This window comes from Deinococcus sedimenti (assembly GCF_014648135.1).
Taxonomy (GTDB): Bacteria; Deinococcota; Deinococci; order Deinococcales; family Deinococcaceae; genus Deinococcus; species Deinococcus sedimenti.
The window spans coordinates 1-113,802 of sequence record NZ_BMQN01000007.1 but is presented as its reverse complement, the minus strand read 5'-3'; the positions used below and the strand labels follow the sequence as shown (position 1 = coordinate 113,802).

Sequence of the window (113,802 nt, the reverse complement as noted above, 5' to 3'; positions counted from 1 at the left end):
CTCACGACTGCGTCCGCCGCGGCCTCCGTGTTGTCCTCGCCGCGGTTGTACTGATCGGCGGCCTTCAGACTGGCCGACCCGGCCGACAGCAGGGCAGTCGCCACGCCCATCGGCGTGGAGATCGGTGGAATCATGGCCAGCAACTTCGTGATTTCGGCCAGCTGATCGATGTTCTCTGCCGCCAGAGCAAGTTCGGACGGTCCTTTCAGAAGCGTCCCCGCCAGGTCCGCGCGCCCCTCGACCTCGAACCGCAGCGCGCCGTGCCCATGCGGGGACTTCTCCGCGTACGCCTGGATGGCGGTCATGAACGACCCGAACTCGTCACCTGGCTTCCTGATGACGTCACCGTCGTATGAGCGGATGCGGTTCGCATCGTCCGGGGTGTTCATGAGCGGCAGTTCCACGAGGCGGATGAACCGCTCGTTGCCGCGCCGGATGGTCGCCATGAACAGGCGCAGGTGCACGTCTATGCCGTCGTTCTGGCTGAGCACCGCATGCACCCGCGTGACGTCCCGGTCACTGCTGCTGTCTGTGGCACCCATACCAGGCAAGATGTTGGGGAGATTGACCCTGTCTCTCAGGCGGTCCGACTTGGCTGTAACGGGCGACTTGTCTGGATTGATCGACGCTGCATTATCCGCATTCTGCTCCGGGATGAGTTGCAGTTCCTCTTCCAGCGACCCCAGCGGCAGTTCCTCCCTGTGCCGGTCGAGAACGGCGCGCGTGTAGTCCTCCGGACGCGACACCCTGAACTGGTACTCGTCGCGCGCCACGACCGTCTCTCCTTCCGGCCCCACCGGCACGCTGTCCTGCGCGGCCTGCTCGGCGCTCCCCTTGAGCTCGCCGTCATCCCCCCGCAGGCCGGGTTCGTCGCGGTGCCACGGCCCACCCACGAAAGGATTCGACGGATGGGCCTCCTGCTGATGGTCCGATGCCCCTGGTCTCCTGGCTCCGGTTGGTGGGAAACGCAGCTGAAGCGAGCCCGCCAGGCGGGGTCGTGTGCTCACAGCCACGGCGTCCGCGCTGGCCTGGAAGGCGCGCGGCGCATCTTTTTGCACCAGCGAGCATTCCAGAACGTACAGGCCCGGCGCGAGCCCACTCACCTGGTACTGCTGCCCGGCGCCCCGCTGCACGGTGGTGAACCCTTCTTTCGAGTCGCGTTTCAGCACCCAGTGGCATTCGGTCTGACGGTTCGGGTCCATCTGCCCACGCCACACGGCCGCCTGAAAGTCGGCACTCTGGTGCGTGCCCATGCTCTGCCCGTGCCCGGACAGGATCGTCACGCGCCAGTGGCGCTGCTGCGGGCCTTCCAGCTCAGGGGGTCGGCCGGTCTTGGCGGCTGCGCCCGCACCCCGCAGTTTCCGTGCGATGTCCAGGATGGGGCGGCTGGTGGGCGCGGGTGCCGCTGGCGTCGGTGCCGGCTGCTGGTGCGGCTGACCGCGCGGCGCCTTGCGTTCCGGGGGTGTGAACATGACCCGCATCCTACAGGGTGCGGGTCATGAGGTGACTGGGCGTTCAGTCGACGATCAGGGGGATCAGGACGGGGTTGCGGCCCGTGACCTTGCGCACGAAGCGCCGCACGGCGCCGTACATGTCGTCGCGGACGTCCTCCAGGCGTTTCTTCTCGCGCAGGCCCTGTTCGATGGCCTCCAGGGCGACCTTGCGGATCTGACCGTCGAGTTCGCGGTTGGCGCGCACGAAGCCGCGCGAGACGATCTCGACGTGCGGGGTGGGGTGCAGGACGGCCGTCATGATCAGGATGCCTTCCTGGCTCATGTTCACGCGGTCGAGCAGCACGTCGTCGCCGATGTCCCCGACGCCCAGGCCGTCCACGTACACGGCCCCGGCGGGCACGGTGCCCGTGACCTTGAAGTCGTCCTGGCTGACGCGCACGACGTCGCCGTTGCGGGCGATCAGGGTGCGTTTGGGCGGGCGGGGCAGGGTCTGTGCGAGGCGCGCGTGGTTGATCTGGTGGCGGGGTTCGCCGTGCCACGGCAGGAAGTACTTGGGCCGCGCGAGGTTCAGGATGGTCGCGAGTTCCTCCTGGCTGCCGTGCCCGGAGGCGTGCACGCGGTAGTTCGGGGGGTAGTAGACGTCCACGCCGATCTCGTACAGGCGGTTGATGACGAGGTTCACGGCTTCCTCGTTGCCGGGGATGGGGTTGCTGCTCAGGATGACGCTGTCGCCGCGTCGCAGGGCGATCTTGGCGTGGTTCCCGAACGCGAGGCGCGACAGGACGCTCATGGGCTGGCCCTGGCTGCCGGTGCAGACGTACAGCACCTGCTGGTCCTGCAGGCCGCCGACCTCGTCGTTGGTCAGGAACGGTTCGGGCAGTTCCATGTAGCCCAGCTGCTGCGCGACCTGCGCGTACTTGATCATGCTGCGGCCTTCCATGATCACGCGGCGGCGCTGGCGGTGGGCGATGTTGATGACGTTCTGCACGCGGTGCACGTTCGACGCGAAGGTCGTCAGGAACACGCGGCCCTTCAGTCCGCTGATCAGCGTCTCGAGGTTGCGGGCCACGTCGGCCTCGCTGGACGTGCGGCCCTGACGTTCGGCGTTCGTGGAGTCGCTCAGGAGCAGCAGCACGCCGTCCTTCCCGGCCTGCTCGATGCGGGCCAGGTCGCTGAGCTTGCCGTCGCTGGGTTCCTCGTCGAGCTTGAAGTCCCCGGTGTGCAGGACGGTCCCGGCGGGCGTGGTGAGCAGGTACCCGGCGTTGTCGGGAATGGAGTGCGTCATGCGGAAGAACTCCACCTGGAAGTGCGTGCCGATCTTCACCTTGTCGCTCAGGCCGACCTCGCGCAGGTCCACGTCGCCGTCCTTGATGCCGAACTCGCTGAGTTTCTCGCGCACGAGGCCCAGGGTCAGGCCCGCGCCGTACACCGGCACGCGCGGCAGGCGGGGCAGGATGTACGGCAGTCCGCCGATGTGGTCCTCGTGCCCGTGGGTGAGGATCCAGCCCTTGATCAGCCCGGCGTTCTGCTGCAGGTAGTCGATGCGGGGGATGATCAGGTCGATGCCCATCTGGTGGCTTTCGGGGAACGCCAGGCCCGCGTCGACGACCATGATCTCGTCCTCGAAACGGTACGCGGTGATGTTCTTGCCGATCTCGCCCATGCCGCCGAGCGGGATGACTTCGAGGTGTGGGGCCGCGCCCTCGGGGCGGGGGGCCTTGCTGGGGTTGCTCATGGGGACTCCGGTGACCTGCGCGCAGCAGGGTGTGAGAGAAGGCGGGGCCAGGAAATGCGGCCTGAGTGGGTGGGTTGTGTCGCCCGTCGGGGCCGCCTGGGGCAGCCGGAAGGAGCGAAGTGCGTTCAACGTACCACACCGCGCCCGGTCCGCCGCACTCCGGCACGCCGACCGACGCGGTTTCTGGATGTGCAAGGGCTTTTGATCAAGAAAACATCATGAAGATCACGCCGGGAGCGGCAGTATCATACGGACGTGACCCCGCAACGCATTCTCATCATCGAGGACGACCTGGACATCGCCAACGTCCTGCGCATGGACCTCACCGACGCCGGCTTCGAAGTCGACCACGCCGACTCCGCCATGAACGGCCTGATCAAGGCGCGCGAGGAACAACCCACCCTGATCCTGCTGGACCTGGGCCTGCCGGACTTTGACGGCGGGGACGTCGTGCAGCGCCTGCGCAAGAACAGCAGCGTGCCGATCATCGTGCTGACCGCCCGCGACACCGTCGACGAGAAGGTGCGCCTGCTGGGCCTGGGCGCCGACGATTACCTGATCAAGCCCTTCCACCCGGACGAACTGCTCGCGCGCGTGAAGGTGCAGCTGCGCCAGCGCACCACCGAGAGCCTCACCATGGGCGACCTGACCCTCGACCCGCAGAAGCGCCTCGTGACCTTCAAGGGCGACGAACTGCGCCTGTCGCCCAAGGAGTTCGACATCCTGGCGCTGCTGATCCGCCAGCCGGGCCGCGTGTACTCCCGCCAGGAGATCGGCCAGGACATCTGGCAGGGTCGCCTGCCCGAGGGCAGCAACGTCGTGGACGTGCACATGGCCAACCTGCGCGCCAAGCTGCGTGACCTGGACGGCTACGGCCTGCTGCGCACCGTGCGAGGCGTCGGGTACGCCCTGCGCGGCTGACCGTGACCCCCCCTGACGCGGGCAGCGTGGCCTTCCACGACGTGGACGCTGCCGCGCTGCTCGCCGCGCTGCCCGACCCGGTCGCCCTGATGCGCGCCGGTGACGTCACCCTGAACCGCGCCGCGCAGGAACGGGTGCGGCAGCACTCCGCGGACGGCGACTGGATGGCGCTGTTCGACCCGTCCAGCGTGCCGCCCATCCGCGAGGCCGTGCAGGCCGCCCTGACCGGCGTGACGCAGCAGGTGACGGTGCAGCTGGTCGACACCATCGCGCCCGGCCTGCTGACCGTGGCTCCCGCGGCGGGCGGGGCGCTGCTGCACCTGCACGTGTCCCGCGACCCGCTGGAGGTCGCGCTGGAACTCATGGACGGCCTGGGCCTGGGCATGACCGTGCAGGCCCCGGACACCCGCATCCTGCTGGCCAACGCTGCCGCCGGGCAGATCCTGGGCCTGACCCGCGAGCAGCTGACCGGGCGGGACTCCATGGACCCCGAGTGGCGCGCCATTCACCCGGGCGGTCAGCCCTTTCCCGGCGAGCAGCACCCCAGCGTGCAGGCGCTGCAGACCCTGCAGGTGCAGCGCGAGGTGCCCATGGGCGTGTACCACCCGCACGATCAGGCGTGGCGCTGGCTGCAGGTGACGGCCATTCCGCGCCGCGCGCCGGGCGCGACCCAGCCCAAGCAGGTCACGACCGTGTTCGCGGACGTGACCGAGAAGCAGGCCATGCAGACCGAACTGAGCCTGCGCGAGCGCCGCTACCGCTCGCTGGTACGCGCCACCAGCCAGATCGTCTGGGACGCCTGGCCCGACGGGGACTTCCAGCCGCCGCAGCCCGAATGGCAGGACTTCACCGGCCAGAGCCCCGACGAGTACCGGGGCGTGGGCTGGCTGGACGCCATTCACCCCGACGACCGCGCGCACACCATCGAGGCGTGGCGGGACGCCGTGCGCCGCCGGGGCGTGTACGACACCGAGCACCGCCTGCGCCGCGCCGACGGCACCTTCGTGCCCATGCAGGTGCGGGCGGTGCCCGTCACGGACGACACCGGCGCGCTGCTGGAATGGGTGGGCACCCACACCGACCTGACCGCCATCCGCGAGGCCGAGCAGGCCCTCAGGGCCCTGAACGCCGAACTGGAGGCGCGGGTGCAGCAGCGCACCGAGGACCTCGCGCGGGTCACGCGCTTCAGCACCCTGCTGCTCACGGCGGCCGGAGAGGGCATCTTCGGGCTGGACGCGCGCGGCATCACCACCTTCGCGAATCCGGCTGCGGCGCGCATGCTGGGCTACAGCATCGAGCGGATGATCGGTCAGGCCCAGCACGCGCTGGTCCACCACCACCACGAGGACGGCACGCCCTACGCGCTGGCCGACTGCCCGATCCACCAGACGCTGCGGGACGGGCAGACCCGCCGCGTGGACCGGGACGTGATGTGGCACGCTCAGGGGCACGCCGTGCCGGTCGCGTACGTGGTCACGCCCACCCACGATGAGCGCGGGCAGCTGAGCGGCGCGGTCGTCATGGTGCAGGACATCACCGAACGGGTCCGGGCGCAGGAGCAGCTGCAGGACCTGATCGAGGACCTCGAACGCAGCAACCAGGACCTCGAGCAGTTCGCGTACGTCGCCAGTCACGACCTGCAGGAACCGCTGCGCACGGTCGGCAGCTACGCGGAGTTGCTGGCCCGCCGGTACCAGGGGCAGCTGGACCCGCGCGCCGACCAGTACCTGCACTTCATGCAGGACGCCGTGGACCGCATGCGCAGCCTGATTCAGGACCTGCTGAGCTTCGCGCGGCTCAAACGCACGGACGCCTCGTTCGTTCCGGTCACGCTGAACGAGGTGATGGGAACCGTGCAGCAGAACGTGCAGGGGACCCTGGACACCGACGGCAGCGCGCTCACCTGGGACACCCCCGATCAGGTGTTCGGGCAGGAGTCCCTGCTGACCCAGCTGCTGACGAACCTCGTCAGCAACGGCCTGAAATTCCACCGCTCGGGGGAGGTGGCGCGCGTGCACGTCACGTCCCGGCGCGAGGGCGACCTGATTCACGTGCAGGTCCGCGACAACGGGATCGGCATCGCGCCGGAGTACCACGCGCGGATCTTCGAGATCTTCCAGCGACTTCACCGCCGGGAAACCTACGCCGGTAACGGTATGGGCCTCGCCATCTGCCGTAAAATCGCGGAGCATCACGGCGGCCACATCTGGATTGACTCTGCTCCCGACCAGGGCAGCACCTTCCACCTGACGCTGCCTGCACCCCCCACCCCATGACCCACGACCCCACCACCGAACCCATCGAGATCCTGCTCGTCGAGGACAACGAACCCGACGTGCTGCTCACCCTGGAAGCCTTCGAGGACGCCCAGGTGCCCAACCGCATGCACGTCGCGCGGGATGGGGTCGAGGCGCTGCGGTTCCTGCGCCGCGAGGGAGAACACGCCGCAGCCCCCCGCCCGGACGTGATCCTGATGGACATCAACATGCCCCGCAAGACCGGCCTGGAAGTCCTGACCGAGGTGAAGGCCGACCCTGACCTGCGCAGCATTCCCGTCGTGATGCTGACCACCAGCCAGGCCGAGGACGACGTGCGCGCCTCCTACGAGCGGCACGCCAGCGGGTACGTGGTCAAACCCGTGGGTTTCGAGAACTTCCTGGGCGCCATGCGCGCCTTCGAGTCGTTCTGGATGACCTTCGTGCGCTTCCCCCCGCGCGCCTGACCCGCGACCCCCCTCCTCCTCAGCCCCCGGATCCTCCCTGGCCGGGGGCTGTTCAGTCCAGCAGCGCCTGCTCAGTCCAGCAGCGCCTGCAGCAGCAGCGGCACGGCGCCGCGCGAGCCGAGCAGCGGCACGCCCCCACGCGCCAGGACCACCACCACCGCCCCGGACCCGAGGTGCACGCCCAGGCCCGTGCGGGTGCCGCGCGCCACGCCGTCATGCCAGCGCGCCCCGCCCGGCAGCTCGCCCCGCGTGAACCAGCCCGGCGCGACCCCCGCCACCCCGGGCGGTAGGCCCGGCACGCGCCGCGCGTCCAGCCACGCGCTCCCCACGCGCCCGGCCAGCTGCGCCTGCCCGAACGTCAGCAGGTCGTCCGCCGAGCTGAACAGGCCCCCGGCGCCCACCAGCGGCCCGAAGCCCGTCACCTGCCCGCCCGCCAGCAGGCCCGCGCCGGGCCGCACCACGTCCCCCGCGAGGCCCGGTGCGACGTTCAGCCCCAGTGGCCCGGTCACCTCGCGCCGCAGCGCCCGCGCGTAGCCGTCCGCACTGAACGCCTCGCCCGCCGCCCACGCCCCCACCAGGCCCAGCAGCCCCGCGCCCAGGTTCGAGTACTGGAACCGCCCCCCGGGGCGCGCCCAGCGGCGCACGCTGCCCACCACCGCCCCCGGCGTCATCGGCCCGTACGGATCATGGAAGTGCGTGAAGGTCGTCACGCCCACCCGCGCGGGGTGCAGCGGCACGCCCGCCGTGTGCGTCGCCAGCGTCCACGCCGTCACGTGGCGCGGCACGCCCCGCAGCGGCCCACCCAGCGCCGCGACCGGCGCGTGCCAGTCCAGCGCCCCCCGCGCGACCAGCGCGCCTGCCAGCGCCGCCGTGAACGGCTTGCTGACGCTGGCCAGTTCGAACACCCCGCCCGGTGGAACGCCGCCCACGCCCCGCACCACCCGCGCGTCCCTGCGCGCGGCGCCCACCACGCCCCCCCGCGCCAGCGCCGCGCGCAGCAGCGCCCTCCCGCCCCGCAGGTCACGGCCCAGCACGGCACCCAGGTCCTGCAGGGTGGCGCGCAGCGGGTCGCGGAACATGCCCCGAGCGTAGCCTGCCCCGCCGCGCCGCCGGGGCGTGGCTGTTTGGCGGCCCTTCACGTCCGCCGCCCTTCATGTTCCGGGGGTGGGGGGCGTGTCAGATTCACGCGACGGCCCGTGGCGTACGCTGCAGGCAGCGGATCAGCTCCCGCCGCCTCCGGAGTTCTCATGCCTGAGCGCATCCACAGTGAACCCGTGCCGCTCCATGATCAGGTGGGGCGCCTGTACTTCCGGGTGGTGCTGCCCGCCGTGGCCGTGGCCCTGATGCTGGGCGGCGAGGGGCGCGGCGTGGTGCTGCCCATCCTGACGGTCATGGCCCTGCTGGGCGCGGCGCTGCACGCCTCGCTGCCCGCGCGGGGCCGCGACGTCCTGCGGCACGTCTTCGCGGCCTGCGCGGTGGCGTTCGTGCTGCTGGTGAGCAGCCTGAACCACCTGCCCAGCTTCCAGGGCACCGCCGAGCAGGTCATGGTCGCCATGCTGCTCACGCCGGCCACCCTGATGGCGTGGACGCTGCTGTTCGCCGACCGGCCCCTGACCGGGTACCTGCTGAACGCCGCGCTGACCCTGAGCGTCTGCCTGCTCAGCTGGCGGTGGCAGGTGCAGGGCGTGACGGGCGGCGGCCCCACCAACCTGCCGGCGCTGGTGCTGCTGATCAGCGTGAGCGTCACGTACTACGCGGGCACCTTCGCCCGCATGAACGCCCGGTTCCAGGCCGGTGAACGCGACCGCCTGCGCGACCCGCTGACCGGCCTGCTGAACCGCCGCGCCCTGAACGAACGGCCCGCGTCGACCGGCGCGCAGCACGTCGCGGTGCTGGACATCGACCACTTCAAGCGCGTGAACGACACGCACGGGCACGTCGCCGGGGACCGGGTGCTGCGGGCGGTAGCGGACGTCATTCAGGACACCCTGGCCGGGCACGGCGCGGCGTACCGCTGGGGCGGCGAGGAATTCGTGCTGCTGCTGCCCGACCCCTGCGACGCCGCGGGCCTCGTCGAGCAGGTGCGGCGCGAGATCGCCGCGCGGCAGTTCAGCGGCGGGCAGCGCGTCACGCTGAGTGCCGGACTGACCCGCGCCGAACGCGGCGAGAGCCTGCAGGTGGCGTTCGAACGGGCCGACGCGGCCCTGCGCGCCGCGAAGTCCGCCGGGCGCGACCGCCTGATCCTGGCGCCCACCGCGGCCGGGGCGGCCGCCCACTGACCGGGACGGCTTGACAAGCGCGCGCCGGGCCGTTAACCTTCTCTCCGCTGGTCCGGTAGTGTAGCGGTTAGCATATCTGCCTGTCACGCAGAAGGTCGCGGGTTCAAATCCCGTCCGGACCGCCAGAAGAAGAGGAAGCGCACGGTGAACGCCGCTGCGCTTCCTCTCGTTGAGGCCCATGAAGGCCGGGCGGCGACATGAAGGCCCGAAATACACGCGGGGCGCGCCGTTTGCCGTATCATGCGCGCGGTTTCGCACGGCGTCCGCGAGCTGCGCTCCGAACCCCGCGCACGGCGAGCCTATCCCCATTCCCGGAGGAGGACGCCCCTCAATGACGACCCCAGCAAGTTTTTCCACCACCGACGCCGCCGAACTGTACCAGGTGCCCAACTGGTCGGGCGGGTGGTTCCGCGTGTCCGACAAGGGCCAGGTGGAGGTCACCCCCACCCCCGGCCTGCACGCCCCCCTGCGCGCCATCGTCGATGAGATCGTCGACCGCGGCGAGAGCCTGCCTGTCATCCTGCGCTTCCCGCAGGTCATTAGCGGCCGCGTGAAGCACCTGAACGAGGCGTTCGGGAAGGCCATCGCCGAGTACGGGTACACCGGCCACTACCAGGGCGTGTTCCCCATCAAGGTCAACCAGCGGCGCGTGGTCGTCGAGAGCATCGCCGCCGCCGGGTACGACTACGCGCACGGCCTGGAGGCCGGCAGCAAGGCCGAACTCGCGCTGTGCCTCGCGCAGCGCATGCACCCCGACGCGCTGCTGTGCTGCAACGGCTTCAAGGATGACGGGTTCATCAAGCTGGCCCTGTGGGGCCGCACCCTCGGGAAGAACGTCGTCATCACCATCGAGAAGTACAGCGAACTCGACCGCATCCTGAAGCAGGCCAAGGCGCTCGGCGTGCGCCCCGCCATCGGCGTGCGCTTCAAACTGCACGCGCGCGGCAGCGGCCAGTGGGAGGAATCCGGCGGGGATCAGGCGAAGTTCGGCCTGAACGCCTACGAACTCCTGCGCGTCGTGGAACGCCTGCGTGAAGAGGACATGCTCGACAGTCTGGTCATGCTGCACACCCACATCGGGTCGCAGATCACCGACATCCGCCGCGTGAAGGTCGCCGTGCGCGAAGCCACGCAGACGTACGCGGGCCTGATCGCCGCCGGAGCGCAACTGAAGTACCTGAACGTCGGCGGCGGCCTCGGCGTCGACTACGACGGGTCAAAGACCACCTTCTACGCCAGCATGAACTACACCGTGCAGGAATACGCCTCGGACATCGTGTACACCGTCCAGGAAACCTGCAAGGCCAGAGGCGTCCCCGAACCCGTCATCGTCAGCGAATCCGGCCGCGCCCTGACCGCGCACCACGCCGTGCTGATCCTCCCGGTCGTGGACGTCACCGGCCCCACCCGCGACCTCGAGGACCTCGCCCCGGCCGACGAGAACAGCCACCAGATCATCAAGGACATGGAAGACATCCTGGCGAACATCACCGCCCGGAACTACCGCGAGTCCTACAACGACGCCGTCGGCGACAAGCAGACCCTCCACAACCTCTTCGACCTCGGCTACGTCACCCTGCCCGACCGCGCCCGCGGCGAGGCGCTGTTCAACGCCATCCTGCGCAAGGTCGCCAAACTCATCCAGAACGAGAAATACGTCCCGGACGAACTGGAAGACCTGCAGAAGGTCCTGGCGGACAAGTACATCTGCAACTTCAGCCTGTTCCAGAGCCTCCCGGACAACTGGGCCATCCAGGCCCTGTTCCCGATCGTGCCGCTGGACCGCCTGAACGAGAAACCCACCCGGCAGGCCACCCTGGTCGACATCACCTGCGACAGCGACGGCAAGATCGAGAAATTCATCGACCTGCGCGACGTCAAGGCCACCCTCCCACTGCACGAACCCGGCGACAAACCCTACTACCTGGGCGTGTTCCTCATGGGCGCCTACCAGGACGTGCTCGGCAGCGCCCACAACCTCTTCGGGAAGGTCAGCGAAGCGCACGTCACCCTGCGCCCCGGCGGCCGCTTCCACATCGACCTGTTCGTCCGCGGCCAGAAAGCCCGGCGCATGATCGAATCGATGGGCTACGAGGAACCCATGCTCCGCGACAGCATCGAAGATCAGGCCGACGCCGCCATCAAGAACGGCATCCTGACCAACGAACAGGAACACGAACTCCTCGAAGACTACGGCGAGGAACTCCTCGGGTACACGTACCTCGAATACGAGAACTGAGTGAAGCAGGACGCGGGAGGCGGGGCGCAGCGTGCGTGCCCGCCTCCCGCGCGTTGAATGGAGCGGAGGTCAGAACGGGCAGCGCGCCCGCCCGCCACCTCGCTAGACTCCAGGCATGCTCCGCCGCGTCACGGTCATCATCCCCACCTACAACCGCCCGCACCTGCTGATGAACGCGCTCCGCACCGTCACCGAACAGACCCAGCCGCCCCACGAGGTGCTCGTCGTGAACGACGGCGACCTTCCCCTCCCGGACGCCATCCACACCCTGAACCTCCCCCTGAGCGTCCTGCGCGCCCCCACGCGCGGCGCCGTCCACGCCCGCAACCACGCCGTCACGCACGCCAGCGGCGACCTGATCGCCATGCTCGACGACGACGACCTGTGGCACCCCCACCACCTCCAGACCGTCACCGCCCCCCTGCACGCAGGCGCCGCATTCGCGTACACCGACGGCGTGATCCGCGTGCAGCGCGGCACGGAAACCCTGGAGGACATCCCGTTCGGCCTGGACGCCACCACCAGCGTCCTGCGCCGCACGAACCCCATCCTGATGCCCGCCATCGCGTACCGCCGCGACCTGCACGACCAGCACGGCCTGTACGACCCTGCCCTGCCGTACTACTACGACTGGGACTGGTACCTGCGCCTGCACCCGCACACGCCCCTGACCCGCGTGCCCACCCCCACCGTCACGTGCATCACGCAGGTGGAAGGCGGCAGCAGCAGCGACCAGCGCAACCCCGCCGTGGACGAGAACTTCCGCACCTTCCGGCGCAAACACCACCTGCCCGACCTGCCCGTGCATAACTTCCTGAGCGCACTGCGCGACCCGGAACTCGCACTGAGCTGAACCGACGCTAAGCCTCGGGCAGTTCCTCCAGGTCCGCCAGATCCTTATGCCGCCCCGACGCGCGCTTGTTCACCCGCAAGTCAGGCAGGGAGATCATGGGCACCGTCAAGTCACCCAGCGTCCACGACACCCGGTTCTGCCACGCCTGCTCGAACGGCACGCCGCTGATCTCGCTCATGAACTCCACCATGATCGGCTTCACGCCCATGCGGAACATCACGTTCTCCCGGTCAATCTCAGCAGCGGTCACGGGCAACCCGAATTCCGTCAGTGTGTCCGCCAGCCGCGAGGTGTTCTCCGCGCCCAGTCCGTAGAACAGGTCAAGGTCGCCCGTGTACCGGGGAAAGCCGTGCGCGCCGACCGCGTACCCGCCCACCAGCAGGTACTTAACGCCGTGGGCGTTCAACAAACTCAATAACTCTTTGAAGTCTGGGGGGAGTTCCACCGGGGTACCTCTGCGCGCGCAGGAATTCCACTTCCGCCAGTCGCTCCTGGGGCGTTTTCGCCCAGTTCGCTTCCCGGTCGGCGCGGGCGGCGTCCGCGTGCGTGGTGAGCGTCAGGGTGCGGCGGAGGGTCATGACGCAGTATCCCACAGGGGTGTCGATGGGGGAGAGGGGCGGTTCTGGCTTTTTGGCTCAGTCCGCCCCCCGTCACTACCCCGCGCCCCAGCAGAAGCAGATTTTCTTTGTAAAAACAGGGTTCAAAAAATTTGTTTCGATAAAGAATACTGTGACTGTTTTGGAGGCGAGGTGAGACCGTTTGCCCATGAGTAGTGTGGTGGGGCAGATTCTGCTTGCAGAACTTAAAAATCTGTCTATAGTTTAGTTATGGGAATAGTTGCGGCGAGTGTCATCGAATCTGTCGAGTACAGAACGAACAAGAGCATGCTAGAAAAGTTTTTGCCGTTTTTTAGTATCACATGGGCGAAAAAATACGCCGGAAAATCAAAATTCACTGCCATTTTGCTAAAGCCTGCTGGAGATGGGCAAAGACTTTTCTCAAAAGACCGAGAGATCCTTTTAATAATTACAAAATATAACACATTGTTCCCTAGGCTTTTGGATCAAGCTGAAAGGGTTAGGCGAGAAGTAGGAATTACTCGGGTGGACCCGGTTCTATTATTTGTAACGGGATCGGGTGAGATTTTCGAAAAAGAAACGCAGGATTTTAATAATCGCATGGATCAATTAAATATTATCATTCCTTTTATGAACGAAGCAGTACTGGAAGATTCTGAAGGACACTGTGTTGAACGACAGATCAAGAAGTATCGGCAATTTAAGGATCTATTTGATATCTCTGATCCGGTTTCGGAGGATATTTATTACTTCGGCAGACAGGATTTCACTAAAGATGTTTCTGATAGACTGAGAAGGGGCAACAACATTGGAATATTTGGGTTAAGAAAAATGGGCAAAACCTCGCTAATCAAGAGGTGCGAAAAAATTATCGGTACGTATAGAGATGCCAAAATTGTTTATATTGATCTTCAGAACGCTGCTTTGTATAGAATGAGGTGGTGGGAGGTTCTAGAAGATATTAGCATCCGTATGGGCAATAACATCAAATCAAAGTTTAACGAGGAGAACGGAGCTAAGAGGTTTGGTAATTTTATTAGAAAGATGGATGATGGGAAGCGGTATATTGTGGCATTCGATGAGATAGAGCACATATGTCCAGGGATTGCTTCCGCTGACCATTGGAATAATGATTTCATAGAGTTGTGGAAAACACTGAGATCTATTCAGATCGAGAACAAAAGTAAGCTTTCGTACTTAGTTTCTGGGGTCAACGCTTCGGTTGTAGAAACGTCGCACATAGGAGAAATTGACAATCCGCTGTTTAGTATGGTTTCTGTCATGTATATGCCTGAATTCTCAAATTCAGAATCAGGTTTAATGATAGATACAATTGGAAGTTATATGGGTGTGGATTTCGACGATGATTCAAAAATATTTATAAATGAAAGATTCGGTGGCCACCCATTATTGATTCGACTTGCCTGTAGTAGACTATTTCAAAAATATGATTCTCCTGACAGTGGCGATATAATTATTACTGAGTCTTATGTAAAGAGCCATATATCTAGTATTGAAAGCGATCTATATAGATTTGCTACACATATCATTTTCGTATTAGAAAAATGGTACCCCAATGAATATAGCATGCTTGAGTGGCTATCCCAGGGAGAAACTGAGGTGTTTGCGGATCTTGCGAGAAAGCATCCCGAATACGTGAGTCATTTGAAAAATTATCGGATAATTGATAGTGATTCTCTTCAGATAAAAATAAATCTCATCATGAAATACTTGTCGAATAGACTTTCAGGAAAAATCAAGGATGACACTGACATAATGTCTGATTGGCAAGATATAACTGCGATCAGGAATACGATAGAGCCACTCCTCAGAAAATTTATCAAAGCAACGCTGAAATATAAATATGGAAAGGATGGCTGGATAAAAAAAGTTCTCGCTGCCGTGCCTGAGAAAGATAGAGAAAAACTGGTCGGCATTGATGCTGACGATATATTGCAAAGCAGGTTATATTTATTAAATTTGCGCGAGATAATTAATAAGTATTGGGATGATTTCAAGTTTTTGGAAAGTGGAGAAAAAAGAAATCAGATAAGTAAAAATAGTATGCTGATATTTATAGACACAATCAATAATAATAGGCAGGATGCACACGCAAAAGACGTTAGTCCAATAGAGATGGATGCTTTAAGAATATCTTCCAGAAATATTAAGCTTGTTTTAGAAGATTACCTTTCGTAGCTTCTATGCAAAATTCGATAGATAGATTTGAAGAGCGCGCTATGGAGAAATCTCAATTAGAGATGTAGCTGTTTTTTATTCCTAGTCTGATTTTCCTAGCGGACTCAATGATCCGCTAGGAAAATCAGACTGGTAGGATCGTCTCAGGCGTTCACCCATTCCTGCAAGCTCTTCACGCCCAGCGCGTCATCCTTAGCGGCGGCAATCGCCTTGGCAGTCCATTCGGCGGCTTCTTTGGTGCTGACGATGGGCACGCCGCGTTCCAGCGCGGTGCGCAGGTACTCGCTGCCGGTCACGTCGATCAGCAGGGCGGGCAGCTGGTCGGTCTGCTGGCGGGTGACGGTCAGGCCTGCCGCCTGCAGCTGGGCGGCGATGTCGTCCAGTCCGTCGCCGAGCAGCAGGGCGGTGCCGCTGGTGGGGAGGTTGTTTTTCGCGCCGATCTGCGCGCGGTAGAACGCGCGGTAGGGGTCGGTGTCGATGCCCATGCTCTCGCCGGTGCTTTTCATTTCGGGGCCGAGGGTGGGGATGACGCCCTTGAATTTCAGGAACGGCAGGTGCACTTCCTTCACGGAGTACATGGGTGGGGTGGGCGTCGCGGTGAGGCCGATCTGCGCCAGGGTGTGGCCGACGGCGATGCGGGCGGCGCTCTTGGCGAGGGGGTGGTTCACGGCCTTGCTGACGAACGGAACGGTGCGGCTGGCGCGTGGGTTCGCTTCGAGGATGTACGCGGTGCCGTCCTTGATGGCCCACTGGACGTTCATGAGGCCCCTGACGCCCAGTTCCAGCGCGAGGCGTTCCGTGTCGGCCTTGACGCGCGCCAGGATGGCGGGGTCCAGGGTGACGGGCGGGAGGATGCACGCGCTGTCCCCAGAGTGGACGCCGGCGGCTTCGACGTGTTCCATGATGCCCGCGACGACGGCGGTTTCCCCGTCGCAGAGGGTGTCCACGTCGAGTTCCAGCGCGCCCTCAAGGAACTGGTCGAGGAGGATGCTGGGTTGCCCTTCGACGGCGGCGTACACCTCGCTGAGGTACGTGGTGAGTTCGTCCATGCTGCGGACGGTGCGCATGGCGCGGCCGCCCAGGACGTAGGAGGGGCGGGCCATGAGCGGGAAGCCGAGTTCGGTGGCCAGGGCGGCGGCCTGATCCGGGGTTTCCGCGACCTTGCCCTTGGGCTGGGGCAGGCCGAGGCGTTCGCACAGGGCGTTGAAGCTGGCGCGGTCCTCGGCTTCGTGGATGGTTTCGGGGCTGGTACCGATGATGGGGGCTCCGGCGTCCGCGAGTCGCCTGGCGAGCTTGAGGGGCGTCTGCCCGCCGAGTTGCACGATCACGCCGACGGGTTTCTCGTGCTCGACGATGTTCATGACGTCCTCGAACGTCAGGGGCTCGAAGTACAGGCGGTCGGCGGTGTCGTAATCGGTGCTGACCGTTTCCGGGTTGCTGTTGACCATGATGGTCTCGTACCCGGCTTCCTGGAGGGCCCAGACGGCGTGGACGGTGGCGTAGTCGAATTCGACGCCCTGCCCGATGCGGTTGGGGCCCGATCCCAGGATGACGACCTTGGGTTTGTCGGTGCTGCGGACCTCGTCCTCCCACTCGTACGTTGAGTAGTGGTAGGGCGTGAAGGCTTCGAACTCGGCGGCGCAGGTGTCCACGGTCTTGTACACCGGCACGGCCTTGGCTTCCTTGCGCAGGGCGCGGACGTCGAGTTCGCTCAGGCCGACGATCTCGCCGATGCGGGCGTCGCTGAAGCCCAGGCGTTTGACCTCGCGCCAAATCTCGTACTTCCACTCCCCGATGGGCCCCAGTTGCGTGATCTCGGTCTCGGCGTCGATGATCTCCTTCAGCTGGCTGAGGAACCACGGGTCGATCTTCGTCGCGTCGAACAGGTCGCTCGTGGTCTCGCCGCGGCGCAGGAGTTCCAGCACGGCTTCCAGGCGGCGGGGGTTGCCGTACAGCAGCCCGCGCAGGTCCTCGATCGACATGGCGGCGAACGCGCCGCGCACGTCGGACTCGATGCTTCGCATGGCCTTCTGGAGGCTTTCCTTGAAGGTGCGGCCGATGGCCATGACCTCGCCCACCGAGCGCATCTGGGTACCGAGGGCGTCGGGCGTGCCTGGGAACTTCTCGAACGCGAAGCGGGGGATCTTCGTGACGACGTAGTCGATGCTCGGCTCGAAGCTCGCGGGGGTGCTCAGGGTGATGTCGTTCTTCAGTTCGTCGAGGTGGTACCCGACCGCGAGCAGCGCGGCGATCTTCGCGATCGGGAAGCCGGTCGCCTTGCTGGCCAGCGCTGAGGAGCGGCTGACGCGGGGGTTCATCTCGATGACGATCACGCGGCCGTCTTTCGGGTTCACGGCGAACTGGATGTTGCTGCCGCCGGTGTCCACGCCGATCTCGCGGATGATCGCCAGGGACTGGTCGCGCAACCGCTGGTACTCCACGTCACTGAGGGTCTGCGCGGGCGCCACCGTGATGCTGTCGCCGGTGTGGACGCCCATCGGGTCGAAGTTCTCGATGCTGGTGATGATCACGACCGTGTCGGCGTGGTCGCGCATGACCTCCAGCTCGTACTCCTTCCAGCCCAGGATGCTTTCTTCCAGCAGGACGCTGGTGACGGGGCTGTCGCGCAGGCCGCCCTCGGTGATCGCCAGGAATTCCTCGTAGGTGTGCGCGATGCCGCCGCCCGTGCCGCCCAGCGTGAAGGAGGGGCGGATCACGATGGGCAGGCCGATCTGTTTCTGGTACTCGACGGCTTCCTCCATCGAGTGGACCATCTGCCCGCGCGCGGTTTCCACGCCGATCTTCTTCATGGCCGCCTGGAATTCCTCGCGGTCCTCGCCCTTCCGGATCGCGGCGGCGTTCGCGCCGATCAGTTCCACGCCGAACTCCGCGAGGGTCCCGTCGGCGTTCAGGTCCATGGCGAGGTTCAGGGCCGTCTGGCCGCCCAGGGTGGGCAGCAGCGCGTCCGGGCGTTCCTTCTCGATGACGCGGCGCACGAACTCGGGCGTCAGGGGTTCCAGGTACGTGGCGTCCGCCAGGTCCGGGTCGGTCATGATCGTCGCGGGGTTGCTGTTCACCAGCACCACCCGGTAGCCTTCCTTCTTCAGGGCCTTGAGGGCCTGCGTGCCGGAATAGTCGAACTCGGCTGCCTGCCCGATCTGGATGGGGCCGCTGCCGAGAATCAGGATGGTCTGGAGGTCAGTACGCTTAGGCATTCCAGAGAATGAGCCTAACACGCCCCGCCCCGCAAAAGGTAACCGGCATGCAAACTTATGCAGTCATTCCGGACACTCCACCCTCTACCGGTCGGCGCGCAGACCCAGCAGCAGCCCCACGGCCGTGACCAGCAGCGTCACGCCGATCAGGGCGTCCAGCACCCGCCACGCGCCGGGCTGCGCCATCACCGGCGCCAGCGCCCGCCCGGCCAGCGCCAGCGTGAAGAACCACGCCCAGGACGCCAGGACCGTGCCCGCCAGGAACGCCAGCCGCGCCCCGCCTCCCAGGCCCGCGCTGGCCCCGCCGATCAGCACCACCGTGTCCAGCAGCGCGTGCGGGTTCAGCAGGCTGAAGCCCAGCGCCGTGCCCACCACCGCGCCGGGCGTGCCCGCGCCCGCCCCGCTGACGTGCAGGGCCGCGCCGCCCACCCACGCGCCCCGCAGCGCCCGCAGCCCGTACCACGTCAGGAACGCCGCGCCCACCACCGTCCCGGCCACCACCAGCGCCGCGTGACCCGCCAGCAGCCCGCCCACGCCCAGCACGCCCAGCGTGATCAGCAGCGTGTCGCACAGCGCGCAGGCCAGTGCCGCCAGCAGCGCGAACCGGCGGGTCAGGCCGTGGCGCAGCACGAACGCGTTCTGCGGGCCGATCGCCACGATCAGGGACAGGCCCAGACTCAGGCCGCGCAGCAGGGGAGGCACAGCGCCGACTGTAGCGCCAGCGGTGAGACGCCTGTCAGGCGGCGATCTCGACCGCGTCCCGCCCGGCGCGCTTGGCGGCGTACAGCGCCTCATCCGCGCGGCGCAGCAGCTCGTGCGCGGCCTCCCCGGACCGGGCCGGCGCGATCCCGCAGCTGACCGTGACTGACCCCGCCTGCCGGTGCGGCGCGCCGTCCAGCTGGGCCCGCAGCCGCTGCGCGACCGTCTGCGCGGCCCCCAGGTCCCCGCGGACCAGCATCAGGAACTCCTCGCCCCCCCAGCGGCCCACCTGATCCCCACTGCGCACGCTGCGGCGCAGCAGGCCCGCCACGTGCCGCAGCACGTCGTCGCCCACGTCGTGCCCGTACGTGTCGTTCACGCGCTTGAAGTGATCCAGGTCCAGCAGGATCACGCTCAGCGGCTCGCCGGTCTCCAGGCCGCCCGCCAGCCAGCGGCCCAGCTGACGGCGGTTGGGCAGGCCCGTCAGGTCGTCCAGGTGCGCCAGGGTCGCCTCGCGCCGCGCGGTGAACAGCGCCCGTACGAACTGCCCGTGCAGGTGCTGCTGCCAGCCCAGCAGCGCGATGAACGTCGCGTGCATCAGCGTCGTCTGCAGCAGCGGGTTGCCCAGCCCCACCCGCATGACCGGATCGGTCGCCGGGTCCAGCGCGTACGCGGCAATGATGCCCAGCAGCGCCGCGAACACCCCGCCACTGAAGATCAGTGCCTGCCGGGCCGGCAGCACGATGAACGCCACGATGTACGCGAAGATCATCCACACGGCGTACCCGCCCAGCCCGTGATAGCCGGGAGCGGTGTGCAGGAGGATGTACAGCCGGATCAGGACCGTCGCGGCCTGAATGGCCAGTTCGATCAGGCCCACCAGCCGGAACGCGCCGGGTGAACGCCACAGCCACGTGAACAGCGCGGCGTTCTTCACGCCCAGCAGCATCAGCATGAGCTGATCGTTGAAACTGAAGTGCCAGTGCGCCTGCACGCTCAGGGTGATCAGGCACACCACGAGCACCGCGCCCAGCACCGTGAGCAGACTGCCGCGCCGGAACGCGAATTCCGCGTCACTCAGGGGGGCGGGGGCAGCACTCCAGGTCATATGTTCAGGCTAGGCAGGCGGACTGACAGGGGGCTGACCACCCGCGCCATGAACGCCATTCAGGCCGCGCCGGGCGGGGCCGCCAGTTCCACCGTGTCGCGCCCGGCGCGTTTGGCGGCGTACAGCGCCTGATCGGCCCGCCGCAGCGTGTGGCTGATGTCCTCGCCCGGATGCCGCTGCGCCACCCCGCAGCTGAGCGTCACCGGACCCGCGACCGGGTGCGGGTGGGCGTGCAGGTGCGCGCGCAGCCGCCCGGCCACCCGCGCCGCGACCGCGGCGTCGCCACGCACGAGGATCAGGAACTCCTCGCCGCCCCAGCGGCCCACGCGGTCCCCGGCGCGGACGCTGGCCCGCGCGGCGCGCGCCACGTGCCGCAGCACGTCGTCGCCCACATCATGCCCGTACGTGTCGTTCACGCGTTTGAAGTGATCCAGGTCGAAGTACACGACGCTCAGGCCGTCCGGCGCGCTGTCCAGCAGGTCGTGCAGCGCGCGCCGTCCGGGCAGGCCGGTCAGCGGGTCGAGCAGCGCCTGCGCGGACTTCCGTTCGGCCAGCGCCACCGCGTGCGCGTAGCGACGGCGCAGCTGCTGCTGCAGCGTGATGACCGCCATGAACGTCGTGTGCATCAGCAGCATCTGCAGCCACGCGTTCGCGTTGTCGTCGCGCAGGGCGTCCGGCACGCCCGGCGCCAGCCAGTACGCCACGCCCAGGCCGCCCAGGCCCAGCAGGTACGGCGTGACCGCCGCCAGCGCTGCACCTGCCGGGAGGGTCAGGGACGCCACGAGGTACGGCAGCGCCAGCCAGTACGAGTAGCCGCTCAGGCCGTGCGCGGTGTGATCGACCAGCAGCACGTCGTGCATGCGGTACAGCCCGGCCAGGACCTCCCCGGTCAGTTCCAGCGCGCCGACCAGCTGAAACTGCCCTGGCACGCGCCACAGCCACGCGATGAACGCGGCGTTCTTCAGCAGCATCAGCCCCAGCAGCAGCTGGTCGGTCCGCCCGACCTGCAGCGGGCCGCTGAGCAGCAGCGTGGCGGCGGTCGTGAGCAGCAGGCAGATCATGACGATCAGCAGCCCGGCCCGGCGGTACTGGGCTTCCGGACTGCCTGGGGGGACGCGGACGGTCAGCATGAATCCCGGTATTTTCGGCGGCCGCGTCTGAACGGGAACTCACGGGTCAGCGGGTCCTTGTGCGGTTTTCGGCCCGATGGGGGGGGTGGGGGCGCAGGCAGCCTGCCGGGGGCTGTCTGCATCGGGGAGGCCCGGGCGGGCGGGGCGGGTGCAGACTGCACGCATGCCCCACCTGCACCCACGCGCCGCTGCACAGGAGAGCGTCTTTGCCCGCATGAGCCGTCTGGCGGCGCAGCGGGGCGCGGTGAACCTGGGCCAGGGGTTTCCCAGCGCGGCGCCCCCGGAGTTCCTGCTGGGCGCGGCGCGGGGGGCGCTGGGCCGGTTCGACCAGTACGCGCCCCCGGCGGGCCTGCCGGCGCTGCGCGACGCGCTGGGCGCGGATCTGGGTGTGGACGGCGCGGACGTGACGGTCACATGCGGCGCGACTGAGGCGCTGCACCTCCTGACCCTGGCCCTGGCGGGACCTGGTGACGAGGTGCTGATGCTGGAACCCGTGTTCGACGTGTACCTGCCGCAGGTGGCGCTGGCAGGCGCGCGCGGCGTGACGGTCCCCATGACGCTGGACCCGGCGCGGGGCTGGCAGTTCGATCTGGGTGCGCTGGCGGCGGCGGTCACGCCGCGCACGCGGGCACTGCTGCTGAACAGCCCGTTCAATCCGACCGGCACGGTCTTCACCGACGCGGAACTGGCCGGGATCGTGGCGCTGGCCCGGCAGCATGACCTGTGGATCGTCAGTGACGAGGTGTACGACGAGCTGTACTTCGGGCCGCGCCCCACGTCCCTGCGGTCCCTGGCACCCGAGCGGACCTTCACGGTGGGCAGCGCCGGGAAGCGGCTGGAGGCAACCGGGTGGCGTGTGGGCTGGATCGTTGCCCCGCCCGGCCAGACGCCCGGCGTGCTGGGACTGCGGCAGGTCACGAGCTTCAGCGCGCCCGCGCCGCTGCAGGCGGCCGTGGCCGCAGCGCTGCCTGCCGCGCGCGAGTCCGGTTTCTACGCGGGCCTGCGGGAGACCTACGGCGCGCGCATGACGCGTCTCGCGGCGGGGCTGCGGGCGCTGGGCGCGACGGTGTTCGAGCCGCGCGGCACGTATTTCCTGACGGCGCTGCATCCCACCTGGACCGCCGAGGGCCTGATCGATTCGGGGGTGGCGGTCATTCCTGGCGAGGCGTTCTACGCGCAGCACGCGGCGCCCGCCGGTCTGACGCGCTGGGCGTTCTGCAAGTCCGACGCCGACCTGGACGTCGCACTCGCCCGCCTGAGTCAGGCTGATCAGACGGTGAGATTGTAATAAACGTGACATCAGCGTTCTGTAAGGGATTGTCCCTTATGGAAAAACCGAACCGGCATCTATGCTCCGGGACATGAAGAAGACCCTGCTCGGCCTCCTGACCCTGTCCGCCCTGTCCGGCGCTTCGGCCGCCTCGTACATCGGGGGTTCGATCGGTTCCGGCGCCACCCTGCACTACCAGACCGACCTGACCGGCTCCAGCGCCATGCGCTACGGCCTGAACCTGGACGCCACGTCCTTCAACTTCAACCGCCTGACCATCGGCGGCAGCGTGGACTACCTGGGTGACTTTACCGGCACCGGCTCCGCCCTGGGCGGCCTGACCCCCTACTACGGGCTCGGCATCGGCGCGGGCGTCTCGCTCGGCAACGGCAGCGGCGTGGCCGTCTACCCGCACGGCACCCTGGGCCTGCGCTACAACGTCACCGATCCCCTGAGCTTCTTCGTGGAAGGAAGCGTCGGCCCGGTGCTGACCATCGGCGGCACGAACACCAGCGGCGTCTACTTCGGCAGCAGCGCCCGCATCGGTCTGAACTACCGTCTGCCCTGAACGGACGGGAGAGCCGTCACTGACCGCCCCGTACGGGGCGGTCAGTTTCGTTTGCTTTCATGAAGGTCCGCCCCTATGCTCATCCGCGTGAAAAATCTTCTGATCGCCACAGCCCTGCTGGGATCCGCCTCCTTCGCCGCCGCCGACAGCCTCGGCCTGAGCGGCACGTACAACAAGGGCTTCTACAAGGCCGACGGCGACTCCATCGAGTCCGACGGCTCCTTCGGTGTGGGCCTGAGCTACACCTACGACCTGGACGCCGTGTCCGCCGTGCGCGCTGAACTGGAACTGCTGCCCAACCTCTACGACAGCGAGAAGCTGGGCTTCGGCGGAGAGTTCACCTACCTGCGCTCCGTGATGACCACCGGCGAGGCCGACGTCTACCTGGGGGGCGGCCTGGGCTTCAACACCGTGTCCGACAGTGCCACCAGCAACGGCGTGACGACCAGCGTCCGCCTGACCGCCATCAACCCCACCCTGCTGGCCGGCGTGCGCTTCGCGGTGGCCCCCGGGTTCAACGCCTTCGCCGAGCTGGCGGGCGGCCCCTCCTTCCTGCGTCTGAACGCCAGCAGCGGCTCGACCAGCGTCAGTGATTCGATCAACGGCGCGTTCATCAAGCCCCGCATCGGTTTCACGTACACGCTGCGCTGAGCCCGCTGCATCTCTGCTCTGACGGGAGTCGCCTGCGGGCGGCTCCTTTCTGTTGCCCCGGTGCGGCTGGGCTGGACACGTCCCTTGACCCCCCGGGCTGGCCCTGCTAGCCTCCTGTGCATAGCTATACGCAAATTGCGTATAACCATACATGCATATGCAGACCTTGACCTCCCGACGCTGACACCGACCGCCTGACCCCACCCCGGGGCTCACAGGCGGCGCGTTCACGCCGGGAGGTCTTGTGCTGCCCCTTGCACCCCCTTCACGCAGACAGGAGAGAATCAAACCATGACCAAAGACAAGATCGTGCTCGCGTACAGCGGCGGCCTGGACACCAGCATCATCCTCAAATGGCTCCAGACGGAGAAGAACTACGACGTGGTCTGCTTCACCGCCGACCTCGGCCAGGGCGACGAGGTCGAGGAAGCCCGCGTCAAGGCCCTGAACACCGGCGCCGTCGCCGCCTACGCGCTGGACCTGCGTGAAGAGTTCGTGCGGGACTACGTGTTCCCCATGTTCCGCACCAGCGCCCTGTACGAGGGCTACTACCTGCTCGGCACCAGCATCGCCCGCCCGCTGATCGCCAAGAAGATGGTCGAGATCGCCGAGAAGGAAGGAGCGGTGGCCGTGTCGCACGGCGCGACCGGCAAGGGCAACGACCAGGTGCGTTTCGAGATGACCGCCTACGCCCTGAAACCCGACATCGTCACCGTCGCCCCCTGGCGCGACTGGACCTTCCAGGGCCGCGCCGACCTCGAAGCCTTCGCCCACGAACACGGCATCCCGGTCCCCACCACCAAGAAGGACCCCTGGAGCACCGACGCGAACCTCCTGCACATCAGCTACGAGGGCGGCATCCTCGAGGACCCCTGGGCCGAACCGCCCGCCCACATGTTCAAACTCACCGTGGACCCCACCGAGGCCCCCAGTGAACCCGAATACGTGGAAATCGAATTCCTGAACGGCGACCCGGTCGCCATCAACGGCGAGAAACTGTCGCCCGCCGCCCTGCTGGCCAAAGCCAACGAACTGGGCGGGAAGCACGGCGTGGGCCGCCTCGACCTCGTCGAGAACCGCTTCGTCGGCATGAAATCACGCGGGGTGTACGAAACGCCCGGCGGCACCGTCCTGTACCACGCCCGCCGCGCCGTCGAGAGCCTCACCCTCGACCGCGAGGTCCTGCACCAGCGCGACGCACTGAGCCCCAAGTACGCCGAACTCGTGTACAACGGCTTCTGGTTCGCCCCCGAACGCGAGGCGCTGCAGGTGTACTTCGATCACGTCGCCTCAAGCGTGACCGGCACCGCCCGCCTGAAGCTGTACCGCGGGAACGTCATCGTCGCTGGACGCAAGGCCCCCCAGAGCCTGTACGACAAGGACCTCGTGAGCTTCGAGGCGGGCGGCGACTACAACCAGCACGACGCCGGCGCGTTCATCAAACTCAACGCCCTGCGCATGCGCGTCCAGGCCCGCGTGAAAGCCAAAGCCGACGCGAAAGAACCCGCCCAGGTCTGACCGTGACGGACGCCGCCCTGCCCCACGACTGCACCCTGCGCCCGGCCACCCCGGCGGACGCGGCGCTGCTGGCCCGCTTCCGGGTGCTGATGTTTCAGGACATGGGCGCCCCGCTGGAGGACGGCACGGAGGCCTTCTGGGCGGCGCACTTCGCGGGCGCTGTGGCGCAGGGGGGCTACCGCGCCGTGATCGCGGAAGTGGATGGACAGGCGGTCGCCTGCGCGGGCCTGATGGTCTTCCCGACCGTGCCCACCCCCGGCGATCCGTCCGGGCGGCGCGCGCACATTCAGGGGGTATACACCGTGCCGGAGCAGCGCGGGCGGGGGCTGGCGTCCGCCGTGACCCGCGCGGCGCTGCGGATGGCGCAGGCCGACGGGATCGGCAGCGCGAACCTGAACGCGTCCGTGATGGGCGCCGGGGTGTACGAACGGATGGGCTTCACGCCGGCAAAGGCCCCCGAGTACCGCCTGAACCTGCGGGAGGCGGCGCTGTGACCCTGCCCGCCGGGTTCACCCTGCGCCTCGCCACGCCCGCCGACGCGGCGCTCGTTCAGGCGCAGCGGGACGCGATGTTCGTGGACATGGGCAGCGACCCCGCGCGGCTGGCCGCCGTGCACGACGCCGGGGTGGCGTGGCACGCCCGGACCCTCGCGGCGGGCACCTATACCGGCCTGCTGGTCGAGGGTGGGGGAGAGGTGGTGGCCGGGGCGGGCATCCTCTGGACCGACTTCCCCCCGAACGCCGACACCGCCGCCACGACCCGCGCGTACGTGCTGAACGTGTACGTGCAGCCCGCGCACCGGGGCCAGCGGCTCGCCCGCGCCCTCATGCAGGCTGCGCTCGCGGAGTGCCGCGCGCGGGGCGTGGATATCGTGACCCTGACCGCGTCGGACGCCGGGCGGCCCACGTACGAGGCGCTGGGATTCACGCCGCAGGCCGAACTGAAACTCCTGATCCCGGGAGGCACGCTGTGACGCTGCGCCCCGTGAACCCGGACGACATCCCCGCCTTCCACGCCGTCATGATGGCCGCCGGAATGGACCCCCGCAGCAGCTGGACCCGCACCACGCCCGCTGACCTGGAACGGTCCCTGCTGGCCCCCGGCTCCGGCGGGTTCCTCGCCATGGGCGCAGGCGAGGTGCTGGGCTGCGTCGGCTACCGCCCGGACGGCGACCGGACCCTGACCCTGAACAAACTCGCGACCGTCCCGCAGGCCCGCCGCCTCGGCGTGGGCCGCGCCCTGGTGCGCGAAGTCGAACACGTCGCCCGCATGGGCGGCTACGGGCGCGTGCTGCTGGCCGTCAGCCAGTTCAACCTGGACGTGCTGCCCTTCTACGACCGGCTCGGGTACACCGTCACCGACGAACCCTACGCCCACGCCCACCCCGACAGCCCCGCCCCGGTGGTACTGGTGAAAGCGGTAGGAGCGTCATGAGCATCTTCACCCCGCTCATCCTGCTCGCGTTGTTGACCCTTCTGGGCGCAGGCGGGTTCGGGCTGGTGCTGGCGGCCGTGCTGCGGCCGTGGAGCCAGCGCCTCCTCTCACTGGGGCTGACCACCATCTCGTGGAGTGGGCTGGTCTGGCTCTGGCACTCGCTTTCCTCCTTCACGCTCGACTGACGTCGGTTCAGAGCACGGCAGACAAGGACATGCAATGACGAATACGCAGGATAAGAAACTCTGGGGTGGGCGGTTCGCGGAGGCGACGGACGGGCTGGTCGAGCTGTTCAACGCGTCCGTGGGCTTCGATCAGCGGCTGGCGGAGCAGGATATTCGCGGTTCGCTGGCGCACGTGGCGATGCTGGGGCAGGTCGGGATTCTGACCGCCGACGAGGTTACTCAGATCACCGATGGACTGAATGCCGTGCTGGCGGACATCCGCGCGGGGAACTTCGAGTGGCGTCTGGACCGCGAGGACGTTCACATGAACGTCGAGGCGGCCCTGCGGGACCGGATCGGGCCGGTGGCCGGGAAGCTGCACACGGCCCGCAGCCGCAATGATCAGGTGGCGGTGGATTTCCGGCTGTTCACGAAGGAGGCCGCGCTGGATCTGGCGGAGAAGACCCGTGCGCTGCGCGCCGTGATGCTCGCGGAGGCCGGGAAGCACCTGGAATCCGAGGTGATCCTGCCGGGGTACACGCACCTTCAGGTGGCGCAGCCGATCCTGCTGAGTCACTGGTTCATGGCGTACGTGGCGATGCTGGAGCGGGACGAGGGCCGTTTCCGGGACGCAGCCGAGCGGATGGACGAGTCGCCGCTGGGCAGCTCTGCTCTGGCGGGGACGCCCTGGCCGGTGGACCGGCACGCGACGGCGTCGGCGCTGGGCTTCGCGCGGCCCACCGCGAACAGCCTGGATGGGGTGGGCAGCCGGGACTTCGCGCTGGAGTTCCTGTCAGCCTGCGCGATCCTGTCGGCGCACCTGTCGCGCCTGTCGGAAGAGCTGATCCTGTACTCCACGTTCGAGTTCGGGTTCATCACCCTGCCGGACTCGCACACCACGGGCTCCAGCATCATGCCGCAGAAGAAGAACCCGGACGTGTCCGAACTCGCGCGCGGCAAGGCGGGCCGCGTGTTCGGGAACCTCATGGGCCTGCTGACGGTCGTGAAGGGCACGCCCCTGGCGTACAACAAGGACCTCCAGGAGGACAAGGAGGGCGTGTTCGACTCCTACGACACGCTGAGCATCGTGCTGCGCCTGTACGCCGAGATGATGCCGAAGACCGTCTGGCACGCCGACGTGACCCGCGCCGCCGCCGCGCGCGGCTACTCCACCGCAACCGACGTGGCGGACTTCCTGGCCCGCCAGGGCGTCCCGTTCCGCGAGGCGCACGAGGTCGTCGGCGGACTGGTCGGCGTCGCCAGCCGCAGCGGGCGGCAGCTGTGGGACCTGACCGACGCGGAACTGCGCGCCGCGCACCCCCTCCTGAACGCGGAGGTCGCGCAGTCCCTGACCGTCGAGGAGAGCGTCCGTGGCCGCGCCAGCTTCGGCGGGACCGCCCCGCACCGCGTCCGCGAGGCCATCGAGCAGGCCAGGACGCGCCTGAACTCCTGACTCCCGATTCCGTTCCGTCCCCCCACCCTCTGTCCCGGTCCCCCTGGAGGAACCCATGACCCTGACTGACATGCACGTGAAACTTCGTCAGGCCGCCCCGGCGGACCTGCCCATCGTCCTGGACCTCCTGACCCGCACGGGGCTGCACACTGCCAGCGTGGACCTGGGGGCCGGCACGTACTGGATCGCGGATCTGGACGGCGTGCCCGGCGGCTGCATCGGCCTGGAGCACGGGCAGGGCGTCAGCCTGATCCGTTCGACGGCGGTGGTGCCCGAGGCCCGCAGCCAGGGCCTGGGCCGCGCGCTGGTCCGCTCGGCGCTGACGCACGCCAGCCTGCGCGGGGACCGCACGGTGTTCCTGTTCAGCTCGGAAGCCGGGGACTACTGGACGCGCTTCGGCTTCGTGCCGTCCAGCGCGGCCGAGATCGCGGCGGCCCTGCCGGACGTCCCGCAGGTCAGGAGTGGCCTGAGCAAGGGCTGGATCGACGAGGAACTCGTGTGGCGCCTGGATCTGCCGCAGGTGGCCGAGGTGGGTCAGGGGTGAGGATGCGGCTGCGTTCCCTCTGGCAGTGCTTCCACGCGGCCTTGCGCTATGCTGTCGCCACGCAATACCTGTGTCGACCTGCGGTCACTGTGACCGCCGAGCTTTCTTTCCCTGAAGGAGCAGCGCATGACCGATTCCGTGCACGTTCGAATGGCGACCCCCGAAGACAAGGACACTGTGACCCGCGTGTTTCACGATGCGGGCCTGGACACCGAGGCGGCCCTCGCGGGCGGCACCACGTACTGGGTGCTGGAGCGGGGCGGGCAGCCGATCGGTGCGATCGGCCTGGAGCACGGGGACGGCGCGTCCCTGCTGCGCGGCGCGGCCGTGCTGCCCGAGGCGCGCGGTGGTGGGCTGGGGCGGCGGCTGGTCATGAGCGCCGTGGAGTACGCGCAGGGCCGTGGGGACCGCGCGATCTACATGTTCAGCCGGGGCGGCGACTGGAGCACGTTCGGCTTCACGCAGGTGCCGCTGGCGGTCGTGATGGGCGAACTGCCCGACGCACCGCAGGTGCAGGCGTACCGTTCGCGCGGCGAGCGGCCCGGCGGCACCACCTGGATGCGCACCCTGAGCTGACCTCTGCGGTCCGGGGGGGGCGCGCGTGACGCTCTCCCTGGAGTCCATCGCGGTGCCGGACATCCACCCGGACGCGCCCCTGTCGTTCCGTAAGGCGCGCCTGTCGGACATCGACGCGATTCATGAGCTGATCGGGTACTGGGCGGCGCGTGGGCTGATGCTCGTGCGGTCCAAGGCGCTGCTCGCCGAGACGATCCGCGACTTCCATCTGGTGCTGGCCGAGCCGCACGAGGGGCGGCCCGGCGGGCTGGGCGGCGTGTGCGGCCTGCACATGCTCGCGCCGGATCTGGCCGAGGTGCGCGGGCTGGCGATCCACCCGAACATGCAGGGGCGCGGCCTGGGCAAGCAGCTCGTGGCGGCGTGCGAGGCGGAGGCCCGCGCGATCGACCTGCCCGCGCTGTTCGCGTGGACGTACCAGCAGGGCTTCTTCGAGAAGTGCGGGTTTACCCGCATCGAGAAGACGAACCTGCACCCGAAGGTCTGGAGTGAATGCCAGCGCTGCGCGTTCTTCGAGAACTGCAACGAGATCGCCATGTACCGGGAGCTGCGGTGACGGGATGGGGAGGCGCGCCGCACGTGAGGCACCACCCATCTGGGGGGGAGGATAAGCTCGCGGGCGTGACTCGACTGATTCCCGTCCTGACCGTCTCCGCCCTTCTGACTGCCGGTGCTGCCCACGCGCAGACCGTCCGCCCCCTGGCCGAGGGCCTGCCCGCCGGGGCGCTCCTGACCCTGGAAACCCGTAACGCCGCGCCTGCCTTCAAACGGTTCAGTGGTGTTGTGGAACGCGTGCTGACGGCCGCCGATCTGGGCGAGGACGACGCCGGGAGCATGCTCGGCGTCGCGCAGGCGGTGCTGGGCGACTCGCTGGGCCGCGAGGGGATTGCCGGGGTGTTCACCGTGCAGGGGAAGAAGGGCACCTTCGAACCCGCGCTGCTGGCCGTGACCCGCTCGGGCGCCCTGACGAACGAGATGCTCGGCGAGATGCTGCCCGACAAGCCCGGCGCGCGCGTGGGCCGCTACACCTTCTCCCGCGTGGACGGGATGTTCGCGGGCGCCTCGAACGGGCTGGTGTATGTGTCGAGCGACAAGGCCCTGCTGATGGCGTACCTGGGCCGCCTGAGCGGCAAGGCCGCCCCGACCCTGGCGGCGTCCGCGCCGTACGCGGCGGCGCAGCGCGCGGCAGGGACGCAGGAACTCGGCCTGTACGCGAACTTCAGCGCCGCCGCGAAGGTCCTGCGCTCGCAGCTGGCGCAGGTCATGCTGCCCCGCCTGCTGTCGCCGGTCGTGGACGCCCTGGACACCCTGGGGCAGGTTGCGGGCGGCCTGACCACCACCGCCGGCGGCTGGACGACCGCCAGCGCGCAGGTCGTGAACCAGGCGGGCAAGGATAAACCGCTGGCGCGCATCCTGCTCGACACCACGGACTTCGAGGTGCAGGGCGTGATTCCCGCCAGTGCCGAGGCCGTGCAGGCGACCGCCTGCCACCCCGACACCGGCGCCTACCTGGGCCGCTGGCTGACCCGCGTGGACCTGCTCGAACCGTTCGGGTTCCTGACCGACAGCCAGCTTGCCAGTCACCTGGAGCAGGCCGGGCGCTACCTGGGGGGCGAGTGCGCGCAGGTCACGCTGGCGAGCGGCCTAAAGGCCGGGCTGAACCAGGAGGACCCGCTGGCGTCCCTGGCGACCACCGTGTCGTACCAGCGGGTCACGGACCGCGCGGCGGCCGACGCGCACCTGCCCGAGTACGCCCGCAGCGTGAACGACGCCCTGGACGGCCTGCGCGGCACCGTGAAGTCCCTGGCCAAGTCCGGCATGGACACCCTGATGGACGACGCCATGGCGGACGTGGACACCCGCGCCCTGATGCTCGGCGCGGGCATGGCCGGGGCCAGCGAGGGCCTGGACGAGGTGCTGGCCGGACTGAAGATGGTGTACGCCTTCCGGGGCGAGTACCTGATCACCGCGTTCAGCCAGGACGCGTTGGACGCCGCGCTGGCGGACGGTCCCGTGCTGGCGGACGACGCGGCGTTCCGCGCGGCGGGCCTGACCCTGCAGGGCTCGGCGGGCTGGTCGTACCAGCCCAACCCGGCGGACCTGAAGGCGCAGGACCTCGCCGGGATGCTGCCCAGGGAACTGAGCGGCGACAAGGCACTGAGCGGCATGTTCGCCGGGGCCATGACGGGCGCGGCGGACCTCATCAACCGGTTTGACGGAACGACCTCACAGCGGTCCGTTGCGGGGAATGTCATTATCGGCAAGGCGAGCGTGCGTTACCGCTGGTGACCCCCCGGGGGAGCCACGGTGCCGCGCAGAGCTGAGCCATGAAACGCGTCCGGAGAGGCGCGAATGGAGGAAGCATGATCAGGAAAGAACGGGCCATCCTGGCCCTGGAAGACGGCACCGTGTACCGCGGGTACGCGTTCGGGCACCGCGGCGAGACCGTGGGCGAGGTGGTGTTCAACACCTCCATGACCGGGTACCAGGAGATCATGACCGATCCCTCGTACAACGGGCAGATCGTGACCATCACGTACCCGCACGTCGGGAATTACGGCGTGGCGATCTACGACATGGAGAGCAACAAGCCCTACGTGCGCGGCTTCATCAGCCGCGAGTTCAGCGGTGAGTACAGCAACCACCGCGCGCAGCAGTCCCTCGAGGCGTTCATGCAGCAGTACGGCGTCGTGAGCATCCAGGGGATCGACACGCGCGCGCTGGTGCGCCGCCTGCGCACGGGCGGCGTCGTCAAGGGCGTCATCGCGCACCGCAGCTACACACACCCGGAAGATCCGTACGGCGAGTTCACGCCCGCCGAGGAGCAGATGTACGTGCAGCGCGCCCTGGACCACCAGGACATCGACGGGCACGACATGACCCGCGAGGTCACGACCGCGCTGCCCTACGCGTTCCCCACCCTGCGGCACGGCAAGCGCGTGGTCCTGATGGACTTCGGGATCAAGCACACCATCATCGAGCGCCTCGCCGAGGTCGGCATCGAGCCGATCGTGGTGCCAGCGCACACCACCCCCGCGCAGATCATGGCGCTGCAACCGCACGGCCTGTTCCTCAGCAACGGCCCCGGCGACCCCGCCCCGCTGGAGTACGCGCATAAGACCGCGTGGGAACTCATGGGCCTGCTGCCCACCTTCGGCATCTGCCTGGGGCACCAGATCCTGGGTCTCGCGGCAGGCGGGCGGACCTTCAAGATGAAGTTCGGGCACCGCGGCGGCAACCAGCCTGTGAAGAATCTGTTAACGGGCAACGTGGAGATCACCAGCCAGAACCACGGGTACGCGGTGGACATCGACTCGATCCCCAACGGGGCCTTCGTGCCGACCCACATCAACCTGAACGACGGTACCCTGGAAGGCATGGCGCACAGCCGCTACCCGGTGTTTTCCGTGCAGTACCACCCCGAGGCCAGCCCGGGGCCGCACGACAGCCGCTACCTGTTCGACCGCTTCATCGAGGAGATCGACGCCTTCGATGGGGGCAGCGGGACCCCCGTGGCGAAGGCCAGCGCGGGCCGCCTGGGCGTTTGACAAATGACCACGCGGACGGAATGATAGGCACGATGAAAAGGTGAGAAATTTCATAATGCCCGCGCGGTCAGTGACAGGCGCGTCAGCATGGTGAGGTAAACCGAACATCCTCGGGGACGGTCCCCGGGCCAACAGATGTTCAGGAGCAATGAATCATCTGGCGCACACGGGCGCCTAAGCCAGATGAGGAGCGAGTGGCGCGACCGACAGAACGGCGGGAGAGATCCCCCAGCTGTCGGTCAATTTTTTGTCTCTGGAGGTCCCCCCGCAGTGAAGCGCCTCATTCTGCCCCTGCTGCTCCTCACGGCGGCCAGCGCCCAGTCCAGCCCCAACGTCACCTTCACCCTGACCCAGGACCTCGTCAAACGCAGCACCGACAGCAGCGGCAAAACCGTCGAGACGATCATCGACTCGCCCAAAACCGTCCTGCCCGGCGACGTCCTGCGCGAACAGGTCACGCTGCGCAACGTCTCCGGACGCCGCCTGGGCCAGCTGAACGTCAACGTCCCCATCCCACGCGGCACCGAATTCAGCGTCCTGACCACCCCCGCCACAGACCGCTGGACCGTCAGTTACTCCATTGACGGCGGCAAGACCTTCAGCGCGCAGCCCAGACGCACTGTCACCACCACCGAGAACGGCCAGAGCGTCACCCGCCAGCAACCCGCACCCCCCACCACCTACACCAACGTCCGCTGGACCCTGACCAGCATGAACCCGGACGAGACGCTGAAGTTCAGTTTCCGCGTGAAAGTCAAGTAACCCCCCCCCGCCCCCTCCCGGAGGAAGCACATGAAGAAGCACTGGACCCTGACCGCCCTGATCGCCCTCGCCGCCAGCACCGCGCACGCGGCCGGCACCGCCGCCGGCACGGTGATCACCAACACCGCCGAGATCGTCTTCACCCCCGAAGGCAGCACCACCCCCACCCCACCCATCCCCTCCAACCCCGTCACCACCACCGTGCTGCCGGTGCCCAGCTTCACCATCGTGCCGAACGACGCCAGCGCCGTCGTCACCACCCCCGACTACACCAAGCCCGGCCAGACCGCCACCGCCCGCCCCGGCGACACCGTGGTCTTCCCCTACACGCTGACCAACACCGGGAACGTCCCCAACGAGTCCTACACGCTGACCAACACCCCCGACCCCACCAGCGCCGTGAAGACCCCCACCAGCGTCACGTTCTACCCCGCCAGCGCCGACACCAACAGCGACGGCACCCTGAGCCTCGCCGAGATCACCGCCGCCACACCCATCACCGGCATCAGCGGCGTGAACCAGGACGCCGCCGTCAAGTTCTTCCAGGTGTACGTGATTCCCGCCGCGGCCACCAACGCCGACAAGTACGGCGCGGACCCGACCGGCACCCGCCAGGACAACCCGGCCTTCAACAACGACCCCAGCGTCCCGCGCGACGCCAACAACTCCAACGTCACCACCGTGGACCGCAAGGACGCCACCGTCATCGGACCCAAGGCCGACCCGGACGGCAACGGCACCCCCGTGACGCCCGCCTACGCCAGCCCCGAGGGCGTGACCATCACCCCCAGCGCCAGCGACACGCAGACCGCGCAGGCCACCACCACCACCACGGCCATCACCTTCACGAACACCGTCCAGAACACCGGCAACCGCCCCGACGTGTTCGACATCACCACTGCCCTGGCTGGCTTCCCCTCCGGAACGACCGTCACGCTCTTCAAAACCGACGGCACCCCGCTGCCCGACACGGACGGCGACGGCGTGCCGGACGTGGGCAGCCTGACTCCCGGCCAGACCGCCAACCTGCTGGTCAAGGTCACCTTCACTGCCGGCGGCCTGCCCACCAACCCCGCGACGCCCCCCACCGTCACGGTCATCAGCACCAGCAGCAACGACACCAGCAGAAAAGACGACACCCGGGACATCGTGAACCTGCCCGGCCTGTCCTTCGGGAACCCCACCCCCACCCCCGGCGGCGACCCCGCCCTGCCCGGCACCCCCGAGGCGGGCCAGCCCGGCAGCCCCAGCAGCCCGATCATCCCGCCCGCCACCTGCACGGCCGGCAGCCCCGACATCCGCGCCACGGTCGCCATGGAGATCGCCAACCTGGGCAGCGCCACCGACACCTTCGACGTGAGCGGCACCGCGCCCATCAAACTGACTGACGGCACCACCGTGACCGTGACCGTCAAGTACTTCATCGACGCGAACGGCAACAAAGCCCTGGACAGCGGCGAGGCCCCCCTGACCGACACCAACGGCAACGGCACCGCCGACACCGGCCCGCTCGCCGCCGGCGCGGAACTGAAACTGATCGCCGCCGTCGACGTGCCCTGCGCCGCCGCCGCGCAGACCATCACCCTGAACCAGACCGCCAAATCCCCCACCACCGGCGTGGAGGTCAAGGACCCCAACGACACCGTCCTGGTCGGCAAGACCCCGGTCGCCGCGCCCACCAAGACCGTCGACAAGGCCGAAGCGAAACCCGGCGACACGCTGACCTACACCATCGTCGGCAAGAACACCAGCAACGCCAACGTCACCAAGGTGTTCATCCGTGACACCCTGCCCGCCAACACCACCTTCGTCAGCTTCATGGCACGCAGCACCGCCACCGGCGCCATCCTGTACTCCACCAATGGCACCAGCTGGAGCGGCACGCCCATCGCCGCGCCCCAGGCGGCCGGCGTGACCGTGTACGCCGGCGTGGACACCAACGGCAACGGCACCATCGACACCGGCGACATCCTGACCCCCGGCCAGACCATCACCGGCACGTTCGTCGTCACCGTCAAGTAACCATCCCCCAGGCGCGCCCACCCCGTTGCGTGGGCGCGCCCCACCGGGCAGGGGAGACCCCCGGCCGCATTTTTCCTCCCCTGTCCGCCCACAACATCAGACTCCTCCATTTGTGCCCTCACCTCCGGGAGGCCCCGTGCGAAACCCCCCTCTGCTCAAGCTGCTGACCAGTCTGGCCCTGGCGCTGACCCCGGCCCTGTCCGGCGCGGCCCAGGCGGCCGGCACCCCCGCCGGCACCGTGATCCAGAACCAGGCGACCCTGGAGTTCACGCCGCCCGGCGAGCCGCCCGTGCGCGTGCCCACCCCGCCGGTCACGACCACCGTGCAGGCCGTGTGCTCGGTCAGCGCCCTGCCCAACGGCAGCGTGGCGCAGCCCGGTCAGAGCGCCGCGCTGCTGCCCGGCGAGACCACCCTGCTGCGCTACGTGCTGACCAACACCGGCAACGCCGCGAACACCGTGAACCTCAGCGTGCCCACCGACGTGGTCTCGCAGTTCACGCCCGGCGACCTGAGCCTGCACCGCGACGCCAACGGCAACGGGCAGATCGACCCGGACGAACCGGCCCTGACCAGCCTGACCCTGGACGCCGACGCGAGCGCGGCGCTGCTCGTGCGGGCCACCACCCAGGCCAGTGACCGCGGCAGCGCCTACCCGAACCTGATCGCCCGCTGCGGCACGAACGCGCAGGGCCTGAGCGGCGAAACCGACGACAACAACGTGGCCCGCATCAACGTCGGCGACCCGCCCACCCTGACGCTCGACAAGACCTTCACGCCCGCCGCGCTGCGCCCCGGCGACGTGACCACCGTCACCCTGACCGCCCGCAACGCGGGCAACGGAGCCTCGCGCGCCGTGACGATCACCGACCTGCTCGACACGCCCGAACTGCGCGACTTCGTGTTCGTCAGCGGCAGCGCCCGCCTGAGCGGCAGCGCCGCCCCCACCGCCACCACCGAGTACCGCGCCGGCGCCGGTCAGCCCTGGCAGGCCAGTGAACCCAGCCCGGTGAGCGGCGTGCGCGCCCGCGTGGACTCGCTGGCGCCCGGCGCGACCCTGACCCTGACCTTCGCGCTGCGCACCCCGGACGGCGTGACCGGAAGCCGCCGCAACGTGGCGCAGCTGCGCAGCGGCGACGTCACGGTGGACGCCCCGGCCGACGTGACCCTGCGCTACCAGCCGCTGATCGCGCTGGGCCCACTGGGCAACCCGCAGGCGCAGCCCGGCGGTGAACTCAGCGCCGACGACCGGCAGGTCAAACCCAACGCGCTGCTGAACACCGAAGTCTGCTTCCCGCACACCGCGCAGAACCTCGGGGACCGCCCCGACACCCTGACCATCACCGGCCGCATCGAGATCGGCGAGGGCACGCTGCGCTTCACCGAACGCGACGGCACGCCCATCACCGAACCGTTCCGCGTGCCGGACCTCGCGCCGCAGGGCACCCGGGACTTCAACGCCTGCTACGTGCCCACCCGCGCGAACGTCAGCTCCGCCACCGAGGCCCTGCGCGCCGTCCTGACCGCCCAGAGCAGCCGCGGCGCCGCGAACAACCTGACCGTCGACATCCTGACCGCCGTGGCGCCCCTGACCCTGAACCCCGTCAAGAGCGGCACCCTGAGCGGACTGGTGGAACCCGGACAGGTCCTGACCTACCACCTGAAACTCACCAACACCCAGAGCTTCGCGCTGACGAACGTCGAGATCCGCGACAACCTGCGCGCCATCCAGATTCTCGACGCCAGCGGCACCCTGACCCGCACCGAGCTGCTGGAGTTCATCAGCGCCGACCAGGGCGGCACCCTGGAGGGCGAGACGGTCGTGTGGCGCCTGGCCCGCCTGGACCCCGGCCAGAGCCTCGACCTGACCCTGAACGCCCGCGTGCCGCAGGACACCCCCGACGGGGCCCGCGTCCTGAACACCTTCACGGTGGGCAGCAGCGAACTGCCCGACCCCGTGCCCAGCAACCCGGTCGTGAACGGCGTGTTCCGCAGCAGCAACCTGACCATGGTCAAGACCAGCAGCCCCGCCGTGGTCGCCTACGGCCAGACCATCACCTACACCTTCACCGTCACGAACCGCAGCGCCACCGGCACGCTGGACACCGTCACGGTGCAGGACACCCTGCCCGCCGGCCTGACGTACGTGGACGGCAGCAGCCGCCTGAACGGCAGCGAGATCACCCCCACCGTCACCGGCCGCACCTACGTCTGGGAGATTCCCGGCCTGGCCCCGGGCGCCAGCGCCGTGGTCACCTTCGACGCGGTCGTCACGCCCGAAGCCGGCACGCAGATCCGCAACAGCGCCATCGCCACCGCCGTCAGCAACAACGGCGAGACGAAAACGCCCCCCAGCACCGCCGCGAACACCATCGACCCGCTGATCTTCGGCCGGAACACCGCCGACCTCGTGGGTTACGTGTTCCAGGACGTCAACCGCAACGGGATCTATGACCGCGCCGTGGACGTGCCGGTCATGAACGCCCGCGTGATCCTGGCCGGGGGGCGCGTGGCGCTGACCGACACGCAGGGCCGCTACCACTTCCGCAACCTCTTCGAAGGTGAGGCCGCGCTGCGCCTCGACCCTGGCAGCGTCGCCTACCAGCCGCTGAACGTCCCGCAGGACGCCGGACGTCCCGGCAGCCGACTGGTCTACGTGCGCAGCCTGACCAGCGTGGACTTCCCGCTGGCCCCCGACGCCGGCGAGATCGCCGTGACGCGCGACACCACCCTGCGCGTGACCAGCGCCCTGCCCCTGAGCGCCGCGCAGACCCTCACGGTCCGCAAGCAGGTGTTCGAGCAGGAGGCCGGGGTGTACCTCGTGCAGCTGACCCTGGGCGCCAGCGCCGACCTGAGCGGCGTCGACCTGAACGATCCCCTCCCGCAGGGCGCCACGCTGCTCGACGGGCAGAACGCCCTGACCTTCACCACCCTGCCCGCCGGGGAGCGCGTCCTGACCTACCGCTTCCGCTGGACCGGGGATCTCAAGGGCGCCGTGACCGACCCGGCCGCCCACTGGAGGTACTGAGTGAAACGCGCCCTCACCACCCTGACCGCGGCCCTGCTGGGAACGGCCGCCGCGCAGGAAATCGCCACCTCGCTCCCCCTGACCTCCGTCGGCGACAAGCTGATGTGGACCGTCGGCGATCAGGACCTGCGCCTGGTCGTGGGCGTCAGCTCACGCGTGCAACTCGACGTGTACGGCGCGCAGTTCGACCCTGCCGACTACCGCACGCCCGACCAGTACGGCGACGAGAACTACGACCCCAGCACCCCCAAGGCCCCGGTCGGCAGCACCTTCACGCTGATCGACGCGGACGGTCAGGTCGTGCGGCAGCAGGAGTTCGGGCAGGGCGCGCAGGACTGGCAGACCTTCCTGAACAGCGACCTGAAGGCCGGGACGTACACCCTGCGCGTGCGCACCCAGGGCAACGGCAAGAACACCTTCGCGCTGCGCCTGACGTCCGTCAGCGCCGCCGTCGAGGCCGACCACCTGAACGTCACGGTGCGCAGTGGCGACTGGGTGCCTGCCCTGAACGTCTACAACCCGGGCGGGCCCATGAGCATCCGCATGTACGACGGGGACGGCGCGGGCGAACTGCAGGGCGAACTGCGCGACGCGCAGGGCACCGCCTACCCCATCAAGGTCAGCGGACAGCTGCAGTGGGACGAGATCAAGGTCCCCGAGGACGCCGGGAACTACACCCTGTACCTGCGCCAGCCGCCCAAGACCTACCAGTGGTCGAACTCGGTCGGCTTCGAACTCAGCACCGGGCCGATCAAGATCGTCACCGCCGACACCACCGGCAAGCTGGACATCACGGCCGAACTGGTCCTCCCCGACGAAACGCTGCCCACCCAGGCGAACGTCACCGTCGGCGAGCAGACCTACGCCGTCAGCGGTCAGGCCGGACCCTTCACGCTGCCCGCCAGGGAGTACCCGGTGCAGGCCGAAGCCGTCCGGGGCGCCGAGGTCAGCGTCAACGCGCCCGCCGCGACCGTCACCAAGGGCCAGACCGCGCGCGTCGCCGTGCAGGTCAAACCCAGCGTGAACCTGAACTTCACGGCCGATAAACCCGAGGTCTGCGTGGGCGACGTCGTGACCTTCACCGCGCGCGCCACCACCGACTTCGACCGCCAGACCCTCCCGGCCAGCCTGCGCGTGGCGCTGCCCGCCGGATTCGAGGCGCAGGGCGACACCAGCGTCACCGCCCGCGTGGACGCCGCCAACCCCGGCGTGCTGACCTTCGAGGCCCGCGCCGTCGCCGCCACGCAGGGCGAAGCCCGCGCCACCCTGGCCCCCTGGAACCAGACCCAGACGCTGGGCGTGCAGGTCCTGCCCAGCGCCACGCAGATCGAACTGCGCCGCGCGCCGCTGGCCGCCACGCTGCCCGGCGAGACCGTCACCGTGACCCTCACGCTGCGCAACACCAGCGCCGCGCCCGCTCCCTACGACCTGACCGACCAGCCCGGCGAGACCCTCGAAGCCCTGGACCCCACCAGCTTCAGCGGTGAACTGCAACCCGGCGAGGAAAAAACCCTCAGCTACCGCGCCCGCGTGAAAGGCTCGGGCGGCGAGCAGGGCCAGCTGAGCGCCACCCTGACCAGCAACTGCGCCACGCAGCAGGTCGTGGGCGGGACGTTCAGCGTCACCACGCCCGCGCCGCCCGCCCCGACCCCGGTCGTCACGCAGACCCGCGAGAGCACCGTCCGCATCCCCTACGACGTGCCCACCACCAGGAACGCCACGCAGGTCGTCGTGGTGCACCAGATTCCGGCCGGCAGCAGCTACGTGCCCGGCAGCAGCCAGCTGAGCGGCCGCCCCCTGGCCGACCCGGAGGCCGGCCAGAGCGGCAAACTGTACTGGACCACCCCCGGCGCGCCCCGGGGCGTCCTGACCTACCGCGTCACGCACGAGGGCAGCCTGCCCGCCCTGCAGAGCCCCACCCTGGTGGGCCGCTACGCCGGGGGCCGCGCCAGCGTCCTGGTGGGCGAGGGGAACCTGGACGACCTGAGCGCCCTGACCCCCGTGGTCGCCGCGCAGAGCCAGGAGAACAGCGGCGCGCTGAAACTCCCGCTGGACGGCGCCGTGTACCGCGACCGCGACCGCGTGACCGTCGTCGTGGAAAGCCCCGACGGCAGCACCGACCTGCCCCTGATCAACGGCGCGCCCGTCGACCCGGCCAGCCTGGGCCGCAGGACTGTCGACGCCGAACGCGGCACGCAGCGGCAGGAGTTCTACGGCGTCGCGCTGCGCAGCGGCGAGAACACCCTGAGCTTCGCCGGGCAGACCGTCCGCGTGTCCCTGGCGGGCACGCCCGTCAGCGCCGAGTTCACCGGCGAGCAGCTCATCGCCGACGGCGTCACGCCGCTGCGCGTGCGGATCGACCTGACCGACGCCGCCGGAATCCGCACCGCTGGCGGCAACGTCACCGTGCAGGCCACCCTGGAACCCGCCCAGCCCGACGCGCAGCCCCGCGTGGTCAGCTACCAGGTGAAACTCGTGGACGGCGTGGGCGTCCTGGAACTCGAACCGCTCGCGGCGCCGGCCCACTTCGACGTCCGGGTGCGCCTGGGCGACCGGGTGATCAGCAAGGGCTTCGAGGCGCTGCCCAGCCGCACCCGCGTCGGCATCGGCCTGCTCAGCGTGGGCGGCATCCTGAGCGCCGGGGGCGTCGCCGCCGGCGAAGCCCGCGCGCAGGGCTACCTGGAAACGCCCATCGGCGACGGCAAACTGTACGTCGCCGCCAGCGGCGCCCTGACGGCCGACCGCACCGCCAGCGGCGCCACCACCGTCCGCCAGGACCGCGACCAGGGCCTGCCCACCACCGCCAACCCCCTGCAGCGCTACCCCAACCACGGCGACAGCAGCGCCGAGACCGTGCCCCTCCAGGGCATCGACCCGGTCGCCGCACGCTACGAACACCCGGCCTTCTCGGTCAGCTACCGGCAGGCGCCGCTTCCCATCGACGTGTTCAGCGTCGGTATCACGCCCACCGCCCTGAGCGGCTTCACGCGCAGCGACCCGCAGATGTCGGGCTTCGTGGCCGCGCTGCCCGGCGACCTGAAACGCGTCACGCTGGACGCCAACGGCCTGCGCGCCCTGGCCCTCCCGGACGACGACCTGCACGCCGACAGCGAGACCGTCACGCTGCTCCTGACCGACCCGCAGACCGGCGCGCAGGACCGCCGTCCGCTGGCCCGCCTGACCGACTACACCCTGGACCCGGTGGCCGGCGTGCTGTACTTCCAGCGGCCCCTGAACCTGCTGGACGATCAGGGCCGCACCCAGAGCGTCGAGGTCAGCTACCGCCTGAACGACCCGCTGGCCGCCCGGCAGCTGGCCTGGGGCGTGCAGGGCCGGTACCGAGTCACCGACGCCCTGAGCGTCGCGGCCGCCGCCGTGGGACTGGACGGCGTGACCAGCGTCGGCGCCCGCCTGCGCTACGCACAGGATGGCCGCCGCGCCGACCTGCTCGCCGCGTCCGCCACGCAGGGCGCCCTGATCGACGGCAGCGCCAGCGTGCAGGGCGACCGCTTCGCCGTCAGCGGCAGCGTGCACTACCAGACCCCCGAGTACACCGGCCTGAACGCCGGCACCGCCGGGCTGGGCGCCGCCGCCGACGCCACCTACCGCCTGACCGACCGCTTCGCGCTGAACGCCCGCGCGAGCTACGCCGCCACGCCCGGCACGACCGGCAGCCCCGCGACCAGCGGCGGCACCGCCGACCTGCGCGGCCTGTACACCTTCTCGCCGTTCACGCTGGGCGCCGGGCTCCGCGCGGGCTTCGGCGACCGGCAGGGGCTGGCGGCGGTCGTCAGCGCCGCCTACCAGCAGGGCGGACTGAGCGCGCAGGTGGACCACGCGCAGGCGCTCAGCGGGACCCTGGACACCACCACCACCGTGAAGGCCACCGTTCCCGTCGCGGAGAACGTCACCCTGACCGCCCGCGACGACATCACCTGGGGCGAGGGCCAGCGCGCCAGCCTGGGCCTGCAGACCCGGCTGGGCGGCACGAACCTGACCCTGAACTACGATCTGCCCGGCGCCGACGGCTGGGGCAACCGCGCCCGCATCGGCGTGGACACCACCCTGCCCCTCAGTGACCGCGCCGCCATGGACCTCAGCGGCAGCCTGATCCTCGACACCGACGGTGACGACCGGGACGAGAGCAGCTGGAACGCCGGGGCTGGCGTGCGCTACAAGACCGATGCCCTGTCCGCCACCCTGGCCGCCGACGCCGCCCGCACCGACGCGGGCTTCAGCGTGGGCCTCAAGGGCGGCGCCACGTACAGCGTCAGTGATCAGCTGACCCTCAACGCCGAGGGGCATCAGATCTTCGGTGCGGGCGCCGGCGCCAGCTACGCCGCGTCCGCCGCGCTGCGCGCCGGACCCTGGCAGGGCCTGAGCTACCTGCGCTACAAGAATGGTGCGCTGGCGGGCGGCACGCCCGAGATCATCGGCGAGGCGAACGTCGAGTACCACGTTCCCCGCTACGCCCTGCGCGCCGGACTGGCCGGACGCGCCCTGCTGGACGAGCCGGGCAGCGCCACATACCAGGTCAGCGGCAGCGGCACGTACTACGTCACGGACCGGCTGGGCCTGGGGCTCGCCGCGCGCGCCCTGACGCAGCCTGCCACCGGCAGCAGCCTGTACAGCGCCGGACTGGAAGCCAGCTACCGCGCGCTGCCCGGCACCTGGATCACGCTGGGCTACAACCCCGTGGGCTTCCAGGGCATCGGCACGAACGTCTACACCCGTCAGGGCGCGTACCTGCGCCTGGACCTGATGCTCGACGACGGACAGAGTCCCGCCCCCACGCCCGACCCCACCGGAGGGCGCTGAGAATGAGGCCCCGCATGCACATCCTGATCACCCTGCGGCGCTTGCTGCCGCTGGCCGCCCTGTCCGCCCTGAGCTTCGCCGCCGCGAACACCTGCACGCCAGGCACGTCCTGGGTGCAGAGCTTCGATAGCAACGCCAGCCTGGGCAGCATCCAGAACCACACGTACGTCACGGACGTGAACACCGTCACGAACACCGCCGGGAAGTACACCTTCTGGAACAGCATCGACCGGACCGGCAACAACGGGTACGCGCTGTACCTGAACGTCGCGAACTTCGAAGGCAAGAACGGCGCGCTGCTGACCACGCCCCGCGTGCTGTTCCAGCAGACCGTGACCGTCCCGGCCGGATCGAAGGTCACCTATCAGAACTACGCCCGCACGCACTCGACTGCCCCCTCGCAGCTGCGCTACGAGTTCGTGGACCCCGCCACCGGCACCCTGCTGGCCAGCATGAACGGCAGCGTCCTGACCACCGGGTACACCGTCCAGAAGGTCCCGGAGTTCACGGTCAGCGGCACGCAGGTCACCGTGAAGGTCCTGACCCTGAAAGACGGTGTGAGCGGTGACGCGAACGTCCTGAAACTCGATGACCTGACACTCAGCTGCGTTGCCCAGCCCCAGGTGACCCTCACCAAGGGCAGTAGCGGTCCCTGGACGGTCGGCCAGAGCGGCGCCACGTACACCCTGACCGTGAAGAACAGCGGCAGTGCCACCACCTCCGGCACCGTGACCGCGAAGGACCAGCTGCCCGCCGGGATCAGCGCGCCCGCCAGCTTCACCGCAGCCAGCGGCTGGAGCTGCACGACCAGCGGCAGCGCCGTGACCTGCACCGGCACGCCCAACCTGGGTGCCGGAGCAAGCGTGGCCCTGACCGTCCCCGTCACGGTCGGCAGCAGCGCGGTGGGGACAATCACGAACCGCGCGAGTGTCGGCGGCGGCGGCGACCCCGACCCGATCCCCGACCCGGCGAGCTGCACGACCACCAGTGGGCAGTGCGCCACGACCACCACCACCGTCACCACCCCCACCCCGGCGCCCATGTGTTCGAAGGTGTACGCCCTGACCATCGCCTCGGGCGGCCTCAGCCAGAACGGCGTGAGCATCAACGAACTGGACGTCACGACCAACACGGTCGGCACGCCGGTCGCGGCCCTGAGCGGCATCTCGGCCGCTGCCACCTCGGCCACGCTGGCCATCTCGCCCGACGCCCGGCGGTTCTTCGTCGCGACCGACGGCGACAACCGCCTGAGGGTGTACGACACCAGCCTGCGGACCTGGTTGTCCGGCGGTACGTTCACCGGCGTGTCGGGCCGACTGGTGCGCATGGCCGTCACCCGCAGCGGCACCGGCTACGCCATGGACGGCGGCGGCAACCTCTGGTCCTTCCCGACCGGCAGCAGCAGCGGGTACGCGGTCAAGGCACTCGGCCAGGTGACCAGCACCTCCAGCGGCGCGCCCAACTTCCGCGACAACGGCGACTTCTTCGCGGATGACAGCGGGAAGCTGTACATGGTCAGCGCCGTGACCGGCTCGACCAACATCGACCTGTGGCTGATCACGCCCGGCGCCGCCAGCGCCACCGCCGAGTACCTGGGCGGCTTCAGCAACCCCGCACAGGACTCGCAGTTCAACGGGATCGCCGCGGCGCCCAGCGGCATCTACGCCCGGGACAACCTGGGCCGACTGGTGAAACTGGACCTCGTGAACGTCACGTTCACCCCGGTCGGTTCGGCCAGCCTGGGGTCCACCGACCTGGCCAGCTGCACCTACCCGGTCCTGGCTCCCAGCCTGAACGCCGTCAAGAGCGTCACGAAGGTCGCGGGCACCAGCGGCGCCAAGGTGCAGCCCGGCGACACCCTGGAGTACCGCGTCGTGATCCGCAACAGCGGCACCCTGCCCGCCGGGGGCGTGACCTTCACGGATACGCTGCCCGCCGGGACGACCTACGTGCCGGGCAGCGCCCGCGTGAACGGCGCGACCAGCACCGTCACGAACGGTGCAGGCACCAGCCTGGGCGGCGCCGCGTACCCCTTCGCGCAGCCGGTCGGCATCTGCTCCGGGCCGACCACGCCCTGCACCACGCAGGTCCTGCGGATCGACAGCACGCCCGCCGCGCTGGATCAGGAGGCCGTCGTGACCTTCCGCGTGACCGTGAACACCCCGGCCAGCTACCCCGCGGACGTCCGCAACATCGCCCTGGTGCGCTATGCGGGCGGCCCGAACGGCGGCGTGCCCAGCAACGAGGTCGTCACGCCCGTGTCCCAGCCGGCCAAACTGACGGTCGTCAAGACCGTGCAGAACCTCACGGCGGGCGGCCCGGTCGGCACGACCGGCGAGGGGAACCCCGGCGACGTCCTGGAGTACTGCATCGCCACCACGAACGTCGGCGGGCTGAACGCCACGAACATCAGCTTCAGCGACATGGTCCCGGCCAACACCGCCTTCCGGGTGGGCGGCTTCGCGGCCGGGCAGGACATCAGGGTGACCACCCCGGCGGGCACGGTGTACTACACCGCCGCCGCCGACGGGGACGCCGGACTGCTGAGCGGCGGGAAGGTCACGGTGCAGGCCGGCAACTTCGTGCTGGCCCCCACGCAGACCGTGACGATCTGCTTCCGCGCCAGCATCCAGTAACGAGTCGATGAGCGGGCCGCCTTCACCGGGGGGCGGCCCGCGTTCATGTCGTCTTGAGCGCAGCTGAAGACGGGGCGCGCGCCTACCGTCCCGCGCGGCGCAGTGGGGAAGAGTGACCCTCATGCTCGGCGGCACCCAACTCGTGTGGTTCAAGAAGGACCTGCGCGTGCACGACCACGCGCCCCTCGCGCGGGCCGCAGGGAGCGGGCCGGTCCTGCCGGTGTTCATCTACGAGCCCGAACAGCTGACCCACGAGGAGTTCGCCGGGCATCACCTGACGTACCTGAACGAATCCCTGCGGGAACTGGACGCCAGCCTGCGCGCGCTGGGCACGCCGCTGGTCGTGCGGGTGGGCGAGGCGGTCGCCGTGCTCGACGAACTGCGCGAGTCGCATGGCGTGACGGCCGTGTGGGCGCACGAGGAGACCGGCAACGGCGTGAGCTACCAGCGGGACCGACGCGTGCGGGCCTGGGCGCGGGCGCGCGGGCTGCCCATGACGGAACTGCCGCAGAACGGCGTGATCCGCCGCATGCGGAACCGCGACGGCTGGGCCGCCACCTGGGAGGAACGCCTGGGCGCCCCGCAGGTCGCCGCGCCCGCGCAGCTGAGTGGTGTGGACGCCGACCCCGGCGGCCTGCGAACCCACGCCGAACTGGGTGTGCCCGCCAATGCCAAGATCATCCCACCGGGGGGCCGCGCCGCCGCTCTGGACACGCTGGACTCGTTCCTGGCGGCGCGCGGCGTGAACTACATGCGCGAGATGAGCAGCCCCCTGAGCGCCGAGAGCAGCTGCTCGCGCCTGAGTGCGCCACTGGCGTTCGGGACGATCTCATTGCGGGAGGTGCTTCAGGCGACCCGGCAGCGCCTCGCGACCGTCAAGGGCGATCCCGAGGCCGACCCGCGCTGGGTGCGGTCCCTGCGCTCGTACGAGTCGCGGCTGCACTGGCACTGCCACTTCATGCAGCGCCTGGAAAGCCAGCCGGACATGGAATTCCGCACCCTGAACCGCGCCCTGGACGGCCTGCGCGAACACGAATGGAACCCGGAGTTCTACGACCGCTGGCAGCACGGGCAGACCGGCTACCCCCTGATCGACGCCTGCATGCGGATGCTGCGCGAAACCGGCTGGTTGAACTTCCGCATGCGCGCCCTGCTGGTCAGTTTCGCCACGCAGCACCTCTGGCTGCACTGGCGCCAGCCCGGGCTGTTCCTGGCGCGCGAGTGGCTGGACAACGAACCCGGCATCCACTGGTCGCAGATGCAGATGCAGAGCAGCACGGTCGGCATCAACCGCGTGCGCATCTACTCCCCGACCCGGCAGGCGCGCGAACAGGACCCGGACGGGGTGTTCCTGCGGCGCTGGCTGCCGGAACTCGCAGACGTCCCCACCGACTTCATCCACGCGCCCTGGGAGTGGAGCGGAGCCAGTCGCCTGAGCTACCCGCCGCCCATCGTGAATGAACAGGAGGCCGGACGCCGCGCCCGCGCCCGCATCAGCGCCGCCCGCGCCAGCCCGGAATTCGAAGCGGAAGCCCGCCGCATCTACGCGAAGCACGGCAGCCGCAAGAAAGCCGACCTGCGCGCCGAACGAAAAGCCCGGGGCCTCCCGGAGAAACCCCCACCCCCACCCCGCCCCCGTGCCCTACAAAGGACCATCATGAGCGACCAGCCCGACCTCTTCGGCCACACGCCCGCCCCCTCTGACACCACGACCAACAACGCCCCGAAGGCCATCGTGCCCGCCGGGCTGCCCGACGACTGGCAGCAGGCCCTGCACGGCGAATTCAGCGCCCCGTACTTCCATGAATTGAAGGACTTCCTGATTCAGGAACGCCGCGCCGGGAATGTGTTCCCCCCCGCGCCGGACGTGTTCAACGCGCTGCGCTTCACGCCGCTGGAGGACGTGAAGGTCCTGATCCTGGGTCAGGATCCGTACCACCGCCCCGGTCAGGCGCACGGCCTGAGCTTCAGCGTCCGCCCCGGCGTGCCCATCCCGCCCAGCCTGCGCAACATCTACAAGGAACTGACCGCCGACCTGCCCGGCTTCACCGCCCCCCGCCACGGGTACCTGAAGGGCTGGGCCGAGCAGGGCATCCTGCTGCTGAACGCCGTCCTCACCGTCCGCGAGGGGCAGGCCAACAGCCACGCCAACAAGGGCTGGGAGCACTTCACGGACGCCGTCATCCGCGCCGTGAACGACAAGCCTCAGCGGGTCGTGTTCGTCCTGTGGGGCGCGTACGCCCGCAAGAAGAAGAAACTCATCACCGCGCCCCAGCACGTGATCATCGAATCCGCGCACCCCAGCCCGCTGAGCGAGGCGAAATTCTTCGGCAGCCGCCCCTTCAGCCAGGTGAACGCCGCGCTGGAAGAAGCGGACCTGACGCCCATCGACTGGCAACTGCCCATGCAGGTCACGGAATGACCACCCGCACCCAGATCCTCGCCGAGGAGTACCTGCGCCGCGAAGGCAGCGACCCCAAGAAATTCAAATACTTCTGGCCCGACGGCACCCCCTACAAAGACAAGGCGGGCATCGAACGCATCGCCAAGCTCGCCGTGCCCCCCGCCTACGAGGACGTGTACGTCAGCCCCGACGCGGACGCCGAACTTCAGGCCTTTGGGCGCGACGCCGCCGGACGCCTCCAGTACCGCTACCATCCGGACTTCGTGCAGGCGGGCGCGCTGAAGAAATGGCAGCGCCTCACCCGCTTCGCCGGAGCGCTCGGGCAGCTCAAGGCCATCACCGGGGCCGACCTGCGCGCCCAGGGCCTCCCACCCCGCAAGGTCGCCGCCCTCATGACCCGCCTGCTGCACGTCGCCCGCTTCCGCGTCGGCAGCGACATCTACGCGCAGCAGCACAAAACCTACGGCCTCAGCACCCTCCGCCAGCGGCACGTCCAGGTGGGCGGAAACACCGTCACGTTCCACTTCAAGGGCAAGCACGGCATCACCCAGCACAAGGCCACCACCGACCGCACCCTCGCCACGAACATCGGCCGCCTGCTCGACCTCCCCGGCCCCTGGCTGTTCCAGACCGTGGACGAAGGAGGCAACCGCCGACGCGTCCGCAGCGGCGAACTCAACGCGTACCTCAAGGAAGTCATCGGTCCGTTCACCGCCAAGGACTTCCGCACTTGGGGCGGCACCCTGCTCGCCGCCGAATACCTCGCCGAAGCGGGCGTCGCCGACACCGAGAAACAGGCCCGGCAGACCCTCGTCGACTGCGTCAAATACGTCGCCGCCGACCTGGGCAACACGCCCGCCGTCACCCGCAGTAGCTACATCTGCCCCGTCATCTTCGACCGCTACCTCGAAGGCAAGATCCTCGACGACTACGAACCCCGCGCGACCAAAGCAGACAGCGAACTCGACGGTCTGACCCGCAGCGAAGCCGCCCTGAAACGACTGCTGGAAAGCGAGAAGACGCTGCGGACACGGCGAGGGAAGAAGGCGGCGTGAGCGGCTGGCGGAAGCTGGAGGAGCCTGAGTACACCCACATCTGGGACTACGTGTATGACGGCCTCGGATTTCATCCGAGCACAGCCTTTAGTCATTGGCCGGGCTTCCGGGAGCCGACCCCGTCGGTCACCTTCAAGCTGCCTCCACAGTGGTCGGAGGACGAGATAGACGAGCTATACGCCGGGTTCTGGGACGCAATCCGCCGGATCACCGCCCCAGGCGAGGAGGTGTATGCCCTCGACTGGCAGCACGATTGTTTCGCGTACACACCTAGCGATGTGGCGGTTCCGACCAAGAGTCATCCCTGGACTCATGGCGTGTTCCCTGATGGGGATTACGCGATCACGCTCGCTGTTGATCTGAGCTGGGGCACCCTCGGGCATCCCTGGGAGGGCACCATCTGCGTGTTCGGCGAACCACTGCTGGGTGCTCTAGAGACGAACCTGCCGCACATTCTCCGGCAGGTCATCCGCCAGCGACGCTGAATCCAGGGTTCCTGCCCCCTGACTGCGCGTCTGCTTCCGGTGCGTCCCGCCTTGCGCGCCCTATGATGCGGCTCATGACGAAGCGGCCCGCCGTGGGGGACAAGCAGGACAAGGGCAGTGACGTGCAGGCGATGTTCGCCAGCATCGCGCCCCGTTACGACCTTCTCAACCGCGTGCTGAGCCTCGGGGTGGACAAGGGCTGGCGGCGGGCGGCGGCGCACGAGGCGCTGGCCCTGCAACCGGCGCGGGTGCTGGACGTGGCGACGGGCACGGCGGATTTCGCGCTGGAACTCAAGACCCGAGCCCCGCAGGCCGAGGTGATCGGCAGTGACTTCGTGCCGCAGATGCTCGCCATTGGCCGGGAGAAGGCCGCCGCGCGGCACATCGACATCCGCCTGGAGGAGGGGGACGCGCTGAACCTGCCGTACCCGGACGGGAGTTTCGATTCGATCACGTGCGCGTTCGGGTTCCGGAACTTCGCGGATTACGCGCGGGGCCTCGCGGAGTTTCACCGGGTGCTCGCGCCGGGCGGGCGGGCCGTGATCCTGGAGTTCCCCCCGCCCCGTCCGGGCCTGCTGGGGAGCCTGTTCCGCGTGTACTTCCAGCATGTGCTGCCGCGCATCGGTGGGCTGATCAGCGGGAACGCCTCGGCGTACACGTACCTGCCCGAGAGCGTGCTGGCCTTTCCCGAGCCGGAGCGGCTGGCGCAGCTGATGCGCGCCACGGGGTTCCGCACCCGCTACCGCCTGCTGACCTTCGGCATCGCCGCGATTCACGTGGGGGACAAGCTGCCGTAAGGCAGATCTGCTCGACTCGCGCGGGTGCGGGGGGCAGCATGGACCCATGCGAGGAATGTTGCGGGTGGCGGCCCTGTTGGTGGGCCTGTGGGGTGGCGGGGTGCAGGCTCAGGCCACCCCGTTCGTGGTGGGTGTGGAGCGCGTCCCGGAGGGCCTGCGGGTCCACTGGCCGTCCGGGGGAGAGGTCGGGGTGCTGTCCTGCCGGGGCACGACCCTGACCCTGCGCCGGGCAGGAGCCAGCACGACCGGTCCAGACCCACTGCGGGTGCTGTTTCTGGGTTCTCGGCTGATGTTCGGGAAGGTCACGCCGACCCTCGCCCCGGACGAGATGCGCTTCAGTTGCACGCCCGCCTCCCCGCTGCCGGACGTGCGGCTGGGCGTGGACGTGAGCCTGCGCTGGCGCTGACGTTCAGGCCGGGGCGGGTTCCGCGTCGCCGTTGACGTCGGGAGTCAGCGGGTGCCGGTGGGGTGAAAACGGCTGGGGCCCGGGGTTCCTTTGTTTTTTCCTTGAAATTTACAGAATTACGGAATACTGTATTTGTATGAAGCGTCTGCTGCTGCTGCTGCTCTCCGCGTTCTCGACTGGCCGGGCCGCCACCCCCCTGGACCCCCTGCTGAGCTTCGCCCGCACCCAGCCGCACGATCTGGCCGTCAGCACCTACGCCCTCCGGGCAGACGGCACCCCGGACCCGGCACGCCACGCCCTGAACTGGAACGACACGCAGCCCATGCCGCTGGCCAGCAGCATGAAGATCGTCGTCCTGGCCGCCTACGCCCACGCCGTCACCAGCGGCACCCTGAACGCCCAGCAGCCCGTCACGCTGCGCGACTGGGAAAGCTTCTACCTGCCGGGCACGGACGGCGGCGCACACGCCAGCAGTCTCAAGGCCCTCGGGCTGCCCGCCGACCGTTCCGGCCGCGCCAGCACTCCGGACCGCACCGTGCCGCTGGACACGCTCGCCCGGTTCATGATCGAAACCAGCGACAACGCCGCCACCGACCTGATCCTGTCCCGCCTGGGACCCCAGGCCATCCGGCAGACAGCCACGCGCCTGCACCTGACCGGCCAGGACGACATCGGCCCTGTTGCCGGGATGTTCAGCACCTGGGACACTCCACGCGACCAGACGGCGCTGCTGACCATGACGGCCGCGCAACGAACCGCGCTGTACTGGCAGCGGGCGGAGCAGGTCCGTCAGGACCCCTCGCTGCGGGACCCGGCGGCGGTGCAGCGGCGCGCGCGGGCCGTGGAACCCGCCACCGCCGGCGCCCTTCAGAATCGCTCGGCGCCCGCCGGCACCACCGGCGACTACGCGGCGCTGATGGCGCGCGTCCTGACCGGCGCGGGCCTGCCGGACACCGAACTTCAGATCATGCGCCGCCACCTGGGCTGGCCCATGCGGGTGAACCCTGGCAACGACGAGGTCTTTACCCAGCTGTACGCCAAGGGTGGGTCACTGTCCGGGGGTGTGCTGACCAGCAACCTCGCGTTTACGCCGAAGGTCGGCCCGGCCGCCGGGTATCCACTGGTCGTCAGTGTCTTTCTGCGGAACGTACCCGCCGGGCAGTACCGGGCGCTTCAGGACAGCCTGGAGGAGGCCCTGCTGATGATCGCCATCCGCCCGGACCTCGCGCGGCAACTGACCGACGCTCTCGGTACGGCCACCCCGAAAAAGTAAACTGGAGAGCGTGACCGATTCCGCCGACCTGCTGGCCCGCCTGGAACGCCTGGAGTCCCGGCTGGCCGTGCTGGAGGCCAGGACGACCCCGTCCGCTCCTCTGGCCGGACCGAAGGAGGTGTTCTGGGCGCTGGAACGCCTGGAACGCGACGCACCGGAAGGCGCAGTGCTGTTCAGCGGGCACGTCCGGCTGCCCACCGGGGAACACTGGGCGTGGCAGGAAGGGCAGGACACTCCGGCCCTCCTGAACGCCGACTGGCAGGGGGCCGCGCCCGCGCTGGCCGCGCTGGGGCATCCGCTGCGGCTGGCGGTTCTGCGCGCCGTTCTGAACGGCAGACAGACCACGCAGGACCTCCAGGGCCAGCCGGACCTGGGCGGTGCGGGCAAGCTGTACCACCACCTGCGGGAATTACAGGCAGCCGGATGGTTGACCCTGGAGGGACGGGGGCGTTACGTGGTTCCGGCACAGAAGGTCATTCCGCTGCTGGTCATCCTGCGGGCAAGCGGGGGCGTCGCCGCGCCGGACGTGGACGAGTGGCAGTCCGTTGACGCTGGACGGGACTGACGTTCAGCACGCATTTTGCGAGAACCGTCAAAGTCATTTGGACCCGGATAGGGTCTTTGCAGCCTCTTTCCGAGCGAAGCGAGCAGGAGAGAACCGGGTTCCGGGCGTGCAGTGTGCCACCCGGTGCATGGGCAGAGCCGACGAAACCGACGGAGTGCGTATGACCGTCAGGCCAGGATGGGCTCTGTCTGTTCCTCGTACTGGCGGGCCTGGAGGGCCCACAGGTCGGCGTACTCGCCGCCACGCGCGAGGAGGGCGGCGTGGGTGCCGTCCTCGATGATCTGTCCGGCTTTCATGACGAGGACCCGGTCGGCCATCAGGACGCTGCCGAGGCGGTGCGTGACGAGCAGCGTGGTGCGGCCGCGTGCCAGGGCGGCGAAGGTGTCGAAGACTTCGGCCTCGCTGCGGGGGTCGAGGGCGGCGGTGGGTTCGTCGAGGATCAGCACGCGGGCGCCTCTGTACAGGGCGCGGGCGGTGGCGAGCTTCTGCCACTGCCCGCCGGAGAGGTCCGCGCCGCCGAACGCCTGCCCCAGGCGGGTGTTGAGCGTGCGGGTGCCCGTCAGGACGGTGTTCAGGCCGCTGCCCTGCACGGCGGCGTTCATTCGGGTGTCGTCCTGCGCCTGTCCCAGGAGGATGTTCTCGCGCAGCGTCCATTCGAAGCGGGCGAAGTCCTGGAACACGGCGGCGACGCCCGAGCGCCAGTCGTTCAGGTCGAGGTCGCGCAGGTCGGTCTGCGCCGCGCCCATGCCGATCAGGATGCGCCCGGCGGTGGGGTCGTAGTACCGCAGGAGCAGTTTGATCAGGGTGCTCTTGCCCGCGCCGTTCTCCCCGACGATGGCGACGGTCTGCCCGGCGGGGATGGTCAGGGTCACGTCCCGCAGCGCGGGCGGCTGGTCGCGGTACGCGAAGCTCACGTTCTCCAGCGTGATCGTGCCGTCGGCGGGCATGGGCTGGGGCCGGGCGGGGCTCTGCACGCCGCCCGGGGCGTTCAGGAACGCGTCCAGCTTGGCGAACCAGCTCAGGTGCTGCGTGCCGATACTTCCCATCTCGGCCAGGCCGCTCAGTTCCTGCCGCAGGGCGGCCAGCGCCGTGACGACCAGCGCCACGCTGCCCGCCCCGACCCGCCCGGCCTGCGCCTGCGCGACCACGAACGCGAACAGACCCCCGGTGACCAGCAGGGACAGCGCCTCGAAGGGCAGCAGCGCCAGCAGGCCGCGCGTGCGCTGGGCGCGCAGGGTGTTCTGGTACGCGCGGGTGCGGGTCAGCGCCTCGCGTTGCAGGTGCGGGGCGAGGCCGTACAGCCGGACCTCCTTGGCGTACTCGTGCCGCAGCGCCACGCGCGACAGGTAGTTCACCTCGCGCGCCTCGGGAGTCCGCTGGATGAACAGACTCCAGCCCAGCCGGTAGAACTGCATCTGCCGGGACATCAGCGGCAGCAGCCCCGCCACGACCACCAGCGGCACCCACCACCCGACCAGCAGCAGGGTGGCCGCCACGCTGATCGCCGCCACGACGTTCCGCAGGGCGTACACCAGCGTGGACAGCAGGTTCAGCGGGCGGTGACTCGCGCCGTCCTGCAGCACCTCGATGTCGTCGTGGAACTGCGGGTCTTCCAGCACGTCCAGGCCCTGCAATTCGGTCATGCGGCGCATCAGGCGCTGGTTCACGTGCAGGGTGTAGCCGTCGGCGGCGACGCCCTGCATGACCTGCGTGACGGTCGCCGTGACCTGCGTCAGCAGCGCCACGCCCGCCCACGCGCCCGCCAGCGCCGTCAGGTTCACGCTCTGCCCGGCCAGCAGGCCACTCACGCCGTCCACCGTCCACTTCCCGATCAATATGGTCACGGCGGGCAGCGCGCCCTGCGCCGCCCCGCTCAGGAACAGGCCCGCCGTGATCAGCGGCTGGGCGCGCCACAGGTCCGGCAGGGTCAGGCGCAGCGTGCGCCACAGGTCACGGGCAGGCGGGGAAGCACTCGTCATGGGTGGCCCGCAGCCTACGGGAACGCACTCGGGGCGCGGGCCGCAGGTGCGCTTGACGAGCCTGGGCTCAGCGCCCGGGTTTCTCCAGGCGTACGACCAGCATGGGTTCGCGGTGCGCGGTCACCTCGCCGCGCCCGTCCAGGATCAACCCTGCGGCCTGCTGCTGCGCGGCGTCCAGGGTCGCGGCGTGGCCCCGCAGCGCCGCCACCGTGTCGGGCGTGCAGCCGCTCTGGGCGGTCCACCAGCCGAAGGGCAGTTCGTACGGCACGATCTCGTGCGCGGCCCAGGTGAAGCCCGCCGCGCCGCTCAGGGCCTGCCACGCCGATACGGGGCGCTGCGCGTGGTGGCTGGGGTCCCGCAGCCGCTGGTACGTGTCCGTCCAAGTCTGAAGCTCCGGGGTGGGGCTGATCTGGTCGGCGATCACCAGCCGCCCGCCGGGCCGCAGGACCCGCCACGCCTCGGCCAGGAAGCGGTCCAGGTGCGCGAAGTGGTGGGGAGCGTGCCGGGACGTGACGAGCGTGAAGGTGCCGTCGGGAAAGGGCAGGGCCTCGGCGTTCCCGGACCGGAAGGTGGCGTTGTCCAGCCCCTCCCGCTCGGCCCGCTCGCGGGCGTGGGTCAGCATGGCGTCCGCGACGTCCACGCCGGTCACGTCCTGCACGTGGGGGGCCAGGGCCAGCGCGGTGTTGCCGGTGCCAGTCGCCACGTCCAGCGCCCGGTCCCCCGGGCCCGGCGCGGCCAGGCGCAGCAGGACGGGCAGGCTGGGTCCGGCGCGGTGGACCTCGCTGGTGGCGTAGCGGTCGGCGTGGGCGTTGAACTGCGCGGCGCTGCGGTCGGTCATGTCCGCATGGTGCGCCCGCGCGGGCCCGGCGCGCTAATCACGTGGGCCGGGTGGGGGTATAACGGATGCTGATGGCTTCGCTGGAGCTGTTCCGGGTGTTCGTGGCGGTGTACCGCGCGGGCAGCGTGAGCGGCGCGGCCCGCGAGCGGCACCTGACGTAGCCCGCCGTGAGCGCGCAGATCGCGGCGCTGGAGGCCCGGGTGGGCGAGCCGCTGTTCCGCCGTACGCCGCGCGGCATGCAACCGACCGGGCGCGGCCAGCTGCTGTACGCGCAGGTGGCCCCCGGCGTGGACCAGCTGCACGCCGCCGACCGGACCCTGCGGGGCCGCGGGCCCGGGACGGTGCCGCTGCGGCTGGGCGGCCCGGCCGACGTGCTGCGCGTGCTCCTCCCGGCCCTGACCGGCGGGGCTCAGGCGGGTGTTCCCGGTCCGCTGCACCTGAGCGTCACGGCGGACGCCGCGGGTCTGGCGGGGCTGCGCGAGGGCAGTCTGGACGCCGTCCTCGCGGCGCGCGTGCCCGACGACCGCGCGCTGCTGGGCACGCCGGTCGCGGACGTGCCGTTCACGCTGATCGTCCCGGGCGGCTGGGAGGCGGCGCCGACCAACCGGGCGGCGCTGGGCGCGTGGCTGAACGCCCGCCCGTGGGTGAGTTACAGCGCCGAGCTGCCCACCACCCGCCGCTGCTTCACCGGCGATCTGGGCGTGCGCTTCGCGGCGCGGCCCGCGCTGACCGTACCGGACCTCACGGCGGTCGTGCAGGCCGTCGGGCTGGGCGTGGGGGCCAGTCTGGTGCCCCGCTGGGCGGCGCTGGACGCCCTGACAGCCAGGCAGGTGACCGAGGTGACGGGCGTGGGCGGCGCGGTGGGGACCGCCCGCTGGACCCTGCTGACCCGCGTGGCTGACGGGGACCGCCCGGACCTGCGGGCTCTGGTGGGGGCGCTCTCGGACCGGGCGGCGGCGCTGGGCGTCAGTTCAGGGTCTTGAGGTACGCCTGTAGGTCGGCGATCTGCGCGTCGCTGAGCTGCGCCTCGCCGAAGCGGGGCATGGTGGCCGACAGTTCGCGGTCCGGGGTCTGGCCCTCACGCAGGGCAGTGCTGAACTGCGCCAGCGTCCAGCTTTTGGGACCGTCCGCCGTCACGAGGCTCGGGCCGATATTCCCCTGACCGTTCGCACCGTGGCACCCGGCGCAGTTCCCGGTGTACACCGTCTGCCCGGCCTCGGCGTTCCCGGCGGCCTCCTCCGCGCCGGTCTGGGCTTCACCCGCGCTGCCGGTCGTCTCGCCTGCAGGTGTCGCATCGCTGCCTTCACTCTTGCCCGCGTCGGCGGGGCCGTTCTCGTTGGCGTTGGCGGGCGCGGTGCTGGCGGGCGTGGCCTCGGCGGGTTTGCCCATCATCTGGGGCGTGGCGATCAGCAGGCCCGCGCCCAGCACGACGCCCAGCGTGGCGCCCAGCGCCCAGGAGGCCGCGCTGCCCCGCACCCACGGGTGGCGGAGAGCTGGGCGCGGGGCGTCGCGGCGGTCCGGGTGTCTGGTCATGCGCGGAGCATACCGCCCGGTCAGGCGGGCGGAAATCCCGCGCTGCATGAGCGATCCTTCATGCAGCGCACGCCCTCACAGCAGCGGGGCGGGTGGGGCGGCGCGGGCCTCGTCGGGCCACCACTGCCGCGTGGCGAGGTCGCAGCGGCCGTCCTGAAAGGACACGCCCTCGGCCATCAGCAGGCGTTCCTGCATGTCCCCGAACCCGACCTTGTGGGTGCTGACGCGGCCCTGCGCGTTGATCACCCGCTGCCAGGGCAGGTCCGACCCGCCCACCAGGGAGTTCAGCACGAAGCCGACCTGCCGGGCTGCGCCGGGATTCCCGGCGAGCAGGGCCAGCTGTCCGTAGGTCATGACGCGGCCCTCGGGGATACGGGCCACCAGGGCCAGAACACGCTCGCGGAAGCCGGGGGAGGGATCGGGGCTGGTCGTGCCGGGGCTGGTCATGCGGGTATTCTCGCAGGCGTGCCCGGGGCAGCGCACGCGGCGGTGACGTGGCGGGTCAGCGTTTGGCGGCGGTGGCGGCCGACTCGCCGGTACCGTCGGCGGTGACGCCACTGACGAGTGCCTCGCGGATGCCCTGCGCGATGCCCAGCGCCACGCGGTCCAGGTAGTTGCTGTCCTGCAGGTTCTGCCCGTCGACCGGGTGGCTGGCGAAGCCGATCTCGACCAGCGCGGCGGGCACGCGGCTGTTGCGCAGCACGCTCAGCGACTGGGTGTTCTTCAGGCCCTTGTCGAACGCGCCGGTCTGCTGCACCATCTGATTCTGCAGCAGGGCGGCCAGGGCGCTGCTGCGCGCGTGGTTGGGATTCCACCACGTCTCGATGCCGTAACCGCGCAGGGCGGCGGAGGCGTCCAGGGCGTTGACGTGAATGCTGACGAACAGCGCGGTGCCGGGGGTGCCCATCGCGGCGCGCAGTTGCAGGTCCGTGTTCTTCACGGGGTGCAGTTCGCGGTCGCTGTCGCGGGTCAGGACGACGTCCACGCCCGCCGCGCTGAGCAGGTCCCGCACGCGCAGCGCCACGGCCAGCGTGACCTGCTTTTCCACGACCGCTCCGACGGCGCCGGGGTCCTTCCCGCCGTGGCCGGGGTCGAGGACCACGCGGGGTTTCACGAGGCTGGTGCTCAGTGCCAGCAGTGCGGTGGGCCGCGCGGCGAACTGCGGCGCGACGGCCTGCACCTGCCGTTCCGTGCTGCTCAGGGGCGTGCGGTCGGCCAGGGCGGGGGACAGGTCGATGGCCAGGCGGGCCAGGTCGCCTCCGGCGGGAGGCAGTAGCTGGGCGCGCCAGCCGCTGCGGGCGGTGGTGCGGCCGGTGGTGCTGAGGATCACGGTGCCGCCGGCGGCGCTGGGCGCGTAGGTCCAGCCGCGCAGTTCAGGACTGACGCTGCTGGCCTGCTGGGCGGCCATGGTCACGCCGGTCAGCGTGATGCTCAGTCCGCCCGCGCCCGGCGCGATGCGGTAACTGCTGCCCGGGGGCAGGTCCAGCACGACGCGGGTCTGGCCGGGGCTCCTGCCCAGGCGCGGTTCGTTCAGCAGGGCCACCCGGGCGGGGCCGGGGACGCTGCCCTGCAGGGCGCTGGGCTGCGCGGGGTTGGCGTCCGGCAGGCTGGGGGCAGGCAGGGGGACGCTGCTGCTGACCTGATCGCCGGGGGGGAGGTTGCCGGGCAGCGGGGCGTTCAGGACGCTCTGCGCGGCGGGGCTGGTGGGGGCGGTGGCGAGCACCTGGCCGCGCACGCTGCTGCCCGCGCCGCCGCTGACGCCGGGGCCGAGTTCCAGGATCAGGACGCGCTTGCCGGTGGCGAGGCTGGCCTCGCTGGCGCGCCAGCCGTCGCTGGGGGCGAGCGGGTAGGGGGTGATCAGGGTGGCCTGCCCGGCTCCGGCGCGGTACTCGCTGACGCTGGCGCCGAGTTTCGCCGTGACGGCGGGCTGCACGCGGGCGCCCTGGATGTCGAGGCGCAGGCCGGCGAAGGTGGGGGTCAGGGAGTACGTGACGCCGGCGGGCAGGTCGAACACGACGCGGGTGACGCTGCCCTGGCTGCTCACGCGGGGCGAGCCGAAGGTAGCGTCGGTGGAGGCGATAGGAGGGGTGGCCGGGGCGAGGGACGGCAGGTTGACGCCGGGAGCGCCGGGCGTGAAGGGCAGGGTGGTCTGCGCGTGGACGCTGCAGGCACCCAGGAACAGCAGGCCGGATGAGAGCAGGATGGCTGTTCGCTTCATGTGTCTTTTACTGTACGGGACAGCAGTGAGAACTCCGGGTCAGTCCTCATGGGGGTGTCGTCAGCCAAAAGGGTGATGAGGACGGCATTCTCCGTGACCCTGTCTCATCTTCAGTGGAGGCCTGCCTGTCCTGCATGAGGACGTGTGCGGTTGTTCACGCCCTGAGCGGCCCGGACCGGCGCATCGGCACTCCGCCGATGGTTTACATTGCAAAGTATAGTAGAATCAACAGCATGACTACCCCACAGATCTCGTCCGCCCCGGACCGCCTGCGCGTGGACATCTGGTCCGACGTCGCCTGCCCCTGGTGCTACATCGGCAAGCGACGCTTCGAACAGGCCCTCGCCCAGTTCTCCCACCGCGATCAGGTCGAGGTGACCTGGCACGCCTTCGAACTCGACCCCGCAGCGCCCGCCGAACACCCCCTGAGCATGCGCGACGCCCTCGCGAAGAAATACGGCCGCACACCAGAGGACGCGCAGGGCATGATGGACCACGTCACCCGCACCGCCGCCGACGAGGGTCTGGAGTACCGCTTCGACCGCGCCCGCCTGGGTAACACCTTCTCCGCGCACCAGCTCATCCACCACGCCGCGCAGCACGGCAAGCAGGACGCCATGAAGGAACGCCTGCTGCGCGCCTACATGAGCGACGGAGACCTCGTCAGCGACCTGGACACCCTGGTCCGCCTCGCGCAGGAGGTCGGTCTGGACGGCCCCGAGGTCCGCGCCGCGCTGCTGGGCGGCCACCACGCCCACGCCGTCCGTCAGGACGAGGCGCAGGCCCAGGCCCTGGGCATCAGCGGCGTGCCCTTCTTCGTGCTGGGCGGCAAGTACGGCGTCAGCGGCGCACAGGACCCCCAGACCCTGCTGGGCGCCCTGACCCAGGTGTGGCAGGAAACCCACCCCGCGCCCCTCCAGATGATCGGGACCGAATCCCCCGCCGACGGCTGCGAGGACGGCCAGTGCGCCGTCCCCGAACGCCCCTGACCCAGGAACGTAGAGGCCCCCGGCTCACGAGTCCGGGGGCATTGTTCGCGTGACGTTCAGGCCGGGTCGGGTGTCAGCTGCCCGCTGGGCGCCGGGCTGTCCTCGGGCCGCGGGCTGAGCTCCACGGGCGGCAGGGTGCCCCCGCCCAGCACGGTCTGCAACTCCTCGCCGCTGAGGCTCTCTCGGGCCACCAGCTCGTCGGTCAGGCGGTGCAGGATGTGCGCGTGTTCGGTCAGCAGGGTCATGGCCCGCTCGAACTGCCCGTTCAGGATGCGGCTGACCTCCGCGTCGATCCGCTCGGCGGTGTGGTCGCTGTACACGCCCTGCTGCGGCCCGAACCCCAGGTAGCTGCCGCTCTCCTGCGCCAGCGCCAGCTGCCCCACGTCGCTCATGCCCCACTCGGTCACCATGCGCCGCGCCAGCCCGGTCGCCTGCTGGAAATCGTTCGCGGCGCCCGTCGTGACCTGACCGGTCGCGACCTGCTCGGCCGCGTGTCCGGCCAGCGCCACGCAGATGCGGTCCAGCAGCGCCGCCCGCGTGTAGTGCATGCGGTCCTCCGGGGTGTACAGCGCGCTGCCCAGGCTGCGTCCACGCGGCACGACCGTCAGCTTGTGCGCCTTGTCCGCATGCGGCAGCAGCTGGGCGGCGAGGGCGTGGCCGACTTCGTGGTAGGCGGTGACCTTACGGTCCGCTTCCCGGACGACCATGCTGCGGCGTTCGGGTCCCATCAGCACCCGGTCCCGCGCCTCGTCCACATCCCGCGCGGTAATGCGGGTCCGTCCCGACCTCGCCGCGAGCAGCGCAGCCTCGTTCAGCAGGTTCTCCAGGTCAGCCCCGACCATCCCGGCGGTGCGCCGGGCGATGACGCTCAGGTCCACGCTGGCGTCCAGGGGTTTCTTCCGGGCGTGGATCCGCAGGATCATCTCGCGTCCCCGCACGTCGGGGGCGTCCACGACGACTTGCCGGTCAAAGCGTCCGGGCCGCAGCAGCGCAGCGTCGAGGACGTCGGGGCGGTTGGTGGCGGCCAGGATGATGACCTCCTGCCCGCTGCCGAACCCGTCCATCTCGACGAGGAGCTGATTTAAAGTCTGTTCGCGTTCGTCGTTGCCGCCCTGCATGTTCATGCCGCGTTTTCTACCGACGGCGTCGATCTCGTCGATGAAGACGATGCAGGGGGCACTCTTGCGGGCCTGTTCGAACAGGTCGCGGACCCTCGCGGCACCGACGCCGACGAACATCTCCACGAAGTCGCTGCCGGAGATGCTGAAGTACGGGACGCGGGCTTCACCAGCGACGGCTTTGGCCAGGAGGGTCTTGCCGCTGCCGGGAGGGCCGACGAGGAGGACGCCGTGGGGGATGCGGGCGCCGAGCTGGTGGTAGCGGTCGGGGTGGCGGAGGAAGTCGACGACTTCCTGGAGGTCGGCTTTGGCTTCGTCGCAGCCGGCGACGTCGCCGAAGGTGAGTTTGATCTGCCCATCGCTGATCACCGCCGCCCGTGACCGCCCGAAACTGGACGCCGCGTCCGCCCCGCCCCCCTGACGGCTGCGGGTCAGCAGGACCACCAGTCCCACGATCAGCGCCAGGGTCAGCAGCAGACTCAGCGCGCCCAGCACGCTCAGGCGGGGCGGCGAGCCGTAGGACACGTTCACGTCCTGCGCCTGCAGGGCCTCCAGATTCAACAGCGGATCCGCCGCGAGCGTCCGCGTGCGGTACGGTCCGCCCTCCAGCTGCCCGGTCACGACCGCCGTGCCGTTCTGGAAGGTGATCGTCGCGGTTCTCACCTGCCCGCCACTCAGCGCCTTCCCGAAGGCCGTGACGTCCAGCTCTCCGCTCTGCGCACGCGGCCACAGCACCCACGTCAGCAGCAGCGCCGCGGCCACCCCCCCAGCCACCCACAGCCAAGTCCTGCGCGTCATGCCCCAGTCTAAGCCGCCCACCGGGCCGCCAACTGCAACGCCGCCCGGCATCCGCTCCGCCTGCCCCCGCCGGGGGTTCACTTCATGCAGCCCTCAGAAACACCGGCGCGGGGCAGACGTCCGTCAGGTTCAGCGGGCATACTCTACCGGTGTTGTCCGCCCGCCCCCCCCACCCCACCCGTTCCCGCCGGTCACGCTTCCGAACGGCCCTGCTCGGCACCCTGAGTCTCCTGACGCCGCCCCTGACGGGCGGCGCGTTGCCGCTGGCCCTCACCCTGGGCGCCGCGCACGCCGCGCAGCCCAGCCTGGGGTCCGTGCAGCTCACCTTCACCGTCGATGACCTCGACGTGTACGTGAACGGCGCCCCGCAGCGCTGGCAGAGCCCACCCCGCAACATCGGCGGGCGCACCATGCTGCCCCTGCGCGAAACGGCCGCGCTGCTCGGCCAGCCCCTGCTGGGCAGCAGCGGACAGCTACAACTGGCCCGCCTGACCATCGACACGCGGCGGGGCGCGGCCTCGCTGGGCGGCGCCCCGCAACCTGCCGGGACGGTCGCCAGCATCGGCGCCGTGGCGTACGTCAGCGCCCGCACCCTCGCGGACGCCCTGAACGCCAACCTGACCGGCGACGACCGCAGTTTCACGCTGACCGCCCTGCGTGACGGCGGGAACCCCATGAGCCCGCAGGCGCGCTTCAGCACCGACAAGAACGTGTACGCGCCCGGCGAACGCGTCGTGTACACCGAGTACCCCTTCGACCCGGACGGCGCGGACATCACCGCCCGCCGCTGGACGGGCCGCCAGGACGTGTACTTCCAGCCCGGCACGTACACCGTCACCCTGACCGTCACGAACAGCCGCGGCCTGCAGAGCCAGCCCTTCACCCGCACCATCCGCGTGGAGGGCCAGCCCATCGACACGCCCCTCACGTACGCCCTGAAGTACGCGCAGCCCGGCGACGCCTTCCCCGACCCGCAGATCCTGACCTACCCGGCCGCGCTGATCAGCCCGCAGGCCGGCCCCAGCTACCCGCTGCTGTTCAGTGACAGCCCCGAGGTGCCCGACCAGAGCGGCATCCTGTACCAGGACAGCGTCACGGGCCGCGCGCGCCTGCTCGGGTACCACCTCAACGGCCTGGGCCGCCCCGCGCGCCTGTACGTCCTGGCCCGCAACCTCGAGAGCCGCCCCGTCGAGGTCCGCAGCGAACGCCTGGGCGAGACCGCCCCCACCCGCATCGAGAGCATCCTGGGGCAGGTGACGCTGCTGGAGTACTTCGCATCCGCGGGCGGCACCACCCTGACCCTCTCGCCCGGGCAGGCGGCCGCCGTGTACGCCAGCCCCACCCTGAGCCTGGGCAGCGGCGTGAACGTCATGCAGGACCTGAGTACCAGCGGCCGGGTCGAACTGACCTACGTGATGCTCGAAGACGCCCTGCCCCCCACCCCGCAGGTCATCCAGCAGTTGCCGTACCTGAAACCCGACGGCCGCCACACCCGCGGCACCTTCCCGGACGCGGTGCGCACCCTGCGCGTCACGCTGGGCGCCCTGCCCACCCGCCTGATCATCGGGGACGGCCGCGTGGACCCCGCCGTGACCGGCACCGACGCCCTGACCGGGCAGGCCGTGCGGCTCAGCGGCAACTACGGCGTCCTGTACGACCTGGAAGTGAACGGGACCGCCGGGACCGCCGTGGCCCTCAGCCCCCGGGGCGGCCTGTACCGGGGCGCCATGAACATCCAGGACGGCCCGATCACGCAGACCATCAAGCTGCCCCGCACCGGCAACGCCCTGAAACCCGACGAGCCGGTCCTGCTGTGGCGCGCGCAGAGCGACCGCCTGAACATCGACTTCGTGCCCAGCAGCGGCAGCAACCTGCCCATCAGCCTCGTGTTCTACCGCACCGGCCGCGTGGGTGGGGAGGGTGGCGTCATCAAGACCTACCGCCCCTGACCGGGACAGGAAGAGGGGAGGGGGACCGCGTGGGTTTCCCTCCCTTTTCGCGGTGACGGGTCAGGCCGGATGCGCCGAGAGCCAGTCCAGTACGTCCCGCGCACTGCGGTCCGGCGGGAACACCGGGTAGAAGACGTGCTCGATCACGCCGTCCCGCACGATCAAGGTCACGCGCCGCAGCAGGTCCTCGCCGCCCGCGCGGAAGGTCGGCAGGTGCAGTTCCTGACGGACCGCGCCCCCCGAGTCGGACAGCAGCGGAAACGGCAGGTGCAGCCGCGCGGCCGCCTCCCGCTGATACGCCGTGTCCTGCACGCTCAGCCCGAACACCCGCGCGCCCGCCGCACGCAGCTCCGCGTGATGATCCCGGAACGCGCACGACTGCGGTGTGCAGCCCCGCGCCCCTGGAATCACGTCCCAGCCCTCCGGCATGGCCTGGTCCGGCCGCGCCGTCCTCGGGTACGCGTACACCACCGTCCGCCCCGTCAGGACCGACAGGTCATGGGCCACGCCGTCCGTGCCGGGCAGCGCCTGCGCGGGCCAGCGCAGGCCGGGCAGGTGCGTACACGCCCCGTCATCAGTGGGGACGGGCAGATCAGCCGGGAGGACGTGCGGGTCGGTCATGCCCGGCAGGATAGGGAAAACGCCACCCCCGGTCGGTGGGGGCGGCGTTCAGAGGTCGGTGGTTACGCGCCGACGAGCGCTTTTTCCCAGCCGAAGACGGCCTGGTCGTCCACGGCGAGGCTCTCGTTCCCGGCCTTGATGGTCGCGGCGAGGGCCTTGGTTTCGGGGAACAGCTTGGCGAAGTAGAACTTGGCGGTCTGGACCTTGCTGAGGTAGAAGCCGTCCTTGTCCTGCCCGGCGTCGATCCTGTCCTGGGCGGTCTTGGCCATGCGGGCCCACAGGTAGCCGTACACGACGTGCCCGAAATAGCGCAGGTAGTCGACGGCGGCGGCGTTGACCTCGTCGGCTCCGCCTTCCTGCATGGCTTTCTGGCCGATGACCATGGTCAGGCTGCCGAGCTGCTGCGCGGCCTTGCCGAGCTGGTTGACGTAGTCGCCGATGTGCTCGTCGCCTTCGTGCTCCTCGGCGAATTCCTGGAGGGTCGCGGCGAGTTTCTGGAGTTTCTTGCCGCCGTCCATCAGGACCTTGCGGCCCAGCAGGTCGAGTGCCTGGATGCCGTTGGTGCCTTCGTAGATCTGGCCGATGCGGGCGTCACGGACGAACTGCTCCATGCCCCATTCCTTGATGTAACCGTGACCACCGAAGACCTGCTGGCTCTGCACGGCGATGTTGAAGCCGTTGTCGGTCATGAAGGCCTTGGCGATGGGGGTGAGCAGCGCGACGAGCTCGGCGGCTTCCTTGCGGGCCTTCTCGTCGGTGTGGTGGTGTTCCGTATCCAGGCTCAGGGCCAGCCACATGGCCAGGGCGCGTCCGGCTTCGGTGTAGGCCTTGCCGGTCAGGAGCATGCGGCGCACGTCGGGGTGCACGATGATCGGGTCGGCCTGCTCGCCGGGGTTCACGCGGGGTTCGTGGCGCATCTGGGTGCGGTCCTTGGCGTAGGTCAGGGCGTTCTGGTACGCGACTTCCCCGAGGCCGAGGCCCTGCAGGCCGGTGCCGAGGCGGGCGGCGTTCATCATGATGAACATGTGGTTCATGCCCTTGTTGATCTCGCCGACCAGCCAGCCCTTGGCGCCGTCGAAGTTCAGCACGGCGGTGGCGTTGCCGTTGATGCCCATCTTGTGTTCGAGGCTGCCGCAGATCATGCTGTTGCGCTCGCCGGGTTTGCCGTCCGCGGTGGGGATGTACTTGGGCACAAGGAACAGGCTGATGCCCTTGGTGCCCTGAGGGCTGCCGTCCAGGCGGGCCAGCACGAGGTGCAGGATGTTGTCGGCCATGTCGTGCTCGCCGGCGCTGATGAAGATCTTCGTGCCGGTGATGGCGTAGGTGCCGTCGCCGTTGTCGCTGGCCTTGGTGCGGATGATGCCCAGGTCGGTGCCGGCGTGGGGTTCGGTGAGGCACATGGTGCCGGTCCACTCGCCGCTGACGAGTTTGGGCAGGTACAGGTCCTTGAGTTCCTGGCTGCCGACGGCGTGCAGGGCGCTGTACGCGCCGTGCGAGAGGCCGGGGTACATGCTCCAGGCGACGTTGGCGCTGTTCATCATCTCGACCAGCACGTTGCTGATCAGGTGGGGCATGCCCTGACCGCCGTAGTTGGGGTCGGCGTCCAGCGCGGGCCAGCCGGCGTCACGGTACTTCCTGTACGCGGCCTTGAAGCCGGTGGGGGTGGTGACCTCGCCGTCGTCGTGGCGGACGCAGCCCTCGCGGTCGCCGACGACGTTCAGGGGGACCAGTTCGGTCTCCACGAAGCGGGCGGCCTCGTCAAGCACCTGCTCGAGCAGGTCGCGGTCGGCGGTGTCGTTCTGGGCGTAGTAGGGCATCTGGGCCAGCTGCTCGGGGGCGCCGAGCAGTTCGTTCATCAGGAACTTGATGTCGCGCAGGGGGGCCTTGTAGGTCGGCATTCTGTGTCCTCCTTGGTGGGGTTCGTCCGCTGGTGGACACAACCCGGCACTGTTAGTTGAACCGAGTATAAAACTTTTTGGAGTGAATGTCATGTGGGGCAGCTTGCGATTGGCCAACCCGACACCGCCACATGGGGGACAAACCCGCCGCATGCGGTCCCGGCGCGACTTTTCGGGTATGGTGTGAAGAATCATGAACTACCCAAGCCTGGTCTGGCACCTCAAGCGAACGGAGCTCTTCGCCGACCTTGAACTTGCCGAACTGGAACGGGTCGCAGCCACCACGCCCTACCGCTCCTACCAGCCCGGCGAGGTCATCTACCGCATGGACGACCCCGCCGACGCCCTGTACTTCGTGCGCAGCGGCCTCGTCAAGATCAGCAAGCTCTTCCCCAACGGCAAGGAAGCCATCCTGGGCGTCATCGGCCAGCACGACACCTTCGGCGAACTGCTGCTGCAACCCGAGGAACGCCGCCCCACCCAGGCCGAAGCCCTCGAGCGCACCACCCTGATCGTCCTGCCCCGCGTGGAACTGCAGAAACTCCTGGCCACCAAGCCCGAACTGGCCATGAAACTCATCCGCCTGATGGCCGCCCGCCTGTTCGAGGCGCAGTCCTGGACCGCCACCGTCAGCGCCTACAGCGCCCCCGAACGCGTCGCCAGCCTGCTGTACCGCCTCGCGCGGGAATTCGGCCGCCCGCACAGTCAGGGCGTCGAACTGAACCTGAAACTCAACCAGGAAGACATCGCCCGCATGGTCGGCGCCACCCGCGAGACCGTCAGCCACAGCCTGGGCAAACTGAAACAGGAAGGCGCGATCGTCCGCGCCCGCACGCCCATCATCGTGCGCCTGGACGCCCTGAAGCAGTACATCGAACAGGGCAACTGACCCTCACTCACCTGCGCCGCCTTCCGGGGCGGCGCTTTACTATGCTGCCCGCATGCCCCTGATCCGCGCCGCCACGCCCGCCGACGCCCCCGGCATCGCCGCCGTTCACGTGCAGAGCTGGCGGGACACGTACGCGGACCTGATGCCCGCCGACTTCCTGGCGCGCATGACCAGCCCCGAGACGCAGGCCCGGCGGGAGGTGTTCTGGCAGGGCAACATCGGGGCCGGGCAGGACGTGGTGCTCGTGGCCGAGGACGCCTCCGGAATCGTGGCCTTCGCGTCCGCCGGGGTCCCGCGTGACCACCCGGGCTTCGACGCGGAACTCTTCACCCTCTACAGCCTGAAAGCCGCTCAGGGCGCAGGAACGGGCCGGGCCCTGCTGCGCCAGATCGCGCAGGCCATGCGGGCGCGCGGCGCGGCCAGCCTCGCCCTGTGGGTGCTCGACACCAACCCCACCCGACACTGGTACGCCCGCCAGGGCGCCCACGAGTGCGGCGAGAAGACCGAGGGTGACCTGCGCGAGATCCGCATGGGCTGGCGCGACCTGACCGCCCTGTAGACGGGGAGGCGGGACGCGGTCTGGAGGGGATCGGTGACACACCCAGCGCGTCCCCTCCTTACCGCCTGAGTTTGCGGGCGGCCTCGTCGGGGGTGATCTCGCCGCGCTCCAGGCTGGCGAGCACGTCCGCCTGCGGGTCGGCCTGCTCGGGCTCGTACCCGATGGCGCGCAGCAGCGTGTCGAAGCGCGCCCGCACCGTGGGGTAGCTGAGGCCCAGGACCCGCTCAACCTCCTTCAGGTTGCCGCGCACGCGGATGTACAGCCGCAGGAACTCCAGGTTGTCCGGCGTGAGGACCGCGAACTCGTTCAGTTCGAACACGCCGCGCACCGTCACGCCACTGGTGGGGAAGCGCAGCTCGGTCACCAGCGGGGACTCGGTCTCGTCGGGGAAGGGGAGGGGCAGGGGCCGCATCCTCCCACTGTACGCCCCGCCCCTCGCTCCTCAGCGAACGCGGGTCACGAGTCGCGTCTCCGGGTCCGGCTGGTGCTCCAGACGCAGGATCGGCGCGTCCGGGTACTCGGCGTACAGGCCCTCGCCCCATTCGATCACGCTGACGCGACTGCCGCGCACCAATTCGTCGAGGTCCATCTCGAACAGTTCCTGCACGTCCCGCACGCGGTACGCGTCCACGTGCAGCACCTGACCGCCCGGCGCGGGGTACACGTTCATCAGCGCGTACGTGGGACTCGTGACCGGCTCCGTGAAGCCGTAGGCCCCCACCAGTCCCTGCGTGAGGCTGGTCTTCCCGGCGCCCAGTTCGCCCTCCAGGAACAGCACGCCCCCCGGCGGGAGCGCCCCGGCCAGCGCCACGCCGAGTGAATGTTGTTCACTCAGGCCGCTCAGCACGCGGGACTCGCCGGGACCCAGGGGCAGGGGAGAGGTGACGCTCATGCGCCCAGTATCGCGCAGCCGCGCGGGGGTTACTCGCGCCAGATCGCCCAGTGGTTGTCCAGCGCGTCCATCTGCTCGGGCGTGCGGCCCCCCTGGCGGATCAGGCTCATGACCTGCCCGCGGTGGTGGCTGTCGTGCACGATGGTGTGCATCAGGAAGTGCGCCGGGTCGCTCTGGTACGTGCCCTCGTTCCAGGGGTCCGCGAAGGGCTCGCCGGACGCGCGGTGCGCCTCCACAGCTTTGATGGCGGCGGCGTCGCCGGCCGCCAGCGCCTCGGGCAGGGCGGTCGCGGGGGCGTTCGCCCAGCGCCACTGCGGATCGCCATCGGCGTCCAGTTCATCCGGGTTGAGCAGCGGCATGGCGTGGTCGCGGCTCATGTTCCACAGCCAGCCCACCCGGAAGGTCGCCATATGGCGCAGGTGCCGCTCGACGGTCCACCCGCCGCGCCCGTCGGTCAGGGCGAACTCCTCGGGGGTCAGGGCAGCGATCAGGGTGTCGTTCACGCGGGCGTTGCGGCGGAAGGATTCAAGCAGCAGGGTCAGGTCGGTCATGCGGTCTCCTCGGACAGGGAAAGGGGGTGTCGCCAGATGGCCCAGGCGGCCTCCAGGGCGTCCAGACGCTCCGAAGAGGCGCCGGCGTGGCGCAGCAGGGTGACGATCTGTCCCCGGTGACCGGCGTCGTGCACGGTCATGTACGTCAGGAACAGGGCCGGGCGGGTGTGGAAGGTGCCCACGCCGTGCGGATCGGCGAACGGGGTGCCGCTCGCCGCGTACGCCCGCACGGCCTGAAGGGCGGCCTCGTCCCCGACCCGCAGCATGGCACGCAGCCGGGCGGGGTCGGTGGTGTGCCAGCGCCAGGGATCAGTGCCGCCGGTCAGGGCCAGCGTGGACGCGGCGAACTCGGGCGCCATCTCCAGCAGCCATCCGCCGCGAGACGCGCCCATGTGCGAGAGCATCCGCGCGACGGTCATGCCGCCCCGCCCGTCCGAGACGCTCAGGTCGTCCGGGGTCAGGTGGTCCAGCAGGAACTCGTTCACGCGGGCGTTCAGCGCGAAGGCCTCCAGCGTCAGGGTCAGGTCGGTCATGGGGTCTCCGGAGGGTCATACGGACTCCGATTGAATGGCTTATAAAGCCATTCAATCCGAGCGGAGCGAGTAGGAGCAAAACGGGTTCCGGACGTGGAGTTGGCAACCCGGCGCTGTCCCGGGTTGTTAACGAAACAAACGGAATCCGTATCAGGGCAGCTGGCAGCGGATGCCCCTGGTGGGTCGCTGTGGCACGGGGCGGACCGGGGGCGGCGTGGGCGTGGGGGAAGCGGCGGGGGTCATGCGTCCTCCGGGGGTGGGTTCACGAAGGCGGCGGCAGACCGTCCGGTCTCCAGCGCGGGCAGATAGAACAGCAGGTCCAGCTGCGGCGGTTTCACGCCCTGGGTGCGGAGCAGCGTGGCGATCTGCGCCGTGTGCCGCACCTCGTGCAGCAGGACGTGCCAGACCAGTCCGCTCAGCGTGAACTGCCGGTGACCCTCGGGCCAGTCGTCCAGCGTGACGGTGCGTTCCAGGTCAGCGTCCGTCAGGCGGCCGAGGTACGCGCGGGTGTCCGTCTCGACCGCCTGCCAGTACGCGGCGATGGCGTCCACACTGAGGGTCGTGTCGGGTCCAGCGGCGCCCGCCTGGATGTCCGGGAAGCGGTCCTGCACCATCGGGAGGCCCTGGAAGTCCCCGTGGATCCAGCCGTCCTCGACCTCGGCCGTGTGGACCAGCAGGTCGAGGATAGAGTGGAAGCGCTCGCCGCGCAGCAGGGAGAGGCGCAGCATGTCGTCCGGCGCGGCGCGCAGCGTGCTCAGCAGGTCGCGCCGCGCCTGGGTCAGGTGGTCGTACAGCGTGGATGGGTTCATGCGTCTCCGGGGGTGCGGTTCCAGAAGTCCGGCGGGGTGAGGCCCAGCAGGCGCAGGTACGTCATGCCCTGCGCGCGGTGGTGAATCTCGTTGTCCACCGAGCCCAGCGCGGCGTTCAGCAGCAGCATCTCGCCCCAGGGCAGCGTGTGCGTCTCGCCCAGCCGGGTGTCCGGCAGTCCCCTCAGCTCGCGCAGGCGGGCGGTGCCCTCGTCCAGCGCGGCCAGGAGGGCCGCCGGGTCCGGGCCCGGGTCGTCCCAGCTGGGGGCGTCCCACGCGCCGTCCAGCAGGCCTCGCAGGACGTAGCTGCTCTGGCCGACCACCTCCCACAGCATCTCCCCGAAGGGGCGCGGGCGTGTAGGTGAACAGCGCGTCTGGCGGAAAGGTCATCAGGACGCGGCGGGTCAGGGCGCGGTGGCCCAGCCAGTGGTCGGCCAGCTGCGCCGGGGGCAGCGACGGGATGGGGGCGCGCGGCACGGCTCAGCGCTCGTAGAAGGCGGGTGGTTCGATCCCCAGGGCGCGCAGGGAGACGTACCCCTGGGCGCGGTGGTGGATTTCGTTGTCCACGGCGTAGATCGCGGCGACCCAGCCGGGCATCTCGCCCCACGGCAGCGCGTGCATGCCCGTGAAGAAGGCGGGGTCGGTGTGCGGGCCGTGCTGCTCCAGTTCGGCGCTCACCTGATCCCAGGCGGCCAGCAGGCTGGTCTTCTCGGTCGGTCCGGCACTCCAGTCGGGTTCGGGCCACTCGCCGGTGCGCATGGCGGTGACGGTCATGGCGTCCACGAGGTGGATCTCGGTGGCCTGCGCGCCGAAGGGCCGCATGCCGCCCAGGCTGAACGTGAACAGCTGATCGTCGGGGAAGGCCTCGATGACGCGGCGGGTCAGGGCGCGGTGCCCCTGCCAGTGAGCGATGAAGTCGGGAATGGACAGGGCGGGAGACACGGCGGGGACGGACGCGGCGGGTGCGGTCATGGTGGAACCTCCTGGGGTTGAATCTGCCCCCAGCGTAACGCGGATTCCCGTCAGGATGTGACGTCAATTCCAGTTACCCTGAAGGCATGTACGACCCGAGCATGCGGGTACTGACCGTGCTGGAACTCCTCCAGGCCCACGAGGAAGTCAGCGGGGCCGACCTCGCCCGCCGCCTGGAGGTCAGCCCCCGCACCGTGCAGCGCTACGTCGCCCGCCTGCAGGACCTCGGGATTCCGGTCGAGGGCCGCCGGGGCGTGGGCGGCGCCTACCGCCTGAAAGCCGGGTTCCGCCTGCCGCCGCTGATGTTCACGCCGGAGGAGGCGTTGGCCGCCGCGCTGGGCCTGCGCACCCTGCGGCACCTGGGCCTGCACGCCCTGGCCCCCGCCGCCGAGGCGGCCAGCGCGAAGCTGTCGCGCAGCCTCCCGCACGACCTGCGCGCCGACATGCTGGCGCTGGAGGGCAGCGTGCAGTTCGACACCGGCCCCTGGGTCGCCCCGACCGACGCCCAGCTACTGGCCGCGCTGCTGCGCGCCGTGCGGGACGCCTGCACCGTCACCTTCACGTATGCCGCTCCCGACGCTCCCGAGACCCGCCGCGATGCGGACGTGCACCGCGTGGTTCACCTGGAGGGCCGCTGGTACGCCGTCGCGCACTGCCACCTGCGCGCGGCGCGCCGGTCGTTCCGGCTGGACCGCATGAGCGCCCTGACCGTGCAGGCCCGCCACTTCACCCCTGAACCCGACTTCGACGCCGCCGCGTACCTGCGCTCCACGCTGCGCGCCCCGAAACCCACCTACGCCATCAGCGTGTGGCTCGACTGCCCCCCGGAGGACCTGCGCGGCCGGGTGTCCACCTGGGGCACGGAGGTGCGCCCCGACGCGCACGGCACGCGCCTGACCACCACCCGCGAGGGCCTGAGCGGCTTCGCGGCGTTCCTGCTGGGCCTGGACTGCGACTTCCGCGTGGACAGCCCCCCGGAACTGCGCGCCGAGTTCGCCCGGCTGGCTGAGCGCTGCGCCGCGCACACGGACTCCGCCACGTCCAGCCTCCCCGGCGCCCCGTACACTGGGGCATGACCCCCACCAACGAGGACCTCGCGCAGGGGAAGGCGTACACGGCGCCCGGCATCACGGTCTACTACGACGCCCGGCGCTGCCTGCACGTCGCCAACTGCGTGCGTGGGCTGCCCGACGTGTTCGACCCGAAGGCCCGCCCGTGGATCCAGCCCGCCAACGCCGGGGCCGACGCGGTCGCGGCGGTCGTCCGCACCTGCCCCACCGGGGCGCTGCACTACGTCCTGGATGGACAGGAGGCCGAGATGCCCGACGAGACCACCACCATCACCCCCACGCCCGACGGCCCCCTGATGATCAAAGGAAACCTCGTGATCGACACGCCCGGCGGCGAGAGGAAGGACGTGCGGGCCGCGCTGTGCCGCTGCGGGCAGAGCGGCAACAAACCCTACTGCGACGGCACGCACGCGAAGGTCGGCTGGACCAGCGGCGAGGCGGGCGACCGCTGAGGCTGGGACGATTTTCCGTCCCCGGGACGTAAACTGGCCTATGACCGCGATCATTCCCGACCTGATCCGTAAGAAACGCGACGGCCAAGAGCACACCCGCGATGAACTCGAGACCCTGGTGCTGGGGTACACGCGCGGCGACGTGCCCGACTACCAGATGAGCGCGTGGCTGATGGCCGTGTTCCTGCGCGGCATGGCCGAACAGGAAACCGCCGACCTGACCATGGTCATGGCCGAGAGCGGCGACCTGATGAACCTCGGTGACCTGCCCCGCACGGTGGACAAGCACTCCACGGGCGGCGTGGGCGACAAGACCAGCCTGATCCTGACGCCCATGCTGGCCGCGCTGGGCCAGACCGTCGCCAAGATGAGCGGGCGCGGACTGGCCCACACCGGCGGCACCATCGACAAACTGGAGAGTATCCCCGGCTGGACCAGCGAACTGGAGGAAGAACAGTTCCTGACCCAGGCGCGCGAGATCGGCCTCGCCCTGGTCGGCCAGAGCAAGGACCTCGCCCCGGCGGACGGGAAGCTGTACGCGCTGCGGGACGTGACCGCCACCGTGGACTGCCTGCCGCTGATCGCCAGCAGCATCATGAGCAAGAAACTCGCGTCCGGCGCGCACACCGTCGTGCTGGACGTGAAGGTGGGCGCCGGGGCGTTCATGCGCACCCTGGACGCCGGGCGCGGCCTGGCCCGCGCGATGGTGGACATCGGTAACCGCGCCGGGCGGCAGGTGCGCGCCGTGCTGACCGACATGGACACCCCGCTGGGCCACATGGCCGGGAACAGCCTGGAGGTGCTGGAGGCTCTGGCGACCCTGCGCGGCGAGGGACCCACCGACCTGACCGAACTGTGCGTGGCGCTGGCCGTGGAGGCCCTGGCCGCCCAGGGTGAGGACGAAACGGCTGCCGAGGCCCGCGCGCGTGCCACCCTGCAGGACGGCAGCGCCCTGGCGAAATTCCGCGCGTTCATCGCCTCGCAGGGCGGTGACGCCACCTACGTAGACGACATCAGCAAGTTCGACGTGGCGCCCGGCCGGGCCGACGTGACCGCCCCCGAATCCGGGTTCGTGGCGGGCATCGACGCCCTGAGCGTCGGCCGCGCCGTGCTCGTGCTGGGCGGCGGCCGCGAACGTAAGGGCGAGGCCATCGACCACGGCGTCGGCGTGGAACTCCTGCGTAAACCCGGCGAGGCCGTCCAGGCGGGCGAACCCGTCCTGCGCATCTACCACCGTGACGCGCGTGGCCTGGGCGCCGCCACCCGCCTCCTCACCGAGGGCCTGACCATCAGCGCCCAGGCCCCCGCGCCGGAACCGCTGATCCTCGACCGCGTGTTTTAAGGCGATAGTTGATGGTTGATAGAGGGGTTGTCCCTTCCATCAACCATCAACTTTCGACCATCAACGCCTCTTACCGCCTGCCGTAGCCGCTCCCGCCGGGGTTCGTCTCGGGGGTGCTGGTGGTGCGGGCGTCGCCGGTGCCGCCGCCCCGGCCGAAGTCGTTGCGGCCGGACGCGTAGCCGCCCTGGGCGGGCGTGACGGTCGCGCCGAAGCCCTGCACGGGCGCCTGACCGTACCCGGCGGGCATGCTGGCGGCGCCGCCTGCCGTGGCGATGCTGGGGTCGTTGGCGAGTCGGGCGAATTCCTTGCTGTCCACGGCGCGTTCGACGCCCACGTCGAAGGAGATCACGCGGCGGCGGTACAGGTTCGCCAGGAAGGCGTCCATGGTGACCATGCCCTCGCGCGCGCCGGTCTGCATGACGCTGGTGATCTGGAAGGTCTTCCCTTCGCGGATCAGGGCGCGCACGGCCGGGTTCGCGATCAGCAGTTCGTACGCCAGGATGCGGCCCTGCCCGTCCAGGCGGGGCAGCAGCTGCTGCGTCATGACCGCCACGAGGTTGTTCGCGAGCTGCACGCGGATCTGCTCCTGCTGCTCCTCGGGGAACACGTCCACGATACGGTCGATGGATTCCGGCGCGGAGTTCGTGTGCAGGGTGCCCATCACGAGGTGCCCGGTCTCGGCGGCGGTCACGGCGGCCTTGATGGTCTCGTAGTCGCGCATTTCGCCCACGAGGATCACGTCGGGCGCCTGGCGCAGCACGGCGCGCAGCGCGTCGTTGAAGCTCATGGTGTCCGCGCCGACCTCACGCTGGTTGATGATCGACTGCTTGTGCGTGTGCATGAACTCGATCGGGTCCTCGATCGTCATGATGTGCAGTTTCTTGGTGGTGTTGATGTGGTCGATCATCGCCGCGAGCGTCGTGGATTTCCCCGAGCCGGTCGGACCGGTGACGAGCACCAGGCCGCGCGGCGCGTTGGAGATCTCGATGACGTTCGCGGGGAGGCCCATCTCCTGCGCGCTCTTGATCTTGGTGGGGATCAGTCGCAGCACGCCGCCCACGTTGCCGCGCTGCATGAACGCGTTCACGCGGAAACGGGCCTTCTCGCCCAGCGCGAACGAGAAGTCCAGTTCGCGGCGTTCCTCGAAGGTCCGCTGCTGCTTCTCGTTCATCATGGAGTACATCAGTTTGCGGGTGTCGGTCGGGGCGAGTTCCGCGAACCCCTGCGAGTCGTACACGCCCTGCAGCTTGAACTGCGGCGACAGCCCGACGGTGATGATCACGTCGGATGCGCCCTTGTCGGCGGCGAAACGCAGGATATCGGTGATGTCGGCGGCAGGCTGGGTCATACGGGTTACCTCGCGGGTGGAATGGGAGGCTCAGGGTGGGGTGGCGGGGTTACTTACTGGTGACGGCCAGGACCTCTTCCAGGGTCGTGACGCCCTTGAGGGCCTTCTCGATCCCGTCCTGCCGGAGGGTTTTCATGCCGCTCTGGGTCATGGCGACCTCGTTGATCTCGGTGGCGTTCTTTCCCGACCCGATGGCGACGCGCAGCGGCTCGTCGATGACCATCAGTTCATGGATGCCCATGCGGCCTTTGTAGCCGGTCCCGCCGCAGCGGTTGCAGCCCGCGCCACGCATCAGCTGCGCGCCGCGCAGGTCGCGTTCGGTGATGCCCAGGCGGCGCAGGACGTCCGGGTCGGCGTTCGTGGGGGCCTTGCAGTCCGGGCAGACCTTGCGCACGAGGCGCTGCGCGACCACACCCACGACGGCCGCGCCGATGTTGAAGTGCTCGACGCCCATCTCCTCCAGTCGCACGATGGCGCCCGGCGCGTCGTTGGTGTGCAGCGTCGCCAGCACCAGGTGGCCGGTCAGGGCGGCTTCCACGGCGATCTTCGCGGTCTCGGTGTCGCGGATCTCGCCCACGAAGATGATGTCCGGGTCCTGGCGCAGGAAGGCGCGCAGCGCGCGGGCGAAGGTCATGCCCGCCGCGTTGTTCACCTGCGACTGCACGATGCCCGGAATCTCGTACTCGACCGGGTCCTCGATGGTCGTGGTGTTCTTCTCCGGCACCGCGATGCGCTTCAGGGTCGAGAAGGAGGTGAAGGATTTCCCTGAACCCGTGGGGCCGGTCACCAGGAAGATGCCGTTGGGTTTGTGAATGGTGTCCAGGTACCGCTGATAGTTGTGCTCGGAAAAGCCCAGCTGCTCGACTTCCGGGATGTTGCTGGCCTTCTGCAGCAGACGCATGACGGCCTTCTCGCCGTACACGGTGGGCAGCGTGGAGAGTCGCAGGTCGAGGTCGATGCTGCCCTTCTTGAAGCGGATGCGGCCGTCCTGCGGCACGCGCCGCTCGCTGATGTCCAGGTGCCCCATGATCTTCAGACGGGCCGAGATGCTCTGCGCGCTGCCCCTGGGCAGGTCGTTCTGCTCGCGCAGCACCCCGTCGATGCGGTAGCGGATCTTCAGGGACGTCTCGGTCGGCTCGATGTGGATGTCGCTGGCCTCCTGCAGCGCCGCCTCGCGGATGATGTTGTCCACGACGCGGACCACGGCGTTGTCGTCCAGTCCGGCCGAGAGGTCCTCGGCGTCCTGGCGTTTGTTGGCGGTCTCGCGGTCCTTGCTTTCCTTGGCGAGCTGCTGGTTCAGGTTCGCCATGTCCTGACTGCCGAAGTACCGCTCGATCAGGCGCGTGATGTCCTTCTCGGACATGACGGCCGGAATCACGTCACGGCCCGTGATCAGTTTCAGGTCGTCCAGCGCGAACACGTTGCGCGGGTCCTTCATCGCCACGACCAGCGACTCGCCCTGGAGCCGCACCGGCACCACGCCGTAGCGGCGCGCGGTGGATTCGGGAATCATCAGCGCGACCTTATTGTCGGGCGGGTTCTGGACGGGATCCAGGAACTCGTAGCCGAGCTGCGCGGCCAGCGAGCGGGCCAGCATCTCCGGGCTGAGCTTCCCGGACTGCACCAGCGTGTCCTCCAGGCGGCCGCCCCCGGCGTTCTGCTTCTGCAGGGCGGTGTCGATCTCGTCGGCCGCGGCGAAGCCCAGTTCGACGATCACCTCGCCCAGCGGCTTGACGCGGCCCTCGCGGGCCTGCACCTGCAGCGCCTCGCGCAGCTGCTCGCGCGACAGGGTGCCCTGCTGCACCATCTGCTCGCCCAGCCGTCCGCGCTGCGGGTAGAAGCGCTCGATCAGCGTCTCGATGTCGCGCGGTTTGGCCAGCACCAGCTGCACGGGCCGGCCCACCAGCGCCTCGATGTCCTCCAGCTTGCGGGGGTCACTGGCGACCACCGTCACGCCGTGATCGGTTTCGTCGACCGGGACTGCCGTCAGGCGCAGCGCGTCGGCGCGCAGCATGCTGCCCAGCACGTCCTCGCTGGGCTGGAAGTCGCGCGGGTTGCGCAGGTACACCGCGCCGGTCTGCTCGGCCAGTACCTCGTACAGCTGGTCCTCGCCGATGATCCGCTGCGCGATCAGGGTCGCGCCCAGCGGCTCGCCGGTCTGCTGCTGCGCGTCGAGCGCCACCTGCAGCTGCGCGTCGCTGATCAGGCCGCGCGCGATCAGCCGCTGGCCCAGCATGCCGCCCGCCGGGCCGCCCTCCGCCTCGGCGGGCAGGTCGGCCGTCAGGTTCAGTTCCGGGTAGAACGTGGCGATCGCCCACATGATCTGGTCGCGCAGCGCCTGGTACACCTCGATGTTCAGGCCGCTGTCGTCCTCGAGGGCCTCGATGGCCATGCTCGAGAGTGGATCCACGATGGCTACGCGCAGCGTCTGCCCTTCCAGCGCGAAGGGGAACGCGTGGTGCTGTAGCGCCGTCTGGGCGCGCACGGCCTGCAGGGCGGGCGGTTCGGGGTTCACGACCAGCAGGTTCACGAGCGGAATGCCGAGCGCTTCCTCGATGGCGCGCGCGATGCGTTTCTCGCCGACCAGACCGGAGTCGATCAGGATCTCCGCGAGGCGCCCGCCGACCTCGGCGTGGCGGACCAGGGCTTTTTGCAGGTCCGTGTCGTTCACGTACCCCTGTTCGAGCAGAATGGCGCCCAGGCGCCGGTCACCGATAGAAAGAGCCATTGCGTGTCAGTCTCCTTGCGTGAGGGAAATGGGGAGCGTCATCAGTACTGCCAGTCGTGCCCGTAGCGTTTCAGGACCGCGCGTTCCAGTCGACGGGCGACGCGCGTATGAGGTAGGGCGTTCGTGGCCAGGGGTCGCACCAGAATAGTGTGCATTCCGCTGAGGTTGCCGCCCAGGATGTCCGTGAACAGTTGGTCGCCCACCATGCCCACCTGCTGGGGCGGGAGGTGCAGTTCGCGCAGGGCGCGGCGGAACGCGCGCGGGTTGGGTTTCCCGGCCAGTCCGACCCCCTGGAATTCCAGACGTTCCAGCCAGAACGCGGCGCGTTTCCCGGTGGCGTTGCTCAGGAGGTACAGGCCCACCCCGGCCAGTTTCAGGTCCCGCACCCACGCCAGGGTCTGCGCGACGCCCTGTCCGTCGTAACTGCCGTACGGGACCAGGGTGTTGTCGAGGTCCAGCAGCAGCCCGTGCAGGCCGCGGTCCGCGAGGAATTCCGGGGTGATGTGCGTGACGTGGTCGATCACGTCCGCCGGGCGCAGCAGGCTCACGCCGTGACCCCGGGGCGGCCGATCACGGCCCACATGCGCCCCGTGACGCCCGCGTCGCGCCGGAACGAGTAGAAGTCTGTTTCCGTGGAGCAGCGTCCGCTGGCCCACACCTGCTGCTCGGGCACGCCCGCCGCGAGCAGCACGGCGCGGTTCGCGCCCATCAGGTCCAGGTGCGGGCCGTCCGGGCCGGGCTGCACGAACGCGCCCAGGTCTGCCTCCCGGAAGGCGTCCCCGACGCCCTGGCCCACCGGGTACGCGGCGGCGCAGATGCCCGGCCCGACCGCCGCGCGGATCCGCTCCGGACGGGCGCCCAGCTCGGTCATGGCCTGCACGGTCCGCGCGCCGATGCGGCCCAGCGTGCCCTTCCATCCGGCGTGCGCGGCGCCCAGCACCCCCGCCTCGGGGTCCTCGAGCAGCAGCGGGTAGCAGTCGGCCGTGCCGATCGCCAGCAGCACGCCCGCCTCCCCGGTCACCAGTGCGTCCCCGGTCCAGTGGCCGCCGCCGGTCACGGTCACCACCTCGGTCCCGTGCACCTGCGTCAGGCGCGCCACCTGCGCGGGCGTGAAGCCCAGCGCCCCGGTCAGTCGCGCGCGGTTCTCGTGCACGGCCTGTGGGTCATCCTCGCGGTCGTCGAGGTTCAGGCCGGTGTAGGGGCCGCCCGAAACGCCACCCTGACGCGTCGTGAACGCGTGCGGCGCCCTCAGGTGCGGCGCGTGAAGCAACATCAGCCCAGTATCCCGTGTCATGTCTCACCGGATTCTGACGCTTTTCGCACTCTGAACACCGTGAAGTGTCACGCCCAGCCCGATTTTTTGCACCCGCATCAGCGCCGCCGGGCGCGGGATTGCTAGAGTCCCCCGCATGGTGCAGATTGACCTGAGTGACAAGACCGCCCTGGTGATGGGCGTCGCGAACGCCCGCAGCCTCGGCTGGGCCATCGCCGAGCAGCTCCTCGCCTCCGGGTGCCGCGTGGGCTTCTCCTACCAGGGCGAACGCCTCAGGAGCGAACTCGACAAGCTCCTGACCGGCCGTGACGGCGTGTGGTCCCAGCAGGCCGACGCGACCAGCGAAGCAGACCTGACCGCCCTGTTCGCCCGCGTGAAGGAGGAATTCGGGCACCTCGACTACCTGATCCACTCCATCGCGTTCGCGCCCCGCACCGCCATGGACGGCCGCTTCCTCGACACCACCGAGGCCGACTGGAACACCGCCCTGAACGTCAGCGCGTACACCCTTGTCTCCACTGCCCGCCACGCCGAACCGCTGCTGCGCCCGGGTGCCAGCATCGTCAGCCTCACGTACCACGCGTCGCAGAAGGTCGTGCCCAAGTACAACGTCATGGGCGTCGCCAAGGCCGCGCTGGAGGCCACCACCCGCTACCTCGCCAGCGAGATGGGGGCGGCGGGCGTGCGCGTGAACACCATCAGCGCCGGACCCATGCGGACCATCGCGGCGCGCAGCATCCCCGGCTTCGGCGGGATGTTCGAGAAGGCCGCCGAGGCCGCCCCGCTGGGCCGCAACGCCACCCCCGACGAGGTCGGCAAGCTGGCCCTGTTCCTGCTGAGCGACCTGGGCAGCGGCGTGACCGGGCAGACCGTGTACGTGGACGCGGGCTCGAGCATCATGGCCATGAAGGTCGACCAGAGCAGCTGAGCGCCGCCTCCCTCAGGGCCGACCGTCCAGTGGGGAGGTCGGCCCTGAGCCTGTTCAGGTGCTCGTGTCCTGTTCCCGCTGGCGGTACGTCTCGCCCCAGGCGAGCATGGCGCGCACGATGGGTTCCAGCGTCTGGCCCAGCGGGGTCAGCGAGTACTCCACCTTGGGGGGAACCTGTGGGTAGACCTCGCGGTGCACGAGGCCGTCGGCTTCGAGTTCGCGCAGTTGAAGGGTCAGGATGCGCTGCGTGACGCCCGGCATGCGCCGCTGGAGTTCCGAGAAGCGGCGCGGCCCGCCCAGCAGGTGGTACACCGCCACGGCCTTCCACTTCCCGCCGATCACGGACACGGTGGTCGTGACGGCGCAGGTGGGGGGCGGCTCGGTGGGGGAGAGGTGCGGGGCGGGGGCGGTCATGAGGCCAGGATAGCCTTCGACAGTTCCCAGAATGTGCGTACCTATCGAATCTGTACGTACTTGGCAATGCGTGGGTACCCTGGCACACTGGGGGCACCGCAGGGGGGAGCCGCCCGCCTGCCTCAACCTCCCCATTCGGACCGGCGGGCGTTCCAGCCCCGCCGCAGGAGCACCCATGTCCACTGCCCTTCCCCAGACCATGACCGTGATCGAACTCGCGCAGCCCGGCGGGCCCGAGGTGCTGCGCCCTGCCGTCCGCCCCGTCCCCACGCCCGGCCTGGGCGAGGTGCTCGTGCGCGTGCGGGCCGTGAGCATCAACCCGGTGGACACCAAGGTCCGCGCCAATGGCCCGCTGCCGACGCTGCCCGCCGTGCTCGGCTGGGACGTGTCCGGCGAGGTGGTCGCGGTGGGACCCTTCGTGCGGGACTTCGTGCCCGGCGACGAGGTGTTCGGCATGCTGGCCTTCCCCGAGCAGCCCGGCGCGTACGCCGAGTACGTGCTGGCCCGCGCCGGCGACATTGCCCGCAAGCCCGCCGCGCTGAGCCACGAGGACGCCGCCGCCATGACCCTGGCCGCCCTGACCGCCGAGCAGGCGCTGGACACCATGGACCTGCGGGCCGGGCAGCGCATCCTGATCCACGCGGGGGCCGGGGGCGTCGGGCACTACGCGGTGCAGCTGGCCCGTGCGCGCGGCGCGCACGTGATCGCCACCGCGTCCGCACCAAACGTGGAGTTCGTGCGGTCGCTGGGTGCCGACGAGGTCATCGACTACCGCGCCCGACCCTTCGAGGATCAGGTGCAGGGCGTGGACGCTGTGCTGGACACCGTGGGCGGCGACACCGCCGACCGGTCGCTGCCGCTGGTGCGGCCCGGCGGGTGGGTGGTGTCCATCGCCGCGCAGCCCGACGCGGCGCGGGCGCAGGCGCTGGGCGTGCACGCCACCCGCATCCTGGTGTTCCCGTCCCGCGCGCAGCTGAACGACCTGGCGAAGCTGGTGGAGGCTGGGCAGCTGCGCTCGCACGTCAGCCGCACCTTCCCGCTGGCGCAGGTCGCGGACGCGCACCGCGCGCAGGAGACGGGCCGCACCGTCGGCAAACTGGTTCTGACCGTCCCCTGAGTGGGAGGGCGTGCAGGACGGGGCAGACCGTCAGCCGGACTGCCGTCCTGACGGGCGCGCGCCCGGTATCCTGGGGTATGAACCTGTCCGCGCACGCCCTGCTGCTGCTGAACGCGCAGCGTCACGACCTGAACGACCGGCCCGACGAGCGGGCGGTGGCGCGCGACTGGGCGCACCACGTGGACGAGGCCCGCGCGCAGGGCTGGGTGGTGGCGTTCGTGCAGTGGGACGCCCCCCACGGCGCGGACTGGGACACCTTCTCGAAGGAGTGGACGCTGCACCCCGACTTCCGCGCCGAGCAGGGCGACGTGCTGGTCCGCGCCGAGATGCCCGACGCGTTCGAGGGCAGCGAACTGGCCGCGCAGCTGCACGCCCGCGCCGTGCAGAGCCTGCACCTGCTCGCCCTGAGTGGCACGCCCGCCCTGGACGCCACGCTGGCCTCGGCGGAGGCGCAGGGCTTCCGGATCGAATCGCTGGAAGTTCCCGCGTGAACCTGGAGTACACGCTGGACGTGCTGGTGCGGCTGCTCGCCACGCCCAGCCCCACGGGCTTCACGGACGCGGCGGTCACGCTGCTGGAGCAGGAGCTGCAGGCGCTGGGCGTCGCGGCGCAGCGGACCCGCAAGGGCGCCCTGACCTGGGAGGTCGCCGGGACCGGCGAGGGGCACGTGACGTTCAGCGGGCACGTGGACACGCTGGGCGCGATGGTCAAGGGCGTGAAGGACAGCGGGCGGCTGCGGCTGTGGCCGCTGGGCGGCTACGACTGGGCGACCGTGGAGGGCGAGGACGTCCTCGTGCACACCCAGGCGGGCCGCACCCTGACCGGGACGGTCGTGAACGTCCGTCAGAGCACCCACGTGCACGGCGCGGCCCTGCGCGACCTGAAACGCGACGCGGCCGTCATGGAGGTCCGCCTGGACGAGGCGGTCTCCAGCGACCGGGACGTTCGCGCGCTGGGCGTGCAGGAGGGCGACTTCGTGAGCTTCGACGCGCGCCCCCGCGTGACCGCGAGCGGGTACGTGAAGGCCCGCCACCTCGACAACAAGGCGGCGGTCGCGGTGTTCCTGGCGGTCACCCGCGAACTGCTCGCTGCGCCTGCGCCCATCACGGCGTCCTTCCACGTCACCACCTACGAGGAGGTCGGGCACGGCGCCGCCACCGGCATCCCCGCCCACACCGACGCGCTGATCGCCGTGGACATGGCAGCCGTCGGGGACGGGCAGACCAGCAGCGAACACCGGGTGTCGCTGTGCGTCGCGGACGGCGGCGGGCCGTACGACCACGCGCTCGGCAACCGCCTGCGCGCCGCCGCCCGCTCGGCGGGCCTGGACCTGCGGGTGGACATCTACCCGTACTACGCCTCGGACGGCACCGCCGCGTGGCGCGCGGGCGGGGACTACCCAGTCGCGCTGATCGGGCCGGGCGTGGACGCCAGCCACGCCTACGAACGGACGCACACCGACGCGCTGCGCGCCACGGGCGACCTGATGCTCGCCTACCTGCGCGCGTAACGCCGCAGGGCTCAGCTTGCGGGATCGTCCTGCGGAACGCTCTCCGGCGCGGTGTGGTCCAGGGTGTCGGTCCGCACCCCGCCGTCCGGGATGGGCAGCCCGTTCTCGTGCAGGAGGTACGCGGTGACGTCCAGGACCTCCTGGGCGCTGAGGGTGCCGCGGCGGTCGTACGGCATGGTGTCGCGGATCAGGTCGTGCAGCGCGCGGGGCGGCAGCGGGCGGTACAGCGTGTGGAAGTCCTCGCCGCTAAGGGCCATGGCGCTGACGCCCTCCAGGCGGTCGCCGTGGCACATGGCGCAGGCCAGGACGTAGGTGGTCTCGCCGCGTGCGATCTGCTCGGTCAGGGCGGCGCCCGGCGTGGCTGGTGTGGTCGGGGCCGGGGTGGTGGCCGCCAGGGCACTCAGGGAGGCCAGCAGAGGCAACAGGAGCAGGGCGGGGGCGCGCACGTCGGGCACTCTAGCGGAGGTGGGGTGCGGGGTGGATGAACCGGGTACACTGGCCGGAAAAGATGTATACAATCCTGGCTTGTCCCTGTAAGCTGGACGCGTGCTCTCTCTTCAGAAGGCGGCGAACATCCTGGGTGCATTCAGCGCCGAACAACCCGAATGGGGCGTGCGCGCCCTCGCCGCGCACCTGGGCGTCCCCCGCGCCACCGCCCACGCGTACCTCGCCGGACTGACCGAGGCCGGATTCCTGCGCCGCACCCCCGCCGGGAAATACCGCCTCTCCTGGCACATCGCCGAGATGGGCGCCCAGCTCACCTCCTCGCTGCCCTGGTTCCAGGAAGCCCGCGCCCTGATCACCCGGCTGGCGCTGGAAGTCCGCGCCGTGGCGTTCCTGTGCATCCTGGAAGGCGAGGAGGTCGTCGCCGCCATCCGCGAACGCCACCCGGACGCCGACATCGACCTGCCCCTGGACATCTACCTGCCGGCCACCGCCACCGCCAGCGGCAAGATCCTCTACGCGCACGCCGACATCACCCCCCGCACCTTCGCCGCGTGCACGCCCAGCTCCATCACCAGCCTGGACGAGTGGCGCACCGAGGTCGCCAAGGTCAAACGCCTCGGGTACGCGTACTCCATCGAGGAATGGGTCCCCGGCCAGTGCACCCTGGGCGTGCCCTACCACGCGCTGCACACCGCGCACGGCGACACCGACACGGTGGTGGCCGCCATCGGCGTGCAGATGAGCGCCCAGCGTTACCTGCGCGAGGAACGCCACATCCGCGAACGCGTCGTGCAGATCGTCCGTGAGGCCGAAGCCCTCCCGTAACCCACACCCAACCCAGCGCGCCGCCCGGAATTCAGTGCCGGGCGGCGCGCTGCGCTGTTCAGATGGACTCCGTCTGTGTGGCCGACCGACCCGAACCCATTTCTCTCCTGATCGCTCTGCTGCGCAGCTTTGCGAAGTCCGGATCACTCCTCGTTCAGTTCACCCGTGCGGGGCACCAGAGTCCAGTCCGTGACCGCCCAGCCCTGGGCGCCCCGCGTGAGATTCACGATCATCGTGAAGCGCTCCCCCAGCACGTACTCGCTGTCCGTGTCCGCGTCCGTGAAGCCCACCGTGGTCGTCATGACCGCTTGCGCCCGCGTGGTCGTGTCCGTCAGCAGTCGCAGGGAGCTGAACGTGAAGTTCCCCAGCCGCGCCAGCGCGAACGCCCCCTGGCCCTTCCAGCCCGTCAACCACGGCTGGGCGCGGGTCACGGCCGCCTGCACGCGCCGCCGCACCTCGGCCTGCTGCTCGGGCGTGCGTTTCACGTCCTGGTACTGCGCCGCCACGTGCCCCGCCAGCGCACTCAGGTCGCCCAGCAGGCGCGCCGTGACGCCCAGCGCGTCGTCCTTCAGTTCCGTCATGCCGCCGGCCGACACGCGCACCGGCAGGTACCGCACGCTGCCGCTGCGCGTGTCCCGCAGCAGCGCGTCATCCCGGCCCGACGCCCGGCGCACCGTCGTGGACGGCCACACCGGCACGACCGGCTCGCCGTACCGGTCACGGGTGACGGGCACGCTCAGCAGCGCGGGACCCGCCACCACCTCTGACCCCTGCACCCGGTACAGGCGCAGCGTCGCTCCCTCCCGGCCGACCACCTGCCCCAGGTACGCCCTCGCGCCCGGCGCGAGGAACGCCCCGCCGATCCCGCCCCGCTGCGCGTCCGCGTTCACCCCGGCCCGCGTCGGCCAGTCCCACAGCCCGAAATCCGAGAGGTCCTGCGCCACGTCCGGCCCGTAGTTCGCCAGCCAGTCACGGTAGGGGGGCTTCAGGCCCTGCGCCCACGCGTCCGCCGCCGCCCCGCCGCGCGTGATGAGCCGCGTGGCGTACTCGGCCAGCACCCCACCACCGAACAGCTGATCGCCGGGCCGCGTCAACGAGTACGACTCCATGAACGCCGGGAACGCCCGCGTGTTCTCCACGAACCGCGCCCCGCCCGGCGTGGGCAGCAGCGAGTACACCACCGGCAGCGGCGCACTCTCCGCGAAACTCATCCCGTACCCGTACGCGAACCGCCAGTCCGACCCGATCAACTCCAGCGGCCCCCGCCCGTCCAGCTGCTGCGCGTCCAGCGAATCACTGTGCGCGCTGAACGCCGTCAACAGCTTCCGGGGCGGGCTGGTCAGCGAGTACAGGTGATGCGTGAAACAGCAGTGCGCGCCGCCCGAGAAGCCCGCCAGCAGCACCTCCGGCACGCCGTCCCCCGTCACATCCCGGCACCAGTCCACGCCCACCATCGTGTCCGTGACGGTCGCGTACGTCACGCCCGCCCGCGACAGGGTCACGCGGTCCTCCGGGTCCTCGAAGCCGTTCTCCACGGTCTTCACGGTGTACGCCCCGCAGGTGCTCAGGGTCGTCTTCAGGGGCTGGGCACTCTGGGCATGCACAGGGGACAGGAGCAGCAGGGCAGGCAGGGACAGCAGCAGGGCGCGATTCATGGAAACCTCCGGAGCAAGAGAAACGAAGCCGCACGGAAACGGATGTTGAACCGTTCAGAGGGCATCGAAGAGTCGGGCAAGCACATGATGTGGCATGGGTAATCCAGGACCGAATTGATTCCTGAAGAGTCGACCGTGGAGATCTTCCCGTTCGCCGCAGGGAATGAAGAGACTCAGCACCTCGTCCTGGCGCTCCTGCGCCAGACGCTGCCAGAGAGACTGAGTGATGAATAGCGGGCCGCCGTCGGTGATCTGGACAGCTGGAAAGTGGGCGATTCTGTGAAATTCCAAGGTTCTGGCATTCCCCATGTAATCGGAAGGGTGGTGATCGCCCGCCGTGAAAAGGAGTAACGGACTGAATGCATCCACGAGGAGTCGCAGGAGCCTGAAAGCCGCCCCGTTGGTGTCGCCGCACATGTCAGGAATCAGCGGTACCGACACAGTTAGACAGAGCCGATCTTTGCGGGCCAGGACTTCCGATAACCGGTAGTCCTCCAGGCGGAACGTGACTCCGATCTGGTCTTCAGGGCGCTTGAGCCAGAGCTGGAAGGACGCCTCCTCATCGGTGTACAGGTCGGCCAGGAGGTGGCCGGGCGTCTGAGAGATGCGTGTCGCCACATCAAGGATTTCCGGGATGGAATTCCGGTCACGCAAGGTATCGGCTGCATCGTCGAAATACCAATCGGCAATCAATTCCCTGCCGTAGCTGTTCAGAAGGTGCTCAAGGCCGCCTGCAAGAGCAGGACGCTCTGTGATGAGGATCACGTGGTGCGGGACGCGGGACATGGGCAGTTCCTCCAAGGTTCAGCTGGCCTGTGGGGCTCTGGAAGGCGTGTGCCCTCATCTTCGCCCGTCTGGACGGGGAAGGCCAGCCCTGCTTTCGTGCGGGGTGCGGGCGGTGTACACTCGCCGCACAGTCACCAGGGGTGCCGACCGTCAACAGGGTCGGCTGAGAGAACACCGTGTTCAACCCTAGGAACCTGATCTGGTTCATACCAGCGGAGGGAGCGTGACGGGTGCCGAAACGTCTTTGCGTGTTTCGCCCCCCTCCGACGCGTGAGGGGGGCGTTTTTTTATTGCGAATCCACTGACCTGACCCGACCTGACGGGCGGCCCTGACAGTCGCCCCCCCAGCTCCGGACGCCCTCGCGGGTGCCCGGCGGCTCCGTCCTGTTCCCAATTGCCCGGAGTGTTCATGACCACCCTGACCCCACCCCCGACCGAAGCCCTGACGATTCTCGACCCGGAGCTGACCGCGCCGTTCCCGAACAGCGAGAAGGTGTACCTGAGCGGCACCATTCATGCCGGGGTGCGGGTGCCCGCGCGGCGCATCCGGCAGTCGCCGACCCTGGAACGCGTGGGTGACCTGACCCGCAGCGTGCCGAACCCGGCGGTTCTCGTGCCGGACACGAGCGGGCCGTACACGGACGCCCGCCTGAGCGTGGACCTACGCGCCGGGCTGGGGCACGCGCGCCCCTGGCTGGCCGGGGACGCCCGGCTGGAACTGGCGCGGGAGCGGCACCACCCGGCGCTGGACGTCAGTGGCCCGCTGCCGTTCCCGCGCGTGCCCCGCCCGCGCCGCGCCCGCCCCGGCACGGGCATCACGCAGCTTCAGGCGGCACGGCGCGGCGAGATCACCCCGGAGATGGAATTCGTCGCCCTGCGCGAACAGTTGCGGCAGGAGGCGGATTTCGACCTGACGCACCAGCACCCCGGTCAGGCCTTCGGGGCCGCCATCCCGCGTGAGATCACGCCGGAATTCGTCCGGTCGGAGGTCGCGCGGGGCCGCGCGGTGATCCCCGCGAACATCAACCACCCGGAACTCGAACCCACCGTGATCGGGCGGAATTTCCGCGTGAAGATCAACGCGAACCTCGGCACCAGCATCGTCACCAGCTCCATCGAGGAGGAGGTCGGGAAGATGATCTGGGCGACCCGCTGGGGCGCGGATACGGTCATGGACCTGTCCACCGGGCGGCACATCCACCCCACCCGCGAGTGGATCGTGCGCAGCAGCGCCGTGCCCGTGGGCACCGTGCCGATCTATCAGGCGCTGGAAAAGGTGGGCGGCGTGGCCGAGGACCTCACCTGGGACGTGTACCGCGACACGCTGATCGAACAGGCCGAGCAGGGCGTGGACTACATGACCGTCCACGCCGGCGTGCGGCTGGCGCACCTGCCGCTGACCGCGCGGCGCCGCACCGGGATCGTGTCGCGCGGCGGGAGCATCCTCGCGAAGTGGTGCCTCGCGCATCACCGCGAGAACTTCCTGTACACGCACTTCGCGGACATCTGCGAGCTCCTCGCCGCGTATGACATCACCTTCAGCCTCGGGGACGGCCTGCGCCCCGGCAGCGTCGAGGACGCGAACGACGCCGCGCAGTTCGCGGAACTCGACACGCTGGGCGAACTCACCCGCGTCGCGTGGGACCACGGCGTGCAGACCATGATCGAGGGCCCCGGCCACGTCCCCATGCAGCTCATCCGCGAGAACATGACCCGCCAGCTGGACGTGTGCCAGGAGGCGCCGTTCTACACGCTGGGGCCGCTCACGACCGACATCGCGCCCGGCTACGACCACATCACGTCCGCGATCGGCGCGGCGCAGATCGCGTGGTACGGCACCGCCATGCTGTGTTACGTCACCCCGAAGGAGCACCTGGGCCTCCCGGACCGGCAGGACGTGCGTGACGGCGTGATCGCGTACCGCATCGCCGCGCACGCCGCCGACCTCGCCAAGGGCCATCCCGGCGCGCAGGCCCGCGACAACGCCCTGAGCAAGGCCCGGTTCGAGTTCCGCTGGGAGGATCAGTTCAACCTGTCCCTGGACCCGCTGAAGGCCCGCGCGCTGCACGACGAGACGCTGCCCGCCGACGCGGCGAAGACCGCGCACTTCTGCTCCATGTGCGGCCCGCACTTCTGCTCCATGAAACTCAGCCACGACCTGCGCGCCCCCGACGTGCTGGCCGGACTGGAGGAGAAAGCCCGCGAGTTCCGCGCGCTGGGCGGAGAGGTGTACGTGCCCCGCCAGGAACACGGGCCGGAGGGGGAGGCGTGACGCTCGGCCAGCTGTACCTCGTCGCCACGCCCCGCGCCGGGCAGGCCGATGCGGACTTCCTGGCGCGGGTGGCCGCTGCGATGGATGGCGGTGTGGACACGCTGCAACTGCGCTGCAAGGACTGGGAGGCCACCCCCTACATCGCGCTAGGTGAGCGGGTGGCGGCGCTGGCCCGTGCGCGCGGCGTGCCGTTTTTCATCAACGACCGCGTGGACGTCGCCGCCGCGTGCGGGGCGGACGGCGTGCACCTGGGGCAGGGGGACCTGCCGCCCGCCTGGGCGCGGAAGCTCGCGCCGGGGCTGATGCTGGGCCGCAGCACCCACGCCCCCGCGCAGGCGCACGCCGCGCTGGCCGACGCGCCAGCGTACATCGCTGCCGGGCCAGTGCACGCCACGCCGACCAAACCGGGCCGCGCGCCCGCCGGACTGGCCTACGTGCGCGCGGTGGCCGCGCTGAACCCGCCGCTGCCCTGGTACGCCATCGGCGGGATCGACGCTTCGAACGTCCACGAGGTGCTGGCCGCCGGGGCGACCCGCGTGGCGGTCGTCCGCGCCGTGCTGGATGCCCGCGACCCCGCGCAGGCCGCGTCGGACCTGCTGGGGGCGCTGCGGGGGGTGCCCGCGTGACCCGCCCCGCCACCCTGACCGTGAACGGTGAGGCGCGGCCACTCACGCCCGGCCTGACCCTGCACGCCCTGCTGCGCGACCTGAACGTCGACCCGGCGCGCGTCGCGGTGGGCGTGAACGACGACGTGTATCCCGGCGCCCGCGCGCCGCACCGCACCCTGGAGGCCGGAGATGTCATCGAGATCGTCCGCGTCATCGGTGGGGGCTGACGGTTCCGGGGCAGCGTGGGCCGTCAGGCCCTCTGCCCCCGAGCGGAGCGAGCAGGAACAGGTGCGGGTTCTGCGGAATAGAGAACCTGCGCGTCCATTCACCGGAGGTTCGTCATGAAGCAGCATCCGCACACGCCCGACCCCTTCACCCTCGGCGGCAAGGTGTTCACCTCGCGCCTGATGACGGGCACGGGCAAGTTCACGGATTTCGGCGTGATGCGCGAGGCGCTGGCCGCGAGCGGGTCGCAGATCGTGACCGTCGCCATCCGCCGCGTCGAACTGCGGGCACCGGGGCACGACGGCCTGCTCGACGCGCTGGACTGGGACGCCCTGCAACTCCTGCCGAACACCGCCGGGTGCCGCACCGCCGACGAGGCGCTGCGCGTGGCGCGGCTGGCGCGCGTGGCGACCGGCGTGAACTGGATCAAGCTGGAGGTCATTCCCGACGCCCGCTACCTGCTGCCCGACCCCGTGGGCACGCTCCGCGCGGCCGAGGCGCTGGCCGCGGACGGGTTCACGGTGCTGCCGTACATGCAGGCGGACGCGGTGCTGGCCCGCGCGCTGGAGGACGCCGGGTGCGCCGCCGTGATGCCCCTGGCGAGCCCCATCGGTTCCGGGCGGGGCCTGCGCAGTCCTGAGCTGCTGCGCACCGTGCTGGACGGCGCGCGCGTGCCCATCGTCGTGGACGCGGGCCTGGGTGTCCCGAGCGACGCGGCGCAGGCGCTGGAACTCGGCGCGGACGCCGTGCTGGTGAACACCGCGATTGCCGAGGCGCGCGACCCGGTCGGCATGGCCCACGCCTTCGCGCTGGGCGTGCAGGCGGGCCGCGCGGCGTTCCTGGCCGGGCGCATGCCGGAACGCGCGCACGCCAGCCCCAGCAGTCCCACGGGCGGGGTGGTGCGCCTGCCCGACCCGGAGGTGCCCGTGTGACCTGCCTGGACGTGTTCTCGCCCCTCTCCCTTGAGGGGGGAGGCCGGGAGGGGGTGCGCCCGTGACCCGCGCGCGGGAGGTGATCGTGGTGGGCGGCGGCCTGATCGGGTCGCTGGTGGCGTTCACGCTGCGGGGGGCGGGCGCGGACGTGCTGGTGCTGAACGCGGACCGGCCGGGCGCGGCGTGGCGGGCGGCGGCGGGCCTGCTCACTCCGGACGGCGAGCGGCTGCGCGGTACGCCCCTGCACCCGGACGCGCTGGAGGGACTGCGGCGCTGGCCCGCGCTGGCGGCGGCGCTGGAACGCTCGGGCGTGCCGGTTCACCTGCGGCCCGGCGTGACCCGCGTGCAGCCGGGCGGTGGGGTGGCCTGCACGCCGGGGGAGGGGAGCCTGCACCCGCCCTCGGTGGTCCACGCGGCCCGGCAGGGGCTGGAGGTGGTGGCCGCGCACGTCCAGTCCCTTATCCCGTCGGTGGGCGGGGTGCGGGTGCGGACGGACATGGGCGACTGGTTCGCCGGGCGGGTGATCCTCGCGGCGGGCGCGTGGAGTGGCGCGTTCGGCGTGCCGGTGGGGGCGCAGCAGGGGCAGGCGCTGCTGCTGCGCGGCGTTCCCGGTGTGGGTGCGCGGTATGGCCCGCCCGCGCGAGGGTTCTCCCGTTACGCGCTGTCCCGCCCGGACGGCCTGTACGTCGGCGCGACAGCGCGCCTCAGCTGGGCCACCACGCCCGACGCCCACGCGGCCCGCTGGTTGCGCGGCGCGGCCCGGACGCTCGTGCCCGGCGCAGACGGGGCGGAGGTCGCCGCGCACCTCGTGGGCCTGCGCCCGGTCACGCCGGACGGTCTGCCGCTGGTCGGGCCGCACCCGACCCTGCCGGGCGTGCTCGTCGCGGCGGGGCACGGACGGCACGGGTCGCTGCTCGCCCCGGTCACGGCGGCGCGGGTGCTGGCGCTGGCCGAACGCGGAGTCAGCGCGTGACCGTTCCAGTCGCCCTGACCATCGCGGGGTCGGATTCCGGCGGGGGGGCGGGCATCCAGGCGGACCTGAAGACCTTCGAGGCGCACGGTGTGTACGGCACGAGTGTCCTGACGCTGATCACCGCTCAGAACACCCGGGGTGTGCAGGCGGCGCACCCGCTGCCGCCGGATCTGGTCACGGCGCAGCTTCGGTCCGTGCTGGACGATTTCCCGGTCGCGGCGGTGAAGACGGGTGCGCTGGGCAACGCGGGGCTGGTGCGCGCCGTGGCGGACGCCCTGCGGGGCCGGGGGCTGCCGCTGGTCGTCGATCCGGTCATGCTCGCCAAGAGCGGGGACGCCCTGCTGGACGCGAGTGCCCTGCACGCCCTGCGGGACGAGCTGTTGCCGCTGGCGACGCTGGTCACCCCGAACGTGCCCGAGTGGGCGGCCCTGCGCGCGGCGGGCGTGCCGGACACCACGCCACTCCTCCTGAAGGGCGGGCACGCGCCCGGCGAGACCGTCACCGACGAACTGCGCGCCCACGGCCACCACCTCACGCTGAGGGCGGCGCGGCAGCACACGCGGCACACGCACGGCACGGGCTGCACGCTGTCGGCGGCGATCACCGCGAACCTCGCACGCGGTCTGGCCCTGCCGGACGCGGTGCGGGCGGCGCACGCGTACCTGCAGGCCGCGATCCGCGCCGCGCCGGGCCTGGGTGCGGAGCACGGGCCGCTGGGGCACCGGGCGGCGGGGGAGCAGGTGCAACCCAGGCCACATCCAACCTAACGCTCGTTAGGTACACTGGGGGCAGTCCCATCAGGAGGTTGCCCCCATGACCCAACCCACCCCCGCCCAGACCGGCATCACACCCGGCGAAACTGCTGAGCAGCACGCGCACTTCGAGGCCCGCATCGCGCGCGGCGAGAAGATCGAGGCTGGCGACTGGATGCCCGCCGAGTACCGCCGCCAGCTCATCCGCATGATCAGCCAGCACGCCCACAGCGAAGTCGTCGGCATGCTCCCCGAAGGCGAATGGATCACCCGCGCCCCCAGCCTGAAACGCAAGACTATCCTCATGGCCAAGGTGCAGGACGAGGCCGGGCACGGCCAGTACCTCTACCACGCCGCCGAAACGCTCGGCGCGACCCGAGAGGACATGCTCCAGGCCCTCCTGAGCGGCAAGGCCAAATACAGCAGCATCTTCAACTACCCCACCCACACCTGGGCGGACGTCGGCATGATCGGCTGGCTCGTGGACGGCGCGGCCATCAAGAACCAGACCATGCTCGCCGGGTGCTCCTACGGCCCGTACAGCCGCGCCATGGTCCGCATCTGCTCGGAAGAAACCTTCCACCACAAACAGGGCAAGGAAATGATCGTCGCCTACGCCCAGGGCACACCCGAACAGCGCGCCATGGCGCAGGACGCCCTGAACCGCTGGTGGTGGCCCGCCATGATGATGCTCGGCCCGCACGACGCCGACAGCCCCAACAGCGGCGTCCTCTCGAAATGGGGCATCAAGCTCAAGAGCAACGACGAAGTCCGGCAGGAATTCATCAACGAACACGTCCCCGAACTGATGGAAGCGGGCCTGACCATCCCCGACCCCGACCTCCACCAGGACGAGCAGGGCAACTGGCGGCACGGTCCCATCCACTGGGACGAATTCTGGGCCGTCATCCGCGGCGAACAGGGCCTGAACAGGGAACGCCTCGGCGCCCGCCAGCACGCCCACGACGACGGCGCCTGGGTCCGCGACGCCCTCCAGGCCTACACCGACCGGCAACGCGCCGTCGCGGCCGACTGAAGAACCCCGCAGCCCAGAAAGGAATCACCCATGACTCAACCTCACTTCCCTTCCTCCGATACGCAGTGGCCGCGCTGGGAGGTGTTCAAGCAGGACGCCCCTAACCGCCCGCATCAGGCGGTGGGGAGCGTGCACGCGGGTGACCCGCCGCATGCGCTCCTCACGGCGCGGAACGTGTTCGTGCGCCGCCCGGCCGCCGTGAGCCTCTGGTGCGTGCGTGAGGACGACATCCTGACCGCCACGCCCGAGGAGCTCACCACGAATCCTGCGCTGCTGGACTCGCCGGGCGAGGCCGGGACGTACCACGTGGGCGTGAAACGCACGAACAAACGCAGCATGACGTTCGTGGACCTCAGCGGCACCGTGCAGGCCAGCGGGAGCGGCGACGCGCTGCGGCAGGCGCAGAGCCTGCACCCCGACGTGCTCGCCTGGATGGTGTTCCCCGAAACAGCCGTCGTCCGCACGGACGAGGACCCCGGCACCGTCGAGAGCTGGTTCGCGCCCGCGAAGGACAAGACGTACAAGCAGCAGCAGCACTACGGCGTGATCGGCCGTCACGTCGGCGAACTGAAACGCGCCGGGCTGATGCCCCGGCAGGTGAACGAGGAACCCCACATCGGGGAGCAGAAGGTGTACGACCACCCGCACGACGCCACGAAGGTGACCCCATGACCGCCCCCGCGCAGACCCTCACCGACACGCAGACCCAGGCGCTCCTCCTGAAACTCACGGTCCTCGCCGACGACGAGATCATCCTCGCGCACCGGGACGGCGAGTGGACAGGACACGCCCCCATCCTCGAAGAGGACATCGCGCTGGCGAACATCGCGCAGGACGAACTCGGGCACGCCGGGCTATACCTGAGTCTCGCGCAGACCCTCGGCGGAAGCGACCCCGACCAGGTCGCGTTCTGGCGCGGCCCGGACGACTACCGCAACACCCGCCTCGTGGAACTTCCGAAAGGCGACTGGGCGTTCACGATGGTCCGCCAGTTCCTGTACGACACCGCCGAAGCCCTGTGGCTGGAAGCCGCCACCCGCAGCACCTACGCGCCCCTCGCCGAGATCGCCGCGAAGGCCGTGCGCGAGGAGAAATTCCACGTGCAGCACACCGCGCTGTGGGTCGAACGTCTGGCCCTCGGCACCCCCGAGAGTGAACGCCGCACCCAGGCCGCCCTGACGGAACTGTGGCCGCACGCCGCGCAACTCTTCCAGCCGGTTGAGGGTGAAGCCGAGCTGACCGCAGCGGGCATCCTCCCCGACCTGAACGCCGTGCACGCCCGCTGGACCGACCTCGTCACCCGGCACCTCGTGGACAAATGCGGCCTCACCCTCCCCGACGCCCCCGCCACCCAACCCGGCCGCGACACGCACACCCACCACCTCGCCCCCCTGCTGGAAGAAATGCAGAGCGTCGCCCGGCAACACCCCGACGCCGAGGTCTGGTGAAACAGTCGAAGGTTGAGAGTGGAAAGTTGATGGAGGAACACGCTCCATCGACCGTCAACCTTCAACCATCCACGATCTGGGCCGCGCTCGCCAGCGTTCCAGACCCTGAAATTCCCGTCGTGAGCATCACGGACATGGGCATGGTGCGGGACGTGACCGTGGGCGACGCGGGGCGCGTGACGGTGACGTTCACGCCCACCTTCAGCGGGTGCCCCGCCCTGCACGTCATCAAAGGCAGCATCGAGCAGGCGGTGCGCGACCTGGGCGTCACGGACGTCGAGGTCAGGAGCACCCTCACGCCCCCGTGGACGACCGACTGGATCGGCGACGACGCACGGGAGCGGCTGCGGCAGTACGGCATCGCGCCCCCCGCCCCCACCGGGGAAGGGCAGCTCATTCAGCTGGACGCGGAACCCACCCGCTGCCCCCGCTGCGGCAGCCTGAACGTCCGCATGACCGCCTCGTTCGGCCCGACCCTCTGCAAGCGCATGTACGTCTGCGACGCCTGCCGCGAACCCTTCGAGGGCTTCAAGAGCGTGTGATGTCCACTGCCTATAGTCAGGTGGTGTCTCACCCTGATGGAAGCCGTATGCAACGCGCCCTGCGATCTCTGGACGGATTGACTCTCGGGGATCAGTTCGGAGAGCTGTTCTTCACTGACGTGGCGCAGTTCGAGGAACTGGTCGGACACCGTAAGATTCCCGATCAACCGTGGAACTACACCGACGATACCGAGATGGCCCTGTCAGTCGTGCTGAATCTCAGTCAAAATGGTCAGATCGAACAAGACAGCCTGATGCAAAGTTTTGCGCTGCGACATGACATGACCCGTGGTTACGGCCCCAGCATGCGGCGCGTGTTGTCGGATATACACGAAGGCGCTGAATGGCGTGCCACCATCGCCGGAGCATTTGAGGGGCAGGGCTCGTGGGGGAATGGTTCCGCCATGCGGGCCGGTCCTATTGGTGCCTTCTTCGCAGATGATCTTCCTACCTGCGTCGAGCAGACGCAGTTGTCCAGCCTGACCACGCACACGCACCCGGAAGCTATTGCAGGAGCCGTTGCGGTCGCCTTAGCTGCGGCTCTGGCCTGCCGAGATCATTGGTCGTCGCCCACAGAATTCATCCTGGGTGTCGCATCAAATGTTCCCGAAAGTGCGGTCAGAAGTCGCCTGCTCCGGGCCAGCCGACTCTCAACGGGAACGTCACCTGTTCACGCAGGCCAGATGCTCGGGAACGGCAGTGAGATTTCTGCTCAAGACACCGTCCCCTTCGCCATATGGTGCGCCGCTAATCATCTGAGAGACTACGAGGAAGCCGTCTGGAACGCAGTCAGTGCTGGAGGCGACCGGGACACCATCTGCGCCATCGTGGGCAGCATCGTCGCCCTCAGCAGCCGGAATCCACTCCCCTCTGATTGGATGGCTCGCCGTGAAATCTATCCAGAGTGGTTTACGGGAATGTTGTGAGTTTGAGACTCCGCGCCGGGACACACTCATGCTCACGCCGTCAGGATCACCGGCCTCCCCTTTGTGATCATGATGGTGTGTTCGACGTGGGCGGCGAGGCCGCCGTCGGTGGTGGCGAGCGTCCAGCCGTCGCGGCGTGTACGGACGCGGGGGCTGCGGCCGGTGCTGATCATGGGTTCCACGGCTATCACGAGCCCCTCGTGCAGCGGTTTGCGGAGTGCGGGGCGGTAATAGTTGGGGACGTCGGGTTTCTCGTGGATGGCGCGGCCCACGCCGTGCCCCTGGAGTTCCGGCAGGAGCGTGAAGCCCCGGCGCTGCACTTCGGTCTGGATGGCGCGCCCGATGCCGTTCAGGGGTTGCCCAGCGCGGGCGGCGTTCAGGCCGCGCGCCAGGGCCGCCTCGGCCGCCTCGATGAGGCGGGCGGCGGTGGGGGAGACGGGTGGCACGGCGACCGTGATGGCGGCGTCCGCGACGAACCCGCCGACGTTCGGCGTGACATCGATGCACACCACGTCACCCGCCTGAAGCGGGCGGTTGGTGGGCAGGCCGTGCACGATGTCGTCGTTCACGCTGATGAACACGTTCACGGGCGCGCCGTACTCGGCCCGCGGCGCGGAGAACGCCCCGAACTGCGCGAACATCTGCCCGGCCAGGGCGTCCAGTTCAGCGGGCGTGACGCCCGGTTCGACGGCGGCGCGCAGGGCGTCCAGGGTGCGGGCGACGACCTTCCCGGCGAGGGTCATGCCGTCCAGTTCATGCTGCGTGGTGATTGTCATGCGGCAGTGTAAACGCCCGGTCGGGGGAGTGGGATGATCGCTGAGCTGAAATTGATCTCGCTGGCCGATCACTCGTCGTTCGAGAGTTTCGCGCCGGACCATCCTGCGGATTTCGGGGTAGAGCTCCGGCTCTATGTCGGGCCTGTGGGTGGGGATGCGGCGGATTCCTTCAGCCTGACGGTCTGTTCGCCGGACTGGCTGAGGCGGGAGTGCGCGTCGCAGGGGTTCGTGTGGCGCTGGGATCTGCTGATCGTGGAGGAATTCAATCGGGTGGAGATCGTGCAGGTCTTGCAGCGGATGGTCTCGCGTTGTGTCGGTGAGACCTGGGACATCGTGGTGGCACAACTGGCCCGGCGGATGCAGTGGGAGTTCGACACCTATGCCTGATGCCGCGTGGAACTGGCTTGTCAACTGGAGGAACGTATATGACTCAATCAATCTCTTCTGATCTTCTTCGTCCGGCGTCTTACGTGTCTGGTTCGTGGCATGCGAATGCGGATGGGCAGGTGCTGGTGGACGCGGTGTATGGGCGTCCGGTGGCGGTGATCTCGTCGGAGGGCGTGGATTTCGGTGGGGCGCTGGCGTACGGCCGGCGGGCGGGCGGGGCGTTGCGGCGCATGACGTTCCATGAGCGGGCACGGGCGCTCAGGGCGCTGGGCGCGTTCCTGATGGAGCGCAAGGAGGCGTATTACGCCATGAGCACCCTGACGGGCGCGACCCGGCGGGATTCGTGGGTGGATATCGAGGGTGGGATCGGCACACTGTTCAGTTACGCGAGTGCGGCGCGGCGGGAACTGCCGGACGAGCGCTTCTGGCCGGACGGGCGGGTGGAGCGGTTGGGGCGGGAGGGGACGTTCGTGGGTCGTCACCTGCTGGTGCCGCGGGAGGGCGTGGCGGTGCAGATCAATGCGTTCAATTTCCCGGTGTGGGGGATGCTGGAGAAGTTCGCGCCCGCCTTTATTGGGGGGATGCCGAGTCTGGTGAAGCCCGCGCCGCAGACGGCGTACCTGACGGAGCGGGTGGTGCGGGACATCGTGGCGTCGGGTCTGATTCCGGAGGGGTCGCTGCAGCTGGTGACGGGGGAGCCGGGGTCGTTGCTGGATCACGTGGAGGAGCAGGATGTGGTGGCGTTCACGGGGTCGGCGGCGACGGCGGCGAAGTTGCGGGTGCATCCGGCGATCGTGGGGCGGTCGGTGCCGTTCAATGCGGAGGCGGACAGCCTGAACGCGTCGGTGCTGGGCCTGTCCGTGAAGCCGGAGGACCCGGAGTTCGCGCTGTTCGTGCGTGAGGTGGCGCGCGAGATGACCGGGAAGGCCGGGCAGAAGTGCACTGCGATCCGCCGGGCGCTGGTCCCGTCCCATCTGGTGGAGGCGGTGACGGAGGGCCTGCGCCGCGAGCTGGCGAAGGTGACGCTGGGCGACCCGGCGCGCGACGACGTGCGGATGGGCGCGCTGGTGAGCGTGGAGCAACGTGAGCGGGTGCGTGAGACGCTGGCGAAATTGCAGCAGGAGGCGCGTGTGGTGATCAGCGGCGAGGCGACGCTGCTGGGCGGCGACCGCGAGAAGGGTGCGTTCCTCGACCCGACGGTGCTGCTGTGCGAGACCCCCCTGACCGCGCGGGGGCCGCACGAGTTGGAGGCGTTCGGGCCGGTGGCGACGCTGCTGCCGTACGACTCGCTGGAGGACGCCGTTCACCTCACGAAGCTGGGCCGGGGTTCGCTGGCCGGGAGCATCGTGTCCCGTGACCGCGCCGAGGCGACGGAACTGGTGCTCGGCATGGCGAGTTCGCACGGCCGCCTGCTGGTCCTGAACCGTGACAACGCGAAGGAGAATACGGGGCACGGGTCGCCGCTGCCGCAGCTGAATCACGGCGGGCCGGGCCGCGCGGGGGGCGGCTCGGAACTGGGGGGCCTCAGCGCGGTGCGGCATCACATGAACCGTGTGGCGGTGCAGGCCGACCCGACCACCCTCACCAGCATCACGCGGGAGTTCGTGCCCGGCGCCGAAGTGACCGAGGATGTCGTCCATCCCTTCCGCAAGTCCTTCGACGAGATTCAGGTGGGGGACAGCCTCCTCACGCACCGCCGCACCGTGACCGAGGCGGACATCGTGAACTTCGCGGGCCTGACCGGCGATCACTTCTACGCGCACGTGGACGAGATCGGGGCCAAGGAGGGCATCTTCGGGAAGCGCGTGGCGCACGGGTACTTCCTGATCTCGGCGGCGGCCGGGCAGTTCGTGTCGCCTGCGCCGGGGCCGGTGCTCGCAAACTACGGCCTGGAGAACCTCCGCTTCGTCGAGCCTGTCAGCATCGGGGACACCATCCGCACGCGGCTGACCTGCAAGCGCAAGATCCGGAAGGACCTGCGCCCCGGCGAGACCCGCCCGACCGGCGTGGTCGAGTGGCGCAGCGAGATCACCAACCAGGATGGCGCGCTGGTCGCCACGTACGACATCCTCACGCTGGTGGACCGCGCCCGTGACGAGTTCGACCCGCCTGCCGAGGAGATCGGCGTCCAGGCGTAAATCCGGGGGGTGACCGGGGGTGGAGGGGGTGCAGGCGCTCCCCTCCGCCCCGGTCATCACTGGACCGGCTCACCGAATCTTCCGGTGAGCCGCAGGCGCACCCGAGCGGAGCGAGCAGGCAGGGGGACATCGCAGTGGCGGTGGAGGGCCTCTGCGGTGCGGTGTCCGCAGGGGCCTGGAACCAGAGTTCTGATGTCCTGTGCAGATCGAAGCCCCGGTGGGGTGCGAGGCGCAGGCCTGCGCGTTCTTCGGGGCGTTCCCGGGCCTGCCGGAACTCGTGGGACCCGAAGCGGTGCAGCGGAGCCGTGCCGTGGCCGTGCCTCGTCGATCGGGAGGCCGGGGTGGCCCGTGCGTTCCTGCACGAGCCGTTCGGGAACCGTCTGGAGTTCGTTCAGGGGACGCACCGCAGCGTGTGCTGAGCGGGGGCGGGTCAAGGATTCGTGAATCGCCGCGCCTGCCGGGCGTTCCGGGCCGGTGGTACGGTGGCGGTATCCGGCACAACCCTGCCTGCGGGTGGGGATGGTCAGGACGGACGGGGCAAGGTCCGTCTGGGAGGCCCTCATGAATTTCGTTGAACTGCTGCACTCCTTCTTTGATGATTCGGGCGTGGCGCGCCTGGCGCAGGCGGCGGATCTGGATGCCGACCGAACGCGGCGCCTTCTGGACGCCGGTCTACCCCTGCAACTTGACGCTCTGGCCGCGCAGGCCGGTACGCCCACCGGACCTCACATCGCTGAGGCGGTCGCCAGCCTGCCTCCGTTCGACAGTGTCGCCGCGGTTCTGAACGAGCCGGACGGCGCGTCGAACCTCCAGCAGGCCGGTGAGCTGCTGGCGCCGGCGCTGCTGGGCGACCGGGCCGGTACCCTGGCTCGGCAGGTGGCCGGTCAGGCCGGCACGAGTGAGGAGGACGCGGACCGGGTCCTGCAACTGACCCTTCCGCTGCTCCTGAGTCTGCTGGGCCGAGCGGGACTGAGCAGCGCGAACGTGACGCCCCTGCTGAACGACCTCAGTGGGCAACTGCGGACCACGCCGCCCATCGTGCCGGTTCCCGGGCTGGACGAGATGCCGCCCGTGACGCCAGAATCTCTGGTCACGCCTGCACCTCCAGTCACGCCGGAGCCTCTGGCCGCCCCGGCTGGGGTGGGGTCTGACCGAGGAGCGCTGGACGCCCTGACCGGCCCGGCACTGCTGGAATGGCTGCGGGCGCAGCTGTCTGGCGCGGCCGGTGAGAAGGTGGGCGTGGCCGCCGGGTACAGCGCGTCCGGCGCTGGGCGCGCGACGCAGGCGGCCCTGCCGGTGCTGCTGGCCGCCCTGGTGCGGCGGGCCGGCACGAACGTCGGCGCGCAGGACCTGCTCGACCGCAGCGGCGCCACCCGGGACCTCGTGGATGACGGGGGGAACCTGAACACCGCGCTGCTGGCCGATCCGGCCGAGACGGCGCGGCTGGAGGGGCAGGGACGGGCGCTGCTGGGCACGCTCTTCCCGAACCTGAATCCGGTCGCGGGGCGTCTGGGGTCGGCGCTGGGCAGCAGCGGAGCGAACGCCACGCGTCTGCTGGCCCTGCTGGCGCCGCTGCTGCTGGCGCTGCTGGGCGCGCGGGCCCGCGCGGGCAGTCTGGCGGCCCAGCCGTTCGGGACGCTGCTGGCCAGCCTGAATGGGCACCTGTGGGGCCTGCTCCCGGCGGGCATGAGTGGCCTGAACGCACTGCTCGACCACGACGTCACTGCCGGTGCCCCTCCAGCCGCCCCCGCTGCGGCGGTGCCGGTCGCAGCCACCCCGGTGACGCCCGTGACGACCACGCCACCCCCCCCGCCGGCGCCAGTTCCGGTCGAGCGGCGGCGCGGGTTCCCCTGGTGGATCATTCCGCTCCTGTTGCTCCTGGGTCTGGGGGGCTGCTGGCTGGTGAACCAGAACCGCACCGATCCGCCCGCCGCGACTGGCGAGGCGGCGGCCAGCATCCTCGTGACCAACCCCACGTCCGGCGCGGACCTCCCGGCCGAGCCGTTCACCATGAGCGGCACCGGACCCGCGAACGCGGACCTGACCATCTCGGATCAGGGGCAGGAGGTCGGGAAGGCCACGGTCGGCGCGGACGGCGCATGGTCGGCCGAACTGCCCGCACCCACCCCCGGCGAACACACGTACAGCGTGGACGGCGGCGGTGGCCGCAGCGAACTGAAGGTGAATGTCACGGACGCCAGCGCGGGGACCGAGGGCACAGGCACCGGCAGCACTGAGGCCAGCACCACAGAGACCAGCACTACAGAGACCAGCGGGACGGACACTGGTGGCACGGACACGACTGCGACCTTCGCGATCAGCGAGCCCGCCGCGGACGCCACGCTGCCCGCCGGGACGTTCACCCTGCGCGGCACGGGAACCGCCGGGCAGCAGGTCGAACTGTTCGAGGACGACACCAGCCTCGGTAACCTGACCATTGGGGAGGACGGCACGTGGAGCTTCGACGTGCCCAGCCCCACCGCCGGGGCGCACACGTACGCGCTCCGCGGCCCGGACGGCACGGACCTCGGGACGGTCACCGCGACGATCAGCGCGCCCGACGCGACCGCCAGCGCCGCCGACTGCACCAAGGACTACACCCTGAGCATCACGGACGGCCAGACCGTGAACGAACCCTTCCGCTTCGGCGGAGTCGGTGAGGGCCGGGGGTACAGCGTGACCGTCCGGCGCGGCGCGCGGGTCATCGGCACGAAGGACGTGCCGCTGGACGCCACCTGCGGCTGGAGCTACCAGAGTCGCCCCGGCCCCGGCCAGATCACGTACGAGGTCCGCCCGCTGGGTGACGCGGCCGCCGCGCCCCTGAGCACCGTGAACCTCACCGTCGGACAATAAGGAACCGCCTTCAAGGCCCGCGCCTCCGCCCGGAGGACGCGGGCCTTTCTGCGCCAGCCAAGAAAACACCCCCGCGCGGGGCGGGGGCGGATTCCGTGCGGGCGGGGATTAGACCGCGAGCACCTGGCGGCCGTTGTAGTAGCCGCAGCTGGGGCAGATGTGGTGGCTGAGCTTCTTCGCGTGGCACTGGGGGCACTCGGTCAGGTTGGGCGCGACGAGGGCGTGGTGGCTGCGGCGCATGTCGCGTTTGCTCTTGCTGGTCTTCTTCTTGGGAACGGGGTGCTTGGCCATGTCTGTTCTCCTGGGCCACACGGCGTTTCCCGCCGGGGCGCGATTCTCGCCGGGGGAACCCAGCCGAGACAACAGCGGGGAGTATAGCACACCCTCGGCAACGGGGGACAGTGACGCGGGCCGCGCTGTTCATGAAAGAGGACCGCGCCCCCGGACCGGCGTTTTACAGTGGGTGACGTGCATGAACTCGAGTGGGCGCCCATCACGCTGGAGACCGGCCTGCGCGTCCTGGACCTGATCGGCGTGCTGGCCTTCGCGATGTCCGGCGCGCTGCTGGGCGTCCGCAAACGCTTCGACCTGTTCGGGGTGCTGGTGCTGGGCTGCGTGACCGCCGTGGGCGGCGGCGCGATCCGCGACACGCTGACCGGGCAGACCCCTCCACTGTTCCTGCGGGACGAGACGTACCTGTACGCCGCGCTGCTGGGCTCCGGGCTGGCGTTCGCGTTCGGCACGCGACTGGCGCGCTTCGAGCGCACGCTGAGCATCTTCGACACGGTCGGCCTGGGCCTGTTCGCGGCGTCCGGCGCGATCGGCGCGATCAACTTCGGGCTGGGGCCGCTGGGCGTGGTGTTCGCCGGGATGCTGTCCGGCGTGGGCGGCGGCGTGATCCGCGACCTGATCGCCAACGAGGTCCCGGAGATCATGTACCGCAGCGAGCAGCTGTACGCCACCGCCGCCGCCGCCGGAGCGCTGACCGTGTGGCTGCTGCACCCGCACGTGACGCCGTTCCAGGCGCAGTTCAGCGGCGCGCTGGTCGTGTGGGCGCTGCGCTGGATCTCCCGGCGCGGCTGGGTGCGCCTCCCGGTGCGCCGCCTCCCCGAGGACAACCCGCAGGGCTGAGCCCCGACGTGAGCTGCCAGGGAACGGTCAGCGATCCCACCCCCGCGCGGGCCGCGCGACTGGTACAACGGCAGGCATGATCCATGACGCCCGCGTGCAGCCGCTGCGGCCCGGCACGCCCCGCCGGGAGGGATTCGTGCTGCTGTGGGTGCAGGCCAGCGTCCGCACCCGCGACAACCACGCCCTGGAATACGCCGTGCGCGAAGCCAACCGCCTGAACCTGCCCCTGGTCGCCGCGTTCGGCCTGACGCCCGGTTACCCCGAGGCGAACGCCCGTCACTACGCGTACCTGCTGGAGGGCCTGCGCGACCTGCGGATGAACCTCGCCGCGCGGGACGTGCCGCTGCGCGTGACGCTGGGAAACCCGCCCGAGGTGGCCCTCGGTGCGGCAGGGGAGGGCGCGGCGCTGGTCGTGACGGACGTGGGCTACACCCGCCTGCAGCGTGAGTGGCGCGAGTGGCTGGCCGACCGGCTGGACGTGCCGCTGGTGCAGGTGGAATCCGAGGCCGTCCTCCCGGTGCGCGCCGTCAGCGGGAAACAGGAGTATGCCGCGCGGACCATCCGCCCGAAGATCCACCGGCTGTGGCACGACTACCTCGTCCCACTGGAAGTCCACGACCTGAAACGCCGGGCGCGCGACTGGGACGGCGGCGAGGACATCACCGATCCTACCCGCCTCTTGAAGACCCTCCCCATCGACCACAGCGTCCCCCCCGGCGACGAGGAAGGCGGCGAGAACGCCGCGCACGACCTGCTGGAAGACTTCATCACCCGCAAACTCGACGGGTACGCCACCCGGCGCAACGACCCCACCGTGGACGGCAGCAGCCGCCTCAGCGCGCACCTCCACTACGGGCACCTCTCCCCGCTGACCGCCGCGCTCGCCGCGCGCGAACACCCCGGCCCCGACACCGACGCCTTCCTGGAAGAACTCATCGTGCGGCGCGAACTCAGCTTCAACTACACCACCTACAACCCCCACTACGACCGCTACGCGGGCCTCCCCGCCTGGGCCCGCGCCACCCTGGAAGAACACGCCGGGGACCGCCGCGAACACACCTACACCCGCGCCGAACTGGACGCCGCGCAGACGCACGACCCGTACTGGAACGCCGCGCAACGCCAGATGACCCGCACCGGCCGCATGCACAACTACATGCGCATGTACTGGGGCAAGAAAGTCATCGAATGGACCCCCACCCCCCAGCAGGCCTTCGACACGCTGCTGTGGCTGAACAACCGCCACGAACAGGACGGCCGCGACCCGAACTCCTGGGTGGGCGTCGGGTGGGTGTTCGGCCTGCACGACCGCCCCTGGACCCGCCGCCCCATCTTCGGCACCGTGCGCTACATGAACGCCGGCGGCCTGAAACGCAAATTCGACATCGAAAAATACGCCCGGCAGTGGGTGGAATAACCCCCGCTCGGCCCCTCAGGTGAGAGGGTCAACCTCCCCCGTTCCGCAGAGGTACAGGTGACAGAGAGGACAGTGGGGGCAGGAAGTCCAGCCGATTCTCCTGGGTGGCCGGAAGATAGAGCGCGCCATCGTTCCACGGCTCTGCCCGCCGGACCACGCGCAGCCCATCCAGGCGGCAGCCCCGGCGCTGATCGGGAAGATCACAGGTCACCTGCCGCAGCTGCCCATCAAGGGACCTCATCTGGCCTGTCTGGAGCGCCGCCGCCTCAAAGAGATTGGCTCGCACCAGGGCCTCCAGTTCCCCGGCGGTGGGAACCCGCCCCTTCCAGCGGGTGAGTGACGCCAGCAGGTCATGGTCTCCGGTTACCCCGGGGTAGATCAGGATGACCGGACCTTTGACGTCATTCACCACGCGCTGCGCAGCCTTGCAGAAGACGTCCTCGCGGCCACGTGCGCACAGTTCAATCCACCCGCGCGCCGATGAGGGCGAGTGGAGATCCAGCCCCGCCTGCCAGACATAACCACCGATCAACAGCAGCGGCAGGCTGACGATGGTGCCCAGCGCGAGAACAGCAGGAGGCAGGTGCATGGTCTGACCCTACCGCGCCCCACAGACCGTTCCTTGAGGGTTTAAATGCCAGCGTGAGGAGTCCCCTGTCGCGTGCAACACCCTGAGTGGGAGTCCTGAGCATGTACACCCGCTAGAGTCCACTCATGACCGACGTGGCTTCCCTGTCCCTTCCCGCGCGGCATGTGACGAGTGGTGGCACGCGCGTGTACACGGTGCCGGTGCGGGCCTTCCCGAATTTCCGCGCGAACGTGTACCTGCTCGTGCGTGGTGACGCGCACGCCCCGGCGTATGCGGCGCTGGTGGATACGGGTGGGAGTGGCCCGGACAGCCTGGGGGACCTGCGGGCGGGTCTCGCGGCGGTGCGGGACGGGCACGGCGAGGCGGTCAGTCTGGAGGCCCTGACCCGGATCGTGATCACGCATCCGCACCCGGATCACCTGGGTGGCCTGAGTGCCCTGCGGGAGCACACGGACGCGCCCGTGGCGGCGTTCCATTCGGCGGTGCCGTTCATCGAGCAGCCGGGCGCGATCCGTGCCGCCTGGCTGACTCCGCCCGATGCACAGGCCGCGTGGCTGGGCCTGCCGCCCGGCAGCGAACTGGACGGCCGCATCCGCCGCCGGGGCTCGAACCTCAGTGTGCCGCGCGCCCTCCCGGTCGCCACGCCCCTGCACGATGGGGACGTGCTGGACGATCTGCTGCACGTCATCCACACGCCGGGGCACGAGGGGAACCAGATCTGCCTGCGCGTGGACGACGTGCTCCTGAGTGCCGATCACCTGCTGCCGCTGAACTCGCCGCCGCTGATGCCCGCGCGGTTCCTGCCCGGCAGCGGGGTGGCGGCGTTCCTGCACTCACTGGATCGCGTGGAGGTGCTGGACGGCGTGACCCTCGCCCTGGGTGGGCACGATGGGCCCATGCGTGACCCCCGTGCCCGCATTCACGCGTTGCGGGCACGCACGCACGAGAAACTGGACGGCCTGCTGGCCGCCTGCACGCACCCCATGACCGTCCACGACCTGCTGCTGGCGCTGCACCCGCGCCTGCGGCCCATTCAGGCGGTGCTGCTGCTCGACCAGACCGCCGCGCTCGCGGAGTACCTGGCCGTGACAGGCGCGCTGCGCGAGAGCACGCGCGAGGACGGCGCGGCGCTGTTCACCCGCGCGTGACCCCGCCCCCTGACCTGCTGCTGGAGTGGGATCTGCGCGACCCGCAGCTGCTGGGGGGCCGCCTGAACCGCCACTGGCAGGTGCGCGCCGGGTCGGAGGTCGCCGCGCTGCGCCGCTGGCACGACCCGGATGCCGCGCCGTACGAACTGGACCTGCTGACCCGCCTGACCGGCTGCGGGCTGGACCTGTCCTGGCGGCTGCGCGGCCCCTCCGAAATGGATGGAGCGGTGTGGACGCTGCACGCCTGGGTGCCCGGCCAACCCGCCCCCCGCGAGGACGCCCGCACGCGGGGCCGCTGGCTGGCGGACCTGCACGGGCGCTGGGCGGCGGTGCCTCTGCCGGAGAATCGCCCTGGTTTTCCCGACGAACTGGCAGTCCTACATGATCCGTCCAGTGACGCACTGCTGGACGCCCACGAGGCCGCGCAGCCGGGCTGGGTGGGCCTGCTCCGCGCGCACCTGCATGCCGCCCGCGCCGCCACCGCGCACGTCCATACGCGGCCCCGGCGGCTGATCCACGGGGATTTCACGCCCTGGAACCTGCGCGTGCAGGACGGCCAGTGGACGGGCCTGCTCGACCTGGAATTCACCCGGCCCGCCGATCCGCTGGCAGACTTCGCGCTGGCGTGGCGCGGCGCGCACGACGACGTCATCCACGGGTACGCCGAGGTGAGCCCCCTGAGCGACGAGGACCGCGCGCTGATCCCGGCGCTGTGGTGGGCACACCTGCTGACTGGCGCCCTGCACGACCTGCGCGCCGGGACGCGGGATGACGGCTGGACGGCGCGGATGCTCGCGCGGCGCTCCCCGCTGATGGGGGCGCTCGGGGCGGCGCTGCCGGGCGTGCGGTACTCTGGAGCGTTATGACCCCGGAGCGTTACGCCAAGATCCTGCGCGTGCTGAGTAAGCGGCAGCCCACCCTGACCGTCCTGATGGACGAGGTGAACAAACCCCACAACCTCTCCGCGATCGTGCGCACCTGCGACGCGGTGGGCGTACTGCAGGCGCACGCGGTCCCGCCGCGCGGCGGGCGGCTCGTGGATTTCGACGGGCACACCTTCGAGGCGACCAGCGGCAGCGCGCACAAGTGGGTGCCGGTACAGAAGCACGAAGGGGCCGTGGGGGCCGTGCGGGACCTGCAGGCGCAGGGCTTCCAGGTGCTCGCCACGCACCTCTCGCAGCGCAGCGTGGACTACCGCGAGGTGGACTACACCCGCCCCACCTGCGTCCTGCTGGGCGCCGAGAAGTGGGGCGTGGGCGACGAGGCCGCCGACGCCGCCGACCACAACATCATCATTCCGATGTTCGGCATGGTGCAGAGCCTGAACGTGTCCGTTGCCGCCGCGACCATCCTGTTCGAGGCGCAGCGCCAGCGGCTCGCCGCCGGGATGTACGACGCCCCGCAACTGAGCGAAGCGGAGCTGCGCCGCTGGGCGTTCGAGTGGGCGTACCCCGACCTCGCCCCCGGCTACCGCGAGCGCGGCGAGGCCTACCCCGCGCTGGACGAGCACGGGCAGATCCTCGCCTGATATGAACTCCGGTTGAAAGGTGTGCAACATCTTTCAACCCGAGCGGATGCGACTCGTAGAGCTGCGGAGCAGAGAAGGAGCAAAGCGCTCCTCCGGACGTGGAGCTGGCAATCCGGTGAAGTTCCGGATTGTCAGCGAAACAAACGGAATCCGTAGGACTCCACCCGCTGCACCCGTCCGGGTGTCCCCCGGCGCGTGCTCACCTTGCGTGCAAAACGTTCACCGTGCAGCAGGGCTGAGGCCGGTCGCACCCACTAGGCTGACCACACCGCGCCTCTTGAGCCGCCCCCGAGGCGGCTGTGGGGCCAGAGGAAAGCCACACATGACCAACACCACCCCACAGGCGGCCCGCGCTGCCACCGGAGCCCGCTGATGTTCGGGCTGGAAAGGCCCCCCATCACGCCCGAATTCTGGGCGATCCTGGGCACCCTGATTCTCCTCGAAGGTCTGCTCTCGGCCGATAACGCCCTGGTGCTGGCCGTCATGGTCCGCCACCTCAAGGGTGACCTGCAACGCAAGGCGCTCGCCTACGGCATCGGCGGGGCGGTCGTCCTGCGCATCCTGGGCGTGCTGCTCGCCAGTTACATCCTCGAGTACTGGTGGCTGCGGGCCTTCGGCGCGGCGTACCTCGCGTACCTCGCCATCTCGCACTTCCTGAAGCACCGCAGCACCGAGGACGAGGCCGACGCGAACGCCAAGGGCCGCGGCTTCTGGGCGACCGTCGTGCTGTTGAACCTCACGGACCTCGCGTTCAGCGTCGACTCGATCCTCGCGGGCGTCGCGCTGATTCCCCGCGGCATGCCGCGCGAGCAGGGCCTGACCATCGTCGTGATCGGCGGGATCATCGGCCTGATCCTCATGCGGATCGCGGCGACCGTGTTCCTGAAACTCCTGAACAAGTACCCCGCGTTCGACCACGTCGCCTACGCGCTGGTCGGCTGGATCGCCGTGAAACTCGGCCTGGAGACCCTGGAAGCCGCGCACGAGATCTTCCCCGCCGTGCCCTACTGGCACATGCCCACCCCGATCTTCTGGGGTGTCATGGCCGCCATCGGCATCATCGGCTCGTTCCTCGCCACCCGTCAGCCTGCCATGAGCGACGAGGCTGCCGAGGCGAAAGCCGACGCCGTCGTCCAAGAGATCGACGAGACGGTCGCCGACGCCAGCGACGGCCGCATCGACGGCCGCTGACCCCACCCCCCCTGCGCGGGCCGCTCCCTTCACCGGGACGCGGCCCGCGTCTCTCTGATCCCACCGGGGCGAGGTTGCACCCGGTTCAAGCCCGGCGGTGATCACTGCGGTGAACACTGTCCAGAACGATAAATCCAGCCTCGGCGGCATCCTGGCGACCACCGCACCTGCCCATATGCCCTGACGTGCCGCAGTTCGTGTCCGGCGTACACTGACGTTCATGAGCGACCTTCTGGACACCATCCGCGACCTCGCCAAACCGACCGACAGCAAGATCCTGATGGTCGTCCTCGACGGCGTGGGCGGCCTGCCCCTCGACACGAACGGCGACACCGAACTCGCCGCCGCCAACACCCCCAACCTCAACGCGCTCGCCGCGCAGAGCCAGCTGGGGCAGGTCGAACTCGTCGGCGCGGGCATCACCCCTGGCAGCGGCCCCGGCCACCTCAGCCTCTTCGGGTACGACCCCCTGAAGTACATCGTCGGACGCGGCGCCCTCAGTGCCGTCGGCATCGGCGTGAAACTCGGCGCGGGCGACGTCGCCGTGCGCGGCAACTTCGCCACCCTCGGCGCGGACCGCATCGTGCAGGACCGCCGCGCGGGCCGCCCCAGCGACGAGAAGAACGCCGAGATCGTCGCCAAACTCAAGGCCGCCATCCCCGACATCGACGGTACGCCCGTCGAGATCTACACCGAGTCGGAGCACCGCTTCGTGGTCGTCTTCCGCGCGAACGGCGGCAGCCCCCTCGGCGCGAACCTCAGCGACGTGGACCCCCAGGCGACCGGCGTGCAACCCATGACCGCCCAGGCCCACGACGACGCCAGCCAGAAAACCGCCGACCTCGTCAACGCCTTCGTGCAGCGCGCCGAAACCGCCCTCAAGGACGAGACGCAGGTCAACGGCGTCCTCTTCCGCGGGTACAGCGACGTCCCCCACTTCCCCAGCTTCGACGCCGCCTACCAGCTCAAGGCCGCCTGCATCGCCAGCTACCCCATGTACAAGGGCCTCGCCAGCCTCGTCGGCATGGACGTCCTCACCGTCGAAGGTGAAGAAGACGCCCTCGACGGCAAAGTCCAGGCGCTGCGCGACAACTGGAGCAAATACGACTTCTTCTACTTCCACGTCAAGAAAACCGACAGCACCGGCGAGGACGGCGACTTCAAAGCCAAAGTCAAGAAAATCGAACTCTTCGACCAGCTGCTCCCCCAGCTCCTCGCGCTGAACCCCGACGTCATCGCCATCGTCGGCGACCACAGCACCCCCAGCAAACTCGCCACGCACTCCTGGCACCCCGTCCCCCTGCTCATCCGCAGCAACTACGGCCGCCGTGACCTTGCCCAGCGCTACACCGAAGACGAAGCCCTGAAAGGCAGCCTCGGCCTGCGCAAAGGCACCGACCTCATGCCGCTCCTCATGGCCAACGCCCTAAAACTCAACAAGTACGGCGCGTAACCACCCACCCACCGTCCCCACACGGCCCCCTCGCCCCCCCGGCGACGGGGCCGTTTCCACAACCCAACCTCAAACCGCATTCAGCCCAGGGTCAGATTCAAACGGCAAGGTGTACACATTACGTTCCACAACGGAACGAGGAGGACCCCATGCACAAAGCCATCCTGACCACCGCCCTCGCGGCCACCCTCAGCGCCGCCAGCGCCCAGACCCTCAGCGTCAACATCAGCGCCTCCATGCAATTCCCCAGCGTCATCCAGACCACCGCCAACCTCGTCAACCTCCTCAGCCAGGGCGTCCGCGTCACCCTCCTCACCCCCACCAATCAACCCGCCGCCACCGTCAGCAGCGGCGGCGGCATCGTCGTTAACCCCGCCTACCCCACCACCACCCGCCTCACCCAGGTCCAAGTCATGACCCAGGTCCCCGGCACCACCACCTACGCCAAAGAGATCTACCCCCTCGCCCAGCCCATCAGCACCGCCCAACCCCTCACCGCGCAGAGCATCATCGTCAAAGCCAAAGACGGCACCCGCCAACCCCTCATGAACGTCATGGCCCGCCAGGCCGCCTGGGCCAAAGCCCCCGGCCTGCAGAAAAAACCCGGCGGCATGCCCCCCGGCCAGTACAAGAAAACCCAGGGCAACAAGTAACCCCAGCCCCACAGACCCCTCCCACGCGGAGGGGTTTCTCCTATCCTGACCCATGCCCCCCAGAGCCCTCCTGATCCTCGACCTGGACGAAACCCTCTGGCACGGCACCCCCGACCCCACCCACACCACCGCGCACATCACCCTCCGCCCCCACCTCCGCGACTTCCTCATAGGCACCCACGCCGCCTACGACCACGCCATCTGGACCGCCGCCACACCCGACTGGATGCACGCCGGACTCCAACTCATCCACACCGAAACCGGCCTCGACCTCACCCAAACCGCCGCGTTCCTCTGGCACCGCGACCGCTGCTCCTGGCACCGCGACGAACACGGCGACCTCCAACCCCGCAAACCCGCCCGGAAACTCCGCGCCAACTGGATACGGTCCCGCTACCCCCGCGAACGCATCCTCGCCATCGACGACCGACCACAAAACTGGGCATCCGGCTACGGCCACCTCGTCCGCGTCACTCCCTGGACCGGCGACCCCACCGACGACGAACTGCCCCGCCTCGCCCGGTACCTGCTGAGCATCGCGGACACGCCCGACCTGCAGCGGGTGGAGAAGCGGGGGTGGCGGGGGCGGGTTCTCGACTGAACTTTGGAGCGACCCGTTGGAATGGTTGCGCCTGGCGGCGGGCCTCCCCACCCCCCAGCCCCCTACCCCAGGGGGGCAGGGG

General features: G+C 69.6%; 104 protein-coding genes, 1 tRNA gene, 1 pseudogene and 2 riboswitches (1 of these 108 only partly in view). Of the genes and pseudogenes, 71 read left to right on the top strand and 35 right to left on the bottom strand.

The annotated features are described in order from the left end of the window. Both IEY69_RS14180 and IEY69_RS14175 read right to left on the bottom strand, forming a co-directional pair. Positions 1–1,472, bottom strand: partial view of a hypothetical protein gene (locus tag IEY69_RS14180; protein WP_189073801.1) — the 5' portion only. The gene continues 409 nt to the left of window position 1, outside the view; only the first 1,472 of its 1,881 coding nucleotides appear in the window; its start codon is at positions 1,470–1,472; its stop codon lies beyond the left edge, outside the window. A gap of 43 nt (positions 1,473–1,515) precedes the next feature. Continuing rightward, on the bottom strand, positions 1,516–3,189 hold the full coding sequence (locus IEY69_RS14175) for a ribonuclease J (RefSeq protein ID WP_189073800.1): 1,674 nt from the start codon (positions 3,187–3,189) through the stop codon (positions 1,516–1,518). Between the two features lie 255 nt (positions 3,190–3,444). Here IEY69_RS14175 and IEY69_RS14170 point away from each other — a divergent pair, with 255 nt between their 5' ends. Genes IEY69_RS14170 through IEY69_RS14160 form a run of 3 tightly spaced genes read left to right on the top strand, consistent with a single transcriptional unit; the run spans position 3,445 to position 6,832 of the window. Beyond that, complete coding sequence (locus IEY69_RS14170; RefSeq protein WP_174367630.1) at positions 3,445–4,110, top strand: response regulator transcription factor; 666 nt, start codon at positions 3,445–3,447, stop codon at positions 4,108–4,110. A gap of 2 nt (positions 4,111–4,112) precedes the next feature. After that, entirely contained in the window at positions 4,113–6,386 is a 2,274-nt protein-coding gene (locus IEY69_RS14165) for a PAS domain-containing sensor histidine kinase (protein ID WP_229783975.1), read from the top strand. Further along, the gene (locus IEY69_RS14160) at positions 6,383–6,832 is read left to right on the top strand and encodes a response regulator (protein WP_189073799.1); all 450 of its coding nucleotides are present in this window, start codon (positions 6,383–6,385) and stop codon (positions 6,830–6,832) included. Before IEY69_RS14165 ends, IEY69_RS14160 begins: the two co-directional genes overlap by 4 nt. A 71-nt stretch (positions 6,833–6,903) precedes the next feature. Here the strand turns inward: IEY69_RS14160 and IEY69_RS14155 are convergent, their stop codons facing one another. Beyond that, positions 6,904–7,911 (bottom strand): serine hydrolase domain-containing protein, encoded by a 1,008-nt coding sequence (locus IEY69_RS14155; protein ID WP_189073798.1) that lies wholly within the window; start codon positions 7,909–7,911, stop codon positions 6,904–6,906. Between the two features lie 168 nt (positions 7,912–8,079). Here IEY69_RS14155 and IEY69_RS14150 point away from each other — a divergent pair, with 168 nt between their 5' ends. From IEY69_RS14150 to IEY69_RS14135, 4 genes are all read left to right on the top strand, one after another. Then, a complete protein-coding gene (locus tag IEY69_RS14150; RefSeq protein WP_189073797.1) occupies positions 8,080–9,111 on the top strand; it encodes a GGDEF domain-containing protein in 1,032 nt (343 codons plus the stop codon). Between the two features lie 49 nt (positions 9,112–9,160). Next, positions 9,161–9,236, top strand: a tRNA-Asp gene (locus IEY69_RS14145). Positions 9,237–9,442: 206 nt separating this feature from the next. Further along, on the top strand, positions 9,443–11,350 hold the full coding sequence (gene speA / locus IEY69_RS14140) for a biosynthetic arginine decarboxylase (protein WP_189073796.1): 1,908 nt from the start codon (positions 9,443–9,445) through the stop codon (positions 11,348–11,350). Positions 11,351–11,465: 115 nt separating this feature from the next. Next, positions 11,466–12,203 (top strand): glycosyltransferase family 2 protein, encoded by a 738-nt coding sequence (locus tag IEY69_RS14135; RefSeq protein WP_189073795.1) that lies wholly within the window; start codon positions 11,466–11,468, stop codon positions 12,201–12,203. Positions 12,204–12,210: 7 nt separating this feature from the next. On the opposite strand, the gene IEY69_RS14130 is transcribed toward IEY69_RS14135, so the two are convergent. Both IEY69_RS14130 and IEY69_RS14125 read right to left on the bottom strand, forming a co-directional pair. Beyond that, positions 12,211–12,612, bottom strand: a complete 402-nt coding sequence (locus IEY69_RS14130) for a nucleotidyltransferase (RefSeq protein ID WP_189073794.1) — start codon at positions 12,610–12,612, stop codon at positions 12,211–12,213. Further along, complete coding sequence (locus tag IEY69_RS14125) at positions 12,590–12,781, bottom strand: hypothetical protein (RefSeq protein ID WP_189073793.1); 192 nt, start codon at positions 12,779–12,781, stop codon at positions 12,590–12,592. Before IEY69_RS14125 ends, IEY69_RS14130 begins: the two co-directional genes overlap by 23 nt. A gap of 249 nt (positions 12,782–13,030) precedes the next feature. Here IEY69_RS14125 and IEY69_RS14120 point away from each other — a divergent pair, with 249 nt between their 5' ends. Further along, entirely contained in the window at positions 13,031–14,980 is a 1,950-nt protein-coding gene (locus IEY69_RS14120) for an ATP-binding protein (RefSeq protein WP_189073792.1), read from the top strand. Positions 14,981–15,123: 143 nt separating this feature from the next. Here the strand turns inward: IEY69_RS14120 and carB are convergent, their stop codons facing one another. The 4 genes from carB to IEY69_RS14100 all read right to left on the bottom strand — a co-directional run bounded on the left by carB (position 15,124) and on the right by IEY69_RS14100 (position 21,132). Next, the gene (gene carB, locus IEY69_RS14115; RefSeq protein ID WP_189073791.1) at positions 15,124–18,195 is read right to left on the bottom strand and encodes a carbamoyl-phosphate synthase large subunit; all 3,072 of its coding nucleotides are present in this window, start codon (positions 18,193–18,195) and stop codon (positions 15,124–15,126) included. A gap of 84 nt (positions 18,196–18,279) precedes the next feature. After that, a complete protein-coding gene (locus tag IEY69_RS14110) occupies positions 18,280–18,897 on the bottom strand; it encodes a LysE/ArgO family amino acid transporter (RefSeq protein ID WP_229783974.1) in 618 nt (205 codons plus the stop codon). Between the two features lie 34 nt (positions 18,898–18,931). Continuing rightward, positions 18,932–20,002 carry a GGDEF domain-containing protein gene (locus IEY69_RS14105; RefSeq protein ID WP_189073789.1) on the bottom strand — a complete coding sequence of 357 codons (1,071 nt, stop codon included), beginning with the start codon at positions 20,000–20,002 and terminating at the stop codon, positions 18,932–18,934. A 59-nt stretch (positions 20,003–20,061) separates the two neighbouring features. Then, entirely contained in the window at positions 20,062–21,132 is a 1,071-nt protein-coding gene (locus tag IEY69_RS14100) for a GGDEF domain-containing protein (RefSeq protein ID WP_189073788.1), read from the bottom strand. A 163-nt stretch (positions 21,133–21,295) separates the two neighbouring features. Between IEY69_RS14100 and IEY69_RS14095 the strand changes: the two genes are divergently transcribed. The 26 genes from IEY69_RS14095 (at position 21,296) to IEY69_RS13970 (ending at position 53,103) form a co-directional block, all read left to right on the top strand. Then, on the top strand, positions 21,296–22,420 hold the full coding sequence (locus tag IEY69_RS14095) for a pyridoxal phosphate-dependent aminotransferase (RefSeq protein WP_189073787.1): 1,125 nt from the start codon (positions 21,296–21,298) through the stop codon (positions 22,418–22,420). A gap of 73 nt (positions 22,421–22,493) precedes the next feature. Beyond that, complete coding sequence (locus IEY69_RS14090) at positions 22,494–22,970, top strand: hypothetical protein (RefSeq protein WP_189073786.1); 477 nt, start codon at positions 22,494–22,496, stop codon at positions 22,968–22,970. 87 nt (positions 22,971–23,057) lie between these two features. Then, the gene (locus IEY69_RS14085) at positions 23,058–23,621 is read left to right on the top strand and encodes a hypothetical protein (RefSeq protein ID WP_189073785.1); all 564 of its coding nucleotides are present in this window, start codon (positions 23,058–23,060) and stop codon (positions 23,619–23,621) included. 291 nt (positions 23,622–23,912) lie between these two features. Then, positions 23,913–25,139: an argininosuccinate synthase gene (locus IEY69_RS14080; protein WP_189073784.1), complete on the top strand. Its 1,227-nt coding sequence runs from the start codon at positions 23,913–23,915 to the stop codon at positions 25,137–25,139. Positions 25,140–25,141: 2 nt separating this feature from the next. Further along, positions 25,142–25,633 carry a GNAT family N-acetyltransferase gene (locus IEY69_RS14075; RefSeq protein WP_189073783.1) on the top strand — a complete coding sequence of 164 codons (492 nt, stop codon included), beginning with the start codon at positions 25,142–25,144 and terminating at the stop codon, positions 25,631–25,633. Further along, complete coding sequence (locus IEY69_RS14070; RefSeq protein ID WP_229783973.1) at positions 25,630–26,112, top strand: GNAT family N-acetyltransferase; 483 nt, start codon at positions 25,630–25,632, stop codon at positions 26,110–26,112. The genes IEY69_RS14075 and IEY69_RS14070 overlap by 4 nt, the downstream gene beginning before the upstream one ends. After that, positions 26,109–26,573, top strand: coding sequence for a GNAT family N-acetyltransferase (locus IEY69_RS14065; protein ID WP_229783972.1), 465 nt, complete (start codon positions 26,109–26,111; stop codon positions 26,571–26,573). Before IEY69_RS14070 ends, IEY69_RS14065 begins: the two co-directional genes overlap by 4 nt. Continuing rightward, positions 26,570–26,758 (top strand): hypothetical protein, encoded by a 189-nt coding sequence (locus tag IEY69_RS14060; protein ID WP_189073782.1) that lies wholly within the window; start codon positions 26,570–26,572, stop codon positions 26,756–26,758. Before IEY69_RS14065 ends, IEY69_RS14060 begins: the two co-directional genes overlap by 4 nt. Positions 26,759–26,792: 34 nt before the next feature. Beyond that, on the top strand, positions 26,793–28,190 hold the full coding sequence (gene argH, locus IEY69_RS14055) for an argininosuccinate lyase (RefSeq protein WP_189073781.1): 1,398 nt from the start codon (positions 26,793–26,795) through the stop codon (positions 28,188–28,190). 55 nt (positions 28,191–28,245) lie between these two features. Continuing rightward, positions 28,246–28,734, top strand: a complete 489-nt coding sequence (locus IEY69_RS14050; protein ID WP_189073780.1) for a GNAT family N-acetyltransferase — start codon at positions 28,246–28,248, stop codon at positions 28,732–28,734. Positions 28,735–28,860: 126 nt separating this feature from the next. Beyond that, positions 28,861–29,310, top strand: a complete 450-nt coding sequence (locus IEY69_RS14045) for a GNAT family N-acetyltransferase (RefSeq protein ID WP_046843857.1) — start codon at positions 28,861–28,863, stop codon at positions 29,308–29,310. Positions 29,311–29,335: 25 nt separating this feature from the next. Then, positions 29,336–29,863, top strand: coding sequence for an N-acetyltransferase (locus IEY69_RS14040; protein WP_189073779.1), 528 nt, complete (start codon positions 29,336–29,338; stop codon positions 29,861–29,863). A gap of 65 nt (positions 29,864–29,928) precedes the next feature. Beyond that, the gene (locus IEY69_RS14035; RefSeq protein ID WP_229783970.1) at positions 29,929–31,596 is read left to right on the top strand and encodes a hypothetical protein; all 1,668 of its coding nucleotides are present in this window, start codon (positions 29,929–29,931) and stop codon (positions 31,594–31,596) included. A gap of 74 nt (positions 31,597–31,670) precedes the next feature. Next, entirely contained in the window at positions 31,671–32,855 is a 1,185-nt protein-coding gene (carA, locus tag IEY69_RS14030; protein WP_189073778.1) for a glutamine-hydrolyzing carbamoyl-phosphate synthase small subunit, read from the top strand. Positions 32,856–32,987: 132 nt separating this feature from the next. Next, positions 32,988–33,073: riboswitch (cyclic di-GMP riboswitch) on the top strand. Between the two features lie 52 nt (positions 33,074–33,125). Continuing rightward, entirely contained in the window at positions 33,126–33,617 is a 492-nt protein-coding gene (locus IEY69_RS14025; RefSeq protein WP_189073777.1) for a hypothetical protein, read from the top strand. Between the two features lie 30 nt (positions 33,618–33,647). Continuing rightward, positions 33,648–35,639 (top strand): DUF11 domain-containing protein, encoded by a 1,992-nt coding sequence (locus tag IEY69_RS14020; protein ID WP_189073776.1) that lies wholly within the window; start codon positions 33,648–33,650, stop codon positions 35,637–35,639. A 136-nt stretch (positions 35,640–35,775) separates the two neighbouring features. Further along, positions 35,776–38,664, top strand: a complete 2,889-nt coding sequence (locus IEY69_RS14015; protein ID WP_189073775.1) for a DUF11 domain-containing protein — start codon at positions 35,776–35,778, stop codon at positions 38,662–38,664. Next, positions 38,665–43,482: a T9SS type A sorting domain-containing protein gene (locus IEY69_RS14010; protein ID WP_189073774.1), complete on the top strand. Its 4,818-nt coding sequence runs from the start codon at positions 38,665–38,667 to the stop codon at positions 43,480–43,482. It begins immediately after the preceding gene. A gap of 14 nt (positions 43,483–43,496) precedes the next feature. Next, positions 43,497–46,118, top strand: coding sequence for a DUF11 domain-containing protein (locus IEY69_RS14005; protein ID WP_189073773.1), 2,622 nt, complete (start codon positions 43,497–43,499; stop codon positions 46,116–46,118). 121 nt (positions 46,119–46,239) lie between these two features. Next, the gene (ung, locus tag IEY69_RS14000; RefSeq protein WP_189073772.1) at positions 46,240–48,540 is read left to right on the top strand and encodes a uracil-DNA glycosylase; all 2,301 of its coding nucleotides are present in this window, start codon (positions 46,240–46,242) and stop codon (positions 48,538–48,540) included. Further along, positions 48,537–49,577: a DNA topoisomerase IB gene (locus IEY69_RS13995; RefSeq protein ID WP_189073771.1), complete on the top strand. Its 1,041-nt coding sequence runs from the start codon at positions 48,537–48,539 to the stop codon at positions 49,575–49,577. Before ung ends, IEY69_RS13995 begins: the two co-directional genes overlap by 4 nt. After that, on the top strand, positions 49,574–50,062 hold the full coding sequence (locus tag IEY69_RS13990) for a DUF2716 domain-containing protein (protein ID WP_189073770.1): 489 nt from the start codon (positions 49,574–49,576) through the stop codon (positions 50,060–50,062). The genes IEY69_RS13995 and IEY69_RS13990 overlap by 4 nt, the downstream gene beginning before the upstream one ends. A gap of 74 nt (positions 50,063–50,136) precedes the next feature. Continuing rightward, on the top strand, positions 50,137–50,859 hold the full coding sequence (gene ubiE / locus IEY69_RS13985) for a bifunctional demethylmenaquinone methyltransferase/2-methoxy-6-polyprenyl-1,4-benzoquinol methylase UbiE (protein WP_189073769.1): 723 nt from the start codon (positions 50,137–50,139) through the stop codon (positions 50,857–50,859). A gap of 46 nt (positions 50,860–50,905) precedes the next feature. After that, a complete protein-coding gene (locus IEY69_RS13980) occupies positions 50,906–51,265 on the top strand; it encodes a hypothetical protein (RefSeq protein ID WP_189073768.1) in 360 nt (119 codons plus the stop codon). 136 nt (positions 51,266–51,401) lie between these two features. Continuing rightward, positions 51,402–52,538: a serine hydrolase gene (locus IEY69_RS13975; RefSeq protein ID WP_189073767.1), complete on the top strand. Its 1,137-nt coding sequence runs from the start codon at positions 51,402–51,404 to the stop codon at positions 52,536–52,538. A gap of 10 nt (positions 52,539–52,548) precedes the next feature. Further along, complete coding sequence (locus IEY69_RS13970) at positions 52,549–53,103, top strand: helix-turn-helix domain-containing protein (protein ID WP_189073766.1); 555 nt, start codon at positions 52,549–52,551, stop codon at positions 53,101–53,103. 167 nt (positions 53,104–53,270) lie between these two features. Here IEY69_RS13970 and IEY69_RS13965 read toward each other — a convergent pair whose 3' ends face one another. Next, the gene (locus IEY69_RS13965) at positions 53,271–55,082 is read right to left on the bottom strand and encodes an ABC transporter ATP-binding protein (protein WP_189073765.1); all 1,812 of its coding nucleotides are present in this window, start codon (positions 55,080–55,082) and stop codon (positions 53,271–53,273) included. A 67-nt stretch (positions 55,083–55,149) separates the two neighbouring features. Beyond that, on the bottom strand, positions 55,150–55,920 hold the full coding sequence (locus IEY69_RS13960) for a class I SAM-dependent methyltransferase (protein WP_189073764.1): 771 nt from the start codon (positions 55,918–55,920) through the stop codon (positions 55,150–55,152). Positions 55,921–55,991: 71 nt separating this feature from the next. Between IEY69_RS13960 and IEY69_RS13955 the strand changes: the two genes are divergently transcribed. Next, entirely contained in the window at positions 55,992–56,081 is a 90-nt protein-coding gene (locus IEY69_RS13955) for a helix-turn-helix domain-containing protein (RefSeq protein WP_189073763.1), read from the top strand. A 6-nt stretch (positions 56,082–56,087) separates the two neighbouring features. Further along, complete coding sequence (locus tag IEY69_RS13950) at positions 56,088–56,903, top strand: LysR family transcriptional regulator (RefSeq protein ID WP_189073762.1); 816 nt, start codon at positions 56,088–56,090, stop codon at positions 56,901–56,903. On the opposite strand, the gene IEY69_RS13945 is transcribed toward IEY69_RS13950, so the two are convergent. The 3 genes from IEY69_RS13945 to IEY69_RS13935 all read right to left on the bottom strand — a co-directional run bounded on the left by IEY69_RS13945 (position 56,887) and on the right by IEY69_RS13935 (position 59,671). Next, positions 56,887–57,453, bottom strand: coding sequence for a c-type cytochrome (locus IEY69_RS13945; protein WP_189073761.1), 567 nt, complete (start codon positions 57,451–57,453; stop codon positions 56,887–56,889). The genes IEY69_RS13950 and IEY69_RS13945 overlap by 17 nt on opposite strands. Before the next feature lie 75 nt (positions 57,454–57,528). Continuing rightward, the gene (locus tag IEY69_RS13940; protein WP_189073760.1) at positions 57,529–57,900 is read right to left on the bottom strand and encodes an MGMT family protein; all 372 of its coding nucleotides are present in this window, start codon (positions 57,898–57,900) and stop codon (positions 57,529–57,531) included. A gap of 55 nt (positions 57,901–57,955) precedes the next feature. Further along, positions 57,956–59,671, bottom strand: coding sequence for an N-acetylmuramoyl-L-alanine amidase (locus IEY69_RS13935; RefSeq protein WP_189073759.1), 1,716 nt, complete (start codon positions 59,669–59,671; stop codon positions 57,956–57,958). 233 nt (positions 59,672–59,904) lie between these two features. On the opposite strand from IEY69_RS13935, the gene IEY69_RS13930 reads away from it, so the two are divergent. Continuing rightward, entirely contained in the window at positions 59,905–60,660 is a 756-nt protein-coding gene (locus IEY69_RS13930) for a DsbA family oxidoreductase (protein WP_189073758.1), read from the top strand. A 56-nt stretch (positions 60,661–60,716) separates the two neighbouring features. Here IEY69_RS13930 and ftsH read toward each other — a convergent pair whose 3' ends face one another. Further along, positions 60,717–62,576 (bottom strand): ATP-dependent zinc metalloprotease FtsH, encoded by a 1,860-nt coding sequence (gene ftsH, locus IEY69_RS13925; protein ID WP_189073757.1) that lies wholly within the window; start codon positions 62,574–62,576, stop codon positions 60,717–60,719. A 263-nt stretch (positions 62,577–62,839) separates the two neighbouring features. Here ftsH and IEY69_RS13920 point away from each other — a divergent pair, with 263 nt between their 5' ends. Beyond that, complete coding sequence (locus IEY69_RS13920) at positions 62,840–64,525, top strand: copper amine oxidase N-terminal domain-containing protein (protein ID WP_373291052.1); 1,686 nt, start codon at positions 62,840–62,842, stop codon at positions 64,523–64,525. Positions 64,526–64,585: 60 nt separating this feature from the next. Here IEY69_RS13920 and IEY69_RS13915 read toward each other — a convergent pair whose 3' ends face one another. Further along, complete coding sequence (locus IEY69_RS13915; RefSeq protein WP_189073756.1) at positions 64,586–65,146, bottom strand: peroxiredoxin; 561 nt, start codon at positions 65,144–65,146, stop codon at positions 64,586–64,588. Positions 65,147–65,208: 62 nt separating this feature from the next. Beyond that, positions 65,209–67,044 (bottom strand): acyl-CoA dehydrogenase C-terminal domain-containing protein, encoded by a 1,836-nt coding sequence (locus IEY69_RS13910; RefSeq protein WP_189073755.1) that lies wholly within the window; start codon positions 67,042–67,044, stop codon positions 65,209–65,211. A gap of 193 nt (positions 67,045–67,237) precedes the next feature. Between IEY69_RS13910 and IEY69_RS13905 the strand changes: the two genes are divergently transcribed. Both IEY69_RS13905 and IEY69_RS13900 read left to right on the top strand, forming a co-directional pair. Then, positions 67,238–67,933: a Crp/Fnr family transcriptional regulator gene (locus tag IEY69_RS13905; RefSeq protein ID WP_189073754.1), complete on the top strand. Its 696-nt coding sequence runs from the start codon at positions 67,238–67,240 to the stop codon at positions 67,931–67,933. Positions 67,934–67,985: 52 nt separating this feature from the next. Beyond that, a complete protein-coding gene (locus tag IEY69_RS13900) occupies positions 67,986–68,492 on the top strand; it encodes a GNAT family N-acetyltransferase (RefSeq protein WP_189073753.1) in 507 nt (168 codons plus the stop codon). A gap of 58 nt (positions 68,493–68,550) precedes the next feature. Here IEY69_RS13900 and IEY69_RS13895 read toward each other — a convergent pair whose 3' ends face one another. The 7 genes and pseudogenes from IEY69_RS13895 to IEY69_RS13865 form a co-directional block, all read right to left on the bottom strand. Further along, the gene (locus IEY69_RS13895; protein WP_189069008.1) at positions 68,551–68,904 is read right to left on the bottom strand and encodes a DUF2089 domain-containing protein; all 354 of its coding nucleotides are present in this window, start codon (positions 68,902–68,904) and stop codon (positions 68,551–68,553) included. A gap of 30 nt (positions 68,905–68,934) precedes the next feature. Further along, positions 68,935–69,384 carry a tRNA (adenosine(37)-N6)-threonylcarbamoyltransferase complex ATPase subunit type 1 TsaE gene (gene tsaE / locus IEY69_RS13890; protein ID WP_189073752.1) on the bottom strand — a complete coding sequence of 150 codons (450 nt, stop codon included), beginning with the start codon at positions 69,382–69,384 and terminating at the stop codon, positions 68,935–68,937. A 29-nt stretch (positions 69,385–69,413) separates the two neighbouring features. After that, the gene (locus tag IEY69_RS13885) at positions 69,414–69,935 is read right to left on the bottom strand and encodes a DinB family protein (RefSeq protein WP_189073751.1); all 522 of its coding nucleotides are present in this window, start codon (positions 69,933–69,935) and stop codon (positions 69,414–69,416) included. After that, positions 69,932–70,468: a DinB family protein gene (locus IEY69_RS13880; protein ID WP_189073750.1), complete on the bottom strand. Its 537-nt coding sequence runs from the start codon at positions 70,466–70,468 to the stop codon at positions 69,932–69,934. Before IEY69_RS13880 ends, IEY69_RS13885 begins: the two co-directional genes overlap by 4 nt. A gap of 239 nt (positions 70,469–70,707) precedes the next feature. Continuing rightward, positions 70,708–71,277: a DinB family protein gene (locus IEY69_RS13875; RefSeq protein ID WP_189073749.1), complete on the bottom strand. Its 570-nt coding sequence runs from the start codon at positions 71,275–71,277 to the stop codon at positions 70,708–70,710. Continuing rightward, a pseudogene (locus IEY69_RS13870) lies at positions 71,274–71,612 on the bottom strand (DinB family protein); the annotation flags it as partial. The gene IEY69_RS13875 and the pseudogene IEY69_RS13870, both read right to left, overlap by 4 nt. Positions 71,613–71,754: 142 nt before the next feature. Then, a complete protein-coding gene (locus IEY69_RS13865) occupies positions 71,755–72,246 on the bottom strand; it encodes a DinB family protein (protein WP_189073748.1) in 492 nt (163 codons plus the stop codon). 86 nt (positions 72,247–72,332) lie between these two features. On the opposite strand from IEY69_RS13865, the gene IEY69_RS13860 reads away from it, so the two are divergent. Genes IEY69_RS13860 through IEY69_RS13850 form a run of 3 tightly spaced genes read left to right on the top strand, consistent with a single transcriptional unit; the run spans position 72,333 to position 75,110 of the window. Further along, the gene (locus IEY69_RS13860; RefSeq protein WP_189073747.1) at positions 72,333–73,322 is read left to right on the top strand and encodes a helix-turn-helix transcriptional regulator; all 990 of its coding nucleotides are present in this window, start codon (positions 72,333–72,335) and stop codon (positions 73,320–73,322) included. Beyond that, positions 73,319–73,768: a (4Fe-4S)-binding protein gene (locus IEY69_RS13855; protein WP_189073746.1), complete on the top strand. Its 450-nt coding sequence runs from the start codon at positions 73,319–73,321 to the stop codon at positions 73,766–73,768. Before IEY69_RS13860 ends, IEY69_RS13855 begins: the two co-directional genes overlap by 4 nt. 40 nt (positions 73,769–73,808) lie before the next feature. Continuing rightward, entirely contained in the window at positions 73,809–75,110 is a 1,302-nt protein-coding gene (locus IEY69_RS13850) for a thymidine phosphorylase (protein WP_189073745.1), read from the top strand. A 70-nt stretch (positions 75,111–75,180) separates the two neighbouring features. Here IEY69_RS13850 and IEY69_RS13845 read toward each other — a convergent pair whose 3' ends face one another. From IEY69_RS13845 to pgeF, 4 genes are read right to left on the bottom strand one after another with little or no spacing between them, the layout of a single operon-like run. Beyond that, a complete protein-coding gene (locus IEY69_RS13845; protein ID WP_189073744.1) occupies positions 75,181–76,458 on the bottom strand; it encodes a type IV pilus twitching motility protein PilT in 1,278 nt (425 codons plus the stop codon). A gap of 49 nt (positions 76,459–76,507) precedes the next feature. Then, positions 76,508–79,186: a type II/IV secretion system protein gene (locus tag IEY69_RS13840; RefSeq protein ID WP_189073743.1), complete on the bottom strand. Its 2,679-nt coding sequence runs from the start codon at positions 79,184–79,186 to the stop codon at positions 76,508–76,510. A 41-nt stretch (positions 79,187–79,227) separates the two neighbouring features. Continuing rightward, complete coding sequence (locus tag IEY69_RS13835; RefSeq protein WP_189073742.1) at positions 79,228–79,734, bottom strand: YqeG family HAD IIIA-type phosphatase; 507 nt, start codon at positions 79,732–79,734, stop codon at positions 79,228–79,230. Then, positions 79,731–80,459: a peptidoglycan editing factor PgeF gene (pgeF, locus tag IEY69_RS13830; RefSeq protein WP_229783965.1), complete on the bottom strand. Its 729-nt coding sequence runs from the start codon at positions 80,457–80,459 to the stop codon at positions 79,731–79,733. The genes IEY69_RS13835 and pgeF overlap by 4 nt, the downstream gene beginning before the upstream one ends. 136 nt (positions 80,460–80,595) lie before the next feature. Between pgeF and IEY69_RS13825 the strand changes: the two genes are divergently transcribed. Next, the gene (locus IEY69_RS13825) at positions 80,596–81,387 is read left to right on the top strand and encodes an enoyl-ACP reductase FabI (RefSeq protein WP_189073740.1); all 792 of its coding nucleotides are present in this window, start codon (positions 80,596–80,598) and stop codon (positions 81,385–81,387) included. 54 nt (positions 81,388–81,441) lie between these two features. Here the strand turns inward: IEY69_RS13825 and IEY69_RS13820 are convergent, their stop codons facing one another. After that, positions 81,442–81,801 carry a winged helix-turn-helix transcriptional regulator gene (locus tag IEY69_RS13820; protein WP_189073739.1) on the bottom strand — a complete coding sequence of 120 codons (360 nt, stop codon included), beginning with the start codon at positions 81,799–81,801 and terminating at the stop codon, positions 81,442–81,444. A gap of 175 nt (positions 81,802–81,976) precedes the next feature. Between IEY69_RS13820 and IEY69_RS13815 the strand changes: the two genes are divergently transcribed. From IEY69_RS13815 to IEY69_RS13805, 3 genes are all read left to right on the top strand, one after another. After that, positions 81,977–82,918 (top strand): NADP-dependent oxidoreductase, encoded by a 942-nt coding sequence (locus IEY69_RS13815; protein ID WP_229783964.1) that lies wholly within the window; start codon positions 81,977–81,979, stop codon positions 82,916–82,918. A gap of 77 nt (positions 82,919–82,995) precedes the next feature. Continuing rightward, entirely contained in the window at positions 82,996–83,409 is a 414-nt protein-coding gene (locus tag IEY69_RS13810) for an isochorismatase family protein (protein ID WP_189073738.1), read from the top strand. Positions 83,410–83,411: 2 nt separating this feature from the next. Further along, positions 83,412–84,428 carry a M42 family metallopeptidase gene (locus IEY69_RS13805; protein ID WP_189073815.1) on the top strand — a complete coding sequence of 339 codons (1,017 nt, stop codon included), beginning with the start codon at positions 83,412–83,414 and terminating at the stop codon, positions 84,426–84,428. 11 nt (positions 84,429–84,439) lie between these two features. On the opposite strand, the gene IEY69_RS13800 is transcribed toward IEY69_RS13805, so the two are convergent. After that, positions 84,440–84,874 carry a c-type cytochrome gene (locus IEY69_RS13800; RefSeq protein WP_189073737.1) on the bottom strand — a complete coding sequence of 145 codons (435 nt, stop codon included), beginning with the start codon at positions 84,872–84,874 and terminating at the stop codon, positions 84,440–84,442. A 100-nt stretch (positions 84,875–84,974) separates the two neighbouring features. Here IEY69_RS13800 and IEY69_RS13795 point away from each other — a divergent pair, with 100 nt between their 5' ends. Then, positions 84,975–85,700, top strand: a complete 726-nt coding sequence (locus tag IEY69_RS13795) for an IclR family transcriptional regulator (protein ID WP_174367337.1) — start codon at positions 84,975–84,977, stop codon at positions 85,698–85,700. 143 nt (positions 85,701–85,843) lie between these two features. Here the strand turns inward: IEY69_RS13795 and IEY69_RS13790 are convergent, their stop codons facing one another. Beyond that, the gene (locus IEY69_RS13790; protein WP_189073736.1) at positions 85,844–87,355 is read right to left on the bottom strand and encodes a hypothetical protein; all 1,512 of its coding nucleotides are present in this window, start codon (positions 87,353–87,355) and stop codon (positions 85,844–85,846) included. Between the two features lie 54 nt (positions 87,356–87,409). Further along, the gene (locus IEY69_RS13785; protein WP_189073735.1) at positions 87,410–88,141 is read right to left on the bottom strand and encodes a hypothetical protein; all 732 of its coding nucleotides are present in this window, start codon (positions 88,139–88,141) and stop codon (positions 87,410–87,412) included. A gap of 126 nt (positions 88,142–88,267) precedes the next feature. Further along, positions 88,268–88,380, top strand: a riboswitch (TPP riboswitch). 170 nt (positions 88,381–88,550) lie between these two features. Between IEY69_RS13785 and thiC the strand changes: the two genes are divergently transcribed. The 11 genes from thiC to IEY69_RS13730 all read left to right on the top strand — a co-directional run bounded on the left by thiC (position 88,551) and on the right by IEY69_RS13730 (position 97,855). Then, on the top strand, positions 88,551–90,413 hold the full coding sequence (gene thiC, locus IEY69_RS13780; protein WP_189073734.1) for a phosphomethylpyrimidine synthase ThiC: 1,863 nt from the start codon (positions 88,551–88,553) through the stop codon (positions 90,411–90,413). Next, a complete protein-coding gene (thiE, locus tag IEY69_RS13775) occupies positions 90,410–91,039 on the top strand; it encodes a thiamine phosphate synthase (protein WP_189073733.1) in 630 nt (209 codons plus the stop codon). Before thiC ends, thiE begins: the two co-directional genes overlap by 4 nt. Then, positions 91,036–91,248 (top strand): sulfur carrier protein ThiS, encoded by a 213-nt coding sequence (thiS, locus tag IEY69_RS13770; RefSeq protein ID WP_229783963.1) that lies wholly within the window; start codon positions 91,036–91,038, stop codon positions 91,246–91,248. Before thiE ends, thiS begins: the two co-directional genes overlap by 4 nt. 114 nt (positions 91,249–91,362) lie before the next feature. Further along, on the top strand, positions 91,363–92,178 hold the full coding sequence (locus tag IEY69_RS13765) for a thiazole synthase (protein WP_189073732.1): 816 nt from the start codon (positions 91,363–91,365) through the stop codon (positions 92,176–92,178). A gap of 61 nt (positions 92,179–92,239) precedes the next feature. Next, positions 92,240–93,151 (top strand): NAD(P)/FAD-dependent oxidoreductase, encoded by a 912-nt coding sequence (locus IEY69_RS13760; RefSeq protein ID WP_189073731.1) that lies wholly within the window; start codon positions 92,240–92,242, stop codon positions 93,149–93,151. Further along, entirely contained in the window at positions 93,148–93,918 is a 771-nt protein-coding gene (gene thiD, locus IEY69_RS13755; protein ID WP_189073730.1) for a bifunctional hydroxymethylpyrimidine kinase/phosphomethylpyrimidine kinase, read from the top strand. The genes IEY69_RS13760 and thiD overlap by 4 nt, the downstream gene beginning before the upstream one ends. Positions 93,919–93,964: 46 nt before the next feature. Beyond that, on the top strand, positions 93,965–94,939 hold the full coding sequence (gene paaA, locus IEY69_RS13750) for a 1,2-phenylacetyl-CoA epoxidase subunit PaaA (protein WP_189073729.1): 975 nt from the start codon (positions 93,965–93,967) through the stop codon (positions 94,937–94,939). Positions 94,940–94,969: 30 nt separating this feature from the next. Further along, entirely contained in the window at positions 94,970–95,611 is a 642-nt protein-coding gene (locus IEY69_RS13745; RefSeq protein WP_189073728.1) for a phenylacetic acid degradation protein, read from the top strand. Continuing rightward, entirely contained in the window at positions 95,608–96,387 is a 780-nt protein-coding gene (gene paaC, locus IEY69_RS13740) for a 1,2-phenylacetyl-CoA epoxidase subunit PaaC (protein ID WP_189073727.1), read from the top strand. Before IEY69_RS13745 ends, paaC begins: the two co-directional genes overlap by 4 nt. Before the next feature lie 29 nt (positions 96,388–96,416). Continuing rightward, positions 96,417–96,929 (top strand): 1,2-phenylacetyl-CoA epoxidase subunit PaaD, encoded by a 513-nt coding sequence (paaD, locus tag IEY69_RS13735; protein ID WP_189073813.1) that lies wholly within the window; start codon positions 96,417–96,419, stop codon positions 96,927–96,929. A 47-nt stretch (positions 96,930–96,976) separates the two neighbouring features. Beyond that, complete coding sequence (locus tag IEY69_RS13730; protein WP_189073726.1) at positions 96,977–97,855, top strand: ADP-ribosylglycohydrolase family protein; 879 nt, start codon at positions 96,977–96,979, stop codon at positions 97,853–97,855. Positions 97,856–97,887: 32 nt separating this feature from the next. On the opposite strand, the gene map is transcribed toward IEY69_RS13730, so the two are convergent. Further along, positions 97,888–98,631: a type I methionyl aminopeptidase gene (map, locus tag IEY69_RS13725; protein ID WP_189073725.1), complete on the bottom strand. Its 744-nt coding sequence runs from the start codon at positions 98,629–98,631 to the stop codon at positions 97,888–97,890. Between the two features lie 33 nt (positions 98,632–98,664). Between map and IEY69_RS13720 the strand changes: the two genes are divergently transcribed. The 3 genes from IEY69_RS13720 (at position 98,665) to IEY69_RS13710 (ending at position 104,009) form a co-directional block, all read left to right on the top strand. Then, the gene (locus IEY69_RS13720) at positions 98,665–99,018 is read left to right on the top strand and encodes an immunity 8 family protein (RefSeq protein WP_189073724.1); all 354 of its coding nucleotides are present in this window, start codon (positions 98,665–98,667) and stop codon (positions 99,016–99,018) included. 38 nt (positions 99,019–99,056) lie between these two features. After that, positions 99,057–101,156, top strand: coding sequence for a phenylacetic acid degradation bifunctional protein PaaZ (paaZ, locus tag IEY69_RS13715; RefSeq protein WP_189073723.1), 2,100 nt, complete (start codon positions 99,057–99,059; stop codon positions 101,154–101,156). A gap of 561 nt (positions 101,157–101,717) precedes the next feature. Next, entirely contained in the window at positions 101,718–104,009 is a 2,292-nt protein-coding gene (locus tag IEY69_RS13710) for a DUF937 domain-containing protein (protein WP_189073722.1), read from the top strand. 108 nt (positions 104,010–104,117) lie between these two features. On the opposite strand, the gene rpmF is transcribed toward IEY69_RS13710, so the two are convergent. After that, complete coding sequence (gene rpmF, locus IEY69_RS13705; protein ID WP_046843905.1) at positions 104,118–104,300, bottom strand: 50S ribosomal protein L32; 183 nt, start codon at positions 104,298–104,300, stop codon at positions 104,118–104,120. A 177-nt stretch (positions 104,301–104,477) separates the two neighbouring features. On the opposite strand from rpmF, the gene IEY69_RS13700 reads away from it, so the two are divergent. Next, positions 104,478–105,140 carry a trimeric intracellular cation channel family protein gene (locus tag IEY69_RS13700; RefSeq protein WP_189073721.1) on the top strand — a complete coding sequence of 221 codons (663 nt, stop codon included), beginning with the start codon at positions 104,478–104,480 and terminating at the stop codon, positions 105,138–105,140. A gap of 76 nt (positions 105,141–105,216) precedes the next feature. Then, positions 105,217–106,557: a deoxyribodipyrimidine photo-lyase gene (locus IEY69_RS13695; protein ID WP_189073720.1), complete on the top strand. Its 1,341-nt coding sequence runs from the start codon at positions 105,217–105,219 to the stop codon at positions 106,555–106,557. A 28-nt stretch (positions 106,558–106,585) separates the two neighbouring features. Here IEY69_RS13695 and IEY69_RS13690 read toward each other — a convergent pair whose 3' ends face one another. Continuing rightward, positions 106,586–107,146, bottom strand: coding sequence for a hypothetical protein (locus IEY69_RS13690; protein ID WP_189073719.1), 561 nt, complete (start codon positions 107,144–107,146; stop codon positions 106,586–106,588). Between the two features lie 125 nt (positions 107,147–107,271). Here IEY69_RS13690 and IEY69_RS13685 point away from each other — a divergent pair, with 125 nt between their 5' ends. The 7 genes from IEY69_RS13685 (at position 107,272) to IEY69_RS13655 (ending at position 113,720) form a co-directional block, all read left to right on the top strand. Further along, entirely contained in the window at positions 107,272–108,294 is a 1,023-nt protein-coding gene (locus tag IEY69_RS13685; protein WP_189073718.1) for an MBL fold metallo-hydrolase, read from the top strand. Further along, positions 108,291–109,160, top strand: coding sequence for a phosphotransferase enzyme family protein (locus IEY69_RS13680; protein ID WP_189073717.1), 870 nt, complete (start codon positions 108,291–108,293; stop codon positions 109,158–109,160). The genes IEY69_RS13685 and IEY69_RS13680 overlap by 4 nt, the downstream gene beginning before the upstream one ends. Continuing rightward, positions 109,157–109,822 carry a tRNA (guanosine(18)-2'-O)-methyltransferase TrmH gene (trmH, locus tag IEY69_RS13675; protein ID WP_189073716.1) on the top strand — a complete coding sequence of 222 codons (666 nt, stop codon included), beginning with the start codon at positions 109,157–109,159 and terminating at the stop codon, positions 109,820–109,822. The genes IEY69_RS13680 and trmH overlap by 4 nt, the downstream gene beginning before the upstream one ends. Before the next feature lie 372 nt (positions 109,823–110,194). After that, positions 110,195–111,013: a TerC family protein gene (locus IEY69_RS13670; protein WP_189073715.1), complete on the top strand. Its 819-nt coding sequence runs from the start codon at positions 110,195–110,197 to the stop codon at positions 111,011–111,013. Between the two features lie 220 nt (positions 111,014–111,233). Continuing rightward, positions 111,234–112,466: a 2,3-bisphosphoglycerate-independent phosphoglycerate mutase gene (locus IEY69_RS13665; protein ID WP_189073714.1), complete on the top strand. Its 1,233-nt coding sequence runs from the start codon at positions 111,234–111,236 to the stop codon at positions 112,464–112,466. 149 nt (positions 112,467–112,615) lie between these two features. Continuing rightward, entirely contained in the window at positions 112,616–113,119 is a 504-nt protein-coding gene (locus tag IEY69_RS13660; protein ID WP_189073713.1) for a hypothetical protein, read from the top strand. 52 nt (positions 113,120–113,171) lie between these two features. Beyond that, a complete protein-coding gene (locus tag IEY69_RS13655; RefSeq protein WP_189073712.1) occupies positions 113,172–113,720 on the top strand; it encodes an HAD family hydrolase in 549 nt (182 codons plus the stop codon). Positions 113,721–113,802 lie beyond the last annotated feature (82 nt).

What these genes read in the sequence shown, in the direction of transcription:
- IEY69_RS14175 (WP_189073800.1), bottom strand. Translation starts at nt 3,189, where the DNA reads ATGAGCAACCCCAGCAAGGCCCCCCGCCCCGAGGGCGCGGCCCCACAC.
- IEY69_RS14160 (WP_189073799.1), top strand. Translation starts at nt 6,383, where the DNA reads ATGACCCACGACCCCACCACCGAACCCATCGAGATCCTGCTCGTCGAG.
- IEY69_RS14155 (WP_189073798.1), bottom strand. Translation starts at nt 7,911, where the DNA reads ATGTTCCGCGACCCGCTGCGCGCCACCCTGCAGGACCTGGGTGCCGTG.
- IEY69_RS14150 (WP_189073797.1), top strand. Translation starts at nt 8,080, where the DNA reads ATGCCTGAGCGCATCCACAGTGAACCCGTGCCGCTCCATGATCAGGTG.
- speA (WP_189073796.1), top strand. Translation starts at nt 9,443, where the DNA reads ATGACGACCCCAGCAAGTTTTTCCACCACCGACGCCGCCGAACTGTAC.
- IEY69_RS14135 (WP_189073795.1), top strand. Translation starts at nt 11,466, where the DNA reads ATGCTCCGCCGCGTCACGGTCATCATCCCCACCTACAACCGCCCGCAC.
- IEY69_RS14125 (WP_189073793.1), bottom strand. Translation starts at nt 12,781, where the DNA reads ATGACCCTCCGCCGCACCCTGACGCTCACCACGCACGCGGACGCCGCC.
- IEY69_RS14120 (WP_189073792.1), top strand. Translation starts at nt 13,031, where the DNA reads ATGGGAATAGTTGCGGCGAGTGTCATCGAATCTGTCGAGTACAGAACG.
- carB (WP_189073791.1), bottom strand. Translation starts at nt 18,195, where the DNA reads ATGCCTAAGCGTACTGACCTCCAGACCATCCTGATTCTCGGCAGCGGC.
- IEY69_RS14105 (WP_189073789.1), bottom strand. Translation starts at nt 20,002, where the DNA reads ATGACCTGGAGTGCTGCCCCCGCCCCCCTGAGTGACGCGGAATTCGCG.
- IEY69_RS14100 (WP_189073788.1), bottom strand. Translation starts at nt 21,132, where the DNA reads ATGCTGACCGTCCGCGTCCCCCCAGGCAGTCCGGAAGCCCAGTACCGC.
- IEY69_RS14095 (WP_189073787.1), top strand. Translation starts at nt 21,296, where the DNA reads ATGCCCCACCTGCACCCACGCGCCGCTGCACAGGAGAGCGTCTTTGCC.
- IEY69_RS14090 (WP_189073786.1), top strand. Translation starts at nt 22,494, where the DNA reads ATGAAGAAGACCCTGCTCGGCCTCCTGACCCTGTCCGCCCTGTCCGGC.
- IEY69_RS14080 (WP_189073784.1), top strand. Translation starts at nt 23,913, where the DNA reads ATGACCAAAGACAAGATCGTGCTCGCGTACAGCGGCGGCCTGGACACC.
- IEY69_RS14060 (WP_189073782.1), top strand. Translation starts at nt 26,570, where the DNA reads ATGAGCATCTTCACCCCGCTCATCCTGCTCGCGTTGTTGACCCTTCTG.
- argH (WP_189073781.1), top strand. Translation starts at nt 26,793, where the DNA reads ATGACGAATACGCAGGATAAGAAACTCTGGGGTGGGCGGTTCGCGGAG.
- IEY69_RS14050 (WP_189073780.1), top strand. Translation starts at nt 28,246, where the DNA reads ATGACCCTGACTGACATGCACGTGAAACTTCGTCAGGCCGCCCCGGCG.
- IEY69_RS14045 (WP_046843857.1), top strand. Translation starts at nt 28,861, where the DNA reads ATGACCGATTCCGTGCACGTTCGAATGGCGACCCCCGAAGACAAGGAC.
- carA (WP_189073778.1), top strand. Translation starts at nt 31,671, where the DNA reads ATGATCAGGAAAGAACGGGCCATCCTGGCCCTGGAAGACGGCACCGTG.
- IEY69_RS14020 (WP_189073776.1), top strand. Translation starts at nt 33,648, where the DNA reads ATGAAGAAGCACTGGACCCTGACCGCCCTGATCGCCCTCGCCGCCAGC.
- IEY69_RS14005 (WP_189073773.1), top strand. Translation starts at nt 43,497, where the DNA reads ATGCACATCCTGATCACCCTGCGGCGCTTGCTGCCGCTGGCCGCCCTG.
- ung (WP_189073772.1), top strand. Translation starts at nt 46,240, where the DNA reads ATGCTCGGCGGCACCCAACTCGTGTGGTTCAAGAAGGACCTGCGCGTG.
- IEY69_RS13995 (WP_189073771.1), top strand. Translation starts at nt 48,537, where the DNA reads ATGACCACCCGCACCCAGATCCTCGCCGAGGAGTACCTGCGCCGCGAA.
- ubiE (WP_189073769.1), top strand. Translation starts at nt 50,137, where the DNA reads ATGACGAAGCGGCCCGCCGTGGGGGACAAGCAGGACAAGGGCAGTGAC.
- IEY69_RS13980 (WP_189073768.1), top strand. Translation starts at nt 50,906, where the DNA reads ATGCGAGGAATGTTGCGGGTGGCGGCCCTGTTGGTGGGCCTGTGGGGT.
- IEY69_RS13975 (WP_189073767.1), top strand. Translation starts at nt 51,402, where the DNA reads ATGAAGCGTCTGCTGCTGCTGCTGCTCTCCGCGTTCTCGACTGGCCGG.
- IEY69_RS13965 (WP_189073765.1), bottom strand. Translation starts at nt 55,082, where the DNA reads ATGACGAGTGCTTCCCCGCCTGCCCGTGACCTGTGGCGCACGCTGCGC.
- IEY69_RS13960 (WP_189073764.1), bottom strand. Translation starts at nt 55,920, where the DNA reads ATGACCGACCGCAGCGCCGCGCAGTTCAACGCCCACGCCGACCGCTAC.
- IEY69_RS13955 (WP_189073763.1), top strand. Translation starts at nt 55,992, where the DNA reads ATGGCTTCGCTGGAGCTGTTCCGGGTGTTCGTGGCGGTGTACCGCGCG.
- IEY69_RS13945 (WP_189073761.1), bottom strand. Translation starts at nt 57,453, where the DNA reads ATGACCAGACACCCGGACCGCCGCGACGCCCCGCGCCCAGCTCTCCGC.
- IEY69_RS13940 (WP_189073760.1), bottom strand. Translation starts at nt 57,900, where the DNA reads ATGACCAGCCCCGGCACGACCAGCCCCGATCCCTCCCCCGGCTTCCGC.
- IEY69_RS13935 (WP_189073759.1), bottom strand. Translation starts at nt 59,671, where the DNA reads ATGAAGCGAACAGCCATCCTGCTCTCATCCGGCCTGCTGTTCCTGGGT.
- IEY69_RS13930 (WP_189073758.1), top strand. Translation starts at nt 59,905, where the DNA reads ATGACTACCCCACAGATCTCGTCCGCCCCGGACCGCCTGCGCGTGGAC.
- ftsH (WP_189073757.1), bottom strand. Translation starts at nt 62,576, where the DNA reads ATGACGCGCAGGACTTGGCTGTGGGTGGCTGGGGGGGTGGCCGCGGCG.
- IEY69_RS13915 (WP_189073756.1), bottom strand. Translation starts at nt 65,146, where the DNA reads ATGACCGACCCGCACGTCCTCCCGGCTGATCTGCCCGTCCCCACTGAT.
- IEY69_RS13910 (WP_189073755.1), bottom strand. Translation starts at nt 67,044, where the DNA reads ATGCCGACCTACAAGGCCCCCCTGCGCGACATCAAGTTCCTGATGAAC.
- IEY69_RS13905 (WP_189073754.1), top strand. Translation starts at nt 67,238, where the DNA reads ATGAACTACCCAAGCCTGGTCTGGCACCTCAAGCGAACGGAGCTCTTC.
- IEY69_RS13900 (WP_189073753.1), top strand. Translation starts at nt 67,986, where the DNA reads ATGCCCCTGATCCGCGCCGCCACGCCCGCCGACGCCCCCGGCATCGCC.
- IEY69_RS13895 (WP_189069008.1), bottom strand. Translation starts at nt 68,904, where the DNA reads ATGCGGCCCCTGCCCCTCCCCTTCCCCGACGAGACCGAGTCCCCGCTG.
- tsaE (WP_189073752.1), bottom strand. Translation starts at nt 69,384, where the DNA reads ATGAGCGTCACCTCTCCCCTGCCCCTGGGTCCCGGCGAGTCCCGCGTG.
- IEY69_RS13885 (WP_189073751.1), bottom strand. Translation starts at nt 69,935, where the DNA reads ATGACCGACCTGACCCTGCTGCTTGAATCCTTCCGCCGCAACGCCCGC.
- IEY69_RS13880 (WP_189073750.1), bottom strand. Translation starts at nt 70,468, where the DNA reads ATGACCGACCTGACCCTGACGCTGGAGGCCTTCGCGCTGAACGCCCGC.
- IEY69_RS13875 (WP_189073749.1), bottom strand. Translation starts at nt 71,277, where the DNA reads ATGAACCCATCCACGCTGTACGACCACCTGACCCAGGCGCGGCGCGAC.
- IEY69_RS13865 (WP_189073748.1), bottom strand. Translation starts at nt 72,246, where the DNA reads ATGACCGCACCCGCCGCGTCCGTCCCCGCCGTGTCTCCCGCCCTGTCC.
- IEY69_RS13860 (WP_189073747.1), top strand. Translation starts at nt 72,333, where the DNA reads ATGTACGACCCGAGCATGCGGGTACTGACCGTGCTGGAACTCCTCCAG.
- IEY69_RS13855 (WP_189073746.1), top strand. Translation starts at nt 73,319, where the DNA reads ATGACCCCCACCAACGAGGACCTCGCGCAGGGGAAGGCGTACACGGCG.
- IEY69_RS13850 (WP_189073745.1), top strand. Translation starts at nt 73,809, where the DNA reads ATGACCGCGATCATTCCCGACCTGATCCGTAAGAAACGCGACGGCCAA.
- IEY69_RS13845 (WP_189073744.1), bottom strand. Translation starts at nt 76,458, where the DNA reads ATGACCCAGCCTGCCGCCGACATCACCGATATCCTGCGTTTCGCCGCC.
- IEY69_RS13840 (WP_189073743.1), bottom strand. Translation starts at nt 79,186, where the DNA reads ATGGCTCTTTCTATCGGTGACCGGCGCCTGGGCGCCATTCTGCTCGAA.
- pgeF (WP_229783965.1), bottom strand. Translation starts at nt 80,459, where the DNA reads ATGTTGCTTCACGCGCCGCACCTGAGGGCGCCGCACGCGTTCACGACG.
- IEY69_RS13825 (WP_189073740.1), top strand. Translation starts at nt 80,596, where the DNA reads ATGGTGCAGATTGACCTGAGTGACAAGACCGCCCTGGTGATGGGCGTC.
- IEY69_RS13820 (WP_189073739.1), bottom strand. Translation starts at nt 81,801, where the DNA reads ATGACCGCCCCCGCCCCGCACCTCTCCCCCACCGAGCCGCCCCCCACC.
- IEY69_RS13815 (WP_229783964.1), top strand. Translation starts at nt 81,977, where the DNA reads ATGTCCACTGCCCTTCCCCAGACCATGACCGTGATCGAACTCGCGCAG.
- IEY69_RS13810 (WP_189073738.1), top strand. Translation starts at nt 82,996, where the DNA reads ATGAACCTGTCCGCGCACGCCCTGCTGCTGCTGAACGCGCAGCGTCAC.
- IEY69_RS13790 (WP_189073736.1), bottom strand. Translation starts at nt 87,355, where the DNA reads ATGAATCGCGCCCTGCTGCTGTCCCTGCCTGCCCTGCTGCTCCTGTCC.
- IEY69_RS13785 (WP_189073735.1), bottom strand. Translation starts at nt 88,141, where the DNA reads ATGTCCCGCGTCCCGCACCACGTGATCCTCATCACAGAGCGTCCTGCT.
- thiC (WP_189073734.1), top strand. Translation starts at nt 88,551, where the DNA reads ATGACCACCCTGACCCCACCCCCGACCGAAGCCCTGACGATTCTCGAC.
- IEY69_RS13765 (WP_189073732.1), top strand. Translation starts at nt 91,363, where the DNA reads ATGAAGCAGCATCCGCACACGCCCGACCCCTTCACCCTCGGCGGCAAG.
- paaA (WP_189073729.1), top strand. Translation starts at nt 93,965, where the DNA reads ATGACCCAACCCACCCCCGCCCAGACCGGCATCACACCCGGCGAAACT.
- IEY69_RS13745 (WP_189073728.1), top strand. Translation starts at nt 94,970, where the DNA reads ATGACTCAACCTCACTTCCCTTCCTCCGATACGCAGTGGCCGCGCTGG.
- paaC (WP_189073727.1), top strand. Translation starts at nt 95,608, where the DNA reads ATGACCGCCCCCGCGCAGACCCTCACCGACACGCAGACCCAGGCGCTC.
- paaD (WP_189073813.1), top strand. Translation starts at nt 96,417, where the DNA reads ATGGAGGAACACGCTCCATCGACCGTCAACCTTCAACCATCCACGATC.
- IEY69_RS13730 (WP_189073726.1), top strand. Translation starts at nt 96,977, where the DNA reads ATGCAACGCGCCCTGCGATCTCTGGACGGATTGACTCTCGGGGATCAG.
- map (WP_189073725.1), bottom strand. Translation starts at nt 98,631, where the DNA reads ATGACAATCACCACGCAGCATGAACTGGACGGCATGACCCTCGCCGGG.
- IEY69_RS13720 (WP_189073724.1), top strand. Translation starts at nt 98,665, where the DNA reads ATGATCGCTGAGCTGAAATTGATCTCGCTGGCCGATCACTCGTCGTTC.
- paaZ (WP_189073723.1), top strand. Translation starts at nt 99,057, where the DNA reads ATGACTCAATCAATCTCTTCTGATCTTCTTCGTCCGGCGTCTTACGTG.
- IEY69_RS13710 (WP_189073722.1), top strand. Translation starts at nt 101,718, where the DNA reads ATGAATTTCGTTGAACTGCTGCACTCCTTCTTTGATGATTCGGGCGTG.
- rpmF (WP_046843905.1), bottom strand. Translation starts at nt 104,300, where the DNA reads ATGGCCAAGCACCCCGTTCCCAAGAAGAAGACCAGCAAGAGCAAACGC.
- IEY69_RS13695 (WP_189073720.1), top strand. Translation starts at nt 105,217, where the DNA reads ATGATCCATGACGCCCGCGTGCAGCCGCTGCGGCCCGGCACGCCCCGC.
- IEY69_RS13690 (WP_189073719.1), bottom strand. Translation starts at nt 107,146, where the DNA reads ATGCACCTGCCTCCTGCTGTTCTCGCGCTGGGCACCATCGTCAGCCTG.
- IEY69_RS13685 (WP_189073718.1), top strand. Translation starts at nt 107,272, where the DNA reads ATGACCGACGTGGCTTCCCTGTCCCTTCCCGCGCGGCATGTGACGAGT.
- trmH (WP_189073716.1), top strand. Translation starts at nt 109,157, where the DNA reads ATGACCCCGGAGCGTTACGCCAAGATCCTGCGCGTGCTGAGTAAGCGG.
- IEY69_RS13670 (WP_189073715.1), top strand. Translation starts at nt 110,195, where the DNA reads ATGTTCGGGCTGGAAAGGCCCCCCATCACGCCCGAATTCTGGGCGATC.
- IEY69_RS13665 (WP_189073714.1), top strand. Translation starts at nt 111,234, where the DNA reads ATGAGCGACCTTCTGGACACCATCCGCGACCTCGCCAAACCGACCGAC.
- IEY69_RS13660 (WP_189073713.1), top strand. Translation starts at nt 112,616, where the DNA reads ATGCACAAAGCCATCCTGACCACCGCCCTCGCGGCCACCCTCAGCGCC.
- IEY69_RS13655 (WP_189073712.1), top strand. Translation starts at nt 113,172, where the DNA reads ATGCCCCCCAGAGCCCTCCTGATCCTCGACCTGGACGAAACCCTCTGG.